This window comes from Moritella yayanosii, from assembly GCF_900465055.1.
Taxonomy (GTDB): Bacteria; Pseudomonadota; Gammaproteobacteria; order Enterobacterales; family Moritellaceae; genus Moritella; species Moritella yayanosii.
Genome location: NZ_LS483250.1, coordinates 3,690,975 through 3,806,317, shown reverse-complemented (window position 1 = coordinate 3,806,317; position 115,343 = coordinate 3,690,975). Strand labels below are relative to the sequence as shown.

At 40.7% G+C, this 115,343-nt stretch carries 93 protein-coding genes, 2 tRNA genes, 3 rRNA genes and 6 pseudogenes (1 of these 104 only partly in view); 24 read left to right on the top strand and 80 right to left on the bottom strand.

What is annotated here, in order from left to right:
* Positions 1–195: 195 nt before the first annotated feature.
* The gene (torD, locus tag MORIYA_RS17685; RefSeq protein WP_112717298.1) at positions 196–849 is read left to right on the top strand and encodes a molecular chaperone TorD; all 654 of its coding nucleotides are present in this window, start codon (positions 196–198) and stop codon (positions 847–849) included.
* Positions 850–933: 84 nt separating this feature from the next.
* Here torD and galU read toward each other — a convergent pair whose 3' ends face one another.
* Genes galU through MORIYA_RS17670 form a run of 3 tightly spaced genes read right to left on the bottom strand, consistent with a single transcriptional unit; the run spans position 934 to position 4,115 of the window.
* The gene (galU, locus tag MORIYA_RS17680) at positions 934–1,833 is read right to left on the bottom strand and encodes a UTP--glucose-1-phosphate uridylyltransferase GalU (protein ID WP_112717296.1); all 900 of its coding nucleotides are present in this window, start codon (positions 1,831–1,833) and stop codon (positions 934–936) included.
* 51 nt (positions 1,834–1,884) lie between these two features.
* Positions 1,885–2,892: an NAD-dependent epimerase gene (locus tag MORIYA_RS17675; RefSeq protein ID WP_112717294.1), complete on the bottom strand. Its 1,008-nt coding sequence runs from the start codon at positions 2,890–2,892 to the stop codon at positions 1,885–1,887.
* A gap of 56 nt (positions 2,893–2,948) precedes the next feature.
* Positions 2,949–4,115, bottom strand: a complete 1,167-nt coding sequence (locus MORIYA_RS17670; RefSeq protein ID WP_112717292.1) for a nucleotide sugar dehydrogenase — start codon at positions 4,113–4,115, stop codon at positions 2,949–2,951.
* Between the two features lie 199 nt (positions 4,116–4,314).
* Here MORIYA_RS17670 and MORIYA_RS17665 point away from each other — a divergent pair, with 199 nt between their 5' ends.
* Complete coding sequence (locus MORIYA_RS17665) at positions 4,315–5,400, top strand: glycosyltransferase family 4 protein (RefSeq protein WP_112717290.1); 1,086 nt, start codon at positions 4,315–4,317, stop codon at positions 5,398–5,400.
* Positions 5,401–5,432: 32 nt separating this feature from the next.
* On the opposite strand, the gene pseI is transcribed toward MORIYA_RS17665, so the two are convergent.
* The 6 genes from pseI to MORIYA_RS17635 are packed head-to-tail and all read right to left on the bottom strand — an operon-like array spanning position 5,433 to position 11,870.
* The gene (gene pseI, locus MORIYA_RS17660; RefSeq protein ID WP_112717288.1) at positions 5,433–6,485 is read right to left on the bottom strand and encodes a pseudaminic acid synthase; all 1,053 of its coding nucleotides are present in this window, start codon (positions 6,483–6,485) and stop codon (positions 5,433–5,435) included.
* A 41-nt stretch (positions 6,486–6,526) separates the two neighbouring features.
* Positions 6,527–8,131, bottom strand: coding sequence for a UDP-2,4-diacetamido-2,4,6-trideoxy-beta-L-altropyranose hydrolase (pseG, locus tag MORIYA_RS17655; protein WP_112717286.1), 1,605 nt, complete (start codon positions 8,129–8,131; stop codon positions 6,527–6,529).
* A 1-nt stretch (position 8,132) separates the two neighbouring features.
* Positions 8,133–8,819 carry a pseudaminic acid cytidylyltransferase gene (gene pseF, locus MORIYA_RS17650; RefSeq protein ID WP_112717284.1) on the bottom strand — a complete coding sequence of 229 codons (687 nt, stop codon included), beginning with the start codon at positions 8,817–8,819 and terminating at the stop codon, positions 8,133–8,135.
* 9 nt (positions 8,820–8,828) lie between these two features.
* On the bottom strand, positions 8,829–10,013 hold the full coding sequence (gene pseC, locus MORIYA_RS17645) for a UDP-4-amino-4,6-dideoxy-N-acetyl-beta-L-altrosamine transaminase (RefSeq protein ID WP_112717282.1): 1,185 nt from the start codon (positions 10,011–10,013) through the stop codon (positions 8,829–8,831).
* A gap of 6 nt (positions 10,014–10,019) precedes the next feature.
* Positions 10,020–11,021 (bottom strand): UDP-N-acetylglucosamine 4,6-dehydratase (inverting), encoded by a 1,002-nt coding sequence (pseB, locus tag MORIYA_RS17640; RefSeq protein WP_112717280.1) that lies wholly within the window; start codon positions 11,019–11,021, stop codon positions 10,020–10,022.
* A 9-nt stretch (positions 11,022–11,030) separates the two neighbouring features.
* Entirely contained in the window at positions 11,031–11,870 is an 840-nt protein-coding gene (locus MORIYA_RS17635; protein ID WP_112717278.1) for a hypothetical protein, read from the bottom strand.
* A gap of 300 nt (positions 11,871–12,170) precedes the next feature.
* On the opposite strand from MORIYA_RS17635, the gene MORIYA_RS17630 reads away from it, so the two are divergent.
* Together MORIYA_RS17630 and MORIYA_RS17625 are read left to right on the top strand one after the other, a co-directional pair.
* Positions 12,171–13,016 (top strand): glycosyltransferase family 2 protein, encoded by an 846-nt coding sequence (locus MORIYA_RS17630; RefSeq protein WP_112717276.1) that lies wholly within the window; start codon positions 12,171–12,173, stop codon positions 13,014–13,016.
* Between the two features lie 21 nt (positions 13,017–13,037).
* Positions 13,038–14,297, top strand: a complete 1,260-nt coding sequence (locus tag MORIYA_RS17625) for an O-antigen ligase family protein (protein ID WP_112717274.1) — start codon at positions 13,038–13,040, stop codon at positions 14,295–14,297.
* A gap of 335 nt (positions 14,298–14,632) precedes the next feature.
* On the opposite strand, the pseudogene MORIYA_RS17615 reads toward MORIYA_RS17625, so the two are convergent.
* The 7 genes and pseudogenes from MORIYA_RS17615 to MORIYA_RS17585 all read right to left on the bottom strand — a co-directional run.
* Positions 14,633–15,156: pseudogene (locus tag MORIYA_RS17615) on the bottom strand (transposase); the annotation flags it as partial.
* A 173-nt stretch (positions 15,157–15,329) separates the two neighbouring features.
* On the bottom strand, positions 15,330–16,754 hold the full coding sequence (locus tag MORIYA_RS17610) for an MBL fold metallo-hydrolase RNA specificity domain-containing protein (RefSeq protein ID WP_112717272.1): 1,425 nt from the start codon (positions 16,752–16,754) through the stop codon (positions 15,330–15,332).
* A 68-nt stretch (positions 16,755–16,822) separates the two neighbouring features.
* On the bottom strand, positions 16,823–17,086 hold the full coding sequence (locus MORIYA_RS17605) for a ribonuclease HepT family protein (RefSeq protein ID WP_112717270.1): 264 nt from the start codon (positions 17,084–17,086) through the stop codon (positions 16,823–16,825).
* Positions 17,079–17,474 carry a type VII toxin-antitoxin system MntA family adenylyltransferase antitoxin gene (gene mntA / locus MORIYA_RS17600; RefSeq protein WP_112717268.1) on the bottom strand — a complete coding sequence of 132 codons (396 nt, stop codon included), beginning with the start codon at positions 17,472–17,474 and terminating at the stop codon, positions 17,079–17,081. The genes MORIYA_RS17605 and mntA overlap by 8 nt, the downstream gene beginning before the upstream one ends.
* Positions 17,475–17,612: 138 nt before the next feature.
* Entirely contained in the window at positions 17,613–18,629 is a 1,017-nt protein-coding gene (gene galE / locus MORIYA_RS17595; RefSeq protein ID WP_112717266.1) for a UDP-glucose 4-epimerase GalE, read from the bottom strand.
* A 75-nt stretch (positions 18,630–18,704) separates the two neighbouring features.
* Positions 18,705–19,916, bottom strand: coding sequence for a type II toxin-antitoxin system HipA family toxin (locus MORIYA_RS17590; protein WP_112717264.1), 1,212 nt, complete (start codon positions 19,914–19,916; stop codon positions 18,705–18,707).
* Positions 19,916–20,170, bottom strand: coding sequence for a helix-turn-helix domain-containing protein (locus MORIYA_RS17585; RefSeq protein WP_112717262.1), 255 nt, complete (start codon positions 20,168–20,170; stop codon positions 19,916–19,918). The genes MORIYA_RS17590 and MORIYA_RS17585 overlap by 1 nt, the downstream gene beginning before the upstream one ends.
* A gap of 248 nt (positions 20,171–20,418) precedes the next feature.
* Between MORIYA_RS17585 and MORIYA_RS21845 the strand changes: the two genes are divergently transcribed.
* Complete coding sequence (locus MORIYA_RS21845) at positions 20,419–20,505, top strand: HepT-like ribonuclease domain-containing protein (protein ID WP_112717260.1); 87 nt, start codon at positions 20,419–20,421, stop codon at positions 20,503–20,505.
* Positions 20,506–20,578: 73 nt separating this feature from the next.
* On the opposite strand, the gene galE (MORIYA_RS17575) is transcribed toward MORIYA_RS21845, so the two are convergent.
* Positions 20,579–21,592: a UDP-glucose 4-epimerase GalE gene (galE, locus tag MORIYA_RS17575; RefSeq protein WP_112717258.1), complete on the bottom strand. Its 1,014-nt coding sequence runs from the start codon at positions 21,590–21,592 to the stop codon at positions 20,579–20,581.
* 34 nt (positions 21,593–21,626) lie between these two features.
* Positions 21,627–22,712: a UDP-N-acetylglucosamine--undecaprenyl-phosphate N-acetylglucosaminephosphotransferase gene (gene wecA, locus MORIYA_RS17570; RefSeq protein WP_112717256.1), complete on the bottom strand. Its 1,086-nt coding sequence runs from the start codon at positions 22,710–22,712 to the stop codon at positions 21,627–21,629.
* Between the two features lie 428 nt (positions 22,713–23,140).
* Here wecA and MORIYA_RS17565 point away from each other — a divergent pair, with 428 nt between their 5' ends.
* Positions 23,141–23,659, top strand: coding sequence for a YdcF family protein (locus tag MORIYA_RS17565; RefSeq protein WP_112717254.1), 519 nt, complete (start codon positions 23,141–23,143; stop codon positions 23,657–23,659).
* On the opposite strand, the gene MORIYA_RS17560 is transcribed toward MORIYA_RS17565, so the two are convergent.
* The 7 genes and pseudogenes from MORIYA_RS17560 to MORIYA_RS17530 all read right to left on the bottom strand — a co-directional run.
* Entirely contained in the window at positions 23,639–24,415 is a 777-nt protein-coding gene (locus MORIYA_RS17560; protein WP_112717252.1) for a glycosyltransferase family 2 protein, read from the bottom strand. The genes MORIYA_RS17565 and MORIYA_RS17560 overlap by 21 nt on opposite strands.
* Before the next feature lie 4 nt (positions 24,416–24,419).
* A complete protein-coding gene (rfbC, locus tag MORIYA_RS17555) occupies positions 24,420–24,959 on the bottom strand; it encodes a dTDP-4-dehydrorhamnose 3,5-epimerase (protein WP_112717250.1) in 540 nt (179 codons plus the stop codon).
* A 27-nt stretch (positions 24,960–24,986) separates the two neighbouring features.
* Positions 24,987–25,865, bottom strand: a complete 879-nt coding sequence (gene rfbD / locus MORIYA_RS17550) for a dTDP-4-dehydrorhamnose reductase (protein WP_112717248.1) — start codon at positions 25,863–25,865, stop codon at positions 24,987–24,989.
* Positions 25,866–25,874: 9 nt separating this feature from the next.
* The gene (gene rfbA / locus MORIYA_RS17545) at positions 25,875–26,753 is read right to left on the bottom strand and encodes a glucose-1-phosphate thymidylyltransferase RfbA (RefSeq protein ID WP_112717246.1); all 879 of its coding nucleotides are present in this window, start codon (positions 26,751–26,753) and stop codon (positions 25,875–25,877) included.
* The gene (gene rfbB, locus MORIYA_RS17540; RefSeq protein ID WP_112717244.1) at positions 26,753–27,829 is read right to left on the bottom strand and encodes a dTDP-glucose 4,6-dehydratase; all 1,077 of its coding nucleotides are present in this window, start codon (positions 27,827–27,829) and stop codon (positions 26,753–26,755) included. Before rfbB ends, rfbA begins: the two co-directional genes overlap by 1 nt.
* Positions 27,830–27,910: 81 nt before the next feature.
* Positions 27,911–28,340 (bottom strand): annotated as a pseudogene (locus MORIYA_RS21470) (ISAs1 family transposase); the annotation flags it as partial.
* 47 nt (positions 28,341–28,387) lie between these two features.
* Positions 28,388–29,224 (bottom strand): annotated as a pseudogene (locus MORIYA_RS17530) (IS5 family transposase); the annotation flags it as partial.
* 11 nt (positions 29,225–29,235) lie between these two features.
* Between MORIYA_RS17530 and MORIYA_RS17525 the strand changes: the two are divergent.
* A pseudogene (locus MORIYA_RS17525) lies at positions 29,236–29,475 on the top strand (IS66 family transposase); the annotation flags it as partial.
* A gap of 325 nt (positions 29,476–29,800) precedes the next feature.
* Here MORIYA_RS17525 and MORIYA_RS17520 read toward each other — a convergent pair.
* Positions 29,801–30,835, bottom strand: coding sequence for an IS110 family RNA-guided transposase (locus tag MORIYA_RS17520; protein WP_112712331.1), 1,035 nt, complete (start codon positions 30,833–30,835; stop codon positions 29,801–29,803).
* 96 nt (positions 30,836–30,931) lie between these two features.
* On the opposite strand from MORIYA_RS17520, the pseudogene MORIYA_RS17515 reads away from it, so the two are divergent.
* A pseudogene (locus MORIYA_RS17515) lies at positions 30,932–31,363 on the top strand (IS66 family transposase); the annotation flags it as partial.
* A gap of 53 nt (positions 31,364–31,416) precedes the next feature.
* On the opposite strand, the gene MORIYA_RS17510 reads toward MORIYA_RS17515, so the two are convergent.
* The 11 genes and pseudogenes from MORIYA_RS17510 to MORIYA_RS17460 all read right to left on the bottom strand — a co-directional run bounded on the left by MORIYA_RS17510 (position 31,417) and on the right by MORIYA_RS17460 (position 45,074).
* Positions 31,417–32,475 (bottom strand): glycosyltransferase family 4 protein, encoded by a 1,059-nt coding sequence (locus MORIYA_RS17510; RefSeq protein ID WP_112717238.1) that lies wholly within the window; start codon positions 32,473–32,475, stop codon positions 31,417–31,419.
* Between the two features lie 11 nt (positions 32,476–32,486).
* Entirely contained in the window at positions 32,487–33,647 is a 1,161-nt protein-coding gene (locus tag MORIYA_RS17505) for an EpsG family protein (protein ID WP_112717236.1), read from the bottom strand.
* Positions 33,577–34,572 carry a glycosyltransferase family protein gene (locus MORIYA_RS17500; protein ID WP_112717234.1) on the bottom strand — a complete coding sequence of 332 codons (996 nt, stop codon included), beginning with the start codon at positions 34,570–34,572 and terminating at the stop codon, positions 33,577–33,579. The genes MORIYA_RS17505 and MORIYA_RS17500 overlap by 71 nt, the downstream gene beginning before the upstream one ends.
* 64 nt (positions 34,573–34,636) lie before the next feature.
* A complete protein-coding gene (locus tag MORIYA_RS17495; protein ID WP_112717232.1) occupies positions 34,637–35,746 on the bottom strand; it encodes a glycosyltransferase in 1,110 nt (369 codons plus the stop codon).
* A 21-nt stretch (positions 35,747–35,767) separates the two neighbouring features.
* Entirely contained in the window at positions 35,768–36,913 is a 1,146-nt protein-coding gene (locus tag MORIYA_RS17490; protein WP_112717230.1) for a hypothetical protein, read from the bottom strand.
* 133 nt (positions 36,914–37,046) lie between these two features.
* Positions 37,047–38,252, bottom strand: coding sequence for a polysaccharide pyruvyl transferase family protein (locus MORIYA_RS17485; RefSeq protein ID WP_162629288.1), 1,206 nt, complete (start codon positions 38,250–38,252; stop codon positions 37,047–37,049).
* 7 nt (positions 38,253–38,259) lie between these two features.
* Positions 38,260–39,390: a non-hydrolyzing UDP-N-acetylglucosamine 2-epimerase gene (gene wecB / locus MORIYA_RS17480; protein ID WP_112717227.1), complete on the bottom strand. Its 1,131-nt coding sequence runs from the start codon at positions 39,388–39,390 to the stop codon at positions 38,260–38,262.
* Between the two features lie 198 nt (positions 39,391–39,588).
* On the bottom strand, positions 39,589–40,644 hold the full coding sequence (locus MORIYA_RS17475) for a Wzz/FepE/Etk N-terminal domain-containing protein (RefSeq protein WP_232011663.1): 1,056 nt from the start codon (positions 40,642–40,644) through the stop codon (positions 39,589–39,591).
* Between the two features lie 10 nt (positions 40,645–40,654).
* Entirely contained in the window at positions 40,655–41,836 is a 1,182-nt protein-coding gene (locus MORIYA_RS17470) for an SLBB domain-containing protein (RefSeq protein ID WP_112717225.1), read from the bottom strand.
* A gap of 66 nt (positions 41,837–41,902) precedes the next feature.
* Positions 41,903–43,010 (bottom strand): annotated as a pseudogene (locus MORIYA_RS17465) (ISAs1 family transposase).
* A gap of 444 nt (positions 43,011–43,454) precedes the next feature.
* Complete coding sequence (locus MORIYA_RS17460; RefSeq protein ID WP_112714498.1) at positions 43,455–45,074, bottom strand: IS1634 family transposase; 1,620 nt, start codon at positions 45,072–45,074, stop codon at positions 43,455–43,457.
* A 537-nt stretch (positions 45,075–45,611) separates the two neighbouring features.
* Between MORIYA_RS17460 and MORIYA_RS17455 the strand changes: the two genes are divergently transcribed.
* Complete coding sequence (locus MORIYA_RS17455) at positions 45,612–46,805, top strand: LPS O-antigen chain length determinant protein WzzB (RefSeq protein WP_112717223.1); 1,194 nt, start codon at positions 45,612–45,614, stop codon at positions 46,803–46,805.
* A 97-nt stretch (positions 46,806–46,902) separates the two neighbouring features.
* Here the strand turns inward: MORIYA_RS17455 and trmB are convergent, their stop codons facing one another.
* The 6 genes from trmB to hpt all read right to left on the bottom strand — a co-directional run bounded on the left by trmB (position 46,903) and on the right by hpt (position 50,975).
* Positions 46,903–47,604, bottom strand: a complete 702-nt coding sequence (gene trmB, locus MORIYA_RS17450) for a tRNA (guanine(46)-N(7))-methyltransferase TrmB (protein ID WP_112717221.1) — start codon at positions 47,602–47,604, stop codon at positions 46,903–46,905.
* A gap of 120 nt (positions 47,605–47,724) precedes the next feature.
* The gene (locus tag MORIYA_RS17445) at positions 47,725–48,138 is read right to left on the bottom strand and encodes a type II toxin-antitoxin system YafO family toxin (protein ID WP_112717219.1); all 414 of its coding nucleotides are present in this window, start codon (positions 48,136–48,138) and stop codon (positions 47,725–47,727) included.
* On the bottom strand, positions 48,122–48,409 hold the full coding sequence (yafN, locus tag MORIYA_RS17440) for a type I toxin-antitoxin system antitoxin YafN (RefSeq protein ID WP_197713400.1): 288 nt from the start codon (positions 48,407–48,409) through the stop codon (positions 48,122–48,124). Before yafN ends, MORIYA_RS17445 begins: the two co-directional genes overlap by 17 nt.
* Before the next feature lie 72 nt (positions 48,410–48,481).
* Complete coding sequence (locus MORIYA_RS17435) at positions 48,482–49,252, bottom strand: ABC transporter permease (protein ID WP_112717217.1); 771 nt, start codon at positions 49,250–49,252, stop codon at positions 48,482–48,484.
* Positions 49,249–50,175 carry an ABC transporter ATP-binding protein gene (locus MORIYA_RS17430; RefSeq protein WP_112717215.1) on the bottom strand — a complete coding sequence of 309 codons (927 nt, stop codon included), beginning with the start codon at positions 50,173–50,175 and terminating at the stop codon, positions 49,249–49,251. Before MORIYA_RS17430 ends, MORIYA_RS17435 begins: the two co-directional genes overlap by 4 nt.
* 266 nt (positions 50,176–50,441) lie before the next feature.
* Positions 50,442–50,975: a hypoxanthine phosphoribosyltransferase gene (gene hpt, locus MORIYA_RS17425; RefSeq protein ID WP_112717213.1), complete on the bottom strand. Its 534-nt coding sequence runs from the start codon at positions 50,973–50,975 to the stop codon at positions 50,442–50,444.
* 357 nt (positions 50,976–51,332) lie between these two features.
* On the opposite strand from hpt, the gene MORIYA_RS17420 reads away from it, so the two are divergent.
* Positions 51,333–51,971, top strand: coding sequence for a TetR/AcrR family transcriptional regulator (locus MORIYA_RS17420; protein ID WP_112717211.1), 639 nt, complete (start codon positions 51,333–51,335; stop codon positions 51,969–51,971).
* A gap of 3 nt (positions 51,972–51,974) precedes the next feature.
* Here MORIYA_RS17420 and MORIYA_RS17415 read toward each other — a convergent pair whose 3' ends face one another.
* The 5 genes from MORIYA_RS17415 to MORIYA_RS17395 all read right to left on the bottom strand — a co-directional run bounded on the left by MORIYA_RS17415 (position 51,975) and on the right by MORIYA_RS17395 (position 55,590).
* Positions 51,975–52,601: a flavin prenyltransferase UbiX gene (locus MORIYA_RS17415; protein ID WP_112717209.1), complete on the bottom strand. Its 627-nt coding sequence runs from the start codon at positions 52,599–52,601 to the stop codon at positions 51,975–51,977.
* An 18-nt stretch (positions 52,602–52,619) separates the two neighbouring features.
* Positions 52,620–53,069 (bottom strand): helix-turn-helix domain-containing protein, encoded by a 450-nt coding sequence (locus MORIYA_RS17410; protein ID WP_112717207.1) that lies wholly within the window; start codon positions 53,067–53,069, stop codon positions 52,620–52,622.
* Between the two features lie 5 nt (positions 53,070–53,074).
* A complete protein-coding gene (locus MORIYA_RS17405; protein ID WP_112717205.1) occupies positions 53,075–53,449 on the bottom strand; it encodes a type II toxin-antitoxin system HigB family toxin in 375 nt (124 codons plus the stop codon).
* Between the two features lie 79 nt (positions 53,450–53,528).
* Positions 53,529–54,968 (bottom strand): UDP-N-acetylmuramate:L-alanyl-gamma-D-glutamyl-meso-diaminopimelate ligase, encoded by a 1,440-nt coding sequence (gene mpl, locus MORIYA_RS17400; protein WP_112717203.1) that lies wholly within the window; start codon positions 54,966–54,968, stop codon positions 53,529–53,531.
* 4 nt (positions 54,969–54,972) lie between these two features.
* Positions 54,973–55,590, bottom strand: a complete 618-nt coding sequence (locus MORIYA_RS17395; protein WP_232011744.1) for a hypothetical protein — start codon at positions 55,588–55,590, stop codon at positions 54,973–54,975.
* A gap of 110 nt (positions 55,591–55,700) precedes the next feature.
* Between MORIYA_RS17395 and serB the strand changes: the two genes are divergently transcribed.
* Positions 55,701–56,831, top strand: a complete 1,131-nt coding sequence (gene serB, locus MORIYA_RS17390) for a phosphoserine phosphatase SerB (RefSeq protein WP_112717201.1) — start codon at positions 55,701–55,703, stop codon at positions 56,829–56,831.
* Between the two features lie 73 nt (positions 56,832–56,904).
* Here the strand turns inward: serB and MORIYA_RS17385 are convergent, their stop codons facing one another.
* The 10 genes from MORIYA_RS17385 to MORIYA_RS17340 form a co-directional block, all read right to left on the bottom strand.
* Positions 56,905–59,265, bottom strand: a complete 2,361-nt coding sequence (locus MORIYA_RS17385; RefSeq protein ID WP_112717199.1) for a PilZ domain-containing protein — start codon at positions 59,263–59,265, stop codon at positions 56,905–56,907.
* A gap of 122 nt (positions 59,266–59,387) precedes the next feature.
* On the bottom strand, positions 59,388–61,019 hold the full coding sequence (locus MORIYA_RS17380; RefSeq protein WP_112718659.1) for a GGDEF domain-containing protein: 1,632 nt from the start codon (positions 61,017–61,019) through the stop codon (positions 59,388–59,390).
* 337 nt (positions 61,020–61,356) lie between these two features.
* Positions 61,357–63,024 (bottom strand): energy-dependent translational throttle protein EttA, encoded by a 1,668-nt coding sequence (gene ettA / locus MORIYA_RS17375; RefSeq protein ID WP_112717197.1) that lies wholly within the window; start codon positions 63,022–63,024, stop codon positions 61,357–61,359.
* A 193-nt stretch (positions 63,025–63,217) separates the two neighbouring features.
* Positions 63,218–63,931 carry a purine-nucleoside phosphorylase gene (deoD, locus tag MORIYA_RS17370; RefSeq protein ID WP_112717195.1) on the bottom strand — a complete coding sequence of 238 codons (714 nt, stop codon included), beginning with the start codon at positions 63,929–63,931 and terminating at the stop codon, positions 63,218–63,220.
* Positions 63,932–64,057: 126 nt separating this feature from the next.
* Complete coding sequence (locus MORIYA_RS17365) at positions 64,058–65,272, bottom strand: phosphopentomutase (RefSeq protein ID WP_112717193.1); 1,215 nt, start codon at positions 65,270–65,272, stop codon at positions 64,058–64,060.
* A 95-nt stretch (positions 65,273–65,367) separates the two neighbouring features.
* The gene (gene deoA, locus MORIYA_RS17360; RefSeq protein ID WP_162629287.1) at positions 65,368–66,699 is read right to left on the bottom strand and encodes a thymidine phosphorylase; all 1,332 of its coding nucleotides are present in this window, start codon (positions 66,697–66,699) and stop codon (positions 65,368–65,370) included.
* A 195-nt stretch (positions 66,700–66,894) separates the two neighbouring features.
* Positions 66,895–67,668 carry a deoxyribose-phosphate aldolase gene (gene deoC, locus MORIYA_RS17355; protein ID WP_112717189.1) on the bottom strand — a complete coding sequence of 258 codons (774 nt, stop codon included), beginning with the start codon at positions 67,666–67,668 and terminating at the stop codon, positions 66,895–66,897.
* Between the two features lie 621 nt (positions 67,669–68,289).
* Entirely contained in the window at positions 68,290–69,513 is a 1,224-nt protein-coding gene (locus MORIYA_RS17350) for a NupC/NupG family nucleoside CNT transporter (RefSeq protein WP_112717187.1), read from the bottom strand.
* A 709-nt stretch (positions 69,514–70,222) separates the two neighbouring features.
* Positions 70,223–71,446 carry a NupC/NupG family nucleoside CNT transporter gene (locus tag MORIYA_RS17345; protein ID WP_112717185.1) on the bottom strand — a complete coding sequence of 408 codons (1,224 nt, stop codon included), beginning with the start codon at positions 71,444–71,446 and terminating at the stop codon, positions 70,223–70,225.
* Between the two features lie 218 nt (positions 71,447–71,664).
* A complete protein-coding gene (locus tag MORIYA_RS17340; protein ID WP_112717183.1) occupies positions 71,665–72,432 on the bottom strand; it encodes a TatD family hydrolase in 768 nt (255 codons plus the stop codon).
* Between the two features lie 125 nt (positions 72,433–72,557).
* Here MORIYA_RS17340 and MORIYA_RS17335 point away from each other — a divergent pair, with 125 nt between their 5' ends.
* Positions 72,558–73,589 (top strand): GGDEF domain-containing protein, encoded by a 1,032-nt coding sequence (locus tag MORIYA_RS17335; protein WP_112717181.1) that lies wholly within the window; start codon positions 72,558–72,560, stop codon positions 73,587–73,589.
* Between the two features lie 125 nt (positions 73,590–73,714).
* Here MORIYA_RS17335 and MORIYA_RS17330 read toward each other — a convergent pair whose 3' ends face one another.
* The 4 genes from MORIYA_RS17330 to dauA form a co-directional block, all read right to left on the bottom strand.
* Positions 73,715–75,775, bottom strand: a complete 2,061-nt coding sequence (locus MORIYA_RS17330; RefSeq protein WP_112717179.1) for a S9 family peptidase — start codon at positions 75,773–75,775, stop codon at positions 73,715–73,717.
* A 150-nt stretch (positions 75,776–75,925) separates the two neighbouring features.
* A complete protein-coding gene (locus MORIYA_RS17325; protein WP_112717177.1) occupies positions 75,926–77,767 on the bottom strand; it encodes a DEAD/DEAH box helicase in 1,842 nt (613 codons plus the stop codon).
* Between the two features lie 347 nt (positions 77,768–78,114).
* Positions 78,115–79,701, bottom strand: coding sequence for a peptide chain release factor 3 (gene prfC / locus MORIYA_RS17320; RefSeq protein WP_112717175.1), 1,587 nt, complete (start codon positions 79,699–79,701; stop codon positions 78,115–78,117).
* An 80-nt stretch (positions 79,702–79,781) separates the two neighbouring features.
* Positions 79,782–81,506, bottom strand: coding sequence for a C4-dicarboxylic acid transporter DauA (gene dauA, locus MORIYA_RS17315; protein ID WP_112717173.1), 1,725 nt, complete (start codon positions 81,504–81,506; stop codon positions 79,782–79,784).
* Positions 81,507–81,823: 317 nt separating this feature from the next.
* Between dauA and MORIYA_RS17310 the strand changes: the two genes are divergently transcribed.
* A complete protein-coding gene (locus MORIYA_RS17310) occupies positions 81,824–82,741 on the top strand; it encodes a manganese-dependent inorganic pyrophosphatase (RefSeq protein WP_112717171.1) in 918 nt (305 codons plus the stop codon).
* Positions 82,742–82,838: 97 nt separating this feature from the next.
* Here the strand turns inward: MORIYA_RS17310 and MORIYA_RS17305 are convergent, their stop codons facing one another.
* The 8 genes from MORIYA_RS17305 to MORIYA_RS17270 form a co-directional block, all read right to left on the bottom strand.
* Entirely contained in the window at positions 82,839–84,626 is a 1,788-nt protein-coding gene (locus tag MORIYA_RS17305; RefSeq protein WP_112717169.1) for an AMP-dependent synthetase/ligase, read from the bottom strand.
* A gap of 163 nt (positions 84,627–84,789) precedes the next feature.
* On the bottom strand, positions 84,790–85,230 hold the full coding sequence (gene rimI, locus MORIYA_RS17300; RefSeq protein WP_112717167.1) for a ribosomal protein S18-alanine N-acetyltransferase: 441 nt from the start codon (positions 85,228–85,230) through the stop codon (positions 84,790–84,792).
* A 10-nt stretch (positions 85,231–85,240) separates the two neighbouring features.
* Complete coding sequence (locus tag MORIYA_RS17295; protein WP_112717165.1) at positions 85,241–85,642, bottom strand: DNA polymerase III subunit psi; 402 nt, start codon at positions 85,640–85,642, stop codon at positions 85,241–85,243.
* Between the two features lie 35 nt (positions 85,643–85,677).
* Positions 85,678–85,753, bottom strand: a tRNA-Trp gene (locus MORIYA_RS17290).
* A 76-nt stretch (positions 85,754–85,829) separates the two neighbouring features.
* Positions 85,830–85,905 (bottom strand) — tRNA-Trp (locus MORIYA_RS17285).
* A 41-nt stretch (positions 85,906–85,946) separates the two neighbouring features.
* Positions 85,947–86,062, bottom strand: a 5S ribosomal RNA gene (rrf, locus tag MORIYA_RS17280).
* Between the two features lie 151 nt (positions 86,063–86,213).
* Positions 86,214–89,107: ribosomal RNA gene (locus MORIYA_RS17275) — 23S ribosomal RNA — on the bottom strand.
* A 291-nt stretch (positions 89,108–89,398) separates the two neighbouring features.
* A 16S ribosomal RNA gene (locus tag MORIYA_RS17270) occupies positions 89,399–90,943 on the bottom strand.
* The 16S, 23S and 5S rRNA genes sit together here with 2 tRNA genes alongside, the layout of an rRNA operon.
* A 561-nt stretch (positions 90,944–91,504) precedes the next feature.
* On the opposite strand from MORIYA_RS17270, the gene rapA reads away from it, so the two are divergent.
* Both rapA and MORIYA_RS17260 read left to right on the top strand, forming a co-directional pair.
* Entirely contained in the window at positions 91,505–94,417 is a 2,913-nt protein-coding gene (rapA, locus tag MORIYA_RS17265) for an RNA polymerase-associated protein RapA (protein ID WP_112717163.1), read from the top strand.
* 132 nt (positions 94,418–94,549) lie between these two features.
* Positions 94,550–95,239, top strand: coding sequence for a pseudouridine synthase (locus tag MORIYA_RS17260; protein ID WP_112717161.1), 690 nt, complete (start codon positions 94,550–94,552; stop codon positions 95,237–95,239).
* A gap of 179 nt (positions 95,240–95,418) precedes the next feature.
* Here the strand turns inward: MORIYA_RS17260 and djlA are convergent, their stop codons facing one another.
* Positions 95,419–96,210: a co-chaperone DjlA gene (gene djlA / locus MORIYA_RS17255; protein WP_112717159.1), complete on the bottom strand. Its 792-nt coding sequence runs from the start codon at positions 96,208–96,210 to the stop codon at positions 95,419–95,421.
* 190 nt (positions 96,211–96,400) lie between these two features.
* Here djlA and lptD point away from each other — a divergent pair, with 190 nt between their 5' ends.
* From lptD to putP, 7 genes are all read left to right on the top strand, one after another.
* Positions 96,401–98,800 carry an LPS assembly protein LptD gene (gene lptD, locus MORIYA_RS17250; protein ID WP_232011661.1) on the top strand — a complete coding sequence of 800 codons (2,400 nt, stop codon included), beginning with the start codon at positions 96,401–96,403 and terminating at the stop codon, positions 98,798–98,800.
* A 259-nt stretch (positions 98,801–99,059) separates the two neighbouring features.
* A complete protein-coding gene (gene surA, locus MORIYA_RS17245) occupies positions 99,060–100,346 on the top strand; it encodes a peptidylprolyl isomerase SurA (protein ID WP_232011660.1) in 1,287 nt (428 codons plus the stop codon).
* 12 nt (positions 100,347–100,358) lie between these two features.
* Positions 100,359–101,342 carry a 4-hydroxythreonine-4-phosphate dehydrogenase PdxA gene (gene pdxA / locus MORIYA_RS17240; RefSeq protein ID WP_112717153.1) on the top strand — a complete coding sequence of 328 codons (984 nt, stop codon included), beginning with the start codon at positions 100,359–100,361 and terminating at the stop codon, positions 101,340–101,342.
* The gene (gene rsmA, locus MORIYA_RS17235; RefSeq protein WP_112717151.1) at positions 101,339–102,157 is read left to right on the top strand and encodes a 16S rRNA (adenine(1518)-N(6)/adenine(1519)-N(6))-dimethyltransferase RsmA; all 819 of its coding nucleotides are present in this window, start codon (positions 101,339–101,341) and stop codon (positions 102,155–102,157) included. The genes pdxA and rsmA overlap by 4 nt, the downstream gene beginning before the upstream one ends.
* Before the next feature lie 9 nt (positions 102,158–102,166).
* Entirely contained in the window at positions 102,167–102,481 is a 315-nt protein-coding gene (locus MORIYA_RS17230) for an ApaG domain-containing protein (protein WP_112718657.1), read from the top strand.
* Between the two features lie 51 nt (positions 102,482–102,532).
* Complete coding sequence (locus MORIYA_RS17225) at positions 102,533–103,357, top strand: symmetrical bis(5'-nucleosyl)-tetraphosphatase (RefSeq protein ID WP_112717149.1); 825 nt, start codon at positions 102,533–102,535, stop codon at positions 103,355–103,357.
* Between the two features lie 202 nt (positions 103,358–103,559).
* Positions 103,560–105,050 (top strand): sodium/proline symporter PutP, encoded by a 1,491-nt coding sequence (gene putP / locus MORIYA_RS17220; protein WP_112717147.1) that lies wholly within the window; start codon positions 103,560–103,562, stop codon positions 105,048–105,050.
* A gap of 101 nt (positions 105,051–105,151) precedes the next feature.
* On the opposite strand, the gene folA is transcribed toward putP, so the two are convergent.
* From folA to MORIYA_RS17190, 6 genes are all read right to left on the bottom strand, one after another.
* On the bottom strand, positions 105,152–105,640 hold the full coding sequence (folA, locus tag MORIYA_RS17215) for a type 3 dihydrofolate reductase (RefSeq protein WP_112717144.1): 489 nt from the start codon (positions 105,638–105,640) through the stop codon (positions 105,152–105,154).
* Positions 105,641–105,653: 13 nt separating this feature from the next.
* Positions 105,654–106,121 (bottom strand): threonine/serine exporter family protein, encoded by a 468-nt coding sequence (locus MORIYA_RS17210; protein WP_112717142.1) that lies wholly within the window; start codon positions 106,119–106,121, stop codon positions 105,654–105,656.
* Positions 106,118–106,930: a threonine/serine exporter family protein gene (locus MORIYA_RS17205; protein ID WP_112717140.1), complete on the bottom strand. Its 813-nt coding sequence runs from the start codon at positions 106,928–106,930 to the stop codon at positions 106,118–106,120. The genes MORIYA_RS17210 and MORIYA_RS17205 overlap by 4 nt, the downstream gene beginning before the upstream one ends.
* 69 nt (positions 106,931–106,999) lie before the next feature.
* Entirely contained in the window at positions 107,000–107,779 is a 780-nt protein-coding gene (locus tag MORIYA_RS17200; RefSeq protein ID WP_232011659.1) for a heme ABC transporter ATP-binding protein, read from the bottom strand.
* A 13-nt stretch (positions 107,780–107,792) separates the two neighbouring features.
* Positions 107,793–108,845: a FecCD family ABC transporter permease gene (locus MORIYA_RS17195; RefSeq protein ID WP_112717136.1), complete on the bottom strand. Its 1,053-nt coding sequence runs from the start codon at positions 108,843–108,845 to the stop codon at positions 107,793–107,795.
* 8 nt (positions 108,846–108,853) lie between these two features.
* Positions 108,854–109,720: a heme/hemin ABC transporter substrate-binding protein gene (locus MORIYA_RS17190; protein ID WP_112717134.1), complete on the bottom strand. Its 867-nt coding sequence runs from the start codon at positions 109,718–109,720 to the stop codon at positions 108,854–108,856.
* A gap of 221 nt (positions 109,721–109,941) precedes the next feature.
* Between MORIYA_RS17190 and hutX the strand changes: the two genes are divergently transcribed.
* Positions 109,942–110,478: a heme utilization cystosolic carrier protein HutX gene (hutX, locus tag MORIYA_RS17185; RefSeq protein WP_112717132.1), complete on the top strand. Its 537-nt coding sequence runs from the start codon at positions 109,942–109,944 to the stop codon at positions 110,476–110,478.
* Between the two features lie 24 nt (positions 110,479–110,502).
* A complete protein-coding gene (gene hutZ / locus MORIYA_RS17180) occupies positions 110,503–111,036 on the top strand; it encodes a heme utilization protein HutZ (RefSeq protein ID WP_112717130.1) in 534 nt (177 codons plus the stop codon).
* A 135-nt stretch (positions 111,037–111,171) separates the two neighbouring features.
* On the opposite strand, the gene tilS is transcribed toward hutZ, so the two are convergent.
* The 3 genes from tilS to dnaE all read right to left on the bottom strand — a co-directional run.
* Positions 111,172–112,584, bottom strand: coding sequence for a tRNA lysidine(34) synthetase TilS (gene tilS, locus MORIYA_RS17175; RefSeq protein ID WP_112717128.1), 1,413 nt, complete (start codon positions 112,582–112,584; stop codon positions 111,172–111,174).
* 146 nt (positions 112,585–112,730) lie between these two features.
* Positions 112,731–113,681: an acetyl-CoA carboxylase carboxyl transferase subunit alpha gene (accA, locus tag MORIYA_RS17170; protein WP_112717126.1), complete on the bottom strand. Its 951-nt coding sequence runs from the start codon at positions 113,679–113,681 to the stop codon at positions 112,731–112,733.
* A 66-nt stretch (positions 113,682–113,747) separates the two neighbouring features.
* Positions 113,748–115,343, bottom strand: the final stretch of a protein-coding gene (gene dnaE / locus MORIYA_RS17165) for a DNA polymerase III subunit alpha (RefSeq protein WP_112717124.1). The gene runs 1,884 nt beyond the window's last position; only the last 1,596 of its 3,480 coding nucleotides appear in the window; its start codon lies beyond the right edge, outside the window; it ends in the stop codon at positions 113,748–113,750.

Below are 115,343 nucleotides of genomic sequence, written 5' to 3'. Positions count from 1 at the left end.
TAAATTTCGGCCATATTGTAACGCGAGTGTTAGTAACTTCCTATAAGAAAGACTTGAGAAAATTTCAATTTTGCGTGAAAAGACTGCATTTTAAATTAACTTTGATCAAAACTGACTCCTAGGTTCAATTTATTCGCTATAATGCGCCACCATTACAGCATTTACACTAGCCCCCCTCACCCTTTGGAGAACACAATGGATGAACTAACCCAACTATGCCAGACCCGCTCAGAGATCTACTGGTGGCTTTCAACCACATTAGCAACAGAGTTATCGGACGAACAGCTGGATAAATACCAGTCCGCCGAGATCCAAGCTTTCTTACAAGGGTTAGCCGTAACACCAGCGTTAACAGCGCCAGTGGAGAAGTTGATCAGTGCATTAGCCGCTGCAAATTTACGTAACGATGCGCGTTTAGAATTATGTGCCGATTATGCCCAAGTATTCTTAGGTAACAGTGCATCATCCGCGCCACCGTATGAGTCAGTATTTACCAGCGCAAATGGTCACTTGATGCAAGACGCGTATCAACAGATGACCGCGTTGTTAGATGAGCACAACATCAATATCAATGACAAATACAGCGAGCCAGCTGACCACATTGCTATTCAGTTAGATTTCATGGGTAACTTGATCTTAAAAACCTTAAATGCTGAATCAGAAGACGCGATCCGCGCTAGCTTTGCACTACAGCACAATTTCTTACAAACGCACTTACTTAACTGGTTAGGTGATTTTGAAATGAAAGTGAAAGCCTGTGATAAATTTGGTTTTTATGCGGCGGTAGTGGCACTGCTATTCGCATACGCGCAGTTAGATTCGGATTGGTTAGAGACCGAGTTAGATTAAGGTTTAGAGCAGAGCGATCCGCACTCTGCTCTTATTCCCTCCCTTTTTGAAGGGGAGAGTGAGGGTGGGGTACTCTTCGATCCGTTATAGCTTCAAACCACGAATAAATTCTTGTAGATCAGCGCCTACTTCAGGGTGACGCAAGCCATACTCAATGAATGCTTTCATGTAACCTAACTTTGAACCACAGTCATGTAACTTGCCGCTAATATGGAAAGCTTCCACAGTTTCTAATTTCATTAAATCATCAATAGCATCCGTTAACTGGATCTCATCATCTGCGCCAGGTGCTGTACGTTCTAGCAAGTCCCAAATTGCAGCGGGTAAAACATAGCGTCCGGCAATCGCTAAATTAGACGGTGCTTTATCTTGTGCTGGTTTTTCAATAACAGCCGTCATAGGTGTCGATTCGCCAGCGCTAAGCTCAACGCCACCACAATCAGCCACACCGTAACCAGACACTAAGTGCATTGGCACAGGTTCAACCATGATCTGGCTAAAACCGGTTTCATCAAAGCGCCGCATCATGCTGGCTAAATTTTCAGTTTTTAGATCGGCACTGACTTCATCCATCAGTACATCAGGTAATACCACCGCAAACGGTTCATCACCAATAATGGGTTTTGCACACAATACTGCATGGCCTAAACCTTTAGCGACGCCTTGGCGAATGTGCATAATGGTCACGCCTTTGGGGGCAATCGCTTGTACTTCCGCTAATAACTGACGTTTAACCCGTTTTTCTAGTGTTGATTCTAATTCAAACGAGGTATCAAAATGGTTCTCAATGGCATTTTTAGAGGCATGCGTAACCAGCACAATCTCGGTAATACCGGCAGCGGCACATTCATTGACGATATATTGGATCAGTGGTTTATCAGCCACTGGTAACATCTCTTTTGGAATCGCTTTAGTGGCCGGTAACATACGCGTACCTAAACCAGCAACGGGAATGACCGCTTTCGTTATTTTAGTTTGCTTCAACGTCTTATCCTTTTTGTACTTATATACAGTATTTTTTATATACAGTGCATTTTACACGTTATAAAAGTCGCGATACCAGTCAACAAAGGCTTTAACCCCTTCTTTAACCTTCACTTTTGCAGTGTAACCAGTAACGGCAAATAAATCTTGAGTATCGGCATAAGTCGCATAAACATCGCCTGGCTGCATTGGCATAAAGTTCTTCTTAGCTTTAATACCTAACGAATCTTCCAGTGCTTCAATGTAATCCATTAATTTAACCGGACTACCATGACCTATATTGTAAATACGATAAGGCGCACTACTGGTTGCCGGGCTGCCGGTTTCAACTTTCCAATCCGCATCTGGGGTTGGTATGACATCTTGAATTTGCAATACCCCAGCCACGATATCATCGATATAGGTAAAGTCGCGTAACATGTCACCGTTGTTATAAACATCGATAGTGTCACCCGCAATGATCGCCTTGGTAAACTTAAATAATGCCATGTCTGGGCGACCCCAAGGACCATACACAGTAAAGAAGCGTAGACCTGTGGTCGGTACGCCATATAAATGGGAATAGGTATGCGCCATCAATTCATTGGATTTTTTTGATGCGGCGTATAACGAAATTGGATGGTCAACACTGTCACTGGTACTAAATGGGGTGTTGTTATTTAAACCATAAACCGAGCTAGATGAGGCATACACTAAGTGCTTCACTTTGTTATGACGACAACCTTCTAACACGGTTAAGAAACCAGTTAAGTTGCTATCTGCATACGCCATTGGATTATCAATGGAATAACGTACGCCCGCTTGTGCGGCAAGGTGAATAACGCGATCAAATTGCTGCTCGGCAAATAACGTCGCGACACCGTCACGATCGGCAAGATCGAGTTCAATAAAGGTAAATAGCGTTGATTTTTTTGTATTCGCTAAACGTGCGTGTTTTAAATTCACATCGTAATAATCATTTAAATTATCAACACCGATAACCTGATGACCTTGTTGACATAGTAACTCTGCACAGCGCGAGCCAATGAAACCTGCCGCGCCAGTAATTAAATATTTCATTTATCTTTCACTTATATTTATAAATTATACTTTCACTTTATTAATATAGTAAGAACCTAATCATTACCAAATAAGTCACGAGTATAAACTTTGTCAGCGACGTCAAGCAAATCGTCCGCTAAACGATTCGATACAATGACATCTGCAAGGGCTTTAAATTCATTGAGGTCGGTAAGCACCGGCGATTTAAAGAATTCACGCTCAGTCAGGACAGGTTCATACACCACAACCTTAATGCCTTTGGCTTTAATGCGTTTCATGATGCCTTGAATTGATGAGGCACGGAAGTTATCTGAGCCCGACTTCATAATCAGACGATAAATACCCACCACTTGCGGGTTTCTGGCAATAATAGCATCCGCGATATGATCTTTACGTGTCGAGTTAGCATCAACAATGGCGCTAATTAAGCTGTTCGGTACATTTTTATAGTTGGCGCGTAATTGTTTGGTATCTTTCGGTAAGCAATAACCGCCATAACCAAACGATGGGTTGTTATAATGATTGCCAATACGCGGATCTAAACCTACCCCCTGAATGATCTGACGGGTATCTAAACCATGGGTTTCGGCGTAGCTATCCAGTTCATTGAAATAAGCCACCCGCATCGCCAGATACGTATTAGAAAAAAGTTTAACCGCTTCGGCTTCGGTTGAATCGGTAAACAATACCTCAATATCGGTTTTAATCGCGCCTTGCATTAACAAGCCAGCAAAGACTTCGGCACGCTTAGACTGTTCACCGACAATAATACGCGATGGGTGTAAATTATCGTATAACGCACTACCCTCACGTAAAAATTCAGGTGAGAATAAAATGTTATCGCAACCCAGACGTTGTTTGACTTCTTTGGTATAACCAACCGGTACCGTCGATTTGATCACTATCACCGCACTCGGGTTAATCGCCATCACATCCTTAATTACCGCTTCTACTGATTTGGTATCAAAATAATTATTCACCACATCATAATCGGTCGGTGTCGCAATAATCACATAATCAGCATTGGCATAAGCAAATTGCTTGTCAGTGGTCGCGATAAGATCAAGTGCTTTATTAGCGAGGAAATCTTCAATTTCAGTATCAGAGATAGGCGATTTTTTGTTGTTAATAAGAGCCACTTTTTCGGCAATAATGTCTAATGCAATCACGCTATTATGCTGTGCTAATAACACTGCATTTGATAATCCAACGTAACCTGTACCAGCAATGGTAATGTTCATGGTGTTGACCTGATGATGGGTGGAAATAATAGATTCTTGTATTCTAACAGTAAAATAATACTTATAGTCAAACAAGATCACCTTGGATGCTGCAATTATGAATTCAGGATGAATTCTACTTGTGACTGTATCTGTGTTAATAGACTATATGTTATTATCACTGACTTAATTTTTTAATCTCTATTTAATAAGGCAGTATATGAAAATTTTGGTTGTGGGTGACTACCTCAAGACTTCAAACGCAATTCGACCAGAGGTAATGATCACCATAGGACTTGCGAATAAGGGTCATAAACTGACTGTATTTACCCGACCAGATTCTGCATATACGCCCATCTTAGAAGATCTCGGTATCAAGGTAATTGAACAATACCCAACCAAGAAAATCTGTCTAGCTACCATAAAAATGATCAGAGCAGAGTTACGAACCGGTGATTACGATATTGTGTATGCATTAAATTCTAAAACCATTCCAAACGCCGCATTTGCGTGTATTGGTTTTCCGGTAAAAATGGTCAACTACCGTGGTACCACAGGTGGTCTGTATCGCCATGATCCAAGTGCTTACTTAACCCATTTACACCCTCGCGTTGACGGTATCATTTGTGTATCTAATGCGGTAACCGAAGATATTCAAGCGCAAGTATGGAAAAACAAAGATAAGGTCGTGACTATTTATAAAGGTCATGATCTGGCTTGGTATCAATCTAAACCCGGTGATCTTAGTGAATTTGGTATACCCGAAGGTGCTTTCGTTGCCATTGCCGTCGCGAATGTCAGACCAACCAAAGGCTTGTCGGTATTACTTGAAGCGGTCAACAAGGTTGCTCATTTAGACAATTTCCACCTGCTACTCGTTGGCTCAGGTATGGAGAAAGAACCTTACCTCAGCGCAATCAAAAACTCGCCATTAGGTGACCGCATCCACGTAACTGGTTACCGTACCGATGCGCCAGAATTAATGGCCGCGTGTAATATCTTAGTCCAAGCCTCAATCAGTGGTGAAGGTTTACCAAGAGCGGTAATGGAAGCCATGGGTTATGGTGTGCCTTCTATTGTTACGGTAACTGGTGGCAGTAAAGAAGTGGTGGTCGATGGGGTTAATGGCTGTGTTGTACCAGTCAAAGATGCGCCTGCGATTGCCGAAAAAATTGAATACTTATATAACAACGAAGCGGTTGTTAAGGCTATGTCCGTGGCTTGTAAACAGCGTTTAGCCGAGCTATTCACTGCTGAACGCACCGTCGATGAGCATATTAAGTATTTTGAATCGTTACTGGATTAATAGTCCAACGTTTATACAACTTAACCTAGCCGTTAATTTATTAATGCAAAACGAAGTGCTGTACCTTTCGCTATCGCTACTTTTGCAGTTTTATCTAATACCTCATCATAATATTTGGGCGCTAAACCAAACCCAGGCCGAATACTGCGAACATTATCAGCGGTAAGTAACTCACCGGCGGCAATATCCTGAACCACATATAGCGAGCGGCGAAATTTAACATTACCTTTTTCAACGTCTGTTCTTTCGTAATTCACTTTGCCTAGCGCTTGCCAAGCGGTATGGGTATCACGACACAGTTGACCTAGCTCTGTTGGCTCAAGCGAAAAGCTATCATCTGCACCGCCACCATTACGATCTAAAGTGACATGTTTTTCAATCACACAAGCGCCGAAAGCAACCGACACCACCGCGGTAGCATTATCAATGGTATGATCTGATAAACCAGACAGTACATCAAAGCGTTGACTGATATCAGCAATAGTACGCAGGTTATATTGCTCTGCTGGGGCCGGATATCCACTGACGCAATGTAACACGACTAATGCTTCACAGCCATTTTCTCTTGCTGTTGTGATCGCGTCTTGGATCTCGGCCTTATTCGCCATTCCCGTTGAAATAATCATCGGTTTACCGGTTTGTGCCACCCGCTTAATCAAGGGTAAATCTATCACCTCAAACGAAGCGATCTTATAAGCTGGTGCATCCAACGCTTCTAATAAATCCACGGCAGAAAAGTCAAACGGTGAGCTGAAAATAGTGATATCAAGTTCTTTCGCTTTAGCGAATAAAGGTGAGTGCCACGCCCACGGCATATGTGCGCCCTTATACAGCTCATATAAACTTTGACCATGCCACAAACCACCTTTGATCTGAAATTCATCACTATCGCAATCCATAGTAATGGTATCTTGCGTATAGGTTTGTAATTTTATCGCATCAGCACCTGCTGCTTTCGCTGCGGCCATAATGGCAAAAGCACGATTGATATCGCCATTATGGTTTGCTGATAACTCGGCGATAATATAAGGGCGATAATTAGGACCAATTTTACGACCATCGATAGTGATGTATTGCTCAGTCATAGTGTTAATGAATACTCTTCGATAAAGGGAGACATAGCTATTTAAGCCTGTGGATAGCGGATAAAGGTTTCTACTGTCAAGCGTTGGAAACGAGACTGAGTGAACAGCCGCTGTGAAGCGGTATTAGCCATTAACACTTTAGCATGAATAGTAACATGCGGATGCAGCGCATCTAAGTATGCAAGTGCTAGCTTGGCAATTCCCTGACCATAATAAGCAGGGTCAATAAAAATAGACAGCAAGTATTCAGCTGTATTCATGCTATCTAAACGCACCACACCAACGCTGATACCATGGCGAACCTGCTTATCACTTGATGCAGAAAATGTAAAAGATGTATCTGGTATGGTAATAATATAAACATAATCTTGCTGCTGACTGAGCTTATTCACCATCCAGCGTTGATGTTCAGACCAACTCGGCACTTGTTTATTTAACGCATATTGCCGCGTGTTCGGATGACATTGCCAAGCATATACAAGCTTAATATCTGTCAAATCAGCACGACGAAACTGTAAACATCCCGTGTTATCGATATGTCTCGAATTATCAACATGCTCAGAGCCGTCTAAACCTGCAATCGCCTGTAATACTCGGTTCAATCCCAGTCCATCACATAACTTAAGGTTATTCTGTCTCAACGCTGACCAATTCTGCAATAATCGCTGATAGGTTAATATCAACTTTTCAGAAATATCGTCGAGTTCAACTTTGTATGCCGCGTCCACAGCAACTAGGTTACGACTGATGGTCAGCTGATTTTCTGCCAGTGGAATGATAATACTCGGTAACCCCAAACATGCGCGCTCCCAAGCGGTAGTGCCTGGCGCGCCAATAGCCACTTGCTGTTGCACCATTAATTCAGCCATGTTATCGACAAAGTCTAACTGGGTGATCCAATCATTATGCTGCAAACAAAAACTAACGACTTGTTGATAATGCGGTGCACGCAGCCCTAATAACACAGTAACCAAAGGTCGTGCTAACACAGGCATTGCAGCAAGCGCCGTTAAAACCTGCAAGGTGGCGTTAGGTTGATCTATGCCGCCCATGCTTAATAATAATTTAGGCCTGATGGATAGTTTATGGTCTGTTAATACTTGCTGACGATAATAGCTAAACTGCGGGTTTAATAATGCGAACTCACAGCCAGTTAATACCTTAGTTTCATCATGACTTGGTTGATATTGAGATTGATATTCATCACTGCGGCGCAACAAAGTCTGATCTAAGATCAGATCGGCATGGTGACTACGCACTAAATCATCAATGACCATGATCTTACAATGTAATGCTTGCTGTATACGCTGTTGCCAGTTTGCATTCAACGCATAATGATCGACGATAACCAGATCTGCTGCAGCCACCAGCGTGAACAAGTTGGCCGCATCTTGTTGCCAAGGCACTTGTAACCAGGCCACATAATCGGCGCTAGTCGTCGGAACCAGTGCAGTTGTTGGTGGCGCTAATTTATACACGCAGAAACCTTTATTTTCAATGACAGCAACTAAATCGCCCGTTTGCGGACGACAAACAAAACTCACTCGATGACCTTGCGTTATTAACCCTTGTGCTAATACCAAGCAACGCATCACATGACCACTGCCGATATGCACCGACGCATCGGTGCGAATGACTATATTCACCTTAAACCTTCATGACCGCATATAAGGCTTCGGCAAATTCCCAATCTTCCAAGGTATCCACATCTTGCACCCTTTTACGCGGAATTAAGATAGCTTTTGAACAAAGTGAGAAAAACGGTTTCCCGGCTTTAAATGCCGAGACTTTACCCCAATAGAATTGACCAGCATCGTGAAACGCTTCTGGTAAGTCTTGCGAACGGGTATTTACATGCTCTGGCTGCAACATTTGTACACTGCCATTGTCGTTTAATGAAATAGCTCGCTGAATAGGAAAAGCAAAGGTCGTTGCGCTAAAGGCATAATCAATATCACCTGTTGATATAAGCGCTAATCCCTTCGCTAAATCATCCGATGATATAAACGGCGCAGTGGCATAAATACAACAAAGTAAATCGACGGTCATACTTTGCGACTCACACCAGCCTATCGCATGTTGCATGACATCCATGGTTGTTGCATGGTCATCGGCAATCTTAGCTGGACGGATAAACGGCACTTCAGCGCCATATTGTCTAGCGATATCGGCGATTTCTTGATCATCTGTCGACACGATTATATTATCAAAGCAGCCCGATTTTTGCGCCGCTTCAATTGAATAAGCGATCATGGGCTTGCCATGAAATAACTTGATATTTTTACCCGGAATACGTTTACTGCCACCGCGGGCAGGAATGATCGCTATTTTCATATGAATTGTTTAACCATCGATAAGTAAGGCTATGCGAAGTGCAGTCACCACTTCATCTTGCTGCGTATGCGTCATGCCATGAAACAGTGGTAATGAAAGTGCCTGTTGATAATAATGCTCCGCTGCAGGAAAGTCACCAACGACAAAGCCCATCGCCTGATAATAAGGCTGAGTATGTACTGGGATGTAGTGCACGTTAACACCAATACCCAGTTCACGTAATTGCTTGAATACCTGTTGTTGAGATAACGTCGTATTATCTAACTGCAGCCCGACCACATACAAATGCCAAGCCGAATTAGTCTGTTTAAGTTGCTTAGGCAAGGTTAACGGTAAATCGGCTAATAACTGGTTATAACGTAAGGCAAGGCGCTGGCGTTCACTTACAAACTGCGTCAATCGCTGCATTTGGCTCACCCCTAATGCCGCTTGTAACTCCGTCATCCGATAATTAAAGCCCAGTTCTATCTGTTGATAATACCAATCACCCTGCGCTGCAATTGGCAGTCCAGTGATCAGCGTCATCAAGCTTTTATCGCGAGTAATACCATGGCTGCGTAATAACACCATCTTATCTGCTAACGCTTGTTGGTTGGTTAATGCCGCGCCACCTTCTGCTGTGGTCACAATTTTCACCGGATGAAAACTAAATATAGTGATATCGCTGTAATCACCACAACCTATCGGCTTGCCTTGATATTCACCACCAATCGCATGCGCGGCGTCTTCAATGATTTTAAAACCAAATTGCAATGATAACGTGTGGATAGCCGCCATATCACAAGATTGGCCACACAAGTGCACAGGGATCACCACTTTTGGTAATTTACCTTCTGCCTTTGCGATAATAAGTTTTTGTTCCAGCGCCTTGGGGCAAAGATTATAAGTAACGGGGTCAATATCGACAAAATCGACTTGAGCACCACAATATAAGCCACAATTCGCCGAGGCCACAAAGGTAATCGGCGTGGTCCATAACCAATCGCCCGCCCCTAACTCTAACGCTAAACAAGCCAGATGTAAGGCGGAGGTGGCGCTGTTACAAGCCACCGCATACACAGCGCCAGAATGATCTATCAAGGCTTGTTCAAATAACGGTACTTGCGGACCTTGAGTGAGAAAATCTGATTGCAATACTGCAATGACAGCATCAATATCTTGCTGGTTAATATCTTGCTTACCATACGGGATCATGACTAGTTATAACTCGGCCAAACGGTCAAAATCTCGGATCTGTTTAATATCCAGAAAATCAGGGTTATTACCAGAATGATATTCATGACCTTGTGTTACTGCTTGGCCTTTTTCGCCTAATTGATTGACACTATAATCAATATCTTTATCGAAAAATATAATGGTCGGGCAGATCACATAGTGATCTGCAAATTCTAAGGTTAAATGCGAGTCATCTTTAGGGCACATGATCTCGTGTAATTTTTCACCTGGGCGAATACCGATGATCTCAGTTTCAATCCCCGGGGCGTAAGCTTCAACCAGATCCATAATATGCACAGAGGGGATCTTAGGAATAAATATTTCGCCGCCCTGCATACGCTTAAAGTTGGTCAGTACAAAATCAACGCCATCTTGTAAGGTGATCCAAAAGCGGGTCATCTCAGGGTGAGTAACAGGTAAGGACTGTGCGCCTTTGGCTAATAAACCTTTAAAAAAGGGCACCACAGAACCACGTGAACCAACAACATTGCCATAACGTACACAAGCAAAACGCGTTGGGCCGCTACCCACCATATTATTGGCCGCAACAAATAACTTATCCGACGCTAATTTTGTCGCGCCATACAGGTTAATCGGATTAGCGGCTTTATCCGTCGATAGAGCGATGACCTTTTCGACTTTATTAGCAATCGCCGCTTTAATCACATTTTCGGCGCCGTGAATATTGGTTTTAATACATTCCATCGGATTGTATTCCGCCGCAGGGACTTGCTTTAACGCTGCGGCATGGATAACAAAGTCGACATCTTGCATCGCTTGCATTAGTCGTTCGCCATCACGCACATCGCCAATGAAATAACGCATACACGGATCATTAAACTCCTGTTGCATTTCAAACTGCTTGAGCTCATCACGCGATAAGATGATTAAGCGTTTGGGTTTGTAATTAGCGAGTATGGTTTTGGTGTATTTTTTACCAAAAGAACCAGTACCGCCAGTGATAAGAATGGATTTGTTGTTGAACATGGTGATCCTTTACTTAGAAAGCTTGTTTAATCGTTTTCTGATGCTCTTACGCCACTTCGTTGTCAATTTTTGGATGAAATATGTCGGATGCGCGAAGTGCCACCTCAGCAAATGACGTCTTATAATGTTAAGACGGCTAGGAGTCAACTTTTGAGTCGGGTTACGCGCCATATAACTATAATAACGTTCTACACTACGTCGTCCCCGCATCGCTTTATTAAATTCAGCATGGTTAATATCATTCGCAATAAATGCCATCACAAGTGACTTTAAATAACCAATTTTACTAATTGTCTCAATAACCTGATGGCCAACACCATACAGTTTTAAATACTTAGTATGTGATGGATAACGTAAAGCATGAGATTTATCTTCTGGGCATAAGGGATCAAATATCAGCGTAATATCACCTTGGCATTGCGCACAATAATCAAACGCTGTCGGTATCATTAAATTCTTTGGCGGAGTCAGCGGCGTTATAAGCAACAGTCGATCTAACTGCAATTGCGAATAATACAAACTATGCGCAAATGCCCCCATGCTCGCACCATAACCAAGTCGCTCCGGAAATACAGTCAAGTGAGGGCTCAATTGTGTTAAATAATTTTGTAAGGCAGCTGAAATAAACCAGTGTTTATTTTTTATTGGCGCAAATGAAATGACATTAACACCCATTTTCTTGAAAAATTCAAACCCCCATGCAGAGGTCCCAGCTTCTGCTTCTGCCGTTGTTAACACATAACCAGCAGGTGAAAATGTGATCATCAGTGGTTTATCAACAGAGGCGATATGGTATTGAACTAAAATATCATCGACAATGAATCTCGTATCACGTTGTAATTCAAGCATCTTATTTACATATTAATGAGGGTGGCCTCATTATAACGAACGGTTGCATCATATAACATCAATTTTACTTTGTTCGTTATTGCTAGCGATAAAATTGTGAGCTAACAGTATCCTTGTATTTAACAATTCGTAAAATGTGTATGAAAAACACTTAATCATACGCTTATAATCATTCCTAACGTAGATTTCAGACATTAATTTTCTATCTATTGAATTAATCCATCTGATTAAGGATAATGCTCAGCTTACAAGCTGTAGCTGTTTACCATTAAAAACAAAAATACGATCTTTAGGGAATAAATGAAATTTATCATCATTAGCGCCGTGTATAACATGAGCGAGCAACTTAAGCACAACATTGACATGTTGAAAAAACAAACCTACAGCAATTTTGAGGTTTATTTTGGTGACGACATGTCTACCGATAACAGCTGTGAAGTGATAACCGAAAACATCCAATATGACCCTCGATTTCACCTAATCAAGCATACCGAAAAATTGTTTTCAATGGGTAATATTTACACATCAATCAAATACGCTGCCCCGGATCCTGAAGATATTATTGTGCTGGTTGATGGTGATGACTGCCTTGCCGATGAAAATGTATTAACTTATTTAGCAGAAACCTACCGCGCCAATAACTGCTGGATGACTTATGGCAGTTACGGTACTGATATTAGTCAGAAACATCAATTATGTTGCGCTTATCACCCACTGATTGCTAAATTCAGCTTGCATCGAAAAGTAAAATGGCGCGCTTCACATTTAAAAACATTTAAACATGCATTGTGGACTAAAATCGATATTAATGATCTAACGATCACTGCAAGTGAATTCAAAAGTGTATTGAATAATTTATTAGTACGCGGAAAGGTTTTTTCTTGGTTCAACTTAAAAAACATTAATCATCGCGATATCGTTACGAGTGATCAACGCTTTGTCCGTCGATGTGATGATAAAACATTCACCTTACCCATGTTAGAAATGGCAGGTGAAAGAGCGTACTTTACCGATAAGGTACTCTATATTTACCAACCTCAAGACAATATATTAAATTTTGGCTCAAGTGATAGAAAATGGGCACAACGCTTTATTCGAACGGCTGTTTTTTTAAAAAAACCGTATAAAAAAATAAAACACCTTTAATAACCGGACATATAACTACAAATGAACATAATACAAGTACAACAAAAATGGTCCATTTTATCCACACTTGGGGTTTGTCTTTTAGCGTTATGCCTTTTGTCTTTTGACAAAGGTTATATTATTGGCACTGTTGTTTTACTACTAATTACGATAGCTGCAGGATTAAATAAACAACTGACTTGGCATAAAAATTTAACACTATTAACAGCAGCCTTTATTTTATTAATTATTCCTTATGCTATAAATTCGATTCAGGATCCTGCTAATACTTCAGCTCTTATAAAAGCATCAAGAGGACTACCATTTATAATCATCGCAGCATTTATGATAAAACATAAACCAAAGCAAGATATTATTTATACTGCTTTTGCTATAGCACTTATCCTCCGTTTTATTATAATGTTAAACATCTATGTCACAGGTCTAACTCGCAATGACATACCCGGCTTTAAGATCAACTCTTTAATGATAGCGGTCATGGCTTTTACGGCATTTATTTTACCGCAAACCCTTACCAAAAATATTAAATTACGCACACTTATATATCTGGCTATCACTCTAACGGTTGCTACAACCGTCATGGTCGAATCTAAAGGCGCTTTTCTTGCTCTTCTCTGCATAATGTTTGTTTTCTCTTGTTATACGTTTAAATCAGCAAAAAAAAATATCATCATTTTATGGTGTTTAATATTTAGCTCCACAATCCTTACATCAGCATTAACTCAGGGTAGATTATTTGAGCGTGCTTTAAACTCAACTCAAAATACAATGAGATATATAGCTAACAAAACAGAAACAGAAACAGAAACAGAAACAGAAACAGAAACAGAAACTAATGTCTCTAAAATTAAAGCTACATCAAGTGAAATCAGACTAGAGATGTGGCATTCGGCATTAATATTAGCAAGCGAAAAACCTATTTTCGGTTATGGTAAAAGTGGTTCAAGCGAAAGAATAATTGAATTGGTCAATGAAAAAAGAATTGCTAATTTTATGAAAGAAAATAGCAAGAATCAGTTACATTCCATCTATTTTGATGCTTTAGGTACTCGAGGGTTAGCTGGTTTATTCACAACATTATTAGTACTATTCATCCCTGCTTACATATTTTTTAAACACCGTAAAATAGCTCCGGTAGCAGCACTCAGTGGTGGGTTAATCATTATCTGTTATTTAGTGGCAGGGTTATCAGAAGCGGCCTTAAACTCAACAACAGCTAGTTTCACCTATTTCTTTCTTATTACATTATGTGTATCTAAAGTAACTAGAGTCGATTCATAGGTTGGACCTTAAGCATTAAAAGGTTCAACTCCAAATTGTAAACGACCACTTTTTCTATCTTTTGAATGACTAGCCCTTTGGGCATATGTACTTCAATCGCTCAGTTCCATCAAGATGTTGGCTATACTTATAAGTGTAGTTAACCTTTTGAAGGTGAAAAAAATAAGAGCTAAAACATTCACATACCATTTGAATAGTATTACTCAGCTACTTTTGATCTTTCGCCCCAATGCCCACATTGTCATTCACTGCATTTTAATAAATAGGGTAAAGCGTGAACTGTACACACTAGATAAACGTATGCTAAAGGCTATGTTCCTTTTAACTGTTGCTGAAGACTTAACATCTCGTTTTCTGGGTTTGCACGTTAGTTTTTTAGCGCCTTTTTCAGAATAAGGAAAGAGCGTTTCATCCGCTTCAATTATACCTCCTAGTGTCAGGCGTTAAGGGTACTCGGCAGAATCAAAAATCGGTGTCGCCAGCGAAATGCTGTTTTGAGGTTAATACCACACTCTTTTGCACTTGTTCGAAGTACCTTGCTTTCCAACATACATTTCAAATAATGACCCCATTGTTCTTTATATCGGAGACGAGCAAGTGGTGTACCTGTGGTCGACATAAATGTTTTCAAACAATTTTTGCAGCGATAGCGCTGCATATTATTCACTTTGCCATGACGATTTATCAATGTGCTATGACAATGGGGACATTCTGGATTCATGACAATTCGGCGCTCTAGCTCTTTGATAATGTGAGAGCTGGGATCATCACCTTGAAGACGTTTTTCGACATGAGCAATTTGGCTGTCAGTTAGCTCAGGGAGCAGTGAAAGCAAATGGAGAAAGTTAACTTGGAGCATAAGCATACCCTCTAATTGTTACTTACTTTTAAGTATAGCAACAACTAAAGGGAACATAACCACAATAATAGCATTTTCTCTGTCAGAATAGCCGACGAAATTACCATTTTTGTGTTTATTTCACAACTATCATCCGCTCTCCAAACCCAAAACACTGCATAATCAATTCCAAATTAATTACTTGGTCGCAATATTCGCGCATCAGGCACTAATTGCCCTAACTTTTCCGCTAACGCCTGTTTCGCAGCTTCATCACCATGCACAATGCGTATCTCGCGTGGTTTATGCGTGATGTGTTTGACAAAATTAATGAGATCCAGTTGGTCAGCATGAGCAGAATAACCACTAATGGTATGAATACCGGCATTAATGGTGATGCGTTTACCGTTCAATTCCACATACCCACCCTTAGGGCCATATTGTTGAATAGCACGACCTGGGGTGCCTTGGGCTTGATAACCGACAAAAATCACATCGGCTTTGGCATCGGGTAAGAACTGGGTAAGGTAATTAACGATACGACCGCCACTGCACATGCCACTGGCAGCGATGACGATGGCGGGTTTGTTACGTTTAGACAGATATTGAACTACAGAGAGATGGTCTTGATGACTGTCGATGGTGTAAAGTTGCTCAAAATCTAGCGGATGGCGACCTTGCTTGATTTTGCCTAATGCTTCTTTATCCCACAACGTTTTGAAATCCCGGTATTTATCAGTAAAATTGGCCGCCATCGGCGAATCGACAATAATTTCAATGTTTTTCCATAAACTATTCTTTGGCGCAGCATAAATAAACTGCTCTATCTCGTAAAGTAACTCTTGAGTACGACCAATACTGAATGCTGGGATCAATACCACCCCATTATCGCTTACTGCATGCTCGATCACCGCTTGTAACTTTTTACTACGTTGGTTGCGATGTTCGTGCCGTTTATCACCGTAAGTGCTTTCGATGATTAAGGTATCGGCGCGATATGGTGCTCGGGGTGAGGATAATAACGGACTGTAAGACGCGCCAAGATCACCAGAAAATACCAGACGGTGACGGCTAATGGGTTTGTCGGTGGCAAGTTCAATTTCGACATAGGCGGAACCAAGGATATGTCCCGCAGGACAAAACCGGATCTTCTGGCGTTGATAGCAGACTTCATTCGGCTTTATATCCTCTTTGGGGATGTTCAGTACCGCAATTGTTTGCCATTTTTGATAAGGTACCGAGATAAGCTGTTTTTGGAGTACATCGAGGCAAGCTTGGATGAGCTTTTTATCACGGGTGACACCCACTTTAAGGGCGTCTTCAATAACAAGGGGAAGCAGTGCGGCAGTGGCTTCTGTCGCGTAAATAGGACCAGTGTAGCCTGCGGCTAATAAATACGGAATGCGACCGACATGATCGATATGGCAGTGAGTAACAATGAGGGCTTTAATGGTGCGGACATTGAAGTCGATAGAGAGTTGGTTTTTATTATTGTTACCCGCGGCTTCAGCGCCTTGAAACAAACCGCAGTCAATTAATACCGAATTATAGTCATTCATATACAGCTGATGACAAGAGCCGGTCACGCCATTAACCGCACCATGATGTAAAATACGCATTATTTCCGTCCTTGGAAGCATAATATAAGTTAAACGATCAATATAACCGTTAGTTTAAAATGCTTAACTCAAGAAAGTAATAGGTCGTGATACTGATTTAGGTATGGTTTTGCATCTGTCGCAGAACCTTTTTGGTATAGCTTTAGCCAATGCTTCGATAGGCCGATACACAGTTCAGTATAGATTTGTAACAAACGCTCTAAAGCACGGTAGTCTCGAGTTCGGAAGTTATCTATAACTAGGTCTGCTTTAAGTTCATCTAATTCTGCTACATATTGTTGTTGATGTTTTTTTGCTTCAGTTAAATACAGTGCCAGACCTTTATTACTCATTATTTTCACTCTCTTTTACATCAAATTCATAACGACTGTAAATACGATCTTGTTCTTTGAACTCTCGGCCGGTGTCTGAAGAATAAATAACCTTTCCGTACTCGACAATATTAAAAGCCAAATAGATAGGCACGGTATTTATATCAACAATACTAATAAGTTCGGTATTTACAGCCAAATCATCAGCCCAGTCAATGGCAAGCTCATTCGGTCTTAGCAATTTATTCATCGGTGACAGATTAAAGTTTTTGAAAGCGACAGCAAGATCATAATCACTTGATGCAACCTCGCGATCTTGCGCACGAGAACCATAGAGCCATAATGCATCAATATCATCATTTTTAGCGGCTAAACTCACTATGTTTTCTATCATCTGATCAAAAACCATACCATTACACCTTCACAACCCAGCCTATTACTTAATAGTTCGAATATTAACACATAATGCCTATTTCGCATCGACTGACATAGTCAATTAACTACAAGTTAAGCTTAATAAACGACATTACTAAGCTTAGCCATGTCACTATTTAACCGTATAACCATCTGGGTTATTTGCTTGCCAACGCCAGGTATCAGCGGTCATATCGCTAATACTGCGCTGTGCTTTCCAGCCTAACTCGCGCTCGGCCAGATCGGTAGCGGCATAACACTGGGCAATATCACCTGCACGGCGTGGTGATATTTGATAAGCGATGGTTTTACCCGATGCTTGTTCAAAGGCTTTCACCATCTGTAATACGCTATAACCTTGGCCTGTGCCTAAGTTATACGTCACCAACCCGGGATTAGTCATTAGCTTGTCTAGCGCTTTTAAATGCCCTACAGCTAGATCAACCACGTGAATGTAATCACGTACGCCGGTGCCATCCACGGTAGCATAGTCATCACCAAATACGCTTAAAGTTTTAAGTTTACCCACCGCCACTTGCGAGATATATGGCATTAAGTTGTTAGGGATATCATTGGGATCTTCACCAATCAGGCCACTGTCGTGTGCACCCACTGGGTTGAAGTAACGTAACCGGGCAATGTTCCAGCTGTTGTCAGACTTATACAAGTCGGCGAGTATTTCTTCGACCATTAACTTAGAACGACCATAAGGGTTAGTGGCCGAGGTTGGGAAACTTTCATCAATTGGCACCGACGCCGGATCGCCATACACAGTCGCAGACGAACTAAATACAAAGTTCTTCACATTGTGCGCGCTCATCACTTCTAAAATATTAATTGTCGCCGCAATGTTATTACGGTAATAAGTTAATGGGATCTGATTCGACTCTCCGACCGCTTTTAAACCGGCAAAGTGGATCACCGCGCTAATATCATGCTCGGTAAAAATACGGGTTAATACTTCACTATCCAGCACATCACCACAGTAGAACTTAACCGCTTTACCGGTGATTGATTTAACGCGAGTTAATGATTCTTCACTTGAATTACACAAGTTATCAACCACAACCACGTCTTGATTGCTGTTCAATAATTCCAATACGGTGTGGCTGCCGATATAACCCGCACCACCTGTGACTAAAATTGTCATGTAAATTTCCCTGTAGATTAATAAGTTTGATTTAGAGTAAAAGAGCACGGTTTAGTTATCTAAATACTGTCTTCCTTAAGTAAATTTACGTTTTTTATCATGTCGGTATGTACCTCTGGTAAAACTAACCGACATGACTTTAGCAACTGACACCTCAATAGATTGACGTAATCCAACAAATAATTTAATTTCATTACTCTTGGTTAAATAATCCAAAATACCGGCAGCCAAATGATCAATAATCTGCTCTGCATCGCGCATTTTAAAGTCACCGCATTGAGCTAATTTAATCAACTCCGCCTTATCTGGAAATACTTTACTGCCCGCTAATTTTAATGCCATTTTATTATCAATTGTGTCATAAATCAGCGTATGGGTAATATCAAAAGGCGGCGAGACAAACACCTTTTTCATATCAGGGGTATATTGCAATGCAAAGTTTTTAAGATGAGCATCACCATTACCAATAAGACAATTAAATACGATTAACTTATACATCTTTTTTACTTCATTTAAGTTGTCGGTATATAAATGCGTGGCTTTGAGTAAGGTTTCATAACTACCTGTATATTTGGAGTCCGGATTGTTTGGCTTTTTCAGTAGTGTTGTAAAGTCTTCATAACCTAACGAGGCATTATCCTCTTTATCGAAACGTTCAATGACAAAGGTTTCTAAATTTTCAGATAAATAGGTCCTTGGCGGATTTAGTCCACAATATTCTGCCGCTTGCATACATACAAATTCATTCACCGTTAACAAATCAAATGCTTCATCAAATGATTTCACGATAAGATCTTTTTGCTGCAATGTCCTATCTGTTCTTGGAATACTTACTTTTGGCTGCACACCCGACAAGGCATTGCGTAAATAATATTGATTCAATAACTTTGGGAACAAGGGCTCTGGACTTGAATAAGATAAAATCTCATCAATTGATACAGCATCGACTTGTGGTAACTGTAACTCACTTTTATAAGTCAGCATGCCCACACCATTAGCTTCTTGTAAAGCAAGTAAATACATATCATTGACATTGGCATAACGCGCCAGTTTTTCCGCTATATAACGACGGTTAAAACCTTCAGGTAAATTTTGACGAAATATGGGGTGTAATGCACCCGATTTGTAGCCATCTAAATGCGGTTTGGTCATTGTCAAAGATACGTGTTGTTGCGTTTGTATCGGTTGATAATGATGAATAGAACCCTGGGTTAATAGACCAAGTTCGATGTTATTCGCATAAATGTGGATGCGCTCTATTTTGGGCGGTAATTTTGATAAGATCATTATTCATCCCCAAACAAAGTATCAAGTTCATCCCAGTCCGGTAATTGACGTTTTTTAGGCTCTACCGTTAATTGTAAATCAAGCGCATCAAGGTAGCGCTCTAAAATATCCAAAGAACCACTAAACTTACCATTTTCAATTTGCGAGAGTGTCGATTTATTAATACCAGTTGTTGCAGCCAGCTGTTTCTGCGTTAAATTAAGCTCTTTTCTTGCTAACGCAATTTTACTGCCATTGTTCTTTCTTCGGCTCATTACAATCTATCCATCAGTATTACTATATACAAACCTAGGGTTTAGTATATAGCAAACAATTGGAGATACAAACATGGATATTACTATATAGTAAACAAATACAGTGCATACTTGTCAATTAGAAGGATAATAACCAGACTAGGCTACATAGCTGCACACGATCATCAAGAATTAGGTTACAAATATCATCTTTTGGCGCAAGCACTGGTGCAAGCAAATTTACCAAGTAGCCCCAACAAGTGCGTATCATGCGCAATGCGCTGGTTCATGATTATCTCAACATCGATCACGAAATTATTGAACATCTACTCAAAACAAAAAAATATCAGTCGTGATTGGTATTACATTACTCGCACAACATAAAGTCCTACCAATGGCATTAGCTGCTGGCTATTTAGAGCTTACGGTTTATAGCTTATAACCATCGGGGTTATTTGCTTGCCAACGCCAGGCATCAGCGGTCATATCGCTAATACTGCGCTGTGCTTTCCAGCCTAACTCGCGCTCGGCCAGATCGGTAGCGGCATAACACTGGGCAATATCACCTGCACGGCGTGGTGATATTTGATAAGCGATGGTTTTACCCGATGCTTGTTCAAAGGCTTTCACCATCTGTAATACGCTATAACCTTGGCCTGTGCCTAAGTTATACGTCACCAACCCGGGATTAGTCATTAGCTTGTCTAGCGCTTTTAAATGCCCTACAGCTAGATCAACCACGTGAATGTAATCACGTACGCCGGTGCCATCCACGGTAGCATAGTCATCACCAAATACGCTTAAAGTTTTAAGTTTACCCACCGCCACTTGCGAGATATATGGCATTAAGTTGTTAGGGATATCATTGGGATCTTCACCAATCAGGCCACTGTCGTGTGCACCCACTGGGTTGAAGTAACGTAACCGGGCAATGTTCCAGCTGTTGTCAGACTTATACAAGTCGGCGAGTATTTCTTCGACCATTAACTTAGAACGACCATAAGGGTTAGTGGCCGAGGTTGGGAAACTTTCATCAATTGGCACCGACGCCGGATCGCCATACACAGTCGCAGACGAACTAAATACAAAGTTCTTCACATTGTGCGCGCTCATCACTTCTAAAATATTAATTGTCGCCGCAATGTTATTACGGTAATAAGTTAATGGGATCTGATTCGACTCTCCAACCGCTTTTAAACCGGCAAAGTGGATCACCGCGTTAATATCATGTTCGGTAAAAATACGGGTTAATACTTCACTATCCAGCACATCACCACAGTAGAACTTAACCGCTTTACCGGTGATCGTTTTAACACGGCTTAATGATTCTTCACTTGAATTACACAGATTATCAATCACCACCACGTCTTGATTGCTGTTTAATAATTCCAATACGGTGTGGCTGCCGATATAACCGGCGCCGCCGGTGACTAAAATTGCCATAATACTTTCCTGTAATGTATTTTAATCCGATACGTCAATCAACATAATTTTTATCAATATTATTATTGTTACGCTGTGCTTTACGCCAAGCACGGTATTTGGCTGTGATCACCCAAACTTTAGAGAGTAATAATTGGTAGATAAAGAAGCATACTAAGAACAACGCCAGCATGATGTATTCAGGTATACCCACGATCTCGGCATAGATACCAAACGCCGCGTAGGCGATTGCAATAGCACAGATAGCACATAATATTTGGGTGTTGTTCAGACCCAAGCGTTGGAAAATATGGTGTAGATGTTCACGATCGGGTTTAAAGGGTGAGTCACCTCGGCGAATACGACGGATCATGATCGCAGCCATATCCATTAGCGGTACAGCAATTAGCCACAGCGCCGTGACCGGACGTAATAGCGCGTCACCTTGTTGTGATGACAGTAATAGAAACCAGATCACGGTAAAGCCAATCAACATACTACCCGCGTCACCCATAAATACTTTACGTTCACGGCCTAACAAACCTAAGTTGAACAGGACATAAGGTAGAATAATGACAATAAGCACCAGGCATAAATAAGCCAGATTGCTTTGTCCGCCAATGCTAAGCACAAAACCTAAGCCACCCAGGGTGACCATAGATAATCCACCCAGCAGACCGTCAATACCATCGACCATATTAAAAGCATTAATCGCCCCGACAACCGCGATGACAGTGACAAGATAACCCGCGACACCAAGATCAATATCACCAAAGCCCAGCATGTTACCTAAGGTATGCAACTGAATATCGGCCACAAACATCATCGCAACGGATAATCCAGCCTGTATAACAAAGCGAATTTTAAAACTCAGATCAAATTTATCATCTAATGCCCCAACCAGGGTAAGGATAAAAATTGACAGCATGAATAAACGGTGGTTGGGCAGCAATTCTGGATGATTAAACAAAAAATACATAAAGGAAATACAGATAGTAATACCACCGACGAGTGGGACCGCACCATTGTGGTGTTTTCGTTCATTGGGCTTATCAACTAAACCTATTTCTTTGGCTATTTTACGCATCATGAATAATGTAGCTAAAGAAAAAAAGAAAACAAAACCGAGTTCGATGAACATGTTTTTTATAACCTTGATTAATTCGAAATTTAGTAGGCATACTTGATATAGCAATATACCTGAATGAAAGTATTAATGAGTGGACACAGATATAGTTACAGGAAGGAAACGCGTACCGTAACCTGCCGCAGGAAATAGACATTTATCATCATGGCATTGACCTATTATTGAATTGTAATCTTTTTATTTAAAATAAAATATTACAAATTTGAGACAGTTCGCAGAACACAAAATGTCTCAGTTAAAAATTAAAGCATTGAAATTAAGTTACTATTAGAAATAGATCTAAAAACAATGACGATTGGAATTCAAAGGAAAGCCGTAGCGAGATTAATTTTATAAAAATAAGTGTCTAGCTACTTATTTATCACTTTGTAGCCATACTTCAATAGAGTGTATTATAATTAAGCTTTAACGCAGATTAAATAATGAATGCAGATGTAATTATCGTTCTAGGCGCAAAGATAATGCCTTCGGGAAGGCCAACCCAACAACTATACAACAGAGTTATAAAATCAGTGAGTCTATACAATTTAGGTTATGCAAAACATATCATTATGGCTGGAGGTATAGCTCAATCACTCACATCGGAAGCAAAAGTCATGAAGTCAATTGCAGTCGAATATGGAGTCCCTGAAAATAGTATTATAACGGATGAATTATCACTTAACACATTTGAAAATGCAGTAAACTCTGTAGATATAATGAATACACATAAATGGAATAGTGCCATTTTAGTTAGTGATTCTTATCATTTAACTAGAGCTATTCTACTCTTCAGAGTATTTGGTAAATCAGTAATAGGAATGTCTCAAGATGAAGGTAGGGGTAACATAAACAAATGGGTATGGTGCTACTATCACCTCAAAGAGACACCTGCGACTTTATGGTGCATAATAAAATTATTATTCTACAATATAGAAAATTTAATCAATCGAGCTTTTTGAATTAGTTAATTTTACTTTAGTCATTAAAAAACGAATAACACTGCTCACATGCCAATAAAAATGTTTAGAAAATATAGATCTATTTGCATGTTCAGCTAAGTGCTGCATTTTAATTTCAGGGTGAAATATTATTGGTTCACCCAACAGTGAACTTCTATAGCAAATATCAATATCTTCACAATACATAAAATATCCCTCATCAAACCCTTTCAAAAGACTGTAATGAGATGCTTTAAAAGCTAAGAAAGACCCCGCAGCCCAATCAACTTGAATCGGATTAGTTACAGTGCCCTTATCGATAATAGCTGAGTTACCAAGTCCAACAAATGATTTAATAAATTGTGAAAGACTAGGGAAATTACGGATAGAGTTATCTGGTAAGATAAACTTCTCATCTTTAAATAAGTTAACACTAGCCATTTTCACTTCATTTTTTGACATGTAGTGAACTAACTTATCAATCTGCTGTAGATCAGAAATAAGATCAGGATTAAAGACAATGAAAAAATCATGTTCATTCATATCTAGAGTTTTTTTACAATATGAATATACAACATTATTATTATGTCCAAAACCGATACCATACTGTTCATCAATATATTGGATCCGGTTCTGCTCTAAGTATGGGATCAGAGTTCGCTCTTCTAGATTCAATTTAACAACAACAGTAAATTTTTTAGCTAAAGTAGCTAAGCATGATAGCTGTTTGATTAACTCACCATGTCCATGTGAAACAACTGAAATGAAAACTGACATTAAATTAAAGCCCCACTGCGATACTAAATTTTACAGCATTAGCATCTTTTTTTGAAAGTAGGGGCTCAAGCGTGAGTGGCCATTCAATAGCTAGGTCAGGATCATTCCACAATATAGAATGTTCTGATTCAGGATTATAATAATCCGTACACTTATAGACAAATTCAGCTTCATCACTTGTAACGTAAAAACCGTGTGCAAAGCCCTCAGGGACCCATAACTGACGTTTGTTTTCTGCCGATAAATAAACACCAACCCACTGACCATAAGTAGCAGAATTTTTTCTAACATCAACTGCTACATCAAACACTTCACCTAAAGTAACCCGTACTAGTTTACCTTGAGTATTTTCAGTTTGGTAATGTAATCCTCTCAAAATACCTTTTGTCGATTTAGAGTGATTGTCTTGCACAAAAGTACGTTTAGCTATTTTTTCTTCAAACTCTTTTTGCTGCCAGGTTTCCATAAAGAAACCACGCTCATCACCAAATACGTTTGGTTCAATAATTTTCACTTCAGGAATATTGGTATCAATTACATTCATTTCAACTACTCTTATATAATACTATTGTTACGCATAGTGCTTAACGCGGCTTAACGCAGCTTGCCAATCACTAGCTTCAATCCCAAACGATTCAACCATTTTATTTGTGGCTAATTTAGAATTCGCAGGGCGTTTAGCTGGCGTCGGATAATCCGCTGTAGAAATACTGCTAAGAGCAGGGGTTTTATCAAATATGTCTTGTTCTTTTGCAGAGTTAAAAATTGTTTCAGCAAACTCAAACCAACTAACGTGCGGAAAACCAGAAAAATGATATATGCCATATTCAACAGGTTTATTTGTCTCAATTTGAGTGGCAATTTCAATTAAAGCCCCTGCGATGTCTCCGGCATAGGTCGGACCACCAAACTGATCGCCAACAATACTTAATGCATCTCTATCTTTACCTAGGCGAAGCATCGTTTTAACAAAGTTATTACCATGTTCACCAAATACCCAAGCTGTTCTTAAAATAATGTGCTTATCACAAGCAGCAACAACGGCTAATTCACCAGCAAGCTTACTATGCCCGTAGATACTTTGTGGTTCGGTTAGATCTTCAGGGTGATACTCACCGTCTTTATCTCCTGAAAATACATAATCCGTAGATATATGTAACATTGCAGCATTTATCTTTTGTGCTGATTCTGCCAGATACTTAGGCCCATCACGATTGATCTTGAATGAGAGCTCAACTTCTTTTTCTGCATTATCAACGGCAGTATGGGCTGCGGCGTTAATAATTACATTTGGATTAAATTTAAGAACAATCTTATTGACAGCCGCAGCGTCTGTAATATCCAAATCCTCTCGGCTTAATGCGAGTACGACTGTATTTTCTTTTATATTTAGCTGCTCAGTTAAACAATGTCCAACTTGACCGTTACAACCTGTAATCAATACCCGCATATTTCTAATTTACCTTTTCTGAGATTCGTCAATTAAACGTTTTAAATATTGTCCATATTCGTTCTTCATCATTGACTTGGCTATTTCGAGAACTTGTTCGTTACTTAACCAGCCATTACGCCATGATATTTCTTCTAAACAAGCAATCTTTAGTCCTTGAATATGCTCAATGGTTTGCACGAAAGACGATGCTTCATGTAAACTTTCATGAGTACCAGTATCCAACCAAACAAATCCTCGACCTAATAATTCGACATTCAACGAATTATCATTTAAATACATTTCATTAATACTAGTTATTTCTAATTCACCACGATGTGATGGTTTAACTTGTTTTGCGAAGTCTACCACACGATTATCATAAAAATACAACCCAGTTACGGCATAGTTAGATTTAGGTTCTAGTGGTTTTTCTTCAATTGAAATAGCTCGCATATTTTCATCGAATTCAACAACACCGAAACGCTGTGGATCTTTAACTTGATAACCAAATACAGTTGAGCCCTCTTTTCGATTCACTGCATTTTTCAATATATTGGTAAATGATTGGCCATAAAAGATATTATCACCTAATACTAAACAGCAATTATCACCACCAATAAAATCTTCACCAATAATAAATGCCTGCGCTAAACCATCAGGACTCGGTTGTACTGCGTACTCTAAGTTAATGCCAAAATCGGAACCATCACCTAATAAACGTTTAAAACTTTCTTTATCTTCAGGTGTAGTGATAATGAGTATGTCTCTAATCCCAGCTAACATTAATGTTGACAGCGGGTAGAAGATCATAGGCTTGTCATAAACAGGAAGTAACTGTTTTGATACACCACGTGTGAGTGGATATAAACGAGTACCAGAACCGCCAGCTAAAATGATACCTTTCATTATTTATTATCCTCTGTAAATACACCTAAACGTTCACCTGCATATGAACCATCAAGTACGCGAGACCACCACTGTTTGTTATCTAAATACCATTCCACTGTTTTGCGAATACCGCTTTCAAATGTTTCTTCTGGTTTCCAGTTTAATTCACGCTCTATTTTACTTGCATCAATAGCGTAACGCACATCGTGACCAGGGCGGTCCAATACATAAGTAATTAAATCTTGATATTTAGCAACCCCATCAGGTTTCACAGGTACTAATTCTTCAAGTAACTGGCAGATAGTTTTAACAACATCAATATTAGCTTTTTCATTGTGCCCGCCAATATTATAAGTTTCACCGACTTCACCTTCAGTCACAACCTTATACAATGCTCGAGCATGGTCTTCAACAAACAACCAATCACGAATTTGTTGTCCATCACCATATACAGGTAAAGCTTTACCTGCTAATGCATTTAAAATAACGAGGGGAATTAACTTCTCTGGAAAATGATAAGGCCCATAATTGTTTGAACAATTAGTGATGATTGTTGGTAAACCGTAAGTACGTTGCCAAGCTCGAACAAGGTGATCGCTTGAAGCTTTTGATGCTGAGTAAGGTGAACTTGGCGCGTAAGGCGTATCCTCCGTGAATAAGTCCTCTGGACCATCTAAATCGCCATAAACCTCATCTGTTGAGATGTGGTGAAAACGAAATGCAGCCTTTTTATCTGTATCTAATGTATTCCAATAAGCACGCGTAGCTTCAAGTAATGTATAAGTACCAACAATGTTGGTTTCAATAAAAGCTGCTGGACCATCAATTGAACGATCTACATGGGATTCTGCAGCTAAATGCATCACAGCATCTGGCTGGCACTCAGAGAAAATGCGTTCCAGCTCAACTGCATTACAAATATCGGCATATTCAAAAAAATATCTAGTATTAGATTCTATATTAGAGAGTGACTCTAAGTTACCTGCATAAGTCAAGTTATCTAAATTGACTACACTATGATTTGTATTATTTATAATATATCGAATGACTGCTGAACCAATAAAACCAGCTCCACCCGTAATCAGTATTTTCATATTTCAACTCTAGTTAATAAATAAAATTATAAAACATTTTTAATGGTTATAGCTAGCTCCACGGAAAAATCATGAATAACCCTAACTAAGGCTTGCGAGAACAAGTAAAAGATAACTTTCATTCATCGCACTCTTCATTCTCTTTCTTTTCACACTCGCTTTAAAACTCTTTTCATTTTTCAGCAAGTTCAAACTCATTTGTCTGATCCTTGCAAAGCTCTCCGCACGTTCGTCTGCTCGAATTCGTGAATCATCTTCTCTAAAAGCAGTATCAAGCGACCAATGCATCGATTCTACTAACCAATGAGAACGTGTCGATTCCAATAATGTTCAAACATCTAATTGCTTAGAGCTAATATAAAATCGAATCGCAAGGTCATCTTCTGTTGCGGCTTCAACACCTTTTTGTCTTATCGAAACAACAATGCCCATACTTTTTTAATTCTGGCCACCGCGAGGCTAAATCACCTAAAACAGAAAGGTCTTCGTTGACTAATGATAATCGGCGTTGTTGATCAAATCAGTTAGAGGTTTGATCATCCCCTTTTTTATTACATTCTAAATACTTGTGTTTCTTTCAGGCATACCCAGTCTAATGACTTTATTGATCGCTTTAACATTGGCATAGACTTCACCGACTTGAGCATTGTAAGACCGAAGTGATAACGTTCCGCTTGTGAGCATTTTATACCGATACATCGCAGTTTCCGATAACGATCTATCGTGTTAGCCAGTATCGACTTTCCACTGTTTCACTCCACCCGCTTTGAGTGCTATTACAGCTTCATTTCTCGCATGTCCAGCTTCCCACAATCCAGCACTTTTTAGTGGTGGGATAAGTGGTTTTATCTTTTTTTTATTAAGTATTTTATGACTCTCTTTTGTGTCGTACGTACCATCACCTGAGACTTCTGAAATACGTCGACGTAGAGGGTTGATCAACGAAGGTAGTACTTCACTGTCACCAACATTAACAAGCGTCATTTCAACAGAAATAATTTCATGAGTATCAACATCGACCGCCATATGTAACTTGCGCCACGTTCGACGCTTTTCACTGCCGTGCTTCTTAACCTTCCATTCGCCTTCGCCAAACACTTTTAAGCCCGTTGAATCGATGGCGATATGTCGGATAGCACCTCTCGATGGGTTACGATATTTTATTTAAACCGTTTTGGCTCGTTTACTTATGCTCAAACAATTGGGACTACGCAGTGGAACATTCATCAGAGAAAAAATGGAATCGATAAAGCCTTGTAATGAGCGTATGTATGGCAGAGAAAACACGCCTTTCACTATTAATGCAGTTTCAATCGCCACGTCAGAGAATTGAAATCCTCGACCACGCTTTCCGTGATGTTTAGTGCAAGTCCATGCCTCGATGGCAGATTCGTCGTAAGCGTTCACCAGACATACCACTCACAAATAATGAAGCTGAGCGGTGTATTCGAGGTAGCGTTATTTTACGTAAAATTAGTTACGGCACGAGTTCAGAACGCGGCGACCAATTTCGTTCGCGTGTATTATCAGTTGTTGAAACCTGCAAGAAGCGAAAGCTATCGGCATTAAGCGTGATCTCAACGATCGAGGGTGCAGTCATACGACGAGAACCTTATCCTGATGTCTTCGATTTTGATAAAACCTAAATACAACCTACCTCTGGTGAACGTGTATGGACACAACCTCTATTGCAAGTAAAATTTCAATGAAAATGAAGGTATGACTGCTCACGTGTATTCGGTTTCTTAAATAATGCTTTTATTTAGCATCGAACCTCAATGGCTTCATTCGCACACTAGATCCCAATCGCTTACACGAGTTATTAACTCTTCGCTCAGTTAGGGTTTTTCTAGTGATGGTTTAACCTATTTTCCATCTCTCTTTTACTTTTGCAATTTTTAAATAATGTGCTTACTATTTGTAACCTAAGTATTACCTACAACTTCGAATATGAAAATTATTTTAATACAATCAACCAGCGGCCAATGTTTCTGTGTATTCGGTGTCGTTAGCAACTAACGCCCATGAAATTCGTGCTAATTTGTTAGCAAGTGCAACGATAACAACATTAGGGTGTTTTTTTTCACTCAAGTGTTTTATCCATAAACTTAAAGGGTCTGTCTTATCTTTGACATGACGAAAAGCTGCTCTAGCGCCATGAACTAATAATTTTCTTAAATAACCATCACCTCGCTTACTAATGCCGAGTAAATTAGCACGCCCACCTGTGCTGTATTGCCTAGGAACCAAGCCTAAAGATGCTGCAAAATCTCTGCCTTTCTTAAAGTGCTTACCATCACCAAGTGCCATTAACAATGCACTACAGACCAAAGGACCAATCCCGATAATTTTCATCAACTTTTTTCCTATGGGATTAGTTGCAACATTATTTTTAATTTGTGCTGTCAGTAAATCAATTCTTTCATCTACAAGAATTAAATCTTCCTGGAGCGTGAGCAACAAAGCCCTAAAATCAAATGTTAAACCGTTGTCGGATTCTTCTAACCACATTGGTATCGCTTTTCGTAAATAAGCGATACCAATAGGCGCTACAATGCCGTATTCACTGACGAGCCCTCTGATTTGGTTTGATTTTGCAGTTCTGTGGCAAATTAATTCTTCACGAACACGATGCTTAGATTGAATATCTTGTTGCTCAACTGTTTTTATATTAACAAAGCGCATATTAGGTCGGCTGATTGCTTCACAAATGGCTTCAGCGTCAACTTTGTCATTTTTGTTTGTTTTAACATAAGGTTTAACAAATTGAGCGGCTATTAATTTAACACTGTAACCAAGTGCTGTGAGCTCTCTTGCCCAATAATTAGCTGAACCACAAGCTTCCATGCCGATTACCGCGGTTGTTGGTACTCGTTTCACAATCGCCTTCAACCAAGTGGTGCGATTGTATTTTCCTTGCCAAACTATTGTTTCATTCTCATCAATAGCATGAATATGAAACACGTTTTTTGCCAAATCAACACCAACTCTAATTATATTTTTCATAATATGTCACCTATGATAAATAAAATTCACCTGCTTACAGCCTACACCATAATCAACAGCGCGAAAGGGTGAGGCGGTGTCCATTCCATTGCTTACGTTTTTAGGACTCAGCATCGATATGAAAATAATCAATTAACTGCCCATCAATATCAAAGACGAATGCGTCGATTACGGCAAAGTTTCAATTTTTTATTGCAAAAAGGAATGAAAACACCTTGTAAACGTTACGTCGGTCGATGTAAATTTATCTTAAAGCATGAGCCGAGTTTATGGGTATTTTTATCATCCCCAGATATACCGCTTACAAATAATGAAGCTGAACGGTGTATTCGAGGTAGCGTTATTTTACGTAAAATTAGTTACGGCACGAGTTCAGAGCGCGGCGACCAATTTCGTTCGCGTGTATTATCTGTAGTTGAAACCTGCAAGAAGCGAAAGCTATCGGCATTAAGCGTGATCTCAACGATCGTAGGTGCAGTCATACGACGAGAACCCTATCCTGATGTCTTCGATTTCGCTAAAACCTAAATACAACCGACCTCTGGTGAACGGTTACCATAATTTACCCTAGTATGGCCAATTTATTCTATTAAATTTGCATAAGTTAATGCATAGCTATCTACCATTTTATCTACAGTAAGCTCTACTTGATACTTATCATACAAACACTTTGAATAATGGATCAGATTTTTCTCACAATGAGAAATCGCAAACTCTAATGATTCTAGATTATCTAAATCAAAAAAAGAGACTTCTTGTTCGGAAAATACCTCAACCGTTATATCTATTCGAGAACAAATACAAGGCAATCTAATAGAGGCAGCTTCAAGAAGAGCCAGAGGAAAACCTTCCCCTCTAGACGGAAGAATAAAGGCATCTAATTCCATCATAAATTGAGAAACATCACTGATAAAACCACTGAAATGAACCCTATCAAAAACCAACTCATCTTTTGCTAATTGAATCAAAGAATCATGTTCCGGCCCAGAACCTGCTATATAAAAATGGACGTGGGGGAGCTTAAAAAGAGTTCGAATAACTTGTTCAAGACCTTTTCTTTTAGTTAACAAACAGGCGGTTCCAATTTTAAATTTGGAAGTTGACTTTTGAGATGAGATCACAGGATGCAAAGAACTACTATTTTTAAAGTTTCTTCCATTGTAGATGTAAGAGATTCGTTTATTTATCAACCTCTTTTGATAAAAAGATTTCATCGCTTTAGATAAACAAACGACTTCATCGTGCATGGAGAGTCCAATACGCCAGCAAAAACTAACAACATAAGCCTTAAATATCGAATCATAATCATACCGAAGGTTTACTACATCTTTCTGATGAAGTGTAGTAATACATTTTGGAGTGTTATTAAATATATTTAATAATTTATAGCGAAAAACAAAAATATCTGGGATAAACATATGGCTGTGAATAATATCAAATGAAGATAAGTCACATGAAGAAAAAAAACTTATTTTTGTGGTTTTAACCGTTAAAGATATTTTATCGCAGTCAACATCCTTAAAATAAAAAACCTCTATGGAATCAAAAAGTTCTCTTCTAATAGCGGAAGTGATAATCTCAGCAGCAACTATGTTAGGACCTTTTTGCGCAAGTGACGGCAATATATAACAAACTTTCACGGATACACCTTTTATAAAATACCAAAACTAAAACCATCTAACATTTTTTTTATATATATATTAATAAATAACATAATAAAACAATACAAAACAGCCGGAAAAAACTGTATTCGAGGTTTGAGCTTTAAATGAAAAATAATATATGGAATAATAATTAATTCTAAAACACTTGTTATTGATGTAATCCTGGCTGCAAAGATAGCAATATCAGCAAACAGAATAAGCCAACAGGCTGAAAAAGATAAAAAAACATATGAAACATAAACAAGATTATTCTCTAATATAGATTGCCGAAAATACACATGAATGACGAATAAAATAAAAAGAAGCTTTATCAACATGGGGTTCATAAGCCCTAATGAATAGTTGTACTCATCCCAGTTAATGTAACCTGCGACAGCAGGAGGTAGAATTTCATATCCTAGGAGAATATCAAATAAAATTTTATGAAATGAAATCATGTTCAGATATAAACACAACACTAAGGAAAATAAGACAAACTTAACAATTTTCTTTCTACCTATAAATTTAATCACAATTAATGGAACAATTACAATAATCGCTGAAAAATGAGAACCAACGGCTAATAAAAAAGATAAATAACTACTCTTTTTCTTTTTATCCATCAAAAAACTAGCGCCTAAAAGGACAAAAGCAGTAGCTAATCCAGCTCTTATCTGAATTACTTCTTTATTTAAATACGGGTGAGCGAAATACAGCGCCATAGATAAAAATAATAATGGAGAACGCTTAAATAATACATATACAGTAATAGAAATTGATAGCAATGATATAAATGAATAAACAATTTGAACATCATCGAATAAACTATTTAAAAAAACAATTAACAAAGAGAAAACTGGTTCTTTGTAGTCCATATTTTTTGTATCAAAAAATTCATTTATACCACCGATACCATTAATCATATCGACATAATTTATATAATCTGGTGATGTAATGTTGAACCCCGCTAAAAAATACAAAATGTATATAACAGGCATTATAATTATAAGACGATAATTTTTATTTAGTCCAAAATAAAACTCATAGCTTGCGACTAACAATAAAAAAATTAAAAACAACATTAAAAACAACATAAGCTTACAAACTAATTTTTGATATAATATTTTGATAATGTTTTCTGTTATAGTAATCAGAAAACGCCGTTTCATAATCTACAACCAAATCATCTACTGACATTCCATTATTGTAATTAGTCATTATCGCTTTTACGATATTATCAATAGACGTCATATTTTCATAAATAACAGCATTACTTAAATTTAAACAAGACTCGAAGTCATGGATCACATTGGTCATTATAGGTTTAGTTCCAACTGAAAGATAAGTACTTAGCTTTGTTGGAGTTGCCACATTATTAACCACATTGTCATCACGCACTAAAAAACCATAATGGCACTTGGAAATTTTATAATCTATTTCTTCCAATGAAGACCTACTTATGGTTACATTCTTAACTCCTATATTTTTTACCATTTTTTTTGCTTCTTCGACATCAAAGGTGTACAAAAAAAATTGAGAATCACTGTGTATATCATTTAACCTTTTAAATATTTCAAGAGTCTGTTCTACACATTGCCATTTGTGTAGACTTCCGGCATAAACGAAAGTTAAGTATTTATACTTATCAGCAGTTTCATAAATGATATCTTTGTTCATTTGCTTATTAAAGCAAGGAATGATAGTTTTATTAGTAATATGTATACGATATTTCTTCTGGTAATGGGTAACCATTGCAGTAGAAACAAAAAAATTCCATGATGATAACTTTAAGGAAATAAATTCAAAAAAAGACCAGTAGTAATACCTAAACCTACTTTCAAAGACCATTAAAGCCTCCTCTGGAACGACTCCCTGATACCAAGTAATAACTCTTTTCAATGGATATCTAAGCTTAATAAAAACAAGACTTTTGGCATCTATAACCAGTACATTATCATGGTGTTTAATATCTTTTAATGAATAAAAATACCCGATAAAATCACAGTCTATACCGCCAATTAACATTTCAATGTAATATTCTGTAGCTTCATTTAGATAATCTTTTTTTGGCAAATATACGCTTATATTTTTCATTGACAATCCAAATCCACTTCAAATAAACCTTTAAACTTGATAACAATCTCACGAGCGCTTACTTTCATTTCTTCTCACTCTTTGCATTTAGCAAAATTTTATCTACAATATCGGACCAGCTTTCTGCCACCAAATTTTTACTCTTTATTTTATCACTCTGCATAATTCTGTCACTCAATGTATTACTTTCATCGTAAAATATTACACTATCTTTGTACTTAATGACTTCTTGAATAGGGGATGATATTACTTTTAAACCAAGGGCTACATATTCATGCATTTTTATTGGATTAACTGCATCTGTAATATTATTTTTAATAAATGGAATAATACCGACATCAAACCCATCAAAAATACTTGGTATATATTTGTAATCTACTTTACCAAGGAAGATAATGTTATTTTCACTCAACAGTAATGAAAATTTACTTTTCACACTAGGTGCAACGATACCAGCAATATAAAAAAGAGAGTCTACATTCTCTTTTGCGGCCTGCTCAACAGAATCAAAATCAAACCAACTATCAATAGCTCCAAAATACACTATTTTTTTCATTTTAATACGATTAGAAAAATGCTTTACATCAACAGAATTCGGAGAATAACATGAATTTTTGGCATTAACAGGCTTAAGGATATCTGCGCTGTATAGGCACAAGTCAGATTTTTTAATTAAATATTCATGATTATCTCGATCTGAAGCTTTTGTTTCAAAAAGAGAAAAGTCATCAAAAATATCATAAATTAAAAGTGCATCATGAAACTGATTTTTGAACTTTTCGGCGATACTTTTATGGAAGGGGTAACAGCTATAAATATATTTCACATTAGGAAGAGAAATGGGCCAATCTTTATAGTGGTTATATAAAAAAACACCTTCTTCAATTTCTTTTATACCATAGACTTCTTGATCAGGTTGAACACCTGAATATGGAGCGATACAATATACAACTTTAAATCCCTTCCTAGCCAATTCTTTGGCGAAGTTTTGAGGTCTCTGATGGAATATGGACCATGGAGTTTGCTGCCCAACAAATAAAAAAACCTTTTCATTTTCATCGAATGGCCAAGAATAACATCCCGACTTCCACTTTTTATCAAAAAAAGTCAAAAGTCCATATAACTTAAGCTTTCTAAGAATCCTAAAAAAAAGTTGGGAAAATTTATTTTTCATTCTACTTTACTCTGTGGTTAACTACATAAAAGAAGATTTATATTTCATTATAAATATAAATCTATAGCAAAAAGAAGACAAGTAAGCTAATAACGCGGCATACGCATAGATGAGCTCATTATTACCATCATGAAAAACGGCAACAAAAACAAGAGACAAAAGAAAACCTATGCAATTAGAGTACAAGTTATGGATAGGTTTACTAATATAATTTATCAGTACAGATAACGAACCAGAAAGCATTAAAAATGTCATTGCAACAACGGAATATAAATATACTGGTTCACTAAATAGGTTTATCTTCTCACCTAGATAATATGGCTTAATTAACTCAACTGAAATAAAAGTAACAAAAACACTCAGAATAATTATACTAACGGCTGTAAATAAAAATTTAATAAGTGAAGGTTGTTGTTTGTAAAACATATCCTGTAAGTACATATATATGATGCTACTAACTACAATAAAAAACATTAATACTCGGTAATTTAAACTATACAAAAGCATTTCTTGCTCGGAAGACTCGAGATAGCGAAAAAGGTTTAATATTAACAAGGAAATCACAGCATTAGGTATTAATGGTAAGGAATATTTTACAAAATAAATCGGTATAGTTACTTTAAAATAAAAATAATTATTTTTTGAAAAGATCAAACTAGTAACAAACCATACACCAGTATATGCTCCAAGAACAAAAACTAACCTTGCATTATAAATACTCAGAAAGAAGCACAAAACGAAGATTAAAACAGCAGGAATCAACTCTGACAATAAGAACTTACTATTATTCTCACATATCCGAGCATCCATTTTATTTAAATAAATTTTAAATTGTAACCAAGAAAAAATAATTACCAATAGATACTTGACATCTACAAAATCAAAAAAAACAAATAAACTGGAAACAAAAAATGAAAGGTAATAAATAAAATTAATAAAGTGAGATATAGAATCATAAGAAGCATCTTTATCCCCGCTTTTTATAGCAAAGTGATAAAATGCATCAACAAGGCACAAACTGATTAATGGTAGAGCAATTCCTGATGTTACCATTATATAATCGAAAAGCACATATTCATCGGAAGAGAGTGAACCTATAATAAAAGCTATTGAAAACATAGAGATAGCTTTTGGAGCAAAACCTCCTATAATATAAGACTTAAACATTGGGCTTCAAACCTATTAAAAAACGATTTCATTCATGATAATGGGAATTATTTAGTCAAAACAAGCACAGGCTTAGATTTGACTAAACATAATAATACGCAACAGAAACATCGATCTAAACGTACAATTCTAATTATCTAATTGCATTATTTATAGCTTCAAAGTTTTTATTAACGTAAGCCTCTACATCATAATTTGTCGGTTTTGACAATAGTTCAACAACTTTACTTGACGACTCCTCAGTAGACTCGTCATCAAGTTGAATAATATTCTCTTTGATGTCGAGATCATCAAACATTCCCGTCAATTTATGACCAATACCTTCAATATTAACACCAACAGGATTTACTCCGGCTAGTAAACCAAAAATTAAACCATGATAACGTGTTGAAATTAAACCTTTAGAATCTTGATAAATTTTGATAAGTTCTCTTTCAGTGAAAACTCGAGGTTCAACAATCACATCGCAATTATTTTTAAAATATTTGTCTTTTAACTCATAATGAATATTGCTATCAAACTCACTGTTTTTTTCGTCAAACGAGGTTACTTGACTCAATAAATATACTTTTGATTTTTTATCACTTATCAGCTTGGTAATTGTTTTTACAAAAAACTCAATCTGTTTCTTGTACATAACATCACTTACTTCGTAACCACCTGAAGCCAAGACTTTCCTTAAATTAACGACATAATAATCACTACTATCAACTGCAAGCTTATTTATAGGGGACGGATCACTATCCATAAAAAAAGCCATATCTATCGCAGAAACTACATCTTTATAGTGTTTTTTTGCTGACAATGCCGACTTTGATTCCCTTGTAATAACAAAATCTAATGAATCAAATACCTTTTTAATGACACGATCGGCTTTGTTAAAAGGTCCTACTGATTGACACAAAATACCTGTTTTTATCCCACATTTTTTAGCTTCAACTATTGGTTGGTATATATGTTGGAGTCGCAATTTATTTCTTACTTTCTCATGTAGTGAGGAATCTTTCGAAAATAGAAAGTGCCCGCCGATAGAAATAACTAAGTCATATTTCTCTTTTTGTAAGAATAAATTGACATTATGATCTCGCATAGTTATCAATCGAGAAAGCTTATTAATTTTATTTAAATTTCGACTGGGTATATCCACTACTTCAATACCATAGTTAGAATAAAACCCCCTAGCTCTGACGGAATAGTCATGATCAGAACTCAAGAAATTTGCAAATACAACATCTGCATCTGGATATATCTTTTCTAATAGCTTTTTGGCTCCCAGACATATTGCTGAATCGCCTTTGTTATAATCTGCATATGCGTACAGTGCTAATATTTTTTTCATTTTCATCCTAAATTGATTTGTATAAATAATCTAATATTTTCAAACATGCTTTCCCATCCCCGTAAGGGTTATGAGATACACTCATTTTTTTATATGCATCTTTATTTGTTAACAATTCGTTTAAGTTTGAAACTAATGCATCAACTTCAGTACCGACTAATTTAACAGTACCCGCTTCAACGGCCTCTGGACGCTCTGTTGTATCTCGCATAACCAATACAGGTTTGCCTAGCGAAGGTGCTTCTTCTTGAATACCACCAGAATCGGTTAAAATTATATTCGCGCGTCCCATTAAATAGATAAATGGCAGATATTGTTGTGGTTCAATTAAGAAAATATTATCAATACCAGCAAGGATACGATTAACCGGTTCGCGTACATTAGGGTTTAGATGCATTGGATATACAATCTGCGTTTCAGGATGTGCTTTTGCTGTTATAGCTAACGCTTTGCAAATTCGCTCAAAACCACCACCGAAGCTTTCACGACGATGGCCTGTCACTAGGATCAACTTCTTATTTTCATCTAAAAATGGGAACGATGCTGACAAAGTAATATTCAAATCAGCATCATTATCGACCTTATCTTTCATCATTAACAATGCATCGATAACGGTATTACCTGTCACTAAAATATTATCAGGATTAAAATTTTCTTTAAGTAAGTTTTCTTTCGACGTTTCAGTAGGGGCAAAGTGATACTTAGTCAAAGCACCCGTTAACTTACGGTTACCTTCTTCAGGCCAAGGCGAATAAATATTGCCTGTACGCAAACCTGCTTCAACATGACCAACATCGATTTGTTCGTAATAGGCTGCTAAACTTGCTGCGAATGTTGTCGCTGTATCACCATGCACTAATACCACATCTGGCTTAAATTCTTGCAGAATTGGTTTTAGCTCAAGTAAAATACGTGCAGTCACATCATTAAGCGTTTGTCCCGCTTTCATGATGTTTAAATCATAGTCTGGTGTAATTTCAAATAGCTCAAGTACTTGGTCTAACATTTCACGATGCTGGGCAGTCACACAACATTTCGCTTCAAATCGCTCATCAGCAGCCAGCGCATGAACCAGTGGTGCCATTTTAATCGCTTCAGGACGCGTACCGAAGACGGTCAAGACTTTCTTTTTTGACATGATAGACCTACGTTTATTTAAGAGTTAATAACTAAGATTTAATAACTAAGAATGGAAATACTTCAACAATAAAGCTCAGTAATATAAGTATTACTGAGCCAGTTTATATTCATAATGAGACAGATAGTTATGATTAACTATCTGTCATTGTTTGATTTGTTATGTTTTACTCTACAGGCTCCAATAGGTCCTTTTGCTTTAATCTTCCTTCCGAAACGCCCCACGCACTAACACAATCGCCACCGACAGCATTCCACCCAGCAACCCAGCCAACACCACAATCAGCGCACGTTTAGGTTTAACTTTATCTTCTGGCACTACCGCAGCATCCAGAGTTTTAAATACATATTCTTTGCGCACTTCGGCTAACATCAATGTTTTGGTTTGTTCTTCAATCAATTTATAAAACATTGTTTGCATGTCCGAAATCTGCGTTTTCGTTAATTGCGCTTGTAAAAATTCAATACTTGAATTCGTTTCTTGCAAGTCTGTCGCTTTCATCAAGGCATTAATATCTTGTACTAACCAGTCAACCCACTGCTTTGCCACAAAGGGTGAATAATGTTCAACAGCGAGTGTAATAAGGCCGGTGTCTTTTGTTTGAGAAAGACTAATTAACCCCTTAAACGCTTTATAAATTTGCCAATCAGTCGGTTCTAGTGTTTCACCATCATCATCTAACAACCATGTTTGGTTAACTTGATCATAAATTTCATCATCAATCACTAATGCGTTATTCGCTTCATCCCACTTAATTGCAGCCATGATCGGTAACGCTAGATCGTGTTTTTCGACAAACATTTTAACAAAACTGCGTGATTGCATAATTTCCATCGCGATCACACTTTTGTCGGCACTGCCACCACCAAGGTTGACCCCTGCGAGACTCGCAAGGCCACCAAACTGACCAGCTAAAGCGGCTAAACCACCGCCACCGCCTTCGCTTACAGCTGGAAATAATTTAGCTTCCGCTTTATATACATTCGGTTGCTTTAACGCATAACCTATACCTGCAATGGTGAATAACGCTGTTAATACGATAATTAACCACTTACCTTGCCAGATGGTGAGAAATAATTGTTTAAGATCGATTTCATCATCAGCAGGTGCAGCCATCTGTGGTGGATACATCACATATTGCATTTGCGGTTGCTGATTATCTTGCTGATTGTGTTGCTGATTAACTTGTTGAGTGTGCGGCACTTGATGGTTTACGTTATTATTAGCTGGATCAGTTGTATTATTAGCGTTCATTATACTTTTCCTATGGTTTGATTGCTTGAACAGCAACACCCATTTGATACAAGATTTCAGACGCGGCAGAGATAGTAGTAATACCGTCTAAGTATTCAGCATCGATTGGCAACACAATCGTATCACCTGGTTGTAATTCAACTGTACTACGCGTAAACCAAAATGAACTGTCTGCGACAGTAATGCTACCGTTGGCACGGATCACATACATGTGGTCGGTATCGGCTTGTGATTTAGAACCACCAGAACGCTGGATATAATCATGCAACGTTAGCTTATGGTTAAATACATGCGCGCTGGCGCTATACACCTCACCCACAACATTAATCACATTGCGCAGTGGTGGCACATACAAGATATCACCATCTTCCATCGCGACGTCGACACTCTCATCACCAGCCATAATGTCGGGTAAATCAATAATCAAGCGCCCTAATGCTTCAGTATTTGATAACTCATCGGCAATTTTCAACGCTTCTGTTGGACTACTTTGGTTACTCAATGTTTTTGAAGTTCGACGTAACGACATCGCAGAAATTTCTTTACGTAGGTTTTCAGCTAAGCGTGCATTACTTTCTTGTTCTGCAATTTTTAAACTCTCTCGTGATAACACCGCACCATCTGGATAAGCAAACTGAGTAAAACCGCCAGCCCGATTAATGACGTTTTCAATTGTTTCGCCGCGTTTAATGTTGTATTCACCGGGGAACATCACTTCACCCAACAACATAACTTTATTATTATCTGTCCAACCTGGTTTAGTATAAACAGTGGCAACGTCGGCATTATTTAACATAAAACGGCCTTGCGATAAGTTAACGTCTAGCTGTTCAAGCTGAACATGCGCAGTCGCTGTATTTAATCGACTGACTTCTATTTTGTCAGTATACGCTTTCGCCGACAAACCACCTGCAGCATCAATTAATTCTGTTAACGACATATTACTGGTTTTTGGGTATAGACCCGGAAAGCGTACATTACCACGAATTTCAACAATTTGAGGCTGCTCACCAAACTGCGCTTGCAGTTTTAATTTCGCTAAAATAGGCGCTAATAATATGTTTCGTATTTTCGCCGCTTGCGCCAATAATGACTCAACATTACCTAAATTGGTTTTGTCATTCGAACCAAAATTAGCGTTGTTATCCAACGTTTCAAACTCAAAATCGGTTACAATCTCATCTTGACGCACTGTTTCAGCGACTTTTTTATCAATTTGGCTAAAGATAATAATACGATCACGGGATTCTAGGCGAGATTACGAAGAACCGTTCCCAGTAAGGATCCGAGATAGGTACTCATTATTCCGCCCTGCCTTTGTTTGTTTTCTTTTTAGCCCTGCTTTGAACGATTTATCCGTGTTCAATAAATTTAATGTTGTATGTCTGACTACCGACAAGTTTTCACCACCTTCACCTCGTACCATCCTACATCTGTCTTCATTCATACCTACGTCTAGTCGCCAATGTAATTGCACTTCGATAGACCAATGCGAGCGTGTGGCTTCTAATAATTATTTTGCATTTAATTTGGCAGAACTAATGTAATATTTAGCGTGATATTTTGAGGGATAACATCTCCAACTTGACGTACGGAACCGATTATGCCTATCGTCGTTAACTCTGGCCATTCTAATGCTATATCACCAAGTACTGAAGTATCTTGTGTGACGGAAAGAAAATCGAGTTTCCTTCCGGCCATGACCTTTCTCTTGTGTACTGTAAGTATCTGCATCTGGGGCTTTCGTTAAATCAAAATGGAAATAATCATTAAATGCTTGCTCTAATCGACCTTGATTACCTTTCACTGCCAAAACATAGTTTGCGTCTTTTGATAAAATCTTACTTGCTATCTTTTTTTTGACAACCCATTGCATCCATTGTGACTAAACAACCACTAATATTCAATAGTTTAAGTAATTCAGGAATAGCCGTTATCTCATTATATTTTTCTGATGTTTTTACCTGACCTAACACAACTTGATTTGCAGCACTAAAAGCACTGACCATATGAATCAAACCCTTTCGCTTTGATTTATCGTAGCTGCCTTTAATTGTTTTTCCATCAATGGCTACCACATCACCTTTCGTAACCTTGTGACATTCTTTCATCCAAGTCGCAAAACAAGACTGCAAGCATTTGGCTATAGTGTCATGAACTGGAATACCACTTTCAAAGTCACCGTATGTCTTCAGCCACTCAAGATGATCAATTCCAAAATCTTCTATTTCTTCCCAGTCTTCTGCGCCACCAATAACTGCCGCAATGGTTAAAAACAGAATATCTGATAATTTATGCTCTATTTATCAAGCTTGGCGAGGGTCTCTTATGATTGATAATTGGCTCAAAAGGTCTAATCCATTCATTTTATTTTATTTTATTTTATTTTATTTTATTTTCAAAAGAGAGTATACGATCACAACCACATAGAACCGTCAAATCATTTAGAAAAATATTGCATACAATAAAAGATATCTATAAGATTAAATTAATTCCCATACTCTTTAAGCCTTTCCACATAAGGGTTTTTCATGATCTTGCCCTGACAAAAAAACACGCTACCGCCCTAAGGTTGCAGTACCCCAAGTCCGATATAATCCACGATTTTAATGTTATAAAAAATTAACTCATATAAAAAAGTATTAGGTAGTGACTTCACTACCTAATACTTTTTAGCACTAATGACTTAATTTCGAGGTGATAATCGCATAATCATTGGGGTCATTCAAGCAATAGGCGTACTCATAAAGCATTATTTTTTTAAAACTATAATGATACTAGGCAGTACATCCGACATTCCGCACCCCATTTTATGAATAAATCTGCTGATATGTCGGCCCCATACAATCAATAATTATTCGATGTCGCTCTTTAATATTCAGCACTAATTGCGGCTCTTCTGAGAGAGTTAAAATGTCGATACCTTGAAAGCAAAAGAAAACCCAACGGGCGGTAGGATTTTGACAGGGCTTATATTTTAAATTGGGAAAATATACGTCTTTAGTTCTCAACTCCTCTCGGATCTTATGCTCAAGTGCCGCGTATACCATCAAGCAACACGTCATGATCATCAGCAATGCCTCAATCCGCTCTGCCTTTTTTAAATATAATGACGATGTTAAAAAATCAGGACTTTTTAAGAATCTAAACCCTTTTTCCACACTTTGCTGTGACTTATATAGTTCAAGCATTTTGCTCATCGTTAACGTATCGCTACAATCATTTGTCGCTAACATGAATAACCCTTTTTCGGATAATTTACGTTCGCGAAAATTTAATTTTGAAGCAAGCAAACCGGTTACTTGATATTCATAACCATCCGGCTCTTGACCTGTTTTAGGTCGACCACTTTTAGTGAAAATTGGATGCTCAATAACGTCAATTTCACTCATTGACATACTGGCTTGAGATTTCATCCAGATACTCAGCATTTTCATTGCGTCAGCATGACAAGCAAAACGTTGTTTACTGAGTTTTTCCAGTGATTTTAATGCCGCAGTGGCGTCTTTTAGCATACGTTTATCTAATGTGTGTTGTTCACGTTTTTTTGCTTGTTCACTGAACACTAACAACCAACGCTGCTTAACATCACCGTAGTTTGAATCTATCCAGGTTGCGCTATAGCCATTTCCTAACTCAGTGAAATGGTAATTGTTTTGTTCTGATATGGCGTCTTTGACTAATTTTAACTTTTGCGGCGCTCTCGATATGAATAATTGGCCTTGTTCATCGAGAGATTGGATCGTTTCGGCGACATATAATGCAGCATCGCCAATGAAATAGCGGTTGTTATGGGCCGCTTTAAGACTTTTAACATGTTGCTTAACGATATTTTTAAAACCTTCATTATCGTTAATATTGCCACTTGCCGCCTGCATGTAGACGGGGATACCGGCCTGATTTTCAGTGATCAGGTTTAACACCACCTGATTCAATTCAGGGCGATGATCACGGCTGTAGCCTCGCACTAGTTGAATGGCTGCATTACCGTCTTCGTCTTTATATTCACCATCAACATGAATGCTTGTGGAGTCCAGATTAAGCCCTTCACACGGAAGCTTTAAATGTGAAATTGTACGGGCGGACAGTCCTTGAAATAGCTCGGAAACGCCAGTTTCATAGAGTTGGTCAAGACAGCGACCGAGTGCATCGTCATTAATATGCTCCGCTTTTACACCCTTACCAAGAAGGCGTTCGACAGGCCGTTCTGCAAAATATTCAGGATACATATGCAATGTTCTACCAACAAAACCGAGTCCATTTAAAATCATGGCTTCTACGAGTTGCCCGTATGAAATGTGCTTATCCTTACTTTGTTCGGGATGTGCGTCATCAATAAACTTGGCGATACCAATATCTTTGCACATGCCTGAAACTAAACCGAGGTGATCAAGACTCTTTGTTGAATATGATATGGTCATAATTTTCATCGCCCAAAGATAACTAATAGATCAAATATGGGGATCGCCGTCAAGCTTTTTTTTATTTCACGCGGGATTTAGCAATTTATGTATAACATCAACATTCACAAATACATCATGTCTACATTTGCATTGAACGTGTCGTTAAAAAGCGATAATTAATACCTATAATAGGGTGCGGAATGTCGGGTACATAGATTAAAATAAAATGAAATACTTTTACAACAAGATTTAATTATTACTTTATCGATTTTACCCAGAGCGATTATCACATAGCTGATTATGTTCAGCAAATATACCCATGATGACTCCGACCAGTTTGAATAGAGAACTGTCAGTTAATATAAAAAACTGGAATATAAGTAATGTATATCCTTGAATAATCAATTCGCTATCACAACTAATCGGTTAATTTTTATATTTTTCAACGATTAAAAATAGGCATAGAATTGAGCCTATAATTACAGTAAAATACTCAGCTTATATTTTGTGTTATCGCGTAATCGAACTGATGACAACTCATTTAACCTTTACCTTGAGATCTAAATGAACAAGCAACCCCAACAAGCTATGTCCTATGATAATAACGATGAGATAGATCTTTTTGAGCTATTTTCCACACTGTGGCAACAAAAGCTTAAAATAATTTTAACTACAATTGTATTCATGCTTATCTCACTTACTTATGCATTAAACGCCACGGAAACATGGTCAGTGAGCGCAACGGTCGATACGCCGACCTCACAACAAGTGAAACAATACAATCTTAATCGCATATTTGTAAATGCAGGTATTAGCACGCTCAATAAAAATGCGGAACTAAATACGGCAGAACAGCAAGTAATTAATATCTCGACTAACAACAACAACAACAACAACAACAACAACAACAACAACAACAACAACAACGAATTACCTAATATTAAAGAATTGCATGAATTATTTGTTAGTGAAGCGCGCATGACCACTAACCAGGTCAAGTTTTTCAAAATGCAGCCTCTGTTTAAAGCTGTTGTTACTGAAGAACAACTCGATCAGGTAGAACAGAATAACTTTGCTTACGATTGGGTTAAAAACAACATAACCTTTACAGCTGAAAATAAAAAGAAAGTTAACTTTAATGACAAAATTGGTACCAGTATAAGTATCAGCGCTATTAAACCCCAAGATGCACTAGCACTTAATCAAGCTTATTTAGATTTCATTAATGAAATAATGATGGACCGTATTCGCGATCAGATAAGTTCAGACCTAACATTAGCGATACAACAACTGGTTAATTATGAACAAAGTTATGTAAACTATGAGAGAGTTGCACTTGAGCAACAAATCTATACGTTAGAGCAGAACATTAACATTGCCAAACAAGCTAATATTAAAAACTTTGTCACGCAAAATATTTCATTACAATCGGCACCTGAATATGCCAAAGGTTATGAAATATTAGCCGCTGAAAAGTTGATATTTACACTACAACTCGAAAACTACGATTCTCATTCGGCAGCAATGAGCAGTAATGCATTATTGATTAAGAAATGGCGTAACTTTAACGAAATAATGCAACTTGATGACTTTAACTTCTACCGCTTTACTGACGAACCTAAGTTACCTAAAACTCGTGATAAGCCAAAACGAGCGCTTATTCTAGTATTAGGCACATTGCTTGGTTTGATGTTAAGTGTTGCTTATGTATTAGTGATGAGTGCGGTTGGTAATCATAAAAAAACAAAACAAGCGTAATATGTTACGATTATAAATTCGAGATCTAAAAAGCCTAATGCAGATACATTAGGCTTTTTTATTCTTAATTCTTAATTCTTAATTCTTAATGCGAATTTTATAATTTAGCTAACAATTGCCAAGAAGTTTGACCACTTGCCCAGTATTTTCGTTCAAACGGTGTGGTTGCTTCCGCTGCCGTATAAGTCTGCAACTCACTAGCAACCTTCGCCAACTCCAGTGCACGTTGAAACTCTTGTAAATATAACGCCCAGTTACTACGCAGCTCTAATTCACCACCCAGTGCTAAAATAGACGGAAATACTGCAGCGCCATGCCAGCGGCGTTGTAAATGTTTGGCTTTTGGCCAAGGGTTTGGATATAAGATGTAGTGCTTGTGTAACTGCCAACCGGCATCCACCGCTAAACGCCATAAATCGTTTAAATCAACCTGGAATAAATGATAAACCTGACCATCGACCTGATGGGCATGACGGTGTTGGTCGTTACGATCTAACCGGTCTGCCGATTTATCCATACCAAACACTAAACAGTCGGGGTGCAGCTGCGCGATCTTGGCGGTACTTTCACCGACACCACAGCAAGAATCAAAGATGATTGGACGCGGGTCTACAGCGACAATCGCTTGCATCTGCTTAAACGCGTCCACGGTATGCTGGCGGTAGGGTTTACGGAATTTGTGCTTAAGATGTTTTAATACCACTTCATCCAAATGCTCGTTCAAGCCTGTTTGGTTGGTGGTGATCTCGCGGGAGTTGCCAGCGGCTTCGTCTGGTGTTGTTTGTTGCTGAGTGTTCATTGTTATTACCAATTTTAAATATTAGTGATGACCCCAGCTTCCCTTTCAAAAAAGCTAAGAGCCTCCCTTCTTATCTATTAATAAAAAGCAGGGGAGGGTTAGGGTGGGGTTTATATATTTTCAAAATTTACGTCTAAAGTTTTCTGCCATTATAGCTATTTTAAACATAACTTGATTATTTCTAGCCTGTTCATGAGCATTAGGAGATAAGACCGCGATTAATAAGTAACAATTTTCATCCACTCCACCTTGGCAATAGACTAGATGTGTATCACTGGTTTTATAAAATTGCAGCTTATTTACCTGCCATTTCATATCTTCATCAAGTAAATGGAGATGCCGTACATCTTCGTTCTTTAATGTCGGCATCGTATTGGGATGATCATAAGGAACATCACAGCCAAAGGTATCAGGTAACTGACCTGTTAATTTATAGAGCTTAAAATCACTGACAAGCGAACTAAGCTCAGATTCATTCAATGACTCAATTAAAGGTCTCGATTTAAAGATGCGAATATTATTCGATAAATTCATTTAAATCATCATCGCTAGCTGAAAGTAAATACTCTTCGTTTAATACTGCGAGTTCTTTCAACCTATCTTTAGATAAGCGGAACTTAGCTTGAATTAATTTACTATCAATCAGCTCCAGCATACTCTCAAACATGTCTTTACTTACCATATAACCAGCCGTTTTATTATTCGACAGTACTGCAACTGGCTCTTCGATGAAGTACTGACACGGGTTTTTTCTAACGTCAGTGACTGATACGGTTTTTTCAGCATAAATTGTTTGGATTGTCATAACCACACTCCCCTGTATAACATGTACTTAATTATGTACCAAATAAAACATTTGTAAAGGTATCGATGTGTTTTAACTTCTTAGCCCTACACCTTTACTGATCAAGCGGTATACCAATGCATAAAGTACAGCGATAAACCCGATGATGACAGCAAATGAATAGAATAATGGAATGTTGTCGATACCTAAGAAACCATTACGGAATGCACTGACCATATAAATGATGGGATTGGCGTGTGAAATGGTTTCCCATACCGGTGGTAACAGTGATGTTGAATAAAACACCCCGCCTAAATAGGTTAACGGCGTTAACACAAACGTGGGGATAATCGAAATATCATCAAAACTTTTGGCAAAAATAGCATTTAATAAACCCGCTAACGAAAATAAGATCGACGTAAGCAATAACGTCGTCACGATCACTACTATGCTATGAATTTGTAACGGTACAAAAAACAGCGATACACAAGTCACGATAAAACCAACCAGTAACCCCCGGATAACACCGCCACCGACATAACCGGCAATAATGATATAAGTCGGTACTGGCGATACTAATAACTCTTCAATATTGCCTTGAAATTTGGCGCTGTAAAACGACGAGGCCACATTCGAATACGAGTTAGTGATCACCGACATCATGATCAAGCCAGGCACGATAAAGGCCATGTAGCTAAAGCCTTCCATCTGCCCAACGCGAGAACCGATCAAGTTACCGAAAATGACAAAATATAACGACATGGTAATGGCAGGCGGTACTAACGTCTGCACCCAAATACGGGTAAAACGGGTGATCTCTTTATTCAGAATACTGTTAAACGCAATTAAATAATTTTGTTTCATTTTACTAACCCTCGTCCCTGCTCCACTATATCCATAAACAGCGCTTCTAAACGATTCTCTTTATTACGAATACCTTGTACCTGAATGTTCATCGTCGCTAATTGCGCAAATAACGAATTCAAACCACGACTCTTCGCCACATCCACTTCTAAGGTATGATCATCCAATAATCGACAGCTGTAACCCGCTAACTCAGGTTTAACTAATTGGCTGTTGATATCGAGCAGGTAGGTCTCACTATTGAGCTTAGATAATAGCGTTTTCATCGAGGTATTCTCAATCAACAGACCTTTATCAATAATACCGATATTACGGCACAGCATTTCTGCTTCTTCTAAATAATGGGTGGTCAGAATAATAGTAATACCCTGCTCATTTTTACGTTTCAAGAATTCCCACATGGTACGACGTAACTCAATATCAACACCTGCTGTCGGTTCATCTAGAATAAGCAGTTGCGGATTATGTACCAACGCCCGCGCGATCATTAATCGGCGTTTCATGCCACCCGATAAATTACGCGCCGTTTCATGGCGTTTATCCCATAACTCCAGTTGTTTCAATAATACTTCACAGCGAATTAAGGCTTCTTTACGTGGTACACCGTAATAACCCGCTTGATTGACGATAATATTCTCAACCTTTTCAAACGGATTAAAATTAAACTCTTGTGGTACTAAACCAATATGGCTCTTGGCCGCTTCCAGGTCAGTATCAATATCATACCCGAAGATCTTTACTTGCCCGGCGGTTTTATTGACCAGTGAGCTCATCACCCCGATAGTCGTCGACTTACCCGCACCGTTAGGCCCTAATAACGCATAAAAATCGCCTTTAGCTACAGTCAGATCTATACATTTAACGGCTTCAACACCGCCTTTATAGACTTTACGTAAACCTTTTATTTCAAGTGCTAACGTCATGTGATGAATAAATCCAGTAAAGAATGGGAGATGAATTATACTGGAATGGGGTAGGAATGCGAGGCTGAAGTAGAGACTCTGGCTTAAACTGGCCATGAAAGACTGATGTCTAGTATAAGGGAGGTAATAGAAAGCGTCGTTTAAAGTAAGATCAGCGGTTGCTGGCAGGGATGCCAGCCCCAGCCTACATGGCGGTATTTACGGCGCGCTGAACGTCTTTAAACGACTCGACCAACAAGTACCAGCGCTGGTCTTAGCATTAGAGTTTAACCTTCTAACGGTACCACTTTACCTACGTAAGGTAAGTTACGGTATTTTTGCCCGTAATCGATACCATAACCCACCACGAATTCATCTGGGATCTCAAAACCAATCCAATCCACTTTTACAGCAACTTCACGCCGCGACGGTTTGTCTAATAATGTGGTAATCGTAATAGATTTAGGATCGCGCAGTTCCAGCATGGTTTTAATCTTGCTTAACGTGAAACCCGTATCAATAATGTCTTCCACGATAAGTACATCTTTACCTTTAATGTCGCTATCTAAGTCTTTTAAGATACGCACATCGCGGTTACTTTCCATTGAGTTACCATAGCTTGACACTGTCATGAAATCTAATTCCACCGGTAAGTTAATATGACGACACAGGTCCGACATATAAATAACCGAACCACGTAACAAGCAAACGATGATTAGCGTCTCTGTATCTTTATAATGCGTTTCAATTTGCTTTGCTAACTCTTTTACTTTTGCTTGAATATCAGCTTCAGTGATCATCACTTCAACAGTGTGTTTCATGTTATTTTCTCCAAACGGTCCTAGTGCCACCAGCAAACAACAAAGTGCAAGCGCCTAGCTATCTATAAAATATTGGTCATAAACATTATGCCACTGCCGCGTAGTTTAACAGCCCAACTGCCATAACCGAAATAATTTAGCTGAAAACGACCCTATTTATCTCAATCAGTAATAAAATTAACCAGACTATTTTTACTGTAGTTGAAGGTATCTGTGATTAATTTTACATTAGGGTTGAACTCGGTATAAGCCTAATGATAACCTTAACAATAATCTAACAAGTCCCTCTATTTTAAGCACTATTATTATCGGTATCACAATATCGCTTAATTAACACTAACTCTTGGATGCAATCATATGGAAATGCCTGCAGTAATCCGACGGCGCACCCGTCTCTCTCCCGAAGCACGTCGTGAACAATTAATGCAGTGTGCCATCGAAGTATTTTCTAAGCGTGGCCTCGGCCGGGCAGGTCATGCTGAAATAGCACAATTAGCGCAAGTCTCCGTCGCCACGGTATTTAACTACTTCAGCAACAGAGAACAACTGGTTGATCATGTATTAATACAAATTGAAGACTTCTTCGGCCACATGGTGCGCAAGCACTTTATTGATATTCCCGGGCAACAAAACCACAGCGCCCATCAAGCCATTCATGACTATTTAGCCGACTTTGTTGATGCTGCGATCGACAATCCACAATTTACCTATATCTGGCTGGAGTGGAGTTCGTCTATTCGTGAGGATACCTGGCCACGTTATTTAGCCTTACTCGATAGCAACATTGCGATTATCAGTAACAAGATCGCCCCTGCGATCGCGTCCGGTGACATCAATACTTATTTAACTACCACCGAGTTTGCCCGCAGTCTATGCAATCAAGGTTACATGATCTTGCAGCTAGTCAATCAGCCACAAGCGATGGACAGAGAAAGCATTATTGCGTTTGTAGAGAAGTACGTGACGTCGGCGTTGGCGAAACAAACCCCACCCTAGCCCTTAACGCCCCCAGCCGGCATAAATCGATTGTTCTACATCTAAGTGATCGAGAATACGCGCCACCATCAAATCAATTAAATCATCCAGGGTTTTAGGCTTACGGTAGAAACCCGGTGCCGCGGGCATGATCGTGACCCCTAAGCGCGATAACTTCAGCATGTTTTCTAAGTGGATCGAGGACAGGGGAGTTTCGCGTGGGATCAAGACTAACTGCCCACGCTCTTTTAGTACCACATCTGCAGCACGTTGTAATAAGTTGGTCGACATACCCTGCGCGACGGCCGCGACCGTGCCCATACTGCATGGGCAGATCACCATCTGTTTTGGCGCACCAGAACCCGAAGCCACTGGCGAGAACCAATCTTTACTGCTAGGAACGAATAACTGCCCTGCTTTCACTTGGTATTTAGCGGTTAAAAACAATTGCAGTGCTTTATTGTCTGCAGGCCACTGTTCATCGGTCTCCGTCGCCATGACGATCTTGGCGGCATCCGACATCAACAAATGTACTTGTACATCTGCCGCAAGTAATAACTCTAATAAACGTATCGCATATTGCGAGCCAGACGCGCCACTGATACCTAAGGTAATACGTTTACTAAAAACAAGATCTGCAGGTGTTGTCATTAAAGTGCCTTTATTACATCAATCGATAAAATTTTCGATAGGTAAATTAAAAAATTCAGAGAATGCTTTTGCTTGTTTTAAATTCACTTCTCTCTTGTGATTTAGAATATCACTAATAACACTTTGCGGCGCAATATGGCTAAGATCACTTTGTTTCAAAAATTTGATATCCATTAAACCTTTGAGTCTTTCCGCGGGTGAAATTGTCGGTAATTCTAAATTATTCGCTTCATATTCTTCTATTCTATCGGCAATGGCATTAGCAAAAATAAGTGTCATATCATTTTCATCTTTTGCCATATCCATCATTCTATCCATGATTTCAGCTCGCTCTAAAACCTCATTATCATTTTCAATGGGTGATGAGGTAAATTTCATCAGCGTCATCACACTCGTCGGATAATTGGTAACGATAGAGCCTAAGGCTGTGAACATATTGGTAAGATTGGCATATTCATTCGTATTCATAAACATCACCTTTTTTTCATTTTTCCTTGATGAATGTTGTTATTACACCATTTATCGTATTCTGCATGAGAGAGGATCGCCCGAATATATATCGTGCCTTTACTTATTTTCGATAATATCCGACAGTCTGAACCATGGATATCGAAGATATATAAATCATAAATTGAGCCATAACTATTATCTTCATTCTTAAGTCGTGCGCCAGCAACCCTATCTGTATTCCAACCAGAAGCTTGTTTCCATTTATTTCTAATGTCCTGATAAGAAGCTAAACTGAGCCCTTTTTGATTAAACGTTGCTATCCATAAGTCTAATCCAATTCTCCATTGTGGATATTGCAGCATGGCTTGTTTAATTCGAGTGATCGTTATTACCCGCACAATTTTCCTTATTCATCAATAGAATTGTCCTTGCGTTAAGTATATAGCAATCTGCTATATATCGCAAATTGCTATACGTCTATTTCAATTGCGCTAATAATTTATCATGAATACCGGCAAAACTACCATTACTCATAATTAATACATGGCAAGGACCATCCTGCGCCTGCGCGCGTTTAATGATCTCGCTAATCAATGCATCAATGTGCGAATGGATAACCGCTTTATGACTATTATCCACATCTGATTCATTGCTAACACACAGCTCATCAGCCACCGGCTGTAGCGCCCAATCTAACCCTTCCGGTTGATATAGCAATACATCGTCCGCCAGTGTTAACGATGGTGCTAACGCTTGCTGATGCGTGCCCATACGCATGGTATTCGAACGTGGCTCTAATACCGCAATAATACGTTGATTACCGACCGCAGCGCGTAATCCCGCTAATGTGGTCGCGATCGCGGTGGGGTGGTGAGCAAAGTCATCATAAACGCGGATACCCTGTACTTCACCTTTGACTTCCATGCGTCGCTTCGGGGTTTTGAACTCTCCTAGCCCGGTAATTGCTTGGCTTAATTCAACGCCCGCATAATGTGCCGCCGCGATCGCCATCATGCCATTTTGTAAATTATGCTCGCCAATCAAATTCCACTTAACCACACCCGCTAATTCACCTTTACAGTAAACTTCAAATTGACTGGCATCAGCACGTAATTTCTGCGCTTGCCAATGGCGACCATCAGACCCTCGTTTTTTATCCCCTAAAGACAGCTCTTTATTCTCTAAAGACAAACGCTGCACCGGTGTCCAGCAACCTTGGGCTATGACTTCATCCAATGCCGGTACATTATCAGGCATTAAGATCAGGCCATTACTCGGCACTGTTCTGACTACGTGATGGAATTGCCGTTGGATCGCCGCTAAGTCGGGAAAGATATCCGCGTGATCATATTCAAGATTATTCATGATCAGGATATTGGGTTGGTAATGCACAAACTTAGACCGCTTATCAAAAAAGGCGGTATCGTATTCATCGGCTTCGATAACAAAGAAATACCCACCGCCCAAACGCGCCGATTCAGTAAAGTTTTGTGGTACCCCGCCAATTAAAAAACCCGGCTCTAACCCCGCATATTCTAAGATCCACGCCACCATCGCCGCCGTGGTGGTTTTACCATGAGTACCAGAAACGGCGATCACATAGCGATGTTGTAACAAATGTGTCGATAACCATTGTGGTCCCGAGGTATACGCTAACTTGCGATTTAACAGGTATTCGACACACGGATTACCGCGTGACATGGCATTACCGACAATCACCATATCTGGCGCCGGATCAAGCTGGCTGGGATCATAACCTTCAATCAGTGCGATACCTTGCGCTGCTAATTGGGTGCTCATGGGCGGATACACATTGGCATCGGACCCGGTGACTGTATAGCCAAGCTGTTTAGCCAATACCGCTATGCCACCCATGAACGTGCCACAAATACCCAGAATATGTATATGTTTAGACATCAGATCACCTTTTTGAACGAAATTTATGATGCACGCGGTTGATCGTCACACCGATAATGACACCAAACAGCAAGAGCAACATAAACAAGATTAAAATAGATATCGTGGCATCAAACTGGAAAATAGTGAAGGTTTTAAGCATTTGTTGATACCCAAAATACAGCTGTAAAAAACCCACAGGTTTGTTGCCCGCTAATATCGGCTTTAAATATACCCGTACGCCCGCTGGCACGACATACTGCTTGTTGGCGATTAACGCGGCGACATAATCGTGTTGCGAAGAACTTAATAATTTACCATTTTCAGCAAAAATATGCAGGCTAGTCACATATTGATTCTCGCTTACCTCGTCCACCAGCTGTTGCAGCTGTTGTTTGCTGTTAATACGGATAATACGATCAGTCGAGCTGCGCGCTACAATCAGATTAGCCGCCATTTTAGTCGGATAATCCAATAATGAATGCACCAACATATCGACTTGTTGATAACGAGAAGCCGTGACATTGTTATATAACGAGATGGCAATAAAAATGAAAAATGTGCTCAGACTTAATGCGATCAGTAATGAGGTTTGCCCTTTTAGAAATTTATTCCACCGATCAGGCTTGTCCTTATTGTTCATGTTAACCACAACGAACTCCTTTCTGAATAGGGTGATTACGAATCGCAATTTTAAGTCGAATGCGTTATCTTTGCTAGTAGTAACCTATCGATTACAAGGATTAGTAGCAAATGACTCAACTCGCTGAGACTTTATTTAGTAATACCCCGCCAATAGCCTGGCCACAATTGTTAACTTTGCACTGTTCTCAAAAAAATACCGAAATCAAACAAGTCACTTACTGTCAGGGGCAATTTAATATTTCGGCGCAAGAACGGCAAGTCATGAACAAGAATAATAGTCATTATCTCACCTTAATCGGCCCGACGATAGCCAGTGATGCCTTACTCAATTTATTGTCCGCATTAAGTCAGCGACAAGTATCCGCGCACAACAGCGGTGATATCATCATTTATCCACCCGCGACTTATCCACTATCCACGGAGCTATTAGAAAACAGTACCGCCACGCAGGGCGATATCGTGGTGTTAGGTTTTGCTAAACTCTCAAATAAACAGTGCCAGCAATTTAACCATACATTAACGAGCTGGAGCAACGATTACCACATTGATTATGCACTTAGTCAAACATTACCGAGTTTAAAGCAACCTGGGGTGGTATTAATGGATATGGATTCGACCACCATTCAGATTGAATGTATTGATGAGATCGCCAAACTAGCCGGGGTCGGCGAGCAAGTTGCAGCAGTGACCGCCAAGGCCATGAATGGCGAATTAGATTTTTCAGCAAGCTTACGCTCACGGGTTGCCACACTGACTAACTGCCCTGAAGCGGTTTTAGCCCAAGTTGCCGATGCGATGCCTCTGATGCCGGGCCTAGAGTTATTAATTGCCACCTTACACCAAGCCAACTGGAAAGTGGCCATTGCGTCGGGTGGTTTTACTTACTTTGCCGACCGTTTGCAAGCCGATCTCGGTTTTGATGCCGTTTATGCCAATGAACTAGAAATAGTCGATGGCGTCTTAACCGGTAAGATCATTGGCAATATTGTCGATGCACAGGTAAAAGCCGATACGCTGCAAGCCTTAGCACAACAATATCAGATAGCGCCACAACAAACCGTGGCCATTGGCGATGGTGCCAATGATTTAATCATGCTTAAAAGTGCGGCATTAGGGGTCGCTATTCATGCCAAACCGATTGTTCAGCAACAAGCACAAGTGGCATTGAATCATCACGATTTAGAAGGTTTAGTCGGATTATTACAGGCGGCCAGCTGTGTAGAAGCCAGTTGGTCTTAGTACTATTCATACATTGGGTATGCCCACGTAAATGCGCGTTAAATTAAGCTCTGTACAACGTGGGCACTGTTTGCTAACGCATGCGCCGCAGACCCAGTCGATACAATAATTCCGCTGACACGTCGATCAAGTCAACCACACCCCGTACGCTCCACAGTTCATCTTCCAGTTTTTTCGCTCGGTGTACGGCATAATGACTGACATAGTTAAGTTCTTTTTCAATGTATTCCATATCCGGCCGGCCAGTACGTGACAACATCAATTGAATAGCAAAGAACGCGCCTTTTTGTAAGCTATGGCTAACAAATTGGCGGCGTTCATGGTCATCACTCAAGTCGTTTTCAAATCGCGTGTTAACCTTACCGTCACTGGCCGCAACGGTGATATAAAGTACCTGCTGCCAAGGCCGATAAGTAGACTCTAAACCCGCTAATGCCTCATCAAAAACCGCCTTAATACAGCTGTCAGCAAACAACGGATAAAGGTTATAGGGCGCTTCGGGTTGACCAAATAATTCAAATAAAGGTAATAAGCTATTTTTATTCCGACTAATGCCGATCCGGTCTACCTGATAACTGTTGTTTACCTTATGGATATACAGCGGCACGGTCGCCAAATTATGGCAATACATATTCCGTAATACCGCCGTGACACCCGGTGATTGACTCCGTTCCGGCATACTTTTTAACTTATCTTTATTACTGCTAATTAACAAATTAAAAAACTGACAACCAATATGATTGTCTTTATCACCGGCGATCTGTAGGTGCAACACGGTATTGGCTTTATTACAACCAACCACACTGTAGGGTAAATCAACCAGGACCACTTTGTTGGATAGCTTTTGCAGCATAGGTAATTCAAGGTAAATACGCTGGCCGATCAGAACATCCAGGGGCTCCTCTAACTCGATCTGTAAGCCTTCGGTAGAAAAATCATTGCTCCAGCCTTTCATACTACGCTCAGCATTACTGGCTATAATGGCGGTTTTATAACTGAATCTTGCTTCTTTGCGTAATTGTACAAATTTGAACTGGGATAATACTGCGCTTTGATTGGCGACGGGTAGGCGATATTGATGCAGTTGATTAAAGTCACTGCCCTGCTGCGTATAAGCCTTATAGTCACTCAAAATGTTTTCATTGGTAATATCTTGCAGTAACCCGACCCAACGAATATTTTGTAATGCCGCGAGCGTTCTCGTGCCGAGTGGCTGCTGCTGACTTTCTGCGTCGAGCAAATGTTTGTTTTCATCAAATACAGACGGGGTTAACGATAGCTTGAATACTCGAAAATTAGGCCGCTGACAAGCAAACGATAAAAACAAGGCTTTTAAACCGGATGTGGCCAGACTAAGCGCATCTGCCGCATAAAAACACAGGCGGCCATTTTGGCTATAATAAAAGCTGTAGATGGTCGTTTCAATACGTTGCTGCGCTTGTAGCAAGGCTTGCATCCAAGGGGTTTGCCAGCATGCTTCTAACTGACTCTTAGACTCTTCATTGACCCAATAATCATACACACCACGGTTATTTTCATTCAATAATAAATAACTCAACACGGGCTTATCATCATCTGTTACATATAGCGGCAAACCAGACATACGCGGTAAAAAGAATTGTTCATAACCTTTAACAACCACATTCTCTTCCTGATAACGCACGTTAACTTTATATTTACTTTTATTTTGGGTGATCAATTTACTAATAAAAATATCTAATTCGTTGTTATCATCAATCCGCATTAAACGTAAATAATCACATTTAGCTTCTTCATCTATCCCCATCAGCTTGTAAGTAAAAAAGTCTCGTAGCAAGTGATTGGCATATTCTTGGCGTAAACTAACAAAATTCACACTGACGAGACTGCCAACGGCAATGTTATGATCTTTGTCAATTTTAACTTTAATGCCACTGGTTGATATATCCGACGTCATGGCATCGACAAGGCGATCGCCAAACCGCAGTTTTATCCCCGAGCTATAATGCATGCGTTCTTCGTTACGGGTAAAATAAGACGCATACTGGACGGGTTCAACAGTAAACTGGGCGGCCGGATCCATCACCGCAACAACTCGTTCTGCGGCGGGTTTGCGGCGTTCACTTTGGTGGTAAGCTAATATGTGTTCGTAGATGCCTAAGGTATAATGCCCCTGGTACTGACCTAACAGGGTTTCTAATAATTTAATTTCGGGCGGGTTAATGTAATGTAAAATACCGTCGCATTCGTAAGCCTTCACATCACTATTAGCACGTTGGCGAAAATCAAGGATGCGGCGAGTGGGCGCAGCAAGACGCTTGACCTCCATCTTGATCAAAAAACGGGTACTCTTAGTTTCAGCTTCCGTTAGCTGTTCCAACCAACGATTAAAATCAGGTTCATAATACAAGGTTGTTAATTTTTTAATTACCTCGGCGTAATTAGATAATTCCATGTGCTTGATCACTACTCAAATTTGAAAATGAATACAATTACGGTTAGCGATAGTACGCAAAAATGCATAGACAAACCGTCAATAAATAGATAATAACGTTTACCAAGCAAAATAAGTGCCATTTAACAGACTATTTTCTTTCTTTTTTGATGATGTTCACTTTTTATCGCGTACATTTTATTATCGGCCCCCGTCAATAGCTCATCAGCACTCATATTTGAGTGATAAATACTATAACCAATGCTAATACCGATAGATACATTACACACGGATAAGGCAAATGATTGCAATAAGGTGCGTTCAATTTTGTCACTTAGCTGGGCTGCATACTGCAGATCCGCATTCGGCAGTAAGATCACAAATTCATCTCCGCCTAATCGCGTTAATAGCTCACCAGGCGCGCCGAGTAAACGAGAAATACGTAGCGCAACGGCAATTAACAGTTCATCCCCTGCCGCATGACCATAGCGGTCGTTGACCTGCTTAAAGCGATCCAGATCCATAAACAATAATACCGGACTAATCTTACCGTTTTGAGCCAGAGGCAAAATATGCTCTAGGGTATCCATAAGTAGCGCCCGGTTCGCTAACCCCGTTAAATTATCATGCATTGCCGCATACCGCACATGTTGCTCCGCGCGTTTTCGTTCCCGTACCTCGCGTTTTAAGCGTTGATTAATCATCAACAAATAACATAACCATACGCCATTAAATAACAACGTCGCGACGATCACTTTTGCCCAGACACCCCACACCTGCCAGTCTATTTTCGCCCGTGGTGGTATATAAATAAACTGACTGAAATCACTGCCTTGGGCAATTAAATCGAACTCAATCAACTGCTGTTGCATATCCAGCAAATGCTGCTGATTGATGTAACCGAGCGGCACAAAATCGGGCAGGATAAAATCTCGCATGGTAATTAACTGGTATTTCATTTTATTTCGCGCATCATCAAGTGATGACGAGGACGGTAACTGACTTAGCCCAAGCAGCACATCGAGCGTCTCTTCAGTATGGGTTAAGGCATATCCCCAGCCTTGTAATACCGCCGTTCGCACCGCAGCAACACGCTCTGGGTGGGTGTTGGCTTCTTGCTCGTTAGTAAATAAGATGCCACTATAAAAATCGATGCCATACTCTTTAGGCAGAAAAATAATCGGTTCAACGCCCTGACGCACTGCATTATACGGACCACGAGTTAAATTAATGCTTAAGGCGTCAAATTGATTATTCACCAAAATGGTCATCCCCCGCGTCACCGAAGGCGATGAGATATTAATGGATTGGATATGGTATTTACGTAATAAACTGATCACTTCAATATCTTGAAATTCGGGTAGTAACAATACTCGTTTATCATTTAAGTCCGCTAACTTATTCATACCCTTGTTTTTTAGTACCAATAGCGCCGCCGGAGAATGCTGAAATAACACCGCAACAGCAACCAATGCTCGACCTTTGGCTTTTGCAATCAAGACCTCGGCATTGCTGACACCGTATTCAGCGTCACCGTCATCTACTGCTTGGGTGATGGATTGGCGAGAGCGCGAAGAACGTAAATCGATGTCGAGTCCTTGCTGCTTAAAAAAACCTTTATGCTGCGCCATATAATAACCAGCCGATTGCACCATAGTGGTCGGCGGCAACAAAATACCAACACGCTCAACGTGTTGCTCGGCGCGCACTGCAAAAGAGATGATCCCGACATACAGCGGTAGGAGGATAAAAATAGCGTATTTAATTAAAGTCACTGGGAATAAAACAATCCATTGTTTATAGTGTGCCGCCATCTTGCCAATTTGTTAAATAGAAAGCAAAATTTCATGGTCAACAATGATCTAGCAACAACCCATTCACCACATCCAATCCGAGTAATGATGATGTTTTGTCATAATTTAAAGACAAAACCAGTATCGGTACGAATCAAACAAGCAAAAAAAAGCCTGTAACATCATAATTACAGGCTTTTAAGCTTAATTGGTCTAGTCTGGAATGTGTCTCCCATTTATACCCAAGTTACTTCAAGATGCTATATCAGAGACGAGCTTGGGTATAGAACAATATTATGTCATCAAGGATGACACCCTGTTAGCTAATGCGTTTGTACTTGATACGGTGTGGTTGCATCGCCTCTGGCCCGAGAGTTTTCTTCAACCATGCTTCGTAATCTGTGTAGTTACCTTCGTAGAAGTTCACTTGACCTTCATCACGGTAATCTAAAATATGGGTAGCGATACGATCGAGGAACCAACGGTCATGGGAAATAACCATGGCACAACCTGGGAACTCGAGAATGGCTTCTTCAAGTGCTCGTAATGTCTCGATATCCAAGTCATTAGTTGGCTCATCCAGCAGTAATACGTTACCACCAACCTGTAGCAATTTAGCTAAATGTAAACGACCACGCTCACCGCCCGAAAGCTGACCGACACGTTTTTGCTGATCGGTGCCTTTGAAGTTAAAACGGCTGCAATAAGCGCGTGATGACATTTCAAAGTTACCGATCTTGATCGTATCCAGACCGCCGGATAATTCTTGCCAAACCGTGTTATCGCCATTCATGTGATCGCGGAACTGATCAACACTGGCCAGTTTCACGCTTTCACCCAGAGAGATCGACCCTGAGTCTGGTGATTCGCTGCCATCTAGCATTTTGAATAAGGTTGATTTACCGGCACCATTGGGACCGATAATCCCGACGATCGCGCCTTTTGGCATCGAGAATGATAAGTCATCGATTAATACCCGGCCATCATAGGCTTTACATAAGTTTTTAACTTCAATGACTTTGTCGCCTAAACGCTCGCCCGGTGGGATGTACAGTTCGTTGGTTTCGTTACGACGTTGATAATCTGGTTGGTTCAGTTCTTCAAAACGGGCCATACGGGCTTTACTTTTCGCCTGACGGCCTTTTGGATTTGAACGTACCCATTCCAATTCTTTCTCAATCGATTTTTTACGGGCACTTTCTTTTGATGATTCTTGCGCTAGGCGGGCATTTTTTTGCTCTAACCATGAGGAATAGTTACCTTCCCATGGAATGCCTTCACCACGATCAAGCTCTAAGATCCAACCGGCGACGTTATCCAGGAAATATCTATCATGGGTAATCGCCACAACAGTGCCTTCATAATCATGGAGGAAGCGTTCTAACCAAGCCACAGATTCTGCATCCAAATGGTTGGTGGGTTCATCAAGTAGTAGCATGTCTGGTTTTTCAAGTAACAAACGACAGATTGCCACACGACGACGTTCACCACCCGATAGCAGTTTAATTTTTTTATCCCAGTCTGGTAAGCGTAGTGCGTCGGCAGCGCGTTCCAGTTGGTTTTCGATGTTGTGACCATCTTGTGCTTGAATGATCGCTTCGAATTGTTCTTGTTTCTTGGCTAGCTTATCAAAATCTGCATCCGGTTCGGCGTAATCGGCATAAACCTGGTCAAGACCAGCCATTGCCTCTTTTAGCTCTGAAATCGCTTCTTCAACGACTTCACGCACTGTCTTTTCTAGATCCAGTACTGGTTCTTGCGGCAAGTAACCGATTTTAGTACCGGCGAGAGGACGCGCTTCACCTTCAAAATCTTGATCTACGCCAGCCATAATACGTAACAGGCTTGATTTACCTGAGCCGTTTAGACCCAACACGCCGATCTTAGCGCCAGGATAAAAACTAAGCGAGATGTCTTTAAGAATGTGACGCTTCGGTGGCACAATTTTGCCAACACGATGCATCGAATAGATGAACTGAGGAGCCATATTTTTCACTTTTAATAAGGAATAAGGAATGTGGGATTAGTGTAAACCTTGCGTGCGGTTGATACAAGTATTCATCAGCACCACACAGGAGAGCAGTGATATTCAGCACTCTATTTTTGAAATTAAGAATGTAAAAATAATAAAAAATGCCCACCAATTTGCATTAGCAGGCATTATTCACAATAAGTTTGTATTAGTCTTCGATTAACACAGACTCTAATGCCATGATGATCATGTCATTGAAGGTTAATTGACGTTCTTCAGCAGTCGTTACTTCACCTGTACGGATATGATCAGATACAGTACAGATACAGATAGCATTTGCGCCGAATTCAGCCGCCACGCCGTACAGGCCAGCCGCTTCCATTTCTACACCAAGTATGCCTAATTTTTCCATCGTATCAAATAATTCTGGTTTTGGTGTATAGAATAAATCAGCAGAGAAGATGTTACCTACTTTCACCTCGATGTTACAGGCTTTAGCCGCACGGGTTACTTTGCTTAGCAGTTCCCATGATGCGATAGCGGCGAAATCATATCCGTCAAAACGTGCACGGTTAACCGCAGAATCGGTACATGCACCCATGCCGATCACCACGTCACGTACTTTCACGTCGGTGCTGATCGCGCCACAGCTACCAATACGGATCAGGTTTTTAACCCCGTATTCAGTGATCAATTCTTTGGCATAAATAGAGCAAGATGGGATCCCCATTCCTGACCCCATCACCGAGATACGTGTACCTTTGTAAGTACCAGTGAAACCTAACATGTTACGCACGTCATTGACTTGTTTCACGTCTTCTAGAAATGTTTCTGCGATGTATTTAGCGCGGAGTGGATCACCTGGGAATAGTACCGTTTCAGCGAAATCACCTTGTTCTGCATTAATATGTGGAGTTGCCATTGTTGTTACCTTCTTATTTTGTTTTAATACCCAACATTCTGTCGTTGAGCAGCGTTATTTATAGTCATTGTCGAGCGTCAAAATACCCGCTCGATATATAAATTTGTGGTTTTATAACATCAGTGTTTATAAAAAGCTGGTACCGTAATCAAGTTTTGGTAAGCCGTGATAAGCTGCGATTGACTGACCAATATCGGCAAATGTGTCACGTAAACCCAGTGGACCTTTTGGTACATTGTGACCATAAAAGATCACGGGGATATGTTCACGGGTATGATCCGTGCCCGGTGCAGTAGGATCACAACCATGATCGGCGGTTAATACCAGCACATCACCTTCCTCTAGAATGGCTAATAACTCAGGTAAACGCGTATCAAAATACTCTAGCCCTTTTGCGTAACCAGCGACGTCGCGACGGTGTCCCCAAGAGGAGTCAAAATCAACAAAGTTAGTGAATACGATGGTTTGATCGCCGGCTTGCTTAACCTGCTCTAACGTCAGATCAAACAGCGCTTCTAGGCCGGTTGCTTTGACTTTTTTAGTAATTCCTTGGTGCGCATAAATGTCGGCAATTTTACCCACACTCACCACTTCACCACCCGATTCGACCATACGATCAAGTAAGGTTGGCGCTGGCGGTAATACCGAATAATCACGACGATTACCAGTACGAGCGAAATTGCTCTTATCACTGCCGATAAATGGACGGGCGATGACACGGCCAATGTTGTACGGTTCTAATAATTCACGGGCTAATTCGCATAACTTAAGCAGACGCTCAAGACCAAAGCTCTCTTCGTGACAAGCAATTTGGAATACGCTGTCTGCCGAGGTATAGAAAATTGGTTTGCCAGACGCCATGTGCTCTGCACCCAACTGTTCTAAGATCTCAGTACCTGAAGAATGACAGTTACCTAAATAACCCGGTAAATCTGCTTGTTCAACTAACTGATCCAGCAATTCTTGTGGGAAGCTGTTTTCAGTATCCGTAAAATAACCCCAATCAAACAATACCGGTACGCCGGCTATTTCCCAGTGGCCACTGGGCGTGTCTTTACCTGTTGATAGCTCTTGTGCGTAACCGTATGCACCAATCACCTCGACACTTTCATCTAAACCAGCAGGGAATGTACCCACACTATCGGCACATGCATGCGCAAGCCCAAGTTTAGTTAAGTTAGGAATATGCAGCGGGCCTTCACGACCGTCATTGGCTTTACCCTCTGCACACCACTGGGCGATGTGACCAAAGGTATTGCTGCCTACATCACCAAATTTATCCGCATCGGCCGAAGCACCAATGCCCAATGAATCCAACATTAATATAATTGTACGTTTCATCATTTCAACCTATTTCCATTAACTATTCGTTATAAACAGTACTGTTCGTTATCGACTTGTCTGTTTATTATTAATCAGCAAATATTCACTAAACGTTAGACATCAGAAAGTCGAATTTGTTGATAAACATCTACGCTTACTGCAGGTCGCGTGTCACCGATATGAATCGATTGCAAGATCTCTGCTTGGGCAGCATCAAACTGTGCTTCACTGCGAGCATGTACCATAGCAACGGGGGTGTGTGCATCTAACTGCTGGCCCAGTGCGGCAATATCAGATAAACCAACCGCATAATCAATTTGATCTGTCGCCACCCGACGACCACCACCCATAGCAACAACGGCCATACCGAAACCACGGGTATCCATTTTGGTTAGATAACCACTTTGCGTTGCAAATACGGGGCGAATAATGTCTGTTTTTGGTAAGTGTAGATCATAGTTGTCAACAAAATCTGCTGGTCCGCCTAACCCGGTAACCATAGAACCAAATAATTCCGCTGCTTTACCGTTATCTAATACGGCTTGTAATTTATGCTGGGCATCATCCGCATTTGTCGCCAGATTTGCTGACACCAACATTTCCACACACAGTGCCATAGTAACAGCAAGCAAACGAGGATTGCGGTATTCACCCGTTAGGAACCGCACCGCTTCACGCACTTCAATCGCATTACCGGCACTGCTTGCCAATACTTGGTTCATGTCAGTAATTAATGCCGATGTTTTACACCCGGCGCCATTAGCAACAGAAACAATACTTTTAGCAAGTTCAACAGATTGCTCGTGAGTAGGCATGAATGCACCACTGCCCGATTTAACATCCATCACTAGCGCATCCAGACCAGCCGCGAGTTTCTTCGATAAAATTGACGCGGTGATCAACGAGATAGACTCTACTGTCGCGGTAATATCGCGAATACCGTAGAAGCGTTTATCTGCCGGGGCTAAGTTTGCCGATTGACCGACTATCGCCACCCCACTGGCTTTTACTACTTGACGGAATTGCGCATTATCCACGGTGGTTTGATAACCTGGGATCGCATCCAGTTTATCTAATGTACCACCGGTATGACCTAGGCCACGGCCTGAGATCATCGGTACAAAACCACCACACGCCGCCACCATAGGACCAAGCATCAGTGAAATAACATCACCAACGCCACCCGTTGAATGTTTATCCACGATAGGACCATTAAGTTGCATCGCATCCCAATTTAATACTTCACCCGAATCACGCATCGCCGTGGTAATGGCAATACGCTCATCCATGGTCATATCATTAAAATACGTGGCCATCGCAAAGGCGGCAATTTGTCCTTCCGAGATACTGTTATCAGCAATACCATTAACAAAATATTCAATTTCAGCACGCGTTAATTCGTCACCATTACGTTTACGGCGAATAATTTCTTGCGGTATAAACATAATTATCTAATCCTTTAATTGGAAAAAGCTACTCCTTGAATAGGAAAAAGCTTAACGTTAAATACAGAAAGTTAGGATCGAATAGGCACATGTTGTATTGATTAAGCCATGTCAGTAATTACTCACATTTGGTCTTAACCAATAGCAAACACTGGGTTTGTGGATATTGCTATGTCGAGCCTAAAAACTAGATAATTAGTAACCGCTGTTGTCAGCTGCTTTCTCAGCTAATTCAAGCTCAGCTAATAAGTTAGCAAGTAAACTTGAAGCACCGAAACGGAATTTTGCTGGAGAAACCCAGTCTTGACCTAGAATTGATTCTGCGAGTGCCAGGTATTCACCTGCTTGTTCAGCATTTTTAACACCGCCAGCGGGTTTGAAACCAACATCGGTGTTTTTCTCGCTGATCACAGTAAGCATAATCTTAGCAAATTCGAGTGTGGCATTTACAGGCACTTTACCTGTTGATGTTTTAATGAAGTCTGCACCGGCATCAATTGCGATTTCGCTCGCTTGACGGATGAGTGCTTCGGTCTTAAGTTCGCCAGTTTCAACGATAACTTTAAGCTGTACGTTTGCAGGACAGGCGGCTTTACAGGCTTTAACAAGTTCAAAACCAACTTCGGCATTACCCGCCATTAGGGCGCGGTAGGGGAATACTACGTCAACTTCATCAGCGCCGTAGGCAACAGCGGCTTTGGTTTCTGCCACGGCGATAGCAACATCATCGTTACCGTGGGGGAAATTTGTTACTGTGGCAATCTTTACGGTTTCAGCACCAATTGCATTCAGTGTTTTACGGGCGATAGGGACAAAACGAGGATAGATACAAACAGCGGCAGTATTACCCGCGGCGCTTTTTGCTTTATAACACAGTTCGATGACTTTTGCATCGGTATCATCATCATTCAGCGTGGTTAGATCCATCATGCTTAATGCACGTTGTGCTGCTACTTTAAAGTTACTCATATTAAGTCTCCGAACTTATAATTTTTTACAAGCCAATGTTTTATAAATCAATTTTTATAAAACAATAGAAAATCATAGCAATGAATGTTATTGCTAGCGGTAGCTATTCTGGCATTATTCTAATAAAGACGTGGTTAACCTAAGGTAACGACCTAAGCTCAATGAATGACGTATTAATGACTAATATTTAGATTAAAATAAACATTAGTCTAACTATCAACATAACTATCTTTATGACAAATATCCATGAAGAATAACTATGCGGACTTGGTTCCGTGAAGACTTGATATGACTATCAATTAACATCCTTGTAACCGCGCTAATACGACTGACCTCGGCTTATCTTAAGCTTAAAAAGGTAAGGCGTATCGAACGAAAAACACCAACAGTACTTCATGTACGATTAGTTTAAACTACATAACCAAAGTTACGCTAAGTGACAAATAAATCAAGCAATAAATGTCCTCGGGACCTACCTACATCTCACTCCGAGCAAATAAACAACAAAAAAATACCTCGAGACTGTCCATTAAACAACGTCGAGGCATTTACTATGTTATCACCGTCATAACACGGTTATAAATTATCGTACTGTTAGCTAAGACGACTAAGCTAACAGTATTAAGCTAAGAATAAACCCGCGAGTGCAGCACTCATTAAGTTAGCGAGCGAAGCAGCAAGTACCGCTTTGATCCCCATGCTGGCAATGTCTGAACGACGTGACGGTGCTAAGCTACCTAAACCACCCAGTAAAATGGCAATCGATGAGAAGTTAGCAAAACCACACAGTGCAAATGAGATGATGATTTGAGTATGCTCAGATAGTTCGTTGTTTTTAATGTAGCTAACGAAATCTAGGAACGCCACAAACTCATTCACTACCAGTTTTTGACCGATGAAGCTACCCGCTGCGACCGCTTCATGCCATGGCACGCCGATGACGAATGCCAGTGGTGAGAATACCCAACCTAAGATCATTTGAATCGTTAATTCTGGCATATCGAACCAAGCACCGATACCCCCGGTAATACCATTTGCTAATGCAATCAAACCAACGAATGCAATTAACATGGCACCCACATTAAGCGCCAACATCATTCCTGAAGAAGCACCCGCAGCGGCCGCGTCGAGTACGTTTGCTGGTTTGTCTTCATCACTATCATCAAGATCATCAAGCGTTTCTTTTGGTGTTTCCGTTTCGGGTTTAATGATTTTAGCCATTAATAGACCACCCGGTGCAGCCATGAATGACGCTGCGACCAAGTACTCAATTTTAATACCCAAACCAGCATAACCCGCTAATACTGAACCAGCAATAGATGCCAGACCACCCACCATCACCGCAAATAGTTCTGATTTAGTCATTGATTTAATGAACGGACGCACAACCAGTGGCGCTTCAGTTTGACCAACAAAGATATTTGCCGTTGCAGACAGTGATTCTGAACGACTTGTACCTAATAGTTTTTGTAAGCCGCCACCAACAAAGTTGATCACTATGCTCATCACACCGATATAATATAATACTGCGATCAATGAAGAGAAGAACACGATAACGGGCAATACGTTAATCGCAAAGATGAAACCAAGTTTGAATCTGGCTAAGTCACCAAATAAGAACTGAATACCTTCATTACCATAGGCAATGACGTTGGCGACACCCGTTGATAGACCCTGCAGTAACTCTTTACCGAAAGGAACGTACAAAATAAAGGCACCAATAGCAACCTGGATAGCAAATGCGCCACCCACGGTGCGAAGGTTAATTGCTTTTCTGTTATCTGATAACAGAACCGCCAACCCGAGTAGGACAAATATGCCTACAATACCCATAATAAAATTCATTAGGAACAATCTCCAATTTTCGCTGTTAAGCGTTCTTCAATAGTGAAATCATAGCAATTAATGTTAATTGCTAGCGGTAGCTATTCTGGCATTATTCTAATAAATAGAAGTGTGTAATTGCAGCTAAATTGGTGATTAATCTAATGATTAATCCAACAATTAATCTAACTATCAACATAACTATTTTTAAGGTAATATCCATTAAGAATAACTATGCGGACTTGGTTCCGTGAAGACTTGATATATACCCAAATTACTTCAAAATGCAATATCAGAAGAAGCTTGGGTATAACTATCAATTAACATCCTTATAACCGCGCTAATATCACTTATCTGTCACCTATCTTAGGTCAAAGAGTCCGTGGTATTGAACGAAAAACACCAAAAGTACGTCGTGTACAATTGGTCTAAATACTCAATTAAGGTTACGCCCAACGACAAGAAAATCAAGCAATACCCCCCCTGCAGAACCGACCTACCTCTCACAACGAGAATATATATATAACAACAAAGCAACTTATTAAATATAGGGTTGTCGAAGCAGCCTATTTATGGCGCTCTCGATAATAAATCGGATGATAAAAAATAACGATGTATGCTGCTCAAAAAAATGCCCCCAAACTGTCGATTGAACAATTTGGAGGCATTCATTATTTTATAACCGTCATGACAACGGTGTATAAATTATCATTATTTTAACCTAAACGCATTAAGCTAAGAATAGACCCGCTAATGCAGCACTCATTAAGTTAGCGAGCGAAGCAGCAAGTACTGCTTTTATACCCATACTGGCAATGTCTGAACGGCGTGTAGGCGCTAAGCTACCTAAACCACCGAGTAAGATTGCGATAGATGAGAAGTTAGCAAAACCACACAGTGCAAATGAGATGATGATTTGAGTATGCTCAGATAGTTCGTTGTTTTTAATGTAGCTAACGAAATCTAGGAACGCCACAAACTCATTCACTACCAGTTTTTGACCGATGAAGCTACCCGCTGCGACCGCTTCATGCCATGGCACGCCGATGACGAATGCCAGTGGTGAGAATACCCAACCTAAGATCATTTGAATCGTTAATTCTGGCATATCGAACCAAGCACCGATACCCCCGGTAATACCATTTGCTAATGCAATCAAACCAACGAATGCAATTAACATGGCACCCACATTAAGCGCCAACATCATTCCTGAAGAAGCACCCGCAGCGGCCGCGTCGAGTACGTTTGCTGGTTTGTCTTCATCACTATCATCAAGATCATCAAGCGTTTCTTTTGGTGTTTCCGTTTCGGGTTTAATGATTTTAGCCATTAATAGACCACCCGGTGCAGCCATGAATGACGCCGCGACCAAGTACTCAATTTTAATACCTAAACCAGCGTAACCTGCTAATACTGAACCAGCAATAGATGCCAGACCACCCACCATCACTGCGAATAGTTCTGATTTAGTCATTGATTTAATAAACGGACGCACTACCAATGGCGCTTCCGTTTGGCCAACAAAGATATTTGCTGTTGCAGACAGTGATTCTGAGCGGCTCGTACCGAGAAATTTTTGTAGACCGCCACCAACGAAGTTGATCACTATGCTCATCACACCAATATAATATAATACCGCGATCAATGAAGAGAAGAACACGATAACGGGCAATACATTAATCGCAAAGATAAAACCAAGTTTGAATCTGGCTAAGTCACCAAATAAGAACTGAATACCTTCATTACCATAGGCAATGACGTTGGCAACACCCGTTGATAGACCCTGCAGTAACTCTTTACCGAAAGGAACGTACAAAATAAAGGCACCAATAGCAACCTGGATAGCAAATGCGCCACCCACAGTGCGAAGGTTAATTGCTTTTCTGTTATCAGATAACAGTACAGCTAAGCCGAGTAGAACGAAAACGCCTACAATACCCATTACAAAATTCATCAGGAATAATCTCCAAGTTTCGCTTCAGAAGTGTTTCTGTTTGTGTTGTCATAATCAAAATAGTAGATAGAATTGTAATGAATAGTAAATTTACGATCTTATCATTGATTATAATAATTAACGCGATTATAACTGTTATTAGCCACTTGTTAAATGCTTGAGATCAGACCTCCATAAAAAGTTTCATAAAAGTGCATTTATTTACAGTTTGAATCAATTTACGACAAAAATAGCTCGGTAAACGTACGCAAATTGGTTTTTACAATTAATTCTGCAGGCTCTTGGCGTAATTCAACCAGAGAATGTAACACTTTTGTAATATTGGCTGGTTCATTACGACTTCCTTGATAGCCCAATATAGGCATATCTGGCGAGTCTGTTTCCAACAATAGTGACGATAACGGTAATTCACTGACCGCTTGCCGCGTTTTTGCCGCTCTTGGATAGGTGATCACCCCACCGATCCCCAACTTAAACCCGAGTTTAATATATTGCATACCCAGTTGGGTACTACCACTAAAGCCGTGGATAACCCCGCCACGGGGTAATTTCGCCTGTTGCAATAATTGAATCAGCTCGTTATGGGCTTTACGGCAATGTAAAATAACCGGTAAATCATATTGCTTAGCTAATACGAGTTGCTGCTTACAGATCTGCAGTTGTTGTGCGAACGGAAAGTCGACCGCTTTATCTAACCCAAATTCACCAACAGCAACAATATCTTGCTCTGTGGCTAAATATTCATCAAGTAATTGCAAATGATTGACGTCGAAGTCCGCCAGAAAATACGGATGGATACCTAATGCCGGATAAACGCCGTCATGCTGATGGGCCAACGCCAAGACCGCCTGCCAATTATGCGCGCCAATACCAGGTACCAAAAAGTACTGAACCCCCTTATCCCTCGCTCGGTTTAACACCGCGATTAGATCGCTATTAAAGTCGGCGAAATCTAAATGGCAGTGACTGTCGATTAGCTCTTTCACGGTATATTTAGCCCTTCTTTCATGGTGTATAGAAAATTTCGACAGAAAGAGATAGTGTAACTTGGTGCATAATTTGATTTAATAGCAGGGTTAATCATTCGTTAAGAACCTCTATGGAAAGCTGCATGTCGAAAAAACTCTTTGCCTTATCTGCTCAATACTTCAAAAAAGCTATGCCGCTGATGATCCAGTATCAAATTCCAACGACGCCAACCAACTACGCGCTGTGGTATCACTATGTTTCTGATAATAATAGTGCATTAAAAAAGCAGCTCGATGAGAAAATCGCCCTACACGGCACTTGCACACCAGCCGCGAGTGAAGAACTCTACCAACGCTTTATTGTTGATAAACGCGAACAAGAGCTGAGCCAATTACGCAGTGAACTCGATGCGATGACCAATGAATTGAGTAGCTCATTACACGATACCCTGAATGATACCAATGAATTTGATCGGATGTTGAATAAATGTTTGAACGAATTATCTGGTGTTGAAGAAGATGGGTTTTCGATCGAAAAAACATTATCGGCCGTCCGTGAGCTAGTAAAAGAGTCCCATGATGTACGCTCATCAACACGCCATTTCAAAAGCCAATTGCACGAAGCGCAAATCGAAATTGCACAATTACGTGAAACCTTATTAAAAACGCAACATGATGCCATGCACGATAGCCTAACAGGGCTGCTTAACCGCCGAGTATTTAGTAAAGAAATTGAAACCTTTTGCAGTAACCCAAGTTTAAACCGTAATTTTTCGATCTTAATGGTCGATATCGATAACTTTAAAGCCTTTAACGATGATTATGGCCACCAACTCGGAGACCAAGTATTAAAAGTCATTGCCAAACGCATCGCAGATAGCTGTCAGGAAGGTGAGCAAGTATTCCGCTATGGTGGCGAAGAGTTTGTACTTATTTTACCCAATAAAACCTTTACCATTGCCCGTCAGAATGCCGAATCTATTCGCCGTGCGATTGAACGTTTAAGTATTCGAGACAAAAGAACAGGTAAAGTTATTGATAATATTACTGTTTCTATCGGGGTGAGTGAGAATAAACCACGCGATACCAGTCATGAGATCCTAACGCGAGCCGATCAACAGCTATATGAAGCAAAGCGTCTTGGCCGGAATCGGGTCATGCCAATGCCACGTTAAATTCAGTTGCAAGTAATAATATACCCTTAGTTGTTAATCTAGAGCAAGTGATCTAAGCCACCAATAGCGGCTTAGATCACTTGCCCAATATGTATTTTACAACCTTGTACTCTTTACTAAATCAACTAAGTACACTTAGCAAGATCCAGCATGAAAGCATATTCTTTCGCGGTATCATGATAATGCTGGAAGCGACCTGATTTACCACCGTGACCAGTGTCCATATCGGTATGTAGCAGTAATACATTGGCATCGGTTTTTAATTCGCGCAGTTTCGCAACCCACTTGGCTGGCTCCCAATATTGCACTTGAGAATCATGTAAGCCCGTTGTCACCAGCAGGTGGGGATAAGCTTGTGCGATGACCTGATCATAAGGACTATATGACAACATATAATGGTAATACTCCGCGTCATTGGGGTTACCCCACTCGTCATATTCACCGGTAGTCAGTGGTATTGATTCATCGAGCATGGTGCTGACTACGTCAACAAATGGCACGGCAGCAATAACTCCATGATATAACTCAGGTGCTATGTTTATCACGGCCCCCATCAATAGACCGCCAGCCGACCCGCCCATCGCATAGACTCGCTTAGGATCAGCATAACCTTGGGCGATTAAACCTTTGGTTACCGCGATGAAATCCGTGAAGGTATTCATTTTCTTCAGTAATTTACCGTTTTCATACCAGTCACGACCTAACTCTTCACCACCACGAATATGGGCAATGGCATAAACAAAACCACGGTCGAGTAAACTCAGGAGCGAAGCGCTGAAGTACGGATCAATACTAGAACCATAAGAGCCATAAGCGTATTGCAGGATTGGATTGATGTTGGTCTTTGAAAAAAGTGCGGTTTTATATACTAACGATACCGGGATCTTAACACCATCGTCAGCCGTTATCCAAACGCGTTCACTCTGGTACGCTTGCGCACAAAAATCACCAACCACCGTTTGCTGTTTTAATACTTCGCGTTCATCACTATCGAGGTTTAATTGATAGGTTGTGGCGGGTGTGGTTAAGCTTGAATAACCATAACATAATTTATCGGTATCGGGATCCGGGTTTGTACCGAGCCAAGCGGTATAGGTTGGATCGTCAAACTTAATGATTTTCTCGGCATTGGTTTGCCAGTTAATTTGACGTAAAAACGTTAACCCTTGCTCACGCTCTTCAACAACTAGCCAGTCACGAAATAATTCATAACTTTCTAATAATGTTTCATCACGTGCCGGAATAATGGTTTGCCATTGCTGCGTATCCGCTATCGTCGCTAATGTTGCAGACATCAAGGCAAAGTTTTTACCGGTTTTATTACTGCGAATATAAAATTGCTGACGATAATGATCAACACTATATTCATGGCCGCGCTCACGACCACGTAATAACGAAAATGCCTCAGTGGGCTTATCTGCAGATAATACGTGCACCTCTGTCGTCATGGTGCTACTTAGCGATAACATGATGTAATCATCGGAGGTTGATTTATAGATATCGGTATAAAAGGTATCGTCAGACTCTTCGTATATCAATACATCCGTGCTGATATCGGTACCCAGTTGATGACGATATACCTGATAAGGTAATAAGGTTGTTGGGTGTTTTTTTACATAAAATAACGTTTTACTGTCATTCGCCCACACCACAGATTCAGTATCTTCAATTTCTTCTGGGTATGCTTTACCGCTATCAAGATTAAGGAAACGTAAACGATATTGGCGACGACTCACGGTATCTTCAGAAAAAGCCAAGACTTGATGGTTTGGGCTTATTGCTAATTCACCTAACTGATAGTAGTCATGGTCTTTAGCACGTTCATTGGCATCGAGTAATACCTGCCACTCGGCATCGCTATTATTCTTGCGCCAGCGATACACAGGATATTCCTTACCTTCCGAAAAGCGAGTTTGATACCAATAACCTTTCTTCAAATACGGCACTGACGCATCGTCTTGTTTTACCCGTGCCACCATTTCATCATAAAGTTCGGTTTGTAATGACGCTAACGGTGATAATACCGCTTGTGTATAATTATTTTCTTGCTCTAAATAGCTTAAAACTTGCTTGTTTTTACGTTCATCATCACGTAACCAAAAATAGTCATCTTGGCGTGTATGCTGATGAATAGTCATTGAATGCGCTTGCTTCATCGCAACGGGCGCAGTGGTAGAGAGATCCATTTTCACAACAAGAAATCCTATAAATTAACTGAAGAAGTGTTACGTATCTATCGATACCCAACCACTTATTATACCAAGTGTTAATATCCCAGATGCAAAAAAGGAGCGCAAGCGCTCCTTTTCATATATTTAACTATTCACTCGCTAAAATTAGTCACGATTGGGACGACGTGGACGACGTTCGCTGTTGTCACGACGTTCGCTAGAATCACGACGTTGACCACGATGACCATCACGTGCTGGACGATCGTTATCACGTGGTGGACGGCTACGTTCTTGACGACCTTCAGCTGCAACACCTTCAAGTTTGCTCATGCGTAATGCTTTGTTACAAACATAAACTTGTTGTAGTTGTTGTAACTGCTCGCTTGGCATACCTTTTGGTAATTCAATTGTTGAGTAGTCATCATGTAAACGGATACCGCCGATGTTACGGCTGTTGATATTCGCTTCATTAGCAATAGCGCCAACGATATTCTTAACTTGAACACCATCATTACGACCAACTTCAATACGGAAAACTTCCATTTCTGCAGCTGGACGACGTTCGCCACGTTCGCCACGTTCAGGACGGTCACCACGATCACGGCGTTCGCCACGGTCGTTACGGCCACGATCACCACGGTCATCATCACGGAAGCTACGTTCACGACGTGGCGCTTCTGGTGGTAATACTAATGGTTTTTCTTTCTGTGCTAGGAATAATAACGCAGATGCAAGATCTAATTCGCTTAGTTCTAACTCTTCAGAAAGTTGACCAACTAAGTTTCTGTAGAAATCTAAGTTTTCGTCACCAGTAGAAAGTGCCGCTAACTGATCACGGAATGATGAAATACGTTTTTTCGTTACATCATCACGTGAAGGTAGATCCATCATAATTAATGGCTGACGCGTTGCACGTTCAATCGCTTTTAATAAACGACGTTCGCGTGGTGCTGCAAATAAGATTGCAGTACCTTTACGTCCAGCACGGCCTGTACGACCAATACGGTGAACGTATGATTCTGTATCAGTTGGGATATCGTAGTTAATTACGAGGTCAATACGAGGAACGTCAAGACCACGTGCCGCAACGTCAGTTGCGATAAGAATATCTAACTGGCCACTTTTCAGACGACTTATAGTGCGCTCACGCATTGCTTGGTTTAAGTCACCGTTTAGTGCAGCAGCAGAATAACCGCGCGCTTCTAATTTCTCAGCAAGTTCAACAGTCATTGTTTTAGTACGAGCAAAGATGATCACGCCATCGTAATCTTCAGTTTCAAGAATACGTGTTAGACCGTCAAGTTTTGCTTGTAAACCACCAATGATTAAACATTTTTGTTCAATGTTTTCAACAGTTGATGTTTTAGTTGCAATTTGAACCGAAGTTGGGTTAGTCATAAAACGTTTGGTAATACGACGAATTTCTTCAGGCATAGTTGCAGAGAATAACGCCATTTGACGTTCTGCAGGTGTTTTAGACAGAATTGATTCTACATCATCAATAAAGCCCATGCGTAGCATTTCATCAGCTTCATCAAGTACTATCGCTTTAATACCAGAAAGATCAAGCGTACCACGGTTAATGTGATCAATCACACGGCCAGGCGTACCAACAATCACTTGTGGGTTGCGTTTAAGTGCTTTTAGCTGAATCGGGTAGCTTTGACCACCGTAGATAGGTAACACATGGAATCCACGCATATGACGTGAGTATGTTTGGAATGCTTCAGCAACTTGGATCGCTAACTCACGAGTTGGTGCTAGCACCAATATCTGTGGTTTAGTCAATGCAGTATCAATGTTACTCAATAATGGTAATGCAAACGCAGCAGTTTTGCCCGTACCAGTCTGTGCCATACCTAGCACATCACCACCGTTCTGTAGTAACGGAATACATTCAGCTTGAATTGGTGTAGGTGCTTCATAACCTAGATCATTCAACACTCGTAAAATTGGTTCAGGTAAATTTAAATCAGTAAATTGTACTATGGGTGATGTATCAGACATTCACGGGCCTCTGGTAGACGGGTCTTTGAATAAAGCTATATCAATTATAGCTCCACATATTGTATTTCGTGCGCAAAATTAGTGGTCTTTTGCTCAAACTCTTTTAAGAGCGAAGCCACATAAAAAGGCCGACGCAGTATACTACAGTTAAAAATTAAAATCAGGATTTATGCGATCTAAATCACATAAAAAACAAAAACTCTCTAATTGTTAAAAAAGAACAAATTAAAATCAACAACTTAAAACTTGATAATGAAAGCGAGTTAATATTATATAAATGTTACTCAAAAAAAAACCTCACCTCAAAAGAGGTAAGGTTCATGGCTGAACCCTGTCACATTTGTCGCTTAGTGCTCGCGAGTCTCACGGAAAATAATATCCGGATAACGCTCTTGTGCAAGACGTAAATTAACCATAGTCGGGGCGATATAGGTTAAGTTATTACCACCATCTAGGGCTATATTGTCCCAAGCTTTCTTTTTGAACTCTTCTAACTTACGCGGATCTTCACAATCAACCCAACGTGCTGTCGCCACGCTGATGTTTTCATAAATCGCATCCACTTTATATTCAGTGCGTAAGCGATGCACTACCACGTCAAACTGTAGCACACCAACTGCGCCTACGATCAAATCGTTAGAGCGTTGAGGACGGAACACCTGCACGGCACCTTCTTCAGACAACTGAATCAGACCTTTTTGCAATTGCTTTTGCTTTAATGGATCTTTCAAACGAATACGACGAAACATTTCGGGCGCAAAGTTAGGGATCCCGGTAAATTTCAATAACTCACCTTGGGTAAACGTATCACCAATTTGGATCGTACCATGGTTGTGTAGACCAATAATATCACCCGGATATGCTTCTTCAGTTTGAGTACGATCACCCGCCATAAAAGTGACCGCATCAGAAATACTGACATCTTTATTTAAACGTACATGCTTCATTTTCATGCCTTTGCTGTATTTGCCAGAGCAAACACGCATGAAAGCAATACGGTCACGATGTTTGGGATCCATATTCGCTTGGATCTTAAAGATGAAACCAGTGAAATTAGCTTCATTTGGCTTGACTGTACGTTGTTCTGTTATGCGTGATTGCGGCTTAGGTGCCCACTCGACTAAACCATCGAGTACATGATCAACACCAAAGTTACCGAGCGCGGTACCAAAGTATACCGGCGTTAATTCGCCCGCCATAAATAATTCATAATCAAATTTATTTGCCGCGCCCTGAACAAGCTCCATCTCTTCACGTAATTGTTCAGCGTAATCGCCAAGTGCTTCGTCAACTTCTGGGTTGTTAATGCCTTTAATCACACGACTGTCTTGGATCATATGACCCTGACCAGACTTATACAGGATCACTTCATCACGTAAAATATGGTAAACACCTTTTAGTTCTTTACCCATGCCGATCGGCCAAGTAATGGGTGCACATGCAATTTTTAATACTTCTTCAACTTCATCCATCAAATCAATTGGATCGCGAATATCACGGTCAATTTTATTCATGAAGGTAATAATTGGCGTATCACGCAAGCGGGTGACTTCCATCAATTTTACGGTACGTGTTTCTACGCCTTTGGCCGAGTCAATGATCATTAAGCATGAGTCTACAGCGGTTAGGGTACGGTAAGTATCTTCCGAGAAATCTTCATGCCCAGGCGTATCCAGTAAGTTAATTAACCTGCCACGATACGGAAACTGCATTACCGAGGTAGTTACCGAAATACCACGTTCTTTTTCCATTTCCATCCAGTCAGATTTAGCATGCTGACCCGATTTCTTACCTTTCACAGTACCGGCTTTTTGTAAGGCGTTGCCGAATAATAATACTTTTTCGGTAATCGTTGTTTTACCAGCATCGGGATGCGAGATAATCGCAAAAGTACGTCTTTTCGACACCTCTTGCTCAAGAATGCTATTTGACATGAATGAGTCTTCTCATTGGGTTAAATCTAATGGTCGCTATTTTCGCTGAAATCACGATAAGACACAAGGTCGGGCTGCAATTAATAATTGGCAATTTTAGTTAATGCTTCATGTAATGTCGGACTAAACGAGGTCACGCCGCCAATCGGCTGCACACCGGCTCGGGCTAACGTTTTTAATGGTTGAAATTGCAGATCACAAAATATCACTTGGGTATTGTAGATCTTACACTGATTAATGAATTGCTCCATGGCAGCTAGCCCGCCAGCATCGAGTAATGGTACCGCATCTAAATACAGCACAAAACCATCAATTTCATTGATTTTATCCGCTAACTCTGAAAATACCCGGTCGGCAGCCGCAAAAAATAATGGTCCGTTAATTTTAAATACCCGCCAACCCGCCGGGATTTTAGTGGTTATAAGCCGTTTATTATCGGTAATATCGGTGACTTTAACCATTTCTGCAATTTCTTTCATGAACAAGACAGCCGCTAACAAGATGCCCGCTGTAATTGCTAATACCATATCAAACACAATAGTAAACGAAAAACAAATGGTGAAAACCCAAAGGTCACTCTTCGGCGCGGTCTTTAATAAGTGTAATGCTTTGCCCGCTTCACTCATATTCCAAGCCACAACGAGTAATAACGCGGCCATCGAAGACATAGGTACGTAAGCCAATAGGGGTGCCAGTAACACTAAACTCGCCAACACCACTAAACCGTGAATAACAGCTGATATCGGCGTTTGCGCACCAGCTTTAACATTCGCAGCAGAGCGCGCAATCGCAGCAGTTGCAGTAATACCACCAAAAAATGGCACCACAATATTACCAATGCCTTGACCGAGTAATTCACTATTCGCACTATGGCGTTTACCTGTCATGCCATCCAGCACCACGGCACACAGTAAGGATTCGATTGCGCCTAACATGGCAATCGCAAATGCCGCAGGTAATAGATCAGAAATTAACTTCCAGCTCAGTGCTAGCGGTTGTCCATTGGCTCCAGCTTGTAACCACGGCCACTCAAAAGTAGGTAAATAGGGTGGAATACCTGCACCTTGACTACCATCAGGTAATAAGTAATGGAAGCGACTACCAATAGTAGCAATATCCATCCCCCAATCATTTAATACCATCGCTAATAAACTGCCGAGGATAACCGCAGGTAAATGCGCGGGTACCACGGTTTTAAATTTAGGCCAAACCAGCATGATAACAAGCGTAAACGCCGCAACTGCAAAACTCGGTAAATGTAAATAAGGCAATGCATTGGCTAATACAGCCAGTTTATCCCAATAATGTTCCGGTAAAGACTCGACAGGAAGACCAAAAAAATCTTTCACCTGCAATGTTGCAATAACCACCGCAATACCACCGGTAAAACCGAGGGTTACAGCATCTGGGATATACTCAATAAAACGACCAAGACGTAATACCGCCATGATGACTAAGATCAACCCCGACATTATCGTTGCTAATAATAAACCGCCAAAACCATACTGCTGAACAATGGGATAGAGGATAATAACAAAAGCAGCAGTGGGTCCTGAAATGCTATAGCGACTACCACCCGATATTGCAATCACAATACCACCGATAATTGCCGTATAAAGCCCATATTGAGGTGCAACACCACTCGCAATAGCAAGCGCCATCGCCAAAGGAATAGCAATGATACCAACGGTGATACCTGCTAATAAATCTTTTCCGAATTTAGCCGAATTATAATCAGAACGACTAAACGACTCACGTAACGCATGGGCAATACGTAACGAAAAAAGATGGGCCCTATGCTGCATTATACCGCCTTAAAGTGTTAATTAGATCACGCAATTATAATCGTCTTAGTAACAGATACAATCAAGGTCACGTCATTTAACGACAAAATAGTCGTTTGCTTGATTCACATCAGAATTACCGACTAACTGCCTTAATACGTGTTCATGATCACATTAAAGATTCGATGTTATACTTAACTAATGAATAATAGTCGATATAAAAATGTAAATAATCCGTGGCAATAATGCCGTGATCGAGCAGATAAAGTTGCACAGCTTAGCCGAGATCACTATTATGTTCGTTAATCCATAAACCTATAATTAATTTGGAAGCAATGATGTTAGTACTAGGACACACAAACCCTGATTGTGACAGCTTAGCAGGCTCAATCTCTCTATCTGCATTTTTAACAAAACGCGATGGCAAAACAGTAACACCTATTATGCAAGGCGAACCGAATGCAGAAGGTCTTTTCCTACTTGAAAAAGCTGGTCTAGCGTGCCCTGAAATCCGTACATCAATTGCTGGTGAAGAAGTTTGGCTCATTGATTACTCTGACTTCAACCAAGCACCAAAAGATGCTCGCCAAGCTACAATTCGCGGTATCGTTGATCACCACAAACTCGGTGACGTCGAAACAGATGAGCAACTTGAAGCATGGATCTGGCCTTGCGGCTGTTCAAATACGATTGTTTACAACATGTACAAGATCAACAACATCGAAATCGACCAGAAAGTTGCAGTGATGATGTTAGGAGCAATCTTAAGTGACACTGTACACTTCAACTCTCCGACCTGTACCCAAATCGATATTGATGCAGCACACGAACTAGCTAAAATTGCTGGTATTGATGATATTGATGCATTCGTTACCGCACAATTTGCAGCTAAATCAGACATTGCAGCAGTGCCTTCTGAAGAGTTAATCTTACGTGATCTTAAAGTTTACACCATTGGTAACAAAGACTTCTCAATTGCACAAATAGAAATCACTAACATTGATCTAGCACTGTCACGCAAAGCAGAATTACAAAGTGAACTTGTTAAATATAAAGCGGAGCACGGTTACCACACCGCGTTAGTATTATTAACCGATATTACTAACCTAAACTCTGTCGCTTTAATCGAAAGTGAAGAAAGTGCGTTAGTAGCAGAAACACTTGGCGGTACCTTCGTTGACGAACTTATCGACTTACCAAATGTTGTCAGCCGTAAAAAACAAGTATTACCACCGTTACAAACTCAGTTTAAGTAAGCCTTCATCGATGGCTGCTAGCATGATGCAATAGGGTGAATACTAAAAAGGGAGCTAATTAGCTCCCTTTTCTATTTCGATATGATATAGACAGTTATTATTTTTTATCACTGTTATACATTTCATCAATGTCTTTCTTGTATTCACTTTCAATGACTTTACGCCGTAACTTGAGTGTCGGTGTGATCTCACCTTTTTTCATACAAAATTCACGACTAAGTAGTTTGAATTTTTTTACTTTTTCAAAGTTAGCCAATTCACTTTGTAAGTCTTGTAACCGTTTCTCAAACATAGTAACGATATGACTATGACGCAGCAGTTCAGCTTTACTTGAAAACTGTAAATTAATCGAGTTGGCGTACTCTTCTAATGCATCAAATGATGGCACGATTAACGCGCTCACAAAATGACGAGAATCAGCAAAAATAGCAACCTGATCAATAAAGTGATCTTTATTTAATGTGCCTTCAACCAGCTGTGGTGCGATATATTTACCATTTGATGTTTTCATTAGCTCTTTAATACGTTCCGTCATGACGACTTCACCATTGGCTAAAATCTTACCTGCATCACCGGTTTTCAACCAACCATCAATAAAGTTATTTTCGGTTTCTTCAGGCATTTTGTAATAACCCTTCATTACCGTATCACTGCGTATTAATATCTCGTTATCATCGCCTATTTTCACTTCCATATCAGGTAATGGTAGACCGATAGAGCTAAAGTCATATCCGGTACCACGATGACAACATACTGTCGCCGTGGTTTCGGTCATACCGTAACCAGCTTGAATCTGAATGCCTATGGACTGAAAGAATTGGTTTATATCCGGATCAACTTTCGCTCCACCACAAGGTAAAAAGCGTGTATTACCACCAAGAATGCCGCGTAGTTTAGATAAGATAAGCCGGTCAGCAAGTTTATGCTGGCTAGCTAACCAAAAAGAGGGCTGTTGGTTACCATGCACAAGTTTAAAATGGGCTAAGCCGACGTTCGTCGCCCAGCCAAACAGCGCCTTTTTAACCGCCGATGCTGATGCTAATCGGCTATGAATAGTACTGTATATTTTTTCGTATAAACGTGGCACTGCGACTAATAGCGTAGGTTTAACTTCAGCGATAACATCAATAATCAATTTTGGATTTTCGAGATGCACGTTTTGTGCACCACAATGCATTAGGTAAAAAGACCAAGTACGCTCGAGCACATGGCTTAACGGCAAGAAGGCGATTGAAGTATCCGTTTCTGATACAGAAATCATCTTATCATGACTCGCGAAGGCAGCAGCAAAGTTAGTATAATCGAGCATGACACCTTTTGGTTGCCCTGTGGTACCAGATGTATAAATAAGGGTAACCAGATCGTCCATATTCGCATCAATCAATCGTTGTTCAAATTCTGCATCGGATGCTTGATTGCCTTGCTGGATGAAAGCAGATAAATGCATTGCATTGGATTCACCTTTTAAATCTATACCATCCGTCAGCGCAATGATCAGCTTTAAGTCATCCGTTGCTAATAGCTCTAGGGCTGTATCAAACTGTTCTTGGCCACCGACAAATAGATAATCGATATCAGCGTTTTTAACAATATAGCGAGTTTGCTCTGTGGTATTGGTCGGATAGATAGGGACAGTAACACAACGCGCAGCTAAAATACCTAAATCAGCAAAGCTCCATTCTGGACGATTGTTTGCCAAGATGCCTACTTTAGCTTGCACTTCACAGCCAAGAAACAACAATGCTTTAGCGACCAGATCTGAGTTATCGAGTAACGTAGACCAGGTGATATCTTGCCATTCACCGTGTTCTTTAAAACGAATTGCGGTTGTTGTTTTACGTGCTGCAAATTTAGATCTGAAACTGTTTACTAAATGTTCGGTCATTAGCTTCCCTGATTATCCATAAGTAGAATTAACGCATGTATAGCCAAACTACATCAAGATGATTAGCTATATAATCACGGATAGTAATCATTAATCAAGAATAAGTATACAAGCAATAGACGTTCCCTATTACAAAAACACTAAAGAATCACCCTGTCTTGTTCTAGACTATGTAGCACATCATAATGGCATCTTCTCTGCCTTTCGCCGCTGGATAATAGTTAATACGGCGATCGACCTCATTAAAGCCTATGTTTAAATATAGTTGGCAAGCACCATGATTAGATTCTCGTACTTCTAACCATAATTGAAACAATTCTTGCTGTTGGCATTCTTTAATTAGGTGGTTAATAAGCAGTTTACCGTAACCCTTACCTTGATGCTCAGGCGCAACTGCAATATTAAGCAGACTTGCTTCTCCAGCCACTTGGTTAGCAAAGTAATAACCTAGTATTTGCTCATCTTTAACTAATATAAAATTAAAGTATCGAGCACCAAAATTACTGGCTAATATTTTATCTGACCACGGAAACGCATGACTTGCCGTTTCAACTTTTTGGACTAGGGGTAAATGTTCAAGTGTTAGCGGAATGATTTTTGGCATTAAAAACTCGTTATTGCATATAACTGACGATTTGTTGCCAAAGCTGCTTTTTCGCTTGAGCAGAATGCAACAGTACATCTAAATGAGGTGATGATAGTTGCTGTTTTGCAGCAAGATCTGATTGTTTACAACCAATAGTCCAAATCCATTTTGGCGTTTGGTAATAATACTTTAGCTCTTCTTCGGTGATGATATGGCTTTGATTTAGTTCAAGCTGTAACGTACGCAAAATTTGGTTAATAAATTGGCTATGTGGGGCAAGTTTATCGTTCGCGATAATTAAAATTTGGCAATATTTTGGTAATGCTATTTTTTCAGCTTGACTAGCGAGATGAGGAAATTGTTCAGGCTTATGACATTGCCACAATGTGATACCCATTTGCTGCAAGTAATAACGTGAAAAATTACTCATTGGATGACCATATCATGAAGATTAACAGAAGAAATTGGCAGGGGTGGAGAGATTCGAACTCCCATCACGCGGATTTGGAATCCGCTGCTCTGCCGTTGGAGCTACACCCCTACAAGATGAACAGGATTATAACTTAATTTATCATTAAAGTTAAATCTGTTTCTTTGATTTGATAGTACTTATAAATTGGCAGGGGTGGAGAGATTCGAACTCCCATCACGCGGATTTGGAATCCGCTGCTCTGCCGTTGGAGCTACACCCCTATTATTCACCTATCCAAGACTTCGTCTTGAATAAAAATGGCGCTTGGCAATGCCCTACTCTCACATGGGGAGACCCCACACTACCATCGGCGTTATTACGTTTCACTTCTGAGTTCGGGATGGGATCAGGTGGGGCCGCAACACTATGGTCACCAAGCAAATCTGGTTTGCTTTCTATAAGAAAATTAATTTCTATTGTTAATCTGAAAAGCTATAAATAAAGAAGTCTTTAAACCCTATCTTGCGATAAATAGTCGTGTTCAATCGTATTCTTAAGTCATATTTCAATTAATCATACTTTAATTTGTATGGTTAAGCCTCACGGGTAATTAGTACAAGTTAGCTCAATGCCTCACAGCACTTACACACCTTGCCTATCAACGTTGTAGTCTCCAACGGCCCTTCAGGGAGCTTAAAGCTCCAGTGAGAACTCATCTCGAGGCCTGCTTCCCGCTTAGATGCTTTCAGCGGTTATCAGTTCCGAACTTAGCTACCGGGCAATGCCATTGGCATGACAACCCGAACACCAGTGGTTCGTCCACTCCGGTCCTCTCGTACTAGGAGCAGCTCCTCTCAATTCTCAAACGCCCACGGCAGATAGGGACCGAACTGTCTCACGACGTTCTAAACCCAGCTCGCGTACCACTTTAAATGGCGAACAGCCATACCCTTGGGACCAACTTCAGCCCCAGGATGTGATGAGCCGACATCGAGGTGCCAAACACCGCCGTCGATATGAACTCTTGGGCGGTATCAGCCTGTTATCCCCGGAGTACCTTTTATCCGTTGAGCGATGGCCCTTCCATTCAGAACCACCGGATCACTAAGACCTACTTTCGTACCTGCTCGACGTGTCTGTCTCGCAGTTAAGCTGGCTTATGCCTTTGCACTAACCACATGATGTCCAACCATGTTTAGCCAACCTTCGTGCTCCTCCGTTACTCTTTGGGAGGAGACCGCCCCAGTCAAACTACCCACCAGACACTGTCCGCAACCCCGATAAGGGGCCTACGTTAGAACATCAAACGTACAAGGGTGGTATTTCAAGGTTGACTCCACATCATCTAGCGACAATGCTTCATAGTCTCCCACCTATCCTACACATGTAGGTTCAATGTTCAGTGCCAAGCTATAGTAAAGGTTCACGGGGTCTTTCCGTCTAGCCGCGGGTACACTGCATCTTAACAGCGATTTCAATTTCACTGAGTCTCGGGTGGAGACAGCGTGGCCATCATTACGCCATTCGTGCAGGTCGGAACTTACCCGACAAGGAATTTCGCTACCTTAGGACCGTTATAGTTACGGCCGCCGTTTACCGGGGCTTCGATCATGAGCTTCGACCTAAGTCTAACCCAATCAATTAACCTTCCGGCACCGGGCAGGCGTCACACCGTATACGTCATCTTGCGATTTTGCACAGTGCTGTGTTTTTAATAAACAGTTGCAGCCACCATTTCTCTGCGACCAACAATAGCTTACGGAGCAAGTCCTTCACCATCATTGGCGTACCTTCTCCCGAAGTTACGGTACCATTTTGCCTAGTTCCTTCACCCGAGTTCTCTCAAGCGCCTTAGTATTCTCTACCTAACCACCTGTGTCGGTTTGGGGTACGATTCTCTTATATCTGAAGCTTAGAGGTTTTTCCTGGAAGCCGGGTATCAACTACTTCATCTCCGTAGAGACTCGTCATCAGTCCTCAGCCTTAAGTGCGCCCGGATTTACCTAAGCACACAGCCTACAACCTTAAACATGGACAACCATCGCCATGCTAGCCTAACCTTCTCCGTCACCCCATCGCAATATAAGCGAGTACTGGAATATTAACCAGTTTTCCATCGACTACGCCTTTCGGCCTCGCCTTAGGAGTCGACTCACCCTGCCCCGATTAACGTTGGACAGGAACCCTTGGTCTTTCGGCGTGGAGGTTTTTCACCCCCATTATCGTTACTCATGTCAACATTCGCACTTCTGATACCTCCAGCAAGCTTCTCAACTCACCTTCGACGGCTTACAGAACGCTCCTCTACCATGCAAAGAACACGTCTTTGCATCCGTAGCTTCGGTGGTATGTTTAGCCCCGTTAAATCTTCCGCGCAGACCGACTCGACCAGTGAGCTATTACGCTTTCTTTAAAAGATGGCTGCTTCTAAGCCAACTTCCTGGCTGTCTGAGCCTTTCCACATCGTTTCCCACTTAACATACACTTTGGGACCTTAGCTGACGGTCTGGGTTGTTTCCCTTTCCACGACGGACGTTAGCACCCGCCGTGTGTCTCCCGCGATTGAACTTATTGGTATTCGGAGTTTGCAAAGGGTTGGTAAGTCGGGATGACCCCCTAGCCTTAACAGTGCTCTACCCCCAATAGTTAGACGCGAGGCGCTACCTAAATAGCTTTCGAGGAGAACCAGCTATCTCCCGGTTTGATTGGCCTTTCACCCCCAGCCACAAGTCATCCGCTAATTTTTCAACATTAGTCGGTTCGGTCCTCCAGTTGATGTTACTCAACCTTCAACCTGCCCATGGCTAGATCACCGGGTTTCGGGTCTAATCCCAGCAACTATTCGCGCAGTTAACACTCGGTTTCCCTACGGCTCCGCTATTCGCTTAACCTTGCTACTGAAATTAAGTCGTTGACCCATTATACAAAAGGTACGCAGTCACCCAACAAAGTAGGCTCCCACTGCTTGTACGTATACGGTTTCAGGTTCTATTTCACTCCCCTCACAGGGGTTCTTTTCGCCTTTCCCTCACGGTACTGGTTCACTATCGGTCAGTCAGTAGTATTTAGCCTTGGAAGATGGTCCTCCCATATTCAAACAGCATATCACGTGTGCCGTCCTACTCGATTTCACAATAAGGTCGTTTTCATGTACGGGACTATCACCCTGTATCGTGGCACTTTCCAGAGCCTTCCATTAACTTCCAAACTGCTTAAGGGCTAGACCCCGTTCGCTCGCCGCTACTAAGGGTATCTCTATTGATTTCTTTTCCTCGGGGTACTTAGATGTTTCAGTTCTCCCGGTTCGCTTCGTAACGCTATGTATTCACGTTACGATACCTTACAAAGTAAGGTGGGTTCCCCCATTCGGACATCTGTGGATCAATGCTTTTTATCAACTCCCCACAGCTTAACGCAGATTAACACGTCCTTCATCGCCTCTGACTGCCTAGGCATCCACCGTATACGCTTAGTCACTTAACCATACAATCTAAAGTCGACCGTACAATTGAAATAACTAGGTATTATCTAGTTTTTTTCGCCTCAAGAATACTCAAGAACACTCTATTGTTATTGCCAAAGCAATAACGTGTTTTAAGAACTTCTTTATTTATTCAGCTTTCCAAATTTTTAAAGAGCAATTTGCTAAAAAGCAAAGATAAACATTGTATTGTTTATCTTTGCTTTCTCGCGTCTTACGATGAGTAAGACATACTTTTCAACTTTCTATTCAAGCAATTTGTGTGGGCACTTACAAAAATTAACAACTTTACGTAAGGAGGTGATCCAGCCCCAGGTTCCCCTAGGGCTACCTTGTTACGACTTCACCCCAGTCATGAACCACACCGTGGTCATCGCCCTCCCGAAGGTTAAGCTAATGACTTCTGGTGCAGCCCACTCCCATGGTGTGACGGGCGGTGTGTACAAGGCCCGGGAACGTATTCACCGTGACATTCTGATTCACGATTACTAGCGATTCCGACTTCATGGGGTCGAGTTGCAGACCCCAATCCGGACTACGACGCACTTTGTGGGATTCGCTTACCATTGCTGGTTTGCAGCCCTTTGTATGCGCCATTGTAGCACGTGTGTAGCCCTACTCGTAAGGGCCATGATGACTTGACGTCGTCCCCACCTTCCTCCGGTTTATCACCGGCAGTCTCCTTAGAGTTCCCACCATTACGTGCTGGCAAATAAGGATAAGGGTTGCGCTCGTTGCGGGACTTAACCCAACATTTCACAACACGAGCTGACGACAGCCATGCAGCACCTGTCTCATAGTTCCCGAAGGCACCAATCCATCTCTGGAAAGTTCTATGGATGTCAAGAGTAGGTAAGGTTCTTCGCGTTGCATCGAATTAAACCACATGCTCCACCGCTTGTGCGGGCCCCCGTCAATTCATTTGAGTTTTAACCTTGCGGCCGTACTCCCCAGGCGGTCTACTTAATGCGTTAGCTTAAGAGCCCAGTTCTCAAGGAACCAAACTCCGAGTAGACATCGTTTACGGCGTGGACTACCGGGGTATCTAATCCCGTTTGCTACCCACGCTTTCGCATCTGAGCGTCAGTTACTTGCCAGGTGGCCGCCTTCGCCACTGGTATTCCTTCAGATCTCTACGCATTTCACCGCTACACCTGAAATTCTACCACCCTCTCAAGAACTCTAGTTTGCCAGTTCGAAATGCAGTTCCCAGGTTGAGCCCGGGGCTTTCACATCTCGCTTAACAAACCGCCTGCATGCGCTTTACGCCCAGTAATTCCGATTAACGCTCGCACCCTCCGTATTACCGCGGCTGCTGGCACGGAGTTAGCCGGTGCTTCTTCTGCGAGTAACGTCACAGTGATAACGTATTAAGTCACCACCTTTCCTCCTCGCTGAAAGTACTTTACAACCCTAAGGCCTTCTTCATACACGCGGTATGGCTGCATCAGAGTTTCCTCCATTGTGCAATATTCCCCACTGCTGCCTCCCGTAGGAGTCTGGACCGTGTCTCAGTTCCAGTGTGGCTGATCATCCTCTCAGACCAGCTAGGGATCGTCGCCTTGGTGAGCTCTTACCTCACCAACAAGCTAATCCCACTTGGGCTCATCTAGTCGCGAGAGCTTTCAAGAAGAGGCCCCCTTTCACCCGTAGGTCGTATGCGGTATTAGCAGTCGTTTCCAACTGTTGTCCCCCTCGACTAGGCAGATTCCCAAGCATTACTCACCCGTCCGCCGCTCGACGCCAGAATAGCAAGCTATTCTTCGTTTCCGCTCGACTTGCATGTGTTAAGCCTACCGCCAGCGTTCAATCTGAGCCATGATCAAACTCTTCAATTAAAAGTTTTTGACTAATTGCCTAAGCAATTAAGTCGGCTCAATGAATTCTGTACTTCAACAATAAAACCGAAATTCTATTGTTTATAAAACTACCATCTTTCGATTTAAGTTTATGTTCACAATTACATTGATATAATATTTGGTCATTATATCTCTGCAAGTGCTCACACAGATTGCTTGAATAAATTGTTAAAGAGCATACTGAGCGGCTGTTGCCGTGTCAGTGGGGTTGATTATAGAGATCGGGGGTTCATTGGCAAGTGATTTTATAAATTTCATTCTATTTTAAAAATAAACCTTACAAACCGAACATAATTCAAACAAAACAAATTAAAAATAAACGATAGTTCATCTAACCCATCTATTTCACGCCTAACTCTTAGGTGATTTATCATGATTTCAGATTTTAATTATTCAATATTTCTATTTTCATCACTTACTATAGATAGCATTTACTTACTGGATCAATTTAAACTATTATTTAATTTGTCATTATACGTGACCTAACTCTTCTGTTTAGGTAACATGCGCCCTTTTTACGGTTTTGGAGTTTGAATATACATGCCCTTCCAACTTGGTCAGCGCTGGATCAGCGATACGGAATCAGAATTAGGATTAGGAACAATAGTTGCCATAGAAGGCAGAATGTTAACGCTATTATTTCCTGCAAGTGGTGAAAACCGTTTATATGCTCGTAACGAAGCGCCAATCACGCGTGTCATGTTTAATGTCGGTGATCAGGTACTCTCTCATGAAGATTGGAGTTTAACCGTTACCGCAGTAACAGAAAGCTCAGGTATCATTACTTATGTAGGTATTCATCAAGACACCGGTGAAGAAGTTTCCTTACGTGAAACATTTCTGAACAATTTCATTAAGTTTAATAAACCACAAGATCGCTTATTTGCGGGTCAAATCGATCGAATGGATCGCTTTGTTTTACGTCACCAAACATTACAACATCAGTTTTCTCAACAACAATCTGCATTAAATGGCATTCAGGGTCCACGCGTCAGTCTGATCCCACATCAATTACATATTGCCACTGAAGTGGGTAAACGCCATGCTCCTCGCGTTTTACTTGCTGATGAAGTGGGTTTAGGTAAAACCATTGAAGCGGGTTTGATCATCCACCAACAACTGACAGCTGGCCTTGCCAATCGGGTGTTAATTTTGGTACCAGAAACATTACAACACCAATGGTTAGTAGAAATGATGCGTCGTTTCAATCTACACTTTAGTATTTTTGATGAAGAACGTTGTATCGAATCACTCGCTGAAGCAGATAACCCATTTGAAACTGAACAATTGATCTTATGTAGCCTAGACTTCTTACGCAAAAAACGTCGTCGTTTTGAGCAAGCGGTGGGGGCTGATTGGGACTTATTGATTGTTGATGAAGCGCATCACCTTAAATGGAGCGAAACAGAACCAAGTCGTGAATACCAGGTTGTAGCAGCATTAGCGCAAAAGTCACCTGGTGTGCTACTACTAACAGCAACACCGGATCAGCTTGGCCATGAAAGTCACTTTGCCCGTTTACGGTTATTAGATCCAAACCGTTTCTATGATTATGCCGCATTCGTTGCCGAAGAAAATAGTTATTCTGTCATTGCACAGGCAGCACAACAACTATTAGATTCACCCATCGTGTCACCCGCAACTGCAGCATCATTAACTAAACTATTAAGTGAAGCGGATATATCAGACAAGCTGGCTTTAATCCAGACTTCACCCGGTTCAGCAGACGCCGAGAAAGCAAAACAATCAATAATCAGTCAATTATTAGATCGCCATGGCACCGGACGTTTATTATTCCGTAATACACGTTCGGCAATTAAAGGCTTCCCAACCCGCTACTACAAACCGATTCCATTAACGTTACCAGACCAATATAAAACGTCATTAAAAGTAGCCCAAATGATGAACGGCACAGCAAGTTATGCGGAAGCGGCTCGTCGTGGATTATACCCTGAAGAGATCTTCTTAGAATTCGAAGGCAAAGACGCATCTTGGTGTAGTTTTGATCCACGTGTTGAATGGTTACAAGACTTCTTACTTGCCAATAAAAATGAAAAAGTATTAGTGATTGCCGCCAATGCTGAAACAGCGATGTCGATCGAAGAGTCACTGCGGGTGAGCGAAGGTATTCGTGGCACCGTGTTCCATGAAGGTATGTCGATTATCGCGCGCGATAAAGCGGGTGCTTACTTCGCCCAAGAGGATGCGGGAGCACAAGTTCTACTTTGTTCTGAAATTGGTTCCGAGGGTCGTAACTTCCAATTTGCACAACACCTAGTATTATTTGATCTACCATTAAACCCAGATTTACTTGAGCAACGCATTGGTCGTTTAGATCGTATCGGTCAGAAAAATGACATCAGTATTCACGTCCCTTTCTTTACCAATACCGCACAGGATGTATTACAAAACTGGTATCAAAATGGCTTAAATGCGTTTGAGCATACTTGCCCTATCGGTGGCGATATTTTTGCAGAAGTAAAAGATGAATTACTGACTCAGCTAGCCGCAAAAGAAATTGATCTTGCCGCAACTGACGCATTAATCACTGATACACGTAGTCAATACGAGGCATTAAAAGCAAAAATGGAAAGTGGTCGCGACCGTTTACTGGAATTGAACTCTAACGGTTTGGGTAAATCAGACGACATTATTGCACAGCTAAAAGCCAATGATGATAGTCCGGTACTGCCTATTTTTGCGATACGCTTATTCGATGTAATTGGTATAAATCAAGAAGATCGTGGCGAGAACATGCTGATATTGAAACCGACAGATCAGATGTTAGTACCAAGTTTGCCACATCTATCTGAAGACGGCATTACAGTTACCTTCGATCGTGAGACTGCATTGTCTCGTGACGACGTACATTTTCTGACTTGGGAACACCCATTAATACGCGCATGCATTGAATTAATCATGACCTCTGATACGGGCTCAACCGCCGTTTCACTATTAAAAAATCCAGCGCTACCTGCTGGTACTATTTTATTAGAACTACTTTATGTGGTTGAAACATCGGCACCGCCTTATTGTCAAATTAATCGTTTCTTACCGGCAACACCCATCCGTTTATTACTGGATAAAAACAGTAATAACTTAGCCGGGAAAGTAGATTTTGATAGTTTCAATCGTCAGCTTAATGCGATTAGCCGCCATGTAGCGACAAAACTCGTTTCAGCATCTCAAACGATTATCCATGATCTTATTGGTAAATCAACCGCGGTAGCTGAAGATCAAAAGCAAGCGATCACTAACGCTGCACTGGCAAAAATGCAGCAGAATATGAGTGCTGAGCTTGAACGTCTACAAGCATTGCAGAAGATTAACCCTAATGTACGTGATGAAGAACTGGCGTTTATTGAAAAACAAACAGCAGAACTCACCACGCACATTAATAACGCTCAGCTTAAATTAGATGCAGTACGTTTTATTGTGGTTACTCCAAGCTAACTAAAAGCACGTTATAATGACGAGCAACCAAGCGGTTAATTTCCGTTAACCCCTTGGTTATTAATTGTTATTATTAACAACTAATAATTTACAACTTATCTTCTAAACACTTCACTATATTGTATATACCCTATGTCCGATTTTATTTATGCTCCACCGCAACACCCAAGGTTAGATATTATTTATCAAGACGATGCCATTATTGTGTTAAACAAACCGAGTGGATTATTAAGCGTTCCTGGGCGATTACCCGAGCATACCGACAGTATTGCCAGTCGGGTCCAAGAACGGTTTCCCACTGCGTCAATTGTGCATCGGCTGGATATGTGTACCTCAGGTGTGATCTTAATGGCACTGAGCAAAACCGCACAAAGCCACATCAGCAGGCAATTTCAACAACGCGCAACCGCAAAATACTACTATGCGCGTTTAGAGGGGATCCCAACTGCCACGTCTGGCAGCATTGACTTACCTTTACGTTGTGATTGGCCCAACAGGCCAAGGCAAATGATTGATTTTATCGACGGGAAACCCGCGTTGACCCATTGGCAAGTTATTGCAGAGCAACCTGCCAACAGCAATAACAACCAGCAAGCGAGCGCAACAGTATTGCTTAAACCGGTGACTGGTCGATCGCATCAATTGCGAGTACATATGTTAGCATTGGGTACGCCCATTTTAGGTGATGAATTATATGCGTCAGCACAAGGCGTGGCAGCCGCCGAACATTTACAACTGCATGCTGCTATGTTAGAAATTGATCATCCCCTAACATATGAAAGAATGAAGTTTAAGGTTAAACCACCTTTTTCAATTGATTAATATACTGAAGTCTTGATTTAGAATAACTAAATCCTCGACTTCATGCCTTGAATATACTTTCTTTATCGGTTTGCATCTTGAAGTGGCTTGGTTAGGTGATATAGATAACTGGGGCAAGTAGAAACTCAGATTGCAACCAGCCAGATGATTTATGGCTGGTTGGTCAAACTAGGCTGGTATTAACGCATTTTTCTCGATTCTTTTACTACGTCATAAGCACCTTGAATATCTTGGGCTTTCTCTTTAGCAATAATCATCATTTCTTCTGGTAAACCTTTTGACACTAACTTATCGGGATGGTGTTCATTCATTAATTTACGATAAGCACGTTTAATGATTTTATCGTCATCATTCTCACTTATACCAAGCTGTTGATAAGCATTAGTTAATGCTTCTTCACGACTGACTTTACTGCCATGACGGTGAGAGCGGATCTCAGCTTCCATCATCTGCAATAAATTGTCCATATCTTGGCTGTTCACCCCTAATATCGCACCGATACGATGAAGAATATCACGCTCAGAATGTGATAATTCGTGATCAGCAAACGCGGCCTGAATTTGTATTTCCAGGAACATTTTAATCAGGTCACGGCGCAACACACTCACACGACGAAAATCGCGCACTGTTTGCTCTAACGGAAAATCAGCGTCTTTACCTTGGCTAAATGACGCCTGCGCGGCACGACGAGTTTCACCCGTCAGTTTCATCCGGTCCATTAATTGCGTTGCCACATGAATATCTGCTTCGGTCACATGACCGTCCGCTTTTGCCATGTGCCCCATCACCGAAAATGACGTGTGCAAAAAAACATCCTGACGCTTATGTGCAGCAGGGCGAGTATCAATACCGAGTCGAGGACCAAATTGGCGCTTTAATATCGAGCCAACCCAAACCATAAAAACTGCCCCAAAAAACCCACCAAATTTCATACCAATGGCGAATAATAAAATGTAAAACAACATATTCATAACAGTAGCTACCAAGCAAAAATGACATGTATTTATATAAGAATCGTATTATGGCGGTTTAAAATGTAACAAATCAATCAATCTCATCATCTTTTTACAGGTTTACCGGATAAAACCAGTCATTACATGGTCTATCGCTGTAATATGCATTAGTATATTCAACTATTTTAAAATTTTAATGAAATTATCGATGACAAAATGGATTGTTAAAATGCGCCTTTTCACCTTATTATCAACACTCAGCGGTGTCGTCTTCTCAGCTAGCGCAGCCACCATTATCACTAACGAAGATGGTACATCAAGGACCATTGACGATTCTATCACTACATCTGAATTAGCGGAGTTAACACTTTTTAAACAATGTTACCCTTATGTACCAGCTATAAAACCACCGATTGAAGATAGCAAAGTAAATAACGAGATCCAGCTACTATCAAACAGTGCGAAAGTGACCCAAGGTAGCAAGGCCATATTTACCGGTGATGTGAACTTTACTCAAGGTAATAGAGTATTATCTGCTGATGAAATTATTCTCTATCAACTCACTAATATTCTAACGGCTAAAGGCAACGTTATATTAGAAGACAGTACATCGACAATTAAAGGCAAAACATTAAAAGCCAATTTAGATACCAAAGATGCAGAACTCACACAGGTCAATTACCTACTGCACGGTCAAGCGGCTAATGGTGAAGCTAAAAAGGTCTATATTACCAATAGCGGTGACAATATTTTAATGCAACGCTCGACTTATACCGAATGTCCCTTTGGGGATAATAGCTGGGTATTACGTGCTTCCTCGATCAATATTGATAATATAGATGAGTCTGCCGAAGCTTATAACGCAACGCTGTACTTTAAAGACGTACCAATTTTCTATATGCCATATTTCACTTATCCAACCACAGATAAGCGTAGAACCGGTTTATTGTTTCCATCATTTGAAAATTCATTAGAAAATGGGATTACTTTTTCGCAACCAATTTATTGGAATATAGCGCCAAATTATGACATGACCATAATTCCGACTTACATGTCGAAGCGTGGTGTCTACTTAACCACTAAATTCCGTTATTTAGTCGATGGTCAGAGTGGTAAAATTAATGTTGAATATCTTGCTAACGATAAGAAAACCAATACCGATCGTACTCTCTACCATTGGAGCCACAACGGTAATTTTAATGACAATTTAAATTTCAATGCTAGCTATACACAAGTAAGTGATAACAATTATTTTTCTGATCTTAATGCCTCGGCTGGCTCAAGAGACAGCAATACATTACTACGCACTGCTGCATTGACTTACAATACCGATATGACGTCATCACAATTTGAAGTGCGTGACTTTCAGATTTTAAGTAATTCATCAGTCTCAACACCCCATAAAGTATTACCGAAAATCTCTTTTACCGGTTACCAACAATTTGATAATAATCCCATTGAACTGTCCGTTTATAGCGAGATAACTAATTTCTCTCATTCTAACAGCAACATGTACAGTGGCATCCGCACCCACATAGAACCACAGATTAGTTTTCCTTACAAACGCCCGGCAGGTTTTGCGGTTGCTGAGTTTAAATTACCGATGACTTATTATAACCAAACATTCAATGAGTCAGATAACAAAAACTTTGCTAATGGCTACAAAGGTCAACTGGCAGAACAAGTATTTCGGGTGATACCAACAGCCAGATTGCATGCAGGTTTGAATTTTGAACGGCCAACATCTTGGTTTGGAAGTGCCATTACCCAGACGTTAGAGCCGCAAGTACAGTACTTATATATCCCTTATAAAAACCAAGATAATATTGGTATTTATGACTCATCAACGATCCAGCAAGATTTCCTCGGTTTATACCGCGACCGTATTTATAGCGGTTTAGATCGCATTGCCGATACCAATCAATTCACCATAGGTTTAACCAGTCGTGTGTTTGATGACATCGGCAGCGAACGTTTCCGTTTTTCATTAGGCCAAATCATTTACTTTGGTGATAGCCAAGTCGGTATTGCACCAGAAACCGATATCACCGCAGACAACACGGAGGTAACAACATCCAGTATCGTAATGGAAGCCGATGTCAAAATAAGCCGTAATTTATTCATCAATAACAGTGTTGAATATGCTATTCAAGATGACTTAGTACGCCGTGCTGATGCGGCTATCGAATACCGTTTTGACAGTGGCCCAAAAATACAACTTAACTATCGCTACATTGATGATACGTCGTCGATATTAGAAACGAAAAATGAGAACATTAACTCACGAATAAACCAAATAGGGTCCAAATTTATCTTACCGATCAATAATCAGTGGGACATGGGCGCCAGTTATTATTATGATGTCGAAAATAACATAACCCAAGATGCCTTTGTGGGGATTAAATATGAATCATGTTGTTGGGCAATTCGCCTTGATTATGGTTATCGTTTAAAAAATCATAATATAAATACCAATGAAACAACCTTTGATCGCGGCCCAACATTAATGTTTGAACTAAAAGGTCTTGGCGGTATTGGTACCGATATGAATAACATCGGTACTTCAAGTCTATTTTCATACGGTGAACCATTCCAGTTACGTGAATAACATAGATATGTAAACGGGTATAATAACGGCTATACATAACCCAGTTAAAGCTAGCCGTTATTAATCAAACCAGGATTTACAGCCCATGATGATTGCATTGAAGGTCTGACAAGGTATACTTCCGCTTACTTTTTCACCTCGGTGTTCATAAAATTAGACAATCCTCATATTTCCCGTGGTAAAAAATTGATAATTTTCAGCCTACAGCTGTCTCACTTATAGTCGATATTGAATAGGAATTCATAAAGTGATAAAAAAAATGCTTAAGACTCTGTTATCTGGAGTCATAGTGGTAACGAGTTGGCAAGCGCAGGCCGAACTCACCAAACTTGATGAAGTGATTGCCATTGTTAATGAAGAAGTTATTTTAGCGAGTGATGTAAAGGCATTAACACGCTCGGTAGAAAAACGTGCGACAAAAGCAGGCCAAACGTTACCATCGCCAGAGGTACTGGCTCAGCAGGCGTTAGATAAACTTATTATTGATAGTTTACAGCTGCAAATGGCCAAGAAAATGGGCATGCGGATTAGCAATTCTCAGCTTGAAGATACGCTAAATAATATCGCTAAAGGTGATAACCAAACTGTAGAACAACTGCGTCAAAGTGTGGTTGCCGATGGTGGCAATTTTAATGACTACAAAGAAGAAATCCGTACTCAGATATTAACCAACGAAGTACAACGTATGCAAATGCGTCGTCGAATTACCATTTCCGATCAAGATGTTGATAACTTAATTGCCATTATTGATGAGCAAGGGCAGAAAAATCGACAATACCGTATTAAACATATTATGCTGCGAATACCTAACGAGGCAGATAATGCCACGATGGATGCACTACAAACTAAAATTGCCGATATACAAACGCAACTTAATGCGGGTGAACCATTCTCAAATCTTGCGTTAGCACTCTCAGCGGGTCCCAAAGCGCTGGATGGGGGCGATTGGGGTTGGATGAATATTAATGCAATGCCGACATTATTTGCAGATGCAGTAACCAATGCTAAAATAGGCGATATTATCGGTCCAATTCGTAGTGGCGCAGGTTTACATATCATTAAAGTTAGCGGTATGCGTGGTGTAGAAACAGTCTTGACCAAAGAAGTTAATGCACGCCATATTCTGATTAAACCATCTGTTATCTTAAGTGATGACAAAGCGCAATCATTACTCAATGAATACTTAACGCGTATTAAATCAGGCGACGCTGACTTTGCCGAGCTTGCTAAAGCCTATTCAGATGATACCGGCTCTGCCGTCAAAGGTGGTGAACTTGGTTGGGCAGATCCAAACATCTATGTACCCGCATTTAAGTTGGCATTGCAAGACTTGCAGAAAGGCGAAATTAGTCCGATATTTCGTTCTAGCCATGGTTGGCATATAGTGCAACTAATTGATAGACGTACACAAGATACGACCGATAAAGCAAATCGCCAAAAAGCATGGCAATTACTGTATAATCGTCGTGCAGTCGAAGAAAGCCAAGCTTGGTTGAATGAATTAAAACAAGAAGCTTATATTCGTATTTTAAATAATGAATCGTAAACAGGTGAAAATGTGACTCATCGTATAGCAATTACTCCAGGTGAGCCTGCAGGTATTGGCCCAGACCTAGTGCTGGAATTAGCGAAGCAAGACTGGCCAGTCGAATTGGTGCTTTGTGCCGATCCGGAGCTAATTTTAGCTCGAGCAAAAATGCTTGGTAAAAAGATTAAATTAATCGACTATGATCCAAGTGTACCAGCACAACCTCAACGTGCAGGTACGTTAACTATCGCCCCTATGCAAATGGCGGTATCCGCGGAACCCGGTAAGCTTGATGTAGCGAATGGTCGCTATGTATTAGATACTCTGCAATTTGCATGTGAAAGAAATATGTCTGCAGAATTTAGCGCTGTCGTCACAGGCCCAGTTAACAAAGGCATTATTAATAAAGCCGGCGTATCTTTTAGCGGTCACACTGAGTTTTTTGCACAGCAATCCGCTACAGCTGACGTAGTGATGCTGCTGGTAACCACGGGGCTACGTGTGGCGTTAGTAACCACTCACATTCCACTAGCGTATGTCGCAAAAGCGATAACCGAAGAGCGATTAAGTAATATTATTCGCATCCTTCACGCTGAGATGAACATTAAGTTTGGTATTGAACGACCAAAAATTTATGTATGTGGACTCAATCCACATGCAGGTGAAGATGGACATTTAGGTCGCGAAGAGATTGAGATCATCTCTCCGACGTTAATGAAACTTCGCGATGAGGGTATTGATTTGACAGGTCCCCTCCCTGCAGATACCTTGTTCCAACCTAAGTATCTTGATGATGCTGACGTTGTATTAGCAATGTATCATGACCAAGGATTGCCGGTATTAAAATCGGTTGGTTTTGGCAACTCCGTAAATATTACCCTGGGCTTACCTTTTATCCGTACATCAGTTGATCACGGTACTGCAATTGAACTTGCAGGTACTGGAACAGCCGACGCCGGCAGTATGTTTACAGCCGTAAACCAAGCAATAGAAATGATAGAGAAACACGCATGAACGACAAGGTCCATTTAGGTCACACCGCGAAAAAACGTTTTGGTCAAAACTTCTTACATGATACTTATGTAATCGATCAAATCGTGGCATCGATTAACCCGAGAAAAGGTGAAAACCTAATTGAAATTGGTCCCGGTTTAGGCGCCTTAACCGAGCCTGTAGCCGCTTGTCTCGATAAGATGACAGTCGTCGAGCTGGATAGAGATCTTGCTGAACGCCTAGAGCAACACCCGGTACTATCTAAAAAATTAGACATTCACCAAGCAGATGCAATGCGTTTTGATTTTAATCAGTTAATCAAACCGAACATGAAAATGCGTATTTTTGGTAATTTACCTTACAATATTTCAACGCCGTTAATGTTCCACTTATTTCAGTTCCATGAAAATATCCAAGATATGCACTTCATGTTACAAAAAGAAGTAGTACAACGTTTAGCCGCTAACCATAACACTAAAAGTTACGGTCGCTTAACAGTAATGACGCAATACTACTGCAAAGTAACACCCGTACTTGAAGTCGGCCCTGAAGCATTCAGACCGGCACCAAAAGTAGATTCAGCGGTGGTTCGTTTAGAACCACATACGGTATTACCGCATCCCGCGAAAAATTTAAAAGTACTTAACCTAGTAGTGAGAAATGCCTTTAACCAACGCCGTAAAACAATTCGTAATAGCCTGAAAAAAGTGATTTCGGTTGATGACATTGCAGCGCTCGGTATTAACGTTTCTCTACGTCCAGAGAACTTGACGCTTGAAAACTATGTGACGATAGCCAATTTCGTCACCGATAATCCAATGCAAGCAGCGGATTAAGACGCCGGTATCAATGGTAAGTCATTCTCTCTTATCATTGACACCGAATATGTCGAAGAAGTATCTGTACCAACACAACACAGGGACTTCTTTACTTATACTATTACGTTAACCAATCCATTAAGCCAGTCGGTTAACTTATCAAGTATTCGGCTATTACTCACTGACAGCGACGGCACGGTTTCCGAATTACACAATCCTTTTCAAGATAATGATTATCTTATCTCTTCACAGCAAGATTTTTGCTATAGCAATGATATAATTACCCATTCTCCATTGAGTATCGTGCAAGGGAAGATCGAATCTGTTGCACTGATCGATTAAACCCATTAACTCACATACTTCATCAAGCTCGGCTAGAAAGGTAACTTATATATGGCAACTTATTTTGTTGGTGATATTCAAGGTTGTTTCGACGATCTACAACACCTGCTACAACAAGCAAATTTTGATCCACGCCAAGATCAACTTTGGTTAACCGGCGATCTTGTGGCCCGTGGTCCAAAATCACTAGAGACGTTACGCTTTGTGAAACAACTTGGCTCAGCAGCCGTTACTGTACTTGGCAATCATGACTTACATTTACTCGCAATTGATGCAGGATTAGCTAAGCTAAACCCTAAGGATAAGACTCAGGCTATATTTGCTGCTGAAGATAAAGACGAATTACTACTCTGGTTACGTCAGCAACCACTGCTTGCGTACCATGACGAATTCAATATTATTATGGTGCATGCTGGTATTAGCCCTCAATGGAGCCAGCAACAAGCAAAACAATATGCCGAAGAAGTTAATGAACAATTGCATGGTGATAACTACCTGGCATTACTCGAGAATATGTACGGTGCACAACCCGACTATTGGCAAGAAGAGTTACAAGGCTTTGACCGGCTACGTTTTATTATTAATGCATTTACCCGTATGCGGTTTTGCGCACCAGATGGACAGTTGGAGTTTCATAACAAGCATTCACCAGCAACCAATAACAATATCCAGCATATTCCTTGGTATGAAGTTGCTGGCACTCACCTGGATGGCGCCCATGTTATTTTTGGTCACTGGGCTGCATTAGAAGGCCATTGTAGTCATAAAAATGCGACAACACTTGATACTGGTTGCGTCTGGGGTAATAGCTTGACCATGTTGCGCTGGGACGACAAGGCAGTGTTTACCGTCCCCTGCCCCATATATGCAACTTAATTGACTAGAATCAGTTTAAATAATAAGCGGGTTATCACAGTGTTGCTCTAATGTTAAGTAATAACGTAATTGTTCGTATATACTGCACGCTAATTTTAGCCAACCCACATCAATATCACCGCAAACAAGTATATTGACGTAGTTTGGTTGAGTTTAACTATAACAATAAAGAATAACAAATTTACAACTAAGGCTTATATACATGATTGAAAATAATTTCATTATTACAGCTACATTCCTTGTTTACCTTGCTGTTATGCTTGGTATCGGTGTGTATGCTTACCGACAAACCAAAAGTTCAACGGACTACTTTTTAGGTGGGCGTAATTTAGGTCCTTGGCCAGCAGCGCTATCTGCAGGTGCTTCTGATATGAGTGGTTGGTTATTACTTGGCTTGCCTGGTTACGCGTATGCAGCTGGCATGGAAGCGATCTGGTTAGCAGGTGGATTATTAATAGGTACTTGGTTAAACTGGCTAATCGTCGCAAAACGTTTACGAACCTACAGTATCGTCACTAAATCAATTACCCTGCCAGAATTCTTAGCGCGTCGTTTTAAAGACAACTCAAAAGCAATTCAAATTTGTTCGGCATTCTTTATCCTGATGTTCTTCTTGTTCTATACCAGCTCAGGCTTAGTCGCTGGCGGTAAATTATTTGAAACCGTATTTGGTCTAGATTATCAACTCGCCGTTGTACTCGGCACGGTATGTGTGGTCTCTTATACGCTATTCGGTGGTTTTTTGGCTGTTTCTTGGACTGATTTAGTACAAGGTCTATTGATGTCAGCCGCACTATTAATCGTGCCATTCAGCGCGATGGACGGTAGCTTTAGCGATCTAGCCGCAGCCATGCGTGACATTAATCCGGAACTACTGACCATATGGCAAAACAGCAAAGGTGAAGATCTGAGTGCGATTGCCATCATTTCATTAGTTGCTTGGGGCCTAGGTTACTTCGGTCAGCCACATATTCTTGCGCGTTTCAAAGCAACACGCAGCAATAAAGATCTTGTTAAAGCACGTCGTATTGCGGTTGTTTGGACTTCATTGTCTATGTTTGGTGCAATGTTAGTCGGTCTAGTGGGTCTGGTTTACACCAATACCAACAACATCACTATCGCTGACGCTGAAACTATCTTCATGTTATTAGTGAACAGCATCTTCCATCCTGTTATTGCTGGTATTCTGCTTGCCGCTATCTTAGCTGCAATCATGAGTACTGCAGATTCACAACTACTGGTATCATCATCCGCACTGGCTGAAGACTTCTACAAACAGTTAATTCGTCCACAAGCAACAAGTGAAGAACTTGTGACTGTTGGTCGTTTCGGTGTGGTCGGTCTGTCTATCATTGCATTGTTGCTGGCACTGAACCCTGATAGCTCGGTACTGGGTTTAGTATCTTATGCATGGGCTGGTTTTGGTGCCGCATTTGGTCCAACATTAATTATCTCACTATATTGGCGTGGTATGACGCGTAATGGCGCGCTTGCGGGTATTATTATTGGTGCGGTAACGGTTGTAGTATGGAAACAATTAAGTGGCGGTATCTTCGAGCTGTATGAGATCGTACCGGGTATCATCTTTGCTTCTCTAGCGATTGTTATCATTTCACTGATAGGTAAACAAGAAGACCAAAGTATCCATGCGCAATTCGACGAGTTCGAGTCTGGTTTAGATACAATGGCGTAATAGCCACCAGCAATAACTATAAAAAATGCCGCGCTATCACTAGCGCGGCATTTTATTTTCCAGTTCAGTTCAAAGTATGTCACTCGTCAGTTAACACATGACTACTTCACTCGCTCGAGTAAACTAAAACGGTAATCATGCGGGTTTTTATCATCTGCCGCATAAGACTCATGTTCAATTTCTTGCCAATGGTACTGCTCATAATCAGGGAACCAAGTATCCCCTTCGATCGTTAATTCAATATGCGTCAAATACAAACGATCCGCAGCAGCCAAGTACTGGTTATAAATCGTCGCACCACCAATGATCATTAACTCTTCCACATCACCCGCCGCCACCACAGCATCTTCCAAGGTCGCCACAACAGTCACCCCTTCTGGTTGATAATCTGTTTGGCGACTTAATACGATATTTAAACGACCCGGTAATGGACGACCAATTGATTCAAAGGTATTACGCCCCATTACAATCGGCTTACCTAACGTGGCACGTTTAAACAGTTGTAACTCGGCAGGTAAATGCCACGGCATCTTATTGTCTAAACCAATGACGCGGTTATTTGCCAGTGCGGCAATCATGGAAACAATCACAACAGTTCCTTAATCAAACAATAGGCTGGTTACGGTACACCAGCACAGGCGCAATCGCTAGACCAAAGCTTAAGCCAATCAAAATAAAAATAGTCAGTAAACCATTTTCAACAATTTGCTGCTGTAACGCAGCGTTATAACCTTGATGGTGTAACGTCATCAACCCAGTCATGGTGTTATACGCATACACTCCAGGGATCATCGGAATAATAGCTGCAACCGTCACCACAGGCCGTGGGATCACCACTTTCCGAGACCAAGGCACAGTTGCCAGCCCCAGTAAGGTCGCAGCAATGAATGATGCCCACTCAATCGGCACGTTTACGTGTAATAACAGTGAGCGTATCGCATGGGCACTGGCGGCAAATAACACACAGGCCAAAAGTGCTTGCCTGGGCACATTGAATAACAGTGCAAAGCCAAATGCAGCGATACCCGCAAACACCGCATCATCCACCAGCATCAGTAATAGTTCACTCATAGCCAGCCTCCTTGTTGCGCTAACTGCACCGCCAAGACAATACCGAGTGCAGAAGCAAGCGTTAACAGCGTTGCCGTCATCCATCGTGCCATACCGATGGTGATATGGCCTTTCACCATATCTGATACTGCATTAATTAATGGAAAACCAGGCACGAGTTGTAGCACACTGGTGATCATGATCAGCTCAGGTTCATTACCCCAACCAAAGCCGCTGGCGAAACTACCAATAAAGGTTGCAAAAAATGCCGTTATAAAAAACACGGTGAGTAAATTATGGTGTAATTGAGTTAGCCATTGGCGAATACGCATAGCAATAAAGCTGGTTAACCAAGTGCAGATAAATACAATACTATCGCCACCAAATAAGTGACTAAAGCAGGCACAGGACAAAGCCACAAAACAAGCGACGATGACGGCATTGTATTTAGGCACATCCAAGTTATCTAAGCGTTTTTTTACCTGCTCGACGTCATAAATCTGCTTTTCGGCAAGGATACAAATGCGTTGAACTTCACACACGATCCCCATATCAATACCATGGGCTTTCATCGTACGCGTGGTCGTTATACAGTTGTCGCCAAATCGAGAGGTAAGAATGATGGCTTTAGAGGTCAGTGCAATTTCGACGCTGTCTAGCCCAAATGCTATACCAAGACGTTCAGTTGTCTGTTCTATAATTCGACTTTCAGCGTTATAAGCTTGTAATAACTGCCCGGCACGCACGATCACACGTGTAATCAATGCTTGCTGTTCATCGCTAATATTTACGTTGTGCTTAACCCTGTGTTCATTACATCCACTATTCATGACTACATCTTGCTATCTATCACTTATTGAATAGTCGATTGTAGCCGTAAAGCGTACAAACAAACAGCACTACATGATAATTGGATGTGAAAACTCGGCATGATTAATCACCGTGCTTTCATAACCATAAACGTGACGAATATTATCGGTTGTCACCACTTGCTTGGCACAGCCATTGGCGCAGATATTACCGTCCTTCAATAAAATGATCCGGTCAGCATATTTGGCCGCCAAATTAAGATCATGTAATACCGCAATAACCGCCACCCCCGTCTGTGCTAAATGCTTGGCAGTCTTTAATAATTGATGCTGATAATTTATATCCAAAGCCGCTGTTGGCTCATCCAATAATAGTATCTGTGGTTTGTTCTTATTACCCACAGCTAACTGTAATAATACCCGAGAAAAATGCACCCGCTGTTTCTCACCACCCGATAATGTCGGGTAAGTACGTGCTCTTAAATGGTCGATCTCTTGTTCAGCTAAGATCGTATCAGCGAATGCTTGTACTTTAGCTTGACCACAATCTGCCTGTAAACCGCCCATCAGCACCACATCAATCACTTGAAATGAGAAACTTAAGCTGGCGCTTTGTGGCAATACTGCCAGCGTCCTAGCTATCTCACTCCGATTAATATTGCTGCGCATTTCACCGTTTAAGAATATTGTCCCCGAGGAGGGTTGCAACTCACCGGTGATGGCTTTGAACAACGAACTTTTACCCGCACCATTAGGACCAAGCACAGCCAAAAACTCCCCTTCATCTAACGTCAAATTGAGATCATTAAAAATACATTTACCGGCAATACTATAATTTAACTGCTGGCAATGCAGAACCGGGTTTGTCATGTTTAACATCCGTTTATATCCCCAATTTAGATCGTTGTTGTAACAATACAATAATAAAGAAAGGACTGCCTAATAACGCAGTAATAATACCCACAGGTAGTTCGCTTGGCGCCATCACGGTACGCGCTAATATATCGGCCAGTAATAGCAATAATGCGCCTAACATGGCCGATAATGGCAATACACGTTGGTGATTAGGCCCCACTAACAAACGCACCAGATGCGGTATAATCAAACCAATAAATCCGATCATGCCCGCAATCGATACCGTAATACCTAGCCCTATCGCACAACAAAAGATTAACCGACGTTTTAAACGTACAATATCGATACCGAGGTGGACAGCTTCTGCATCACCCAGTAATAGAATATTCAATGCTTGCGCTGATGACATAAATACCACCAGCAAAAATACCAGAGTAATACTACTGAGAGTAATACTGAGCCAATTACTGCCCGCCATTGAGCCCATTTGCCATAAACTCAAATCACGCAAGCTTTGATCATCGGCAATATAAGTTAGCATCCCCATACCGGCCCCAGCAATCGCACTAATGGCCACACCGGCCAGCAGCATTACCACCACAGAGCTGCCTTGGCTACTGGTCCCTAATTTGTAGACCAGTAAACAAACCGCTAATGCAAAGGTAAATGCAAAAAAAGAGACCGTACTAAGCTGTAACCAATTCGGTAAATCAATCATCACGTCGGCAAAAATAACAATGCCTAAACCCGCCCCCAGTGCCGCACCACTGCTGACGCCCATAATTCCAGGATCCGCGAGCGGATTACGAAATACGCCTTGCATCACCGCACCGGTTAAACCCAATATAGCGCCAATGGATAGACAAAGTAGTGTGCGAGGTAAGCGAATATGGCTCACCACAATGGCGTGTTGAGTGCTGACTGGCGATTGCCAATTAACCCAATCAACCAATAATGCCTTGATACTGTCAACAAACGAGATCGCCATTGGTCCCACAGAGACAGACAACACCACCATAGACACAAGAAAAAATAACACCACACTCGGTAACAACAATGGCCACCGGCTATTAACAAACATATACGCCCTTAATTCTTTAATTCAAGCTCTAAATTTGCTGATAAATACGGGTATAACTTAACCTGTAACTGTTTTGCCTGCTCAATACTATTCAAGCCTAAGCCACCGATTAGCGCTCGGCCATCAATGACATAAATCGCTTTGTTACGACCTGCAGGCGTTTGTGCTAATAATGGCATTGCCGCAATTAAGGTATCGATATCTTGATATTTCTGCCAATGCCGGCCACTGACTAAGATACTTTCTGGCGCCATTGCCAAGAACGCTTCTGCGGATAATGCTTGGTAAGCATTAAGCGCTGCGGCTGGATTAACCGCGCCGGCTAATGTCATTACCGAGTGCGCTGTAGTATTACGGCCTGCCGCCGTATAAGTACCTTTATCATTTAACAGTAAGAACAGCATGGTTTTAGGTGTTTTTATTTGTTGTTGATTTGCTTCTAACTGCTTAATGTCATGGTCAAGCTTGATAATTAATTGCTTAGCTTGTGATTTTCTATCTAATTTATCACCGAGTAAAGTAATGGTATCAAGCAGGTTTTTTGTGGTTGTTTCAGTCGGGAGTACCATCACATTAACACCACTTTGGGATAATAGATCAAGCGTTGATTGCGGGCCCATTTCACTGCTACCAATTAGTATATCAGGTGCTAATGATAATAATCCTTCTGCAGACAGTTGACGGTGATAACCAACCACAGGTAATTTAGCTACCGCCGCAAAACGACTAGTCAAATCGACAGCAACCAGATCATCTTGTTTGTCCAAGGCAATTAATAGTTCAGTAACACCAGCGCCCGCACTAATGATACGGTCTCCGGCCACACTACCGAATGACAATAAAAAACAACCAACGCTAATCCAAACCTTATTCATCTACATTCCAACCCAGAGTTAATTTAATAATTTTTATAATGATAGTTAAATAAATATAGCCATAGCGGATCACAGACTATCCTTAAACATCACTAATATTTGTTCGCTAGTGTAAATAACAAACCACCATAATGCAAATGAGAATTGGTTGCATTATCATTAGTACTATATTAATCTGCACTCACTACCTCGATCACAAGGTCATTTAAAGGCTTAACAATATGCACAAAAACTCAACTCGGAATGCGATTCATCAGCTAATGACAGATAAACCTCGATTAAGAAGCATTGAGGTTGCACTTGAATTAAATTGCAGTGAACTTGAGGTGATCCAAACATTGCCAGAGCAAGAAGTGAATATGCTGCCAGTTGAACACGCACAAGGCTTATTAACCGATATTGCAGACTGGGGGAAAGTGACTTGTATTATTGAAGTCTCTGGTTTTGTCTTTGAGGTAAAGGCGCCATTCCCGAAAGGGAAAAATGCTTACGGTTATTACAATTTATTGCATGATAGTGACGGCTTACAAGGCCATCTCAAGCTTGACAATCTATCTGTAATTGCCTTACTTACCCGTAAAGTACGCGGTAAATTAAGCTACTACGTGCAATTCTTTGACCATAAAGGTAACAGCGTATTTAAGATTTACCTCGGTCGTGATAAAAATGGCGAAGTAAACCCAGAACAAATAGCACGTTTTAATGCACTATCAACGCAAACAGTCTGCAACGAAACTATCGCTATCGTTACTAATTAAACATATATAACGGACACTCAGATCATGATGATGAACAAACAAGAGCGCTTAGAAAATCGCTTACAACCGAAAATTGCAGCGTTTAGAGAAGAGCGTCAAACGTTAATTTTATCAACATTGAGCGCAGATGGGTACCCACATATCAGCTATGCACCCTTTGTTCGTTTAGCGGATGGTTATTACATTTTAATCAGTGAGATTGCAGAGCATACTCAGAATTTACTCATGAATCCGAATCTGTCTTTCATGCTATTAGAAGATGAGCAAGGCGCTAAACAAATCTTTGCCCGTCACCGTCTAACCTACAAAGCCAACGCTGCAGTGATTGATCGTGAAAGTGATACATGGGCACAGGCTATCCCAGCCTTAGAGGCACGTTTTGGTGAAATTATTACGAATCTAAGCGGGCTAAGTGATTTCCGTCTATTCCGTATCGAACCACAAACAGGTCGCTACGTGAGAGGTTTCGGTAAAGCGTATACGGTGAACGGTAATGACGATATTGACTTCGTGCACTTAGAAAAAGGGCATCAGCCGATCAAAGAAGAAGCTGAATAATCCGTTCATTATAAGCTAATAATATAGCTTTAAATAGAAATAGCAGCAGATGGATTTATTCATCTGCTTTTTTTGACTAACTCAAATTATGCCATACTGTCATCATATACTGTCATCATATACTGTCATAACATCCTATCGCTCACGAGTGACATGCCAATATAAACCTGCTTGCGCTTCGTAGCCCTTACACACCCAAAGCCCAACCGCACACACCAGCGCTTCGCCATAATAGATTAATGGGATACGATCGCGTAACCAAGGTGCGACCTGATATTCTTGGTATAACTTTTTAATACTACGCGAGCCACTACGTCCAACGGGGTGACATGTACCTTCGCCGCGGAAACGAATAGTCACCTTGTCATGTGCGAGCGGCGCTTTCACACAGCAACCGCTATCATTATCGCCAATAGCATTGCTGCTATCAACGCCACTCTTGTTGTGTATTGTGTCTTGTATCAGATCCTGTAAATGTAAGGTACCAATATTGTCAGGTAATGTAATACGTTGAGATAGGGTATGTTCAAGCGTTATGACGACGTCTTTTAACGCTGCATATTGCTGCTGATTATACAGCACACCTTGATAACGGCGAAACTCACCGGCCTGCCAGCGCAATTGAGGATTGGCATCATCAGCGGCATTCACTACTTCTAACCATACTTTATCTAAATGGTGACGGCTTGGCATCGGTAAGTATTGAGCTGCAAGCCAAAAACGCATGACATTGTTACGGCGAATTTTTGATAATTTAGCTAATCCAGCAATATTTAATCCACTAAAAGAATGCGCACAAGTCACTACATCTATTTCTGCAATTTCATCTGCTAATGCCTGCTGCTCGGCGCAGAGCTCGGCGCTGCGATGCACGGCATGCGCAATACCCGGCCAACGCAGTTTTAAGCTAGGAATAATTTGATGACGTAAGAAGTTACGATCATAGCTCTGGTCATTATTGCTTTCGTCTTCGACCCAAGATAATTGTGCTTGGCTGGCATAATCCACTAACATTTGCTGCGGATGAGTCAGTAAAGGACGGACTATTAGGCAGTTTTCTTGTAATGAAAAGGGCATCTGTGCAGCCATTGCCGACAAGCCTTTTACACCCGCACCACGCTTAAGCTGCAACAAGAATGTTTCAAGCTGATCATCAAGATGCTGGCCAAGTAATAATAACGAGCCATTATTAAGATGCTTTGCTATCGCTTGATAACGGGCGGTGCGCGCTTGTGCTTCTAAACTTTCTCGACGGCCAACATTAAGCACCACCTTTTCGGCGATAAAGTTAATCCCTAACGCCGCAGCAGTTTGCTGACAATGGCCTAACCAAGCATCGGCATTGTCACTTAAACCGTGGTGCACATGCACTGCAAGGTAAGCATGTTGTGGATATAGGTGCTGATAACGAGCCAGTAAATGCAATAACACATGAGAATCAAGGCCACCGCTATAAGCAAGCACGACCTGTAAAGGTTTGAGCGTTAACGGCTGTAACACGTGCTGAAATGTTGAGAAGAGATCGACGTTAGTAACCACAGTTATCATCACAGTTAGAATAGAATAGAGCAGAACAGTATATACCGAAACGTGATAGATATAAAAAAACCGCTAATAACGCTATCAGCGGTTTCATCCATATTACTCTGTATCATTATAGCAATGTAGCGTTATAACGCTTAGCATATAGCTGCTTACATACCAAATGACATTAGACGCTCATAACGTTGCTCTAACAATATTTCATGCCCGAGCGGGGTCAGCTCAGCAAGATCCGCTTTAAGGCGCTCTTTCAAATTAGCAGCCATTAAAGGTATATCTCGATGTGCGCCACCGAGTGGTTCTGAGATCACGGTATGAATCAAATCTAAACTCTTGAGTCGCTCAGCAGTGATGCCCATTGCTTCCGCAGCTAAAGGGGCTTTATCAGCAGATTTCCATAAGATTGACGCACAACCTTCTGGTGAGATCACCGAATAAGTACTGTACTGCAACATATTAACGCGATCACCCACACCAATCGCCAATGCACCACCCGAACCACCTTCGCCAATCACAGTACAAACAATCGGTACTGTAAGCCCAGCCATTTCTTTTAAGTTACGTGCAATCGCTTCACTTTGACCACGTTCTTCAGCACCAACACCAGGATAAGCACCTGGGGTATCAATAAAGGTAATGATTGGCATGTTGAATTTTTCAGCCATTTTCATTAAACGCAAGGCTTTACGGTAACCCTCTGGACGCGGCATACCAAAGTTACGTCTTAATTTTTCCTTGGTATCACGGCCTTTTTGCTGGCCAATGATCATTACTGGCATGCCATCTAAACGCGCAGTACCGCCAACCATGGCTTTATCATCCGCAAACGCACGATCACCAGCAAGTTCATCGAAATCGGTAAACACATGCTCGATATAATCAAGGGTATAAGGACGCTGTGGATGACGCGCCATCTTAGCGACATCCCAAGGTTTCAAATTACTGAATATTTTGGTGGTTAGTTCTGCATTCTTCTTTTCTAAACGAAATATTTCATCTTGTAGATCAACATCATCAGTATTGTTAGTCACAAGTTTTAATTCATTGATCTGAGCCTGCAATTCTGCAATCGGCTGTTCAAAATCTAAAAAATTTATGGCCATGAGGCGCTGCTTCCTTATCTAATATTATTGCAAATGGCTAATGACGACAATCTTGTAACGTCAGCACTAATCAAATTCAAGATCAACATTTCCCGACCCAAGCATCAGCTCTAATTCATATAAAAGCTCATCCGTGGGCGATACTCGCCATTCGACACCTAAAGTTAATTTAGCCTTCGCGTCGGCGCGTTGATAAACTATATTTATGGGACAAGTACCCGCACGATAAGGTTCAAGTGTTTCCATAAACTTACCCATAAACGTATCATTTATTTTTTCTGCATTTAACTGCAATGTGATACCACGCGCATAACGTTCTCGCGCAGTTTCAATATCCATAACTTCTCTGGCGGTCATCTTATACCCGCCATTGAAATCGTCAAAGCTGACCTCTCCAGTAATCACTAAAATGCGATCTTTGGCGATATATTCCTCATAACGTTCAAACGCTTCTGAGAAAAACATCACACTTAAGCGGCCACTTTTATCATCAATCTCTAAGATCCCCATACGGGTACCTTTCTTCGTCACTTTAACTTGTGCAGAAATAACGAGACCCACCGCGGTAACGACTTTACCACGTTCGGTCGGTTTTACATCTTTCAAGCGATTAGTCGAATAACGCTTAATTTCTTTAATATACTGATTAATTGGATGACCAGTAAGGTAAAGACCTAAGGTTTCGCGCTCCCCTTCCAGCCATACTTTATCAGGCCATTTAGGTACATCCGCAAACTTACTTTCAATTTCTTCTGGTTCAGTGGTTAAAATACCAAACAAGTCGCTTTGGCCATGCGCTTCGGCCATCGCGTGTTGCGCCGCGGCTTTCATTGCTTCCGGTAATGTAGCATGTAAGGCGGCGCGATGAGGACCTAATTTATCTAATGCGCCGGCGTAAATCAGTTTTCCCATGATCCGTTTACTGATCTTTTTCAAATTAACACGGTTACAGAAATCAAACAGATCGGAGAATTCACCCCCACTGTCACGGGCAGCAATAATGGCATCAATAGGGCCTTCGCCCACGCCTTTAATCGCCCCGAGACCATAAATAATAGTATGGTCTTCTTCCACATTAAACTTAAATAGACCTTTGTTCACATCCGGCGATAACAACGTTAGCCCCATGCGTTCCACTTCATCAACCAAGGTCACCACTTTATCGGTATTATCCATATCAGCAGACATCACTGCGGCCATGAAATAAGAAGGATAATGGGTCTTCATCCACAGCGTTTGATACGATACCAGTGCATAAGCCGCGGAGTGGGACTTGTTGAAACCGTAACCCGCGAACTTTTCGACCAGATCGAAGATCTTCATCGCCAGGTCACCGTCGACACCGTTATTGATCGCACCTTCTTTGAAAGTACCACGCTGTTTTTCCATCTCTTCTGGTTTTTTCTTACCCATAGCACGGCGTAACATGTCGGCGCCGCCGAGGGTATAACCAGATAAGACTTGGGCAATCTGCATGACTTGTTCTTGATACAAGATAATGCCGTAGGTCGGATCGAGAATTTCTTTCAACGATTCATGTTGATATTGGGCATCTGGGTAAGATACTTTTTCTCGACCGTGTTTACGGTCAATAAAGTTATCGACCATGCCTGATTGCAATGGACCGGGACGGAACAAGGCCACCAGCGCGATCATATCTTC

Bases quoted from the DNA above. Each gene is read 5' to 3' on its own strand.
- torD (WP_112717298.1), top strand. From the start codon at position 196: ATGGATGAACTAACCCAACTATGCCAGACCCGCTCAGAGATCTACTGG.
- MORIYA_RS17675 (WP_112717294.1), bottom strand. From the start codon at position 2,892: ATGAAATATTTAATTACTGGCGCGGCAGGTTTCATTGGCTCGCGCTGT.
- MORIYA_RS17670 (WP_112717292.1), bottom strand. From the start codon at position 4,115: ATGAACATTACCATTGCTGGTACAGGTTACGTTGGATTATCAAATGCA.
- MORIYA_RS17665 (WP_112717290.1), top strand. From the start codon at position 4,315: ATGAAAATTTTGGTTGTGGGTGACTACCTCAAGACTTCAAACGCAATT.
- pseI (WP_112717288.1), bottom strand. From the start codon at position 6,485: ATGACTGAGCAATACATCACTATCGATGGTCGTAAAATTGGTCCTAAT.
- pseF (WP_112717284.1), bottom strand. From the start codon at position 8,819: ATGAAAATAGCGATCATTCCTGCCCGCGGTGGCAGTAAACGTATTCCG.
- pseC (WP_112717282.1), bottom strand. From the start codon at position 10,013: ATGATCCCGTATGGTAAGCAAGATATTAACCAGCAAGATATTGATGCT.
- pseB (WP_112717280.1), bottom strand. From the start codon at position 11,021: ATGTTCAACAACAAATCCATTCTTATCACTGGCGGTACTGGTTCTTTT.
- MORIYA_RS17635 (WP_112717278.1), bottom strand. From the start codon at position 11,870: ATGCTTGAATTACAACGTGATACGAGATTCATTGTCGATGATATTTTA.
- MORIYA_RS17630 (WP_112717276.1), top strand. From the start codon at position 12,171: ATGAAATTTATCATCATTAGCGCCGTGTATAACATGAGCGAGCAACTT.
- MORIYA_RS17625 (WP_112717274.1), top strand. From the start codon at position 13,038: ATGAACATAATACAAGTACAACAAAAATGGTCCATTTTATCCACACTT.
- MORIYA_RS17610 (WP_112717272.1), bottom strand. From the start codon at position 16,754: ATGCGTATTTTACATCATGGTGCGGTTAATGGCGTGACCGGCTCTTGT.
- MORIYA_RS17605 (WP_112717270.1), bottom strand. From the start codon at position 17,086: ATGAGTAATAAAGGTCTGGCACTGTATTTAACTGAAGCAAAAAAACAT.
- mntA (WP_112717268.1), bottom strand. From the start codon at position 17,474: ATGGTTTTTGATCAGATGATAGAAAACATAGTGAGTTTAGCCGCTAAA.
- galE (WP_112717266.1), bottom strand. From the start codon at position 18,629: ATGACAATTTTAGTCACAGGTGGTGCGGGTTATATCGGCAGCCACACC.
- MORIYA_RS17590 (WP_112717264.1), bottom strand. From the start codon at position 19,916: ATGATCTTATCAAAATTACCGCCCAAAATAGAGCGCATCCACATTTAT.
- MORIYA_RS17585 (WP_112717262.1), bottom strand. From the start codon at position 20,170: ATGAGCCGAAGAAAGAACAATGGCAGTAAAATTGCGTTAGCAAGAAAA.
- MORIYA_RS21845 (WP_112717260.1), top strand. From the start codon at position 20,419: ATGCGCAATGCGCTGGTTCATGATTATCTCAACATCGATCACGAAATT.
- galE (WP_112717258.1), bottom strand. From the start codon at position 21,592: ATGGCAATTTTAGTCACCGGCGGCGCCGGTTATATCGGCAGCCACACC.
- wecA (WP_112717256.1), bottom strand. From the start codon at position 22,712: ATGTTCATCGAACTCGGTTTTGTTTTCTTTTTTTCTTTAGCTACATTA.
- MORIYA_RS17565 (WP_112717254.1), top strand. From the start codon at position 23,141: ATGAATGCAGATGTAATTATCGTTCTAGGCGCAAAGATAATGCCTTCG.
- MORIYA_RS17560 (WP_112717252.1), bottom strand. From the start codon at position 24,415: ATGTCAGTTTTCATTTCAGTTGTTTCACATGGACATGGTGAGTTAATC.
- rfbC (WP_112717250.1), bottom strand. From the start codon at position 24,959: ATGAATGTAATTGATACCAATATTCCTGAAGTGAAAATTATTGAACCA.
- rfbD (WP_112717248.1), bottom strand. From the start codon at position 25,865: ATGCGGGTATTGATTACAGGTTGTAACGGTCAAGTTGGACATTGTTTA.
- rfbA (WP_112717246.1), bottom strand. From the start codon at position 26,753: ATGAAAGGTATCATTTTAGCTGGCGGTTCTGGTACTCGTTTATATCCA.
- rfbB (WP_112717244.1), bottom strand. From the start codon at position 27,829: ATGAAAATACTGATTACGGGTGGAGCTGGTTTTATTGGTTCAGCAGTC.
- MORIYA_RS17520 (WP_112712331.1), bottom strand. From the start codon at position 30,835: ATGAAAAATATAATTAGAGTTGGTGTTGATTTGGCAAAAAACGTGTTT.
- MORIYA_RS17505 (WP_112717236.1), bottom strand. From the start codon at position 33,647: ATGAAACGGCGTTTTCTGATTACTATAACAGAAAACATTATCAAAATA.
- MORIYA_RS17500 (WP_112717234.1), bottom strand. From the start codon at position 34,572: ATGAAAAATATAAGCGTATATTTGCCAAAAAAAGATTATCTAAATGAA.
- MORIYA_RS17495 (WP_112717232.1), bottom strand. From the start codon at position 35,746: ATGAAAAATAAATTTTCCCAACTTTTTTTTAGGATTCTTAGAAAGCTT.
- MORIYA_RS17490 (WP_112717230.1), bottom strand. From the start codon at position 36,913: ATGTTTAAGTCTTATATTATAGGAGGTTTTGCTCCAAAAGCTATCTCT.
- MORIYA_RS17485 (WP_162629288.1), bottom strand. From the start codon at position 38,252: ATGAAAAAAATATTAGCACTGTACGCATATGCAGATTATAACAAAGGC.
- wecB (WP_112717227.1), bottom strand. From the start codon at position 39,390: ATGTCAAAAAAGAAAGTCTTGACCGTCTTCGGTACGCGTCCTGAAGCG.
- MORIYA_RS17475 (WP_232011663.1), bottom strand. From the start codon at position 40,644: ATGAACGCTAATAATACAACTGATCCAGCTAATAATAACGTAAACCAT.
- MORIYA_RS17460 (WP_112714498.1), bottom strand. From the start codon at position 45,074: ATGAAAATTATGACCATATCATATTCAACAAAGAGTCTTGATCACCTC.
- MORIYA_RS17455 (WP_112717223.1), top strand. From the start codon at position 45,612: ATGAACAAGCAACCCCAACAAGCTATGTCCTATGATAATAACGATGAG.
- trmB (WP_112717221.1), bottom strand. From the start codon at position 47,604: ATGAACACTCAGCAACAAACAACACCAGACGAAGCCGCTGGCAACTCC.
- MORIYA_RS17445 (WP_112717219.1), bottom strand. From the start codon at position 48,138: ATGAATTTATCGAATAATATTCGCATCTTTAAATCGAGACCTTTAATT.
- yafN (WP_197713400.1), bottom strand. From the start codon at position 48,409: ATGACAATCCAAACAATTTATGCTGAAAAAACCGTATCAGTCACTGAC.
- MORIYA_RS17435 (WP_112717217.1), bottom strand. From the start codon at position 49,252: ATGAAACAAAATTATTTAATTGCGTTTAACAGTATTCTGAATAAAGAG.
- MORIYA_RS17430 (WP_112717215.1), bottom strand. From the start codon at position 50,175: ATGACGTTAGCACTTGAAATAAAAGGTTTACGTAAAGTCTATAAAGGC.
- hpt (WP_112717213.1), bottom strand. From the start codon at position 50,975: ATGAAACACACTGTTGAAGTGATGATCACTGAAGCTGATATTCAAGCA.
- MORIYA_RS17420 (WP_112717211.1), top strand. From the start codon at position 51,333: ATGGAAATGCCTGCAGTAATCCGACGGCGCACCCGTCTCTCTCCCGAA.
- MORIYA_RS17415 (WP_112717209.1), bottom strand. From the start codon at position 52,601: ATGACAACACCTGCAGATCTTGTTTTTAGTAAACGTATTACCTTAGGT.
- MORIYA_RS17410 (WP_112717207.1), bottom strand. From the start codon at position 53,069: ATGAATACGAATGAATATGCCAATCTTACCAATATGTTCACAGCCTTA.
- mpl (WP_112717203.1), bottom strand. From the start codon at position 54,968: ATGTCTAAACATATACATATTCTGGGTATTTGTGGCACGTTCATGGGT.
- MORIYA_RS17395 (WP_232011744.1), bottom strand. From the start codon at position 55,590: ATGAACAATAAGGACAAGCCTGATCGGTGGAATAAATTTCTAAAAGGG.
- serB (WP_112717201.1), top strand. From the start codon at position 55,701: ATGACTCAACTCGCTGAGACTTTATTTAGTAATACCCCGCCAATAGCC.
- MORIYA_RS17385 (WP_112717199.1), bottom strand. From the start codon at position 59,265: ATGGAATTATCTAATTACGCCGAGGTAATTAAAAAATTAACAACCTTG.
- ettA (WP_112717197.1), bottom strand. From the start codon at position 63,024: ATGGCTCCTCAGTTCATCTATTCGATGCATCGTGTTGGCAAAATTGTG.
- deoD (WP_112717195.1), bottom strand. From the start codon at position 63,931: ATGGCAACTCCACATATTAATGCAGAACAAGGTGATTTCGCTGAAACG.
- MORIYA_RS17365 (WP_112717193.1), bottom strand. From the start codon at position 65,272: ATGAAACGTACAATTATATTAATGTTGGATTCATTGGGCATTGGTGCT.
- deoA (WP_162629287.1), bottom strand. From the start codon at position 66,699: ATGTTTATACCGCAAGAAATTATTCGCCGTAAACGTAATGGTGACGAA.
- deoC (WP_112717189.1), bottom strand. From the start codon at position 67,668: ATGAGTAACTTTAAAGTAGCAGCACAACGTGCATTAAGCATGATGGAT.
- MORIYA_RS17350 (WP_112717187.1), bottom strand. From the start codon at position 69,513: ATGAATTTTATTATGGGTATTGTAGGCATATTTGTCCTACTCGGGTTG.
- MORIYA_RS17345 (WP_112717185.1), bottom strand. From the start codon at position 71,446: ATGAATTTTGTAATGGGTATTGTAGGCGTTTTCGTTCTACTCGGCTTA.
- MORIYA_RS17335 (WP_112717181.1), top strand. From the start codon at position 72,558: ATGTCGAAAAAACTCTTTGCCTTATCTGCTCAATACTTCAAAAAAGCT.
- MORIYA_RS17330 (WP_112717179.1), bottom strand. From the start codon at position 75,775: ATGGATCTCTCTACCACTGCGCCCGTTGCGATGAAGCAAGCGCATTCA.
- MORIYA_RS17325 (WP_112717177.1), bottom strand. From the start codon at position 77,767: ATGTCTGATACATCACCCATAGTACAATTTACTGATTTAAATTTACCT.
- prfC (WP_112717175.1), bottom strand. From the start codon at position 79,701: ATGTCAAATAGCATTCTTGAGCAAGAGGTGTCGAAAAGACGTACTTTT.
- dauA (WP_112717173.1), bottom strand. From the start codon at position 81,506: ATGCAGCATAGGGCCCATCTTTTTTCGTTACGTATTGCCCATGCGTTA.
- MORIYA_RS17310 (WP_112717171.1), top strand. From the start codon at position 81,824: ATGTTAGTACTAGGACACACAAACCCTGATTGTGACAGCTTAGCAGGC.
- MORIYA_RS17305 (WP_112717169.1), bottom strand. From the start codon at position 84,626: ATGACCGAACATTTAGTAAACAGTTTCAGATCTAAATTTGCAGCACGT.
- rimI (WP_112717167.1), bottom strand. From the start codon at position 85,230: ATGCCAAAAATCATTCCGCTAACACTTGAACATTTACCCCTAGTCCAA.
- MORIYA_RS17295 (WP_112717165.1), bottom strand. From the start codon at position 85,642: ATGAGTAATTTTTCACGTTATTACTTGCAGCAAATGGGTATCACATTG.
- rapA (WP_112717163.1), top strand. From the start codon at position 91,505: ATGCCCTTCCAACTTGGTCAGCGCTGGATCAGCGATACGGAATCAGAA.
- MORIYA_RS17260 (WP_112717161.1), top strand. From the start codon at position 94,550: ATGTCCGATTTTATTTATGCTCCACCGCAACACCCAAGGTTAGATATT.
- djlA (WP_112717159.1), bottom strand. From the start codon at position 96,210: ATGAATATGTTGTTTTACATTTTATTATTCGCCATTGGTATGAAATTT.
- lptD (WP_232011661.1), top strand. From the start codon at position 96,401: ATGACAAAATGGATTGTTAAAATGCGCCTTTTCACCTTATTATCAACA.
- surA (WP_232011660.1), top strand. From the start codon at position 99,060: ATGCTTAAGACTCTGTTATCTGGAGTCATAGTGGTAACGAGTTGGCAA.
- rsmA (WP_112717151.1), top strand. From the start codon at position 101,339: ATGAACGACAAGGTCCATTTAGGTCACACCGCGAAAAAACGTTTTGGT.
- MORIYA_RS17225 (WP_112717149.1), top strand. From the start codon at position 102,533: ATGGCAACTTATTTTGTTGGTGATATTCAAGGTTGTTTCGACGATCTA.
- putP (WP_112717147.1), top strand. From the start codon at position 103,560: ATGATTGAAAATAATTTCATTATTACAGCTACATTCCTTGTTTACCTT.
- MORIYA_RS17210 (WP_112717142.1), bottom strand. From the start codon at position 106,121: ATGAGTGAACTATTACTGATGCTGGTGGATGATGCGGTGTTTGCGGGT.
- MORIYA_RS17205 (WP_112717140.1), bottom strand. From the start codon at position 106,930: ATGAATAGTGGATGTAATGAACACAGGGTTAAGCACAACGTAAATATT.
- MORIYA_RS17200 (WP_232011659.1), bottom strand. From the start codon at position 107,779: ATGACAAACCCGGTTCTGCATTGCCAGCAGTTAAATTATAGTATTGCC.
- MORIYA_RS17195 (WP_112717136.1), bottom strand. From the start codon at position 108,845: ATGTTTGTTAATAGCCGGTGGCCATTGTTGTTACCGAGTGTGGTGTTA.
- MORIYA_RS17190 (WP_112717134.1), bottom strand. From the start codon at position 109,720: ATGAATAAGGTTTGGATTAGCGTTGGTTGTTTTTTATTGTCATTCGGT.
- hutX (WP_112717132.1), top strand. From the start codon at position 109,942: ATGCACAAAAACTCAACTCGGAATGCGATTCATCAGCTAATGACAGAT.
- hutZ (WP_112717130.1), top strand. From the start codon at position 110,503: ATGATGATGAACAAACAAGAGCGCTTAGAAAATCGCTTACAACCGAAA.
- tilS (WP_112717128.1), bottom strand. From the start codon at position 112,584: ATGATAACTGTGGTTACTAACGTCGATCTCTTCTCAACATTTCAGCAC.
- accA (WP_112717126.1), bottom strand. From the start codon at position 113,681: ATGGCCATAAATTTTTTAGATTTTGAACAGCCGATTGCAGAATTGCAG.